The 83,990-nt window shown below is 67.8% G+C and carries 80 protein-coding genes, 3 pseudogenes and 1 riboswitch; of the genes and pseudogenes, 35 read left to right on the plus strand and 48 right to left on the minus strand.

Features of this window, described 5'->3' with window-relative positions:
- Window positions 1–121: pseudogene (locus QH196_RS32575) on the minus strand (glutaminyl-peptide cyclotransferase); the annotation flags it as partial.
- Between the two features lie 439 nt (window positions 122–560).
- Here QH196_RS32575 and QH196_RS24390 point away from each other — a divergent pair.
- The 4 genes and pseudogenes from QH196_RS24390 to QH196_RS24405 form a co-directional block, all read left to right on the plus strand.
- On the plus strand, window positions 561–1,052 hold the full coding sequence (locus QH196_RS24390; protein WP_280418156.1) for a MarR family winged helix-turn-helix transcriptional regulator: 492 nt from the start codon (window positions 561–563) through the stop codon (window positions 1,050–1,052).
- Window positions 1,053–1,086: 34 nt separating this feature from the next.
- Window positions 1,087–2,581 (plus strand): annotated as a pseudogene (locus QH196_RS24395) (MFS transporter); the annotation flags it as partial.
- Between the two features lie 32 nt (window positions 2,582–2,613).
- Window positions 2,614–3,630 carry an MSCRAMM family protein gene (locus QH196_RS24400; protein WP_280418227.1) on the plus strand — a complete coding sequence of 339 codons (1,017 nt, stop codon included), beginning with the start codon at window positions 2,614–2,616 and terminating at the stop codon, window positions 3,628–3,630.
- Window positions 3,627–4,337 (plus strand): annotated as a pseudogene (locus QH196_RS24405) (YceI family protein); the annotation flags it as partial. The gene QH196_RS24400 and the pseudogene QH196_RS24405, both read left to right, overlap by 4 nt.
- Before the next feature lie 144 nt (window positions 4,338–4,481).
- Here the strand turns inward: QH196_RS24405 and QH196_RS24410 are convergent.
- A complete protein-coding gene (locus tag QH196_RS24410; protein ID WP_280418157.1) occupies window positions 4,482–5,048 on the minus strand; it encodes a sugar O-acetyltransferase in 567 nt (188 codons plus the stop codon).
- A 140-nt stretch (window positions 5,049–5,188) separates the two neighbouring features.
- Here QH196_RS24410 and QH196_RS24415 point away from each other — a divergent pair, with 140 nt between their 5' ends.
- Window positions 5,189–5,896, plus strand: a complete 708-nt coding sequence (locus QH196_RS24415; RefSeq protein ID WP_432279552.1) for a dienelactone hydrolase family protein — start codon at window positions 5,189–5,191, stop codon at window positions 5,894–5,896.
- A gap of 565 nt (window positions 5,897–6,461) precedes the next feature.
- Here QH196_RS24415 and QH196_RS24420 read toward each other — a convergent pair.
- A complete protein-coding gene (locus tag QH196_RS24420; RefSeq protein WP_280418159.1) occupies window positions 6,462–6,818 on the minus strand; it encodes a PepSY domain-containing protein in 357 nt (118 codons plus the stop codon).
- A 111-nt stretch (window positions 6,819–6,929) separates the two neighbouring features.
- Between QH196_RS24420 and QH196_RS24425 the strand changes: the two genes are divergently transcribed.
- Entirely contained in the window at window positions 6,930–7,607 is a 678-nt protein-coding gene (locus QH196_RS24425) for a response regulator transcription factor (protein ID WP_280418160.1), read from the plus strand.
- Window positions 7,600–9,165 (plus strand): sensor histidine kinase, encoded by a 1,566-nt coding sequence (locus QH196_RS24430; RefSeq protein WP_280418161.1) that lies wholly within the window; start codon window positions 7,600–7,602, stop codon window positions 9,163–9,165. Before QH196_RS24425 ends, QH196_RS24430 begins: the two co-directional genes overlap by 8 nt.
- Before the next feature lie 18 nt (window positions 9,166–9,183).
- Here the strand turns inward: QH196_RS24430 and QH196_RS24435 are convergent, their stop codons facing one another.
- The 3 genes from QH196_RS24435 to QH196_RS24445 form a co-directional block, all read right to left on the minus strand.
- Window positions 9,184–10,050: an RNA polymerase sigma factor SigF gene (locus QH196_RS24435; RefSeq protein ID WP_280418162.1), complete on the minus strand. Its 867-nt coding sequence runs from the start codon at window positions 10,048–10,050 to the stop codon at window positions 9,184–9,186.
- Between the two features lie 217 nt (window positions 10,051–10,267).
- Complete coding sequence (locus QH196_RS24440; RefSeq protein ID WP_280418163.1) at window positions 10,268–10,924, minus strand: nitroreductase family protein; 657 nt, start codon at window positions 10,922–10,924, stop codon at window positions 10,268–10,270.
- Between the two features lie 188 nt (window positions 10,925–11,112).
- Window positions 11,113–12,327, minus strand: coding sequence for a low temperature requirement protein A (locus QH196_RS24445; RefSeq protein WP_280418164.1), 1,215 nt, complete (start codon window positions 12,325–12,327; stop codon window positions 11,113–11,115).
- Between the two features lie 146 nt (window positions 12,328–12,473).
- Between QH196_RS24445 and QH196_RS24450 the strand changes: the two genes are divergently transcribed.
- The 3 genes from QH196_RS24450 to QH196_RS24460 all read left to right on the plus strand — a co-directional run bounded on the left by QH196_RS24450 (window position 12,474) and on the right by QH196_RS24460 (window position 14,696).
- Complete coding sequence (locus tag QH196_RS24450; RefSeq protein ID WP_280418165.1) at window positions 12,474–12,626, plus strand: hypothetical protein; 153 nt, start codon at window positions 12,474–12,476, stop codon at window positions 12,624–12,626.
- Window positions 12,627–12,899: 273 nt separating this feature from the next.
- Window positions 12,900–13,487 (plus strand): LppU family putative lipoprotein, encoded by a 588-nt coding sequence (gene lppU / locus QH196_RS24455; RefSeq protein ID WP_280418166.1) that lies wholly within the window; start codon window positions 12,900–12,902, stop codon window positions 13,485–13,487.
- Window positions 13,488–13,772: 285 nt separating this feature from the next.
- Entirely contained in the window at window positions 13,773–14,696 is a 924-nt protein-coding gene (locus QH196_RS24460) for a hypothetical protein (RefSeq protein WP_280418167.1), read from the plus strand.
- Between the two features lie 26 nt (window positions 14,697–14,722).
- Here QH196_RS24460 and QH196_RS24465 read toward each other — a convergent pair whose 3' ends face one another.
- The 6 genes from QH196_RS24465 to QH196_RS24490 all read right to left on the minus strand — a co-directional run bounded on the left by QH196_RS24465 (window position 14,723) and on the right by QH196_RS24490 (window position 19,508).
- Entirely contained in the window at window positions 14,723–16,051 is a 1,329-nt protein-coding gene (locus QH196_RS24465; protein ID WP_280418168.1) for a hypothetical protein, read from the minus strand.
- Window positions 16,048–16,437, minus strand: a complete 390-nt coding sequence (locus QH196_RS24470; protein WP_280418169.1) for a hypothetical protein — start codon at window positions 16,435–16,437, stop codon at window positions 16,048–16,050. Before QH196_RS24470 ends, QH196_RS24465 begins: the two co-directional genes overlap by 4 nt.
- A complete protein-coding gene (locus QH196_RS24475; RefSeq protein WP_280418170.1) occupies window positions 16,437–16,631 on the minus strand; it encodes a hypothetical protein in 195 nt (64 codons plus the stop codon). Before QH196_RS24475 ends, QH196_RS24470 begins: the two co-directional genes overlap by 1 nt.
- Entirely contained in the window at window positions 16,628–18,466 is a 1,839-nt protein-coding gene (locus tag QH196_RS24480; RefSeq protein WP_280418228.1) for a hypothetical protein, read from the minus strand. Before QH196_RS24480 ends, QH196_RS24475 begins: the two co-directional genes overlap by 4 nt.
- 279 nt (window positions 18,467–18,745) lie before the next feature.
- Window positions 18,746–18,919 carry a CsbD family protein gene (locus tag QH196_RS24485; protein ID WP_068035968.1) on the minus strand — a complete coding sequence of 58 codons (174 nt, stop codon included), beginning with the start codon at window positions 18,917–18,919 and terminating at the stop codon, window positions 18,746–18,748.
- Between the two features lie 100 nt (window positions 18,920–19,019).
- Window positions 19,020–19,508: a flavin reductase family protein gene (locus tag QH196_RS24490; RefSeq protein ID WP_280418171.1), complete on the minus strand. Its 489-nt coding sequence runs from the start codon at window positions 19,506–19,508 to the stop codon at window positions 19,020–19,022.
- Between the two features lie 288 nt (window positions 19,509–19,796).
- Between QH196_RS24490 and QH196_RS24495 the strand changes: the two genes are divergently transcribed.
- Window positions 19,797–20,315 (plus strand): CinA family protein, encoded by a 519-nt coding sequence (locus QH196_RS24495; RefSeq protein ID WP_280418172.1) that lies wholly within the window; start codon window positions 19,797–19,799, stop codon window positions 20,313–20,315.
- Between the two features lie 153 nt (window positions 20,316–20,468).
- On the opposite strand, the gene QH196_RS24500 is transcribed toward QH196_RS24495, so the two are convergent.
- On the minus strand, window positions 20,469–22,214 hold the full coding sequence (locus QH196_RS24500) for a penicillin-binding transpeptidase domain-containing protein (protein WP_280418173.1): 1,746 nt from the start codon (window positions 22,212–22,214) through the stop codon (window positions 20,469–20,471).
- Window positions 22,215–22,390: 176 nt separating this feature from the next.
- On the opposite strand from QH196_RS24500, the gene QH196_RS24505 reads away from it, so the two are divergent.
- Window positions 22,391–23,560, plus strand: coding sequence for a pyridoxal phosphate-dependent aminotransferase (locus QH196_RS24505; RefSeq protein WP_280418174.1), 1,170 nt, complete (start codon window positions 22,391–22,393; stop codon window positions 23,558–23,560).
- A gap of 10 nt (window positions 23,561–23,570) precedes the next feature.
- On the opposite strand, the gene QH196_RS24510 is transcribed toward QH196_RS24505, so the two are convergent.
- The 7 genes from QH196_RS24510 to QH196_RS24540 form a co-directional block, all read right to left on the minus strand.
- Window positions 23,571–25,292, minus strand: a complete 1,722-nt coding sequence (locus QH196_RS24510; RefSeq protein WP_280418229.1) for a DUF3556 domain-containing protein — start codon at window positions 25,290–25,292, stop codon at window positions 23,571–23,573.
- A 237-nt stretch (window positions 25,293–25,529) separates the two neighbouring features.
- The gene (locus QH196_RS24515) at window positions 25,530–26,507 is read right to left on the minus strand and encodes a glycine betaine ABC transporter substrate-binding protein (protein WP_280418175.1); all 978 of its coding nucleotides are present in this window, start codon (window positions 26,505–26,507) and stop codon (window positions 25,530–25,532) included.
- On the minus strand, window positions 26,504–27,241 hold the full coding sequence (locus tag QH196_RS24520) for an ABC transporter permease (protein ID WP_280418176.1): 738 nt from the start codon (window positions 27,239–27,241) through the stop codon (window positions 26,504–26,506). The genes QH196_RS24515 and QH196_RS24520 overlap by 4 nt, the downstream gene beginning before the upstream one ends.
- Complete coding sequence (locus QH196_RS24525) at window positions 27,238–28,671, minus strand: ATP-binding cassette domain-containing protein (RefSeq protein ID WP_280418177.1); 1,434 nt, start codon at window positions 28,669–28,671, stop codon at window positions 27,238–27,240. The genes QH196_RS24520 and QH196_RS24525 overlap by 4 nt, the downstream gene beginning before the upstream one ends.
- A complete protein-coding gene (locus QH196_RS24530) occupies window positions 28,668–29,312 on the minus strand; it encodes an ABC transporter permease (RefSeq protein WP_280418178.1) in 645 nt (214 codons plus the stop codon). The genes QH196_RS24525 and QH196_RS24530 overlap by 4 nt, the downstream gene beginning before the upstream one ends.
- Before the next feature lie 286 nt (window positions 29,313–29,598).
- Window positions 29,599–31,182 carry a long-chain-fatty-acid--CoA ligase gene (locus QH196_RS24535; protein WP_280418179.1) on the minus strand — a complete coding sequence of 528 codons (1,584 nt, stop codon included), beginning with the start codon at window positions 31,180–31,182 and terminating at the stop codon, window positions 29,599–29,601.
- A gap of 116 nt (window positions 31,183–31,298) precedes the next feature.
- Window positions 31,299–32,510, minus strand: coding sequence for a cytochrome P450 (locus tag QH196_RS24540; protein ID WP_280418180.1), 1,212 nt, complete (start codon window positions 32,508–32,510; stop codon window positions 31,299–31,301).
- A 446-nt stretch (window positions 32,511–32,956) separates the two neighbouring features.
- On the opposite strand from QH196_RS24540, the gene QH196_RS24545 reads away from it, so the two are divergent.
- Window positions 32,957–36,199: an arabinosyltransferase domain-containing protein gene (locus tag QH196_RS24545; RefSeq protein WP_432279553.1), complete on the plus strand. Its 3,243-nt coding sequence runs from the start codon at window positions 32,957–32,959 to the stop codon at window positions 36,197–36,199.
- Window positions 36,200–36,240: 41 nt separating this feature from the next.
- A complete protein-coding gene (locus QH196_RS24550) occupies window positions 36,241–36,561 on the plus strand; it encodes a hypothetical protein (RefSeq protein WP_280418182.1) in 321 nt (106 codons plus the stop codon).
- A 122-nt stretch (window positions 36,562–36,683) separates the two neighbouring features.
- On the opposite strand, the gene ilvD is transcribed toward QH196_RS24550, so the two are convergent.
- The 9 genes from ilvD to QH196_RS24595 all read right to left on the minus strand — a co-directional run bounded on the left by ilvD (window position 36,684) and on the right by QH196_RS24595 (window position 46,853).
- Window positions 36,684–38,363, minus strand: coding sequence for a dihydroxy-acid dehydratase (gene ilvD, locus QH196_RS24555; RefSeq protein ID WP_280418230.1), 1,680 nt, complete (start codon window positions 38,361–38,363; stop codon window positions 36,684–36,686).
- Between the two features lie 318 nt (window positions 38,364–38,681).
- On the minus strand, window positions 38,682–39,863 hold the full coding sequence (fahA, locus tag QH196_RS24560; protein ID WP_280418183.1) for a fumarylacetoacetase: 1,182 nt from the start codon (window positions 39,861–39,863) through the stop codon (window positions 38,682–38,684).
- Window positions 39,860–40,723, minus strand: coding sequence for a hypothetical protein (locus tag QH196_RS24565; RefSeq protein WP_280418184.1), 864 nt, complete (start codon window positions 40,721–40,723; stop codon window positions 39,860–39,862). Before QH196_RS24565 ends, fahA begins: the two co-directional genes overlap by 4 nt.
- A complete protein-coding gene (locus QH196_RS24570; protein WP_280418185.1) occupies window positions 40,720–41,916 on the minus strand; it encodes a homogentisate 1,2-dioxygenase in 1,197 nt (398 codons plus the stop codon). Before QH196_RS24570 ends, QH196_RS24565 begins: the two co-directional genes overlap by 4 nt.
- A gap of 46 nt (window positions 41,917–41,962) precedes the next feature.
- Complete coding sequence (locus tag QH196_RS24575) at window positions 41,963–43,285, minus strand: MFS transporter (RefSeq protein WP_280418231.1); 1,323 nt, start codon at window positions 43,283–43,285, stop codon at window positions 41,963–41,965.
- 19 nt (window positions 43,286–43,304) lie between these two features.
- Window positions 43,305–44,744, minus strand: coding sequence for an FAD-dependent oxidoreductase (locus QH196_RS24580; protein ID WP_280418186.1), 1,440 nt, complete (start codon window positions 44,742–44,744; stop codon window positions 43,305–43,307).
- Complete coding sequence (locus QH196_RS24585) at window positions 44,744–45,526, minus strand: SDR family NAD(P)-dependent oxidoreductase (RefSeq protein WP_280418187.1); 783 nt, start codon at window positions 45,524–45,526, stop codon at window positions 44,744–44,746. The genes QH196_RS24580 and QH196_RS24585 overlap by 1 nt, the downstream gene beginning before the upstream one ends.
- Complete coding sequence (locus tag QH196_RS24590; protein ID WP_280418188.1) at window positions 45,519–46,355, minus strand: SDR family NAD(P)-dependent oxidoreductase; 837 nt, start codon at window positions 46,353–46,355, stop codon at window positions 45,519–45,521. Before QH196_RS24590 ends, QH196_RS24585 begins: the two co-directional genes overlap by 8 nt.
- Before the next feature lie 51 nt (window positions 46,356–46,406).
- Complete coding sequence (locus QH196_RS24595; protein WP_432279551.1) at window positions 46,407–46,853, minus strand: nuclear transport factor 2 family protein; 447 nt, start codon at window positions 46,851–46,853, stop codon at window positions 46,407–46,409.
- A gap of 189 nt (window positions 46,854–47,042) precedes the next feature.
- Between QH196_RS24595 and QH196_RS24600 the strand changes: the two genes are divergently transcribed.
- Window positions 47,043–47,705, plus strand: a complete 663-nt coding sequence (locus QH196_RS24600; RefSeq protein WP_280418232.1) for an IclR family transcriptional regulator — start codon at window positions 47,043–47,045, stop codon at window positions 47,703–47,705.
- Window positions 47,706–47,952: 247 nt separating this feature from the next.
- A complete protein-coding gene (gene sigJ / locus QH196_RS24605; protein ID WP_280418190.1) occupies window positions 47,953–48,897 on the plus strand; it encodes an RNA polymerase sigma factor SigJ in 945 nt (314 codons plus the stop codon).
- Window positions 48,898–48,911: 14 nt separating this feature from the next.
- On the opposite strand, the gene QH196_RS32390 is transcribed toward sigJ, so the two are convergent.
- The 4 genes from QH196_RS32390 to QH196_RS24625 form a co-directional block, all read right to left on the minus strand.
- The gene (locus QH196_RS32390; RefSeq protein WP_348538105.1) at window positions 48,912–49,052 is read right to left on the minus strand and encodes a hypothetical protein; all 141 of its coding nucleotides are present in this window, start codon (window positions 49,050–49,052) and stop codon (window positions 48,912–48,914) included.
- A 110-nt stretch (window positions 49,053–49,162) separates the two neighbouring features.
- Window positions 49,163–50,101 carry a sigma-70 family RNA polymerase sigma factor gene (locus tag QH196_RS24615; protein WP_280418192.1) on the minus strand — a complete coding sequence of 313 codons (939 nt, stop codon included), beginning with the start codon at window positions 50,099–50,101 and terminating at the stop codon, window positions 49,163–49,165.
- Window positions 50,102–50,111: 10 nt separating this feature from the next.
- The gene (locus tag QH196_RS24620; protein WP_280418193.1) at window positions 50,112–51,302 is read right to left on the minus strand and encodes an NAD(P)/FAD-dependent oxidoreductase; all 1,191 of its coding nucleotides are present in this window, start codon (window positions 51,300–51,302) and stop codon (window positions 50,112–50,114) included.
- Window positions 51,303–51,485: 183 nt separating this feature from the next.
- Complete coding sequence (locus QH196_RS24625) at window positions 51,486–51,719, minus strand: hypothetical protein (protein ID WP_280418194.1); 234 nt, start codon at window positions 51,717–51,719, stop codon at window positions 51,486–51,488.
- 18 nt (window positions 51,720–51,737) lie between these two features.
- On the opposite strand from QH196_RS24625, the gene QH196_RS24630 reads away from it, so the two are divergent.
- Window positions 51,738–52,394, plus strand: a complete 657-nt coding sequence (locus tag QH196_RS24630; protein WP_280418195.1) for a hypothetical protein — start codon at window positions 51,738–51,740, stop codon at window positions 52,392–52,394.
- Window positions 52,395–52,484: 90 nt separating this feature from the next.
- Here QH196_RS24630 and QH196_RS24635 read toward each other — a convergent pair whose 3' ends face one another.
- Window positions 52,485–52,802 (minus strand): hypothetical protein, encoded by a 318-nt coding sequence (locus tag QH196_RS24635; protein ID WP_280418196.1) that lies wholly within the window; start codon window positions 52,800–52,802, stop codon window positions 52,485–52,487.
- 315 nt (window positions 52,803–53,117) lie between these two features.
- On the opposite strand from QH196_RS24635, the gene QH196_RS24640 reads away from it, so the two are divergent.
- From QH196_RS24640 to QH196_RS24675, 8 genes are all read left to right on the plus strand, one after another.
- Complete coding sequence (locus tag QH196_RS24640; RefSeq protein WP_280418197.1) at window positions 53,118–54,011, plus strand: helix-turn-helix domain-containing protein; 894 nt, start codon at window positions 53,118–53,120, stop codon at window positions 54,009–54,011.
- On the plus strand, window positions 54,011–54,217 hold the full coding sequence (locus tag QH196_RS24645; protein WP_280418198.1) for a DUF397 domain-containing protein: 207 nt from the start codon (window positions 54,011–54,013) through the stop codon (window positions 54,215–54,217). The genes QH196_RS24640 and QH196_RS24645 overlap by 1 nt, the downstream gene beginning before the upstream one ends.
- 269 nt (window positions 54,218–54,486) lie before the next feature.
- Window positions 54,487–54,573, plus strand: a riboswitch (Fluoride riboswitch).
- 17 nt (window positions 54,574–54,590) lie between these two features.
- Complete coding sequence (locus QH196_RS24650; protein WP_280418199.1) at window positions 54,591–55,076, plus strand: fluoride efflux transporter FluC; 486 nt, start codon at window positions 54,591–54,593, stop codon at window positions 55,074–55,076.
- A complete protein-coding gene (gene crcB, locus QH196_RS24655; RefSeq protein ID WP_280418200.1) occupies window positions 55,073–55,438 on the plus strand; it encodes a fluoride efflux transporter CrcB in 366 nt (121 codons plus the stop codon). Before QH196_RS24650 ends, crcB begins: the two co-directional genes overlap by 4 nt.
- A gap of 14 nt (window positions 55,439–55,452) precedes the next feature.
- A complete protein-coding gene (locus QH196_RS24660; protein ID WP_280418201.1) occupies window positions 55,453–55,977 on the plus strand; it encodes a universal stress protein in 525 nt (174 codons plus the stop codon).
- A gap of 297 nt (window positions 55,978–56,274) precedes the next feature.
- On the plus strand, window positions 56,275–56,604 hold the full coding sequence (locus tag QH196_RS24665; RefSeq protein ID WP_280418202.1) for an ArsR/SmtB family transcription factor: 330 nt from the start codon (window positions 56,275–56,277) through the stop codon (window positions 56,602–56,604).
- Window positions 56,604–57,290, plus strand: coding sequence for a cation transporter (locus QH196_RS24670; RefSeq protein ID WP_280418203.1), 687 nt, complete (start codon window positions 56,604–56,606; stop codon window positions 57,288–57,290). The genes QH196_RS24665 and QH196_RS24670 overlap by 1 nt, the downstream gene beginning before the upstream one ends.
- A gap of 25 nt (window positions 57,291–57,315) precedes the next feature.
- Window positions 57,316–57,666, plus strand: coding sequence for a DUF3703 domain-containing protein (locus QH196_RS24675; RefSeq protein WP_280418204.1), 351 nt, complete (start codon window positions 57,316–57,318; stop codon window positions 57,664–57,666).
- 335 nt (window positions 57,667–58,001) lie between these two features.
- Here QH196_RS24675 and QH196_RS24680 read toward each other — a convergent pair whose 3' ends face one another.
- Entirely contained in the window at window positions 58,002–58,628 is a 627-nt protein-coding gene (locus QH196_RS24680) for a winged helix-turn-helix transcriptional regulator (RefSeq protein WP_280418233.1), read from the minus strand.
- An 83-nt stretch (window positions 58,629–58,711) separates the two neighbouring features.
- Between QH196_RS24680 and QH196_RS24685 the strand changes: the two genes are divergently transcribed.
- Entirely contained in the window at window positions 58,712–59,656 is a 945-nt protein-coding gene (locus QH196_RS24685; protein WP_280418205.1) for an alpha/beta fold hydrolase, read from the plus strand.
- Here the strand turns inward: QH196_RS24685 and QH196_RS24690 are convergent, their stop codons facing one another.
- From QH196_RS24690 to QH196_RS24705, 4 genes are all read right to left on the minus strand, one after another.
- Window positions 59,657–61,528 (minus strand): glycosyltransferase, encoded by a 1,872-nt coding sequence (locus QH196_RS24690; RefSeq protein WP_280418206.1) that lies wholly within the window; start codon window positions 61,526–61,528, stop codon window positions 59,657–59,659.
- The gene (locus tag QH196_RS24695) at window positions 61,525–63,435 is read right to left on the minus strand and encodes a hypothetical protein (RefSeq protein ID WP_280418207.1); all 1,911 of its coding nucleotides are present in this window, start codon (window positions 63,433–63,435) and stop codon (window positions 61,525–61,527) included. The genes QH196_RS24690 and QH196_RS24695 overlap by 4 nt, the downstream gene beginning before the upstream one ends.
- Window positions 63,432–64,628, minus strand: coding sequence for an NAD-dependent epimerase/dehydratase family protein (locus tag QH196_RS24700; RefSeq protein ID WP_280418208.1), 1,197 nt, complete (start codon window positions 64,626–64,628; stop codon window positions 63,432–63,434). Before QH196_RS24700 ends, QH196_RS24695 begins: the two co-directional genes overlap by 4 nt.
- Window positions 64,629–64,996: 368 nt before the next feature.
- The gene (locus QH196_RS24705) at window positions 64,997–65,395 is read right to left on the minus strand and encodes a VOC family protein (protein ID WP_280418209.1); all 399 of its coding nucleotides are present in this window, start codon (window positions 65,393–65,395) and stop codon (window positions 64,997–64,999) included.
- A gap of 232 nt (window positions 65,396–65,627) precedes the next feature.
- On the opposite strand from QH196_RS24705, the gene QH196_RS24710 reads away from it, so the two are divergent.
- Entirely contained in the window at window positions 65,628–66,401 is a 774-nt protein-coding gene (locus QH196_RS24710) for an SDR family NAD(P)-dependent oxidoreductase (RefSeq protein WP_280418234.1), read from the plus strand.
- Between the two features lie 45 nt (window positions 66,402–66,446).
- On the opposite strand, the gene QH196_RS24715 is transcribed toward QH196_RS24710, so the two are convergent.
- Window positions 66,447–67,052 carry a TetR/AcrR family transcriptional regulator gene (locus QH196_RS24715; RefSeq protein ID WP_280418210.1) on the minus strand — a complete coding sequence of 202 codons (606 nt, stop codon included), beginning with the start codon at window positions 67,050–67,052 and terminating at the stop codon, window positions 66,447–66,449.
- A gap of 114 nt (window positions 67,053–67,166) precedes the next feature.
- On the opposite strand from QH196_RS24715, the gene QH196_RS24720 reads away from it, so the two are divergent.
- The 3 genes from QH196_RS24720 to QH196_RS24730 all read left to right on the plus strand — a co-directional run bounded on the left by QH196_RS24720 (window position 67,167) and on the right by QH196_RS24730 (window position 70,065).
- Window positions 67,167–68,357: a cytochrome P450 gene (locus QH196_RS24720; RefSeq protein ID WP_280418211.1), complete on the plus strand. Its 1,191-nt coding sequence runs from the start codon at window positions 67,167–67,169 to the stop codon at window positions 68,355–68,357.
- A 287-nt stretch (window positions 68,358–68,644) separates the two neighbouring features.
- Window positions 68,645–69,286: a YczE/YyaS/YitT family protein gene (locus QH196_RS24725; RefSeq protein ID WP_280418212.1), complete on the plus strand. Its 642-nt coding sequence runs from the start codon at window positions 68,645–68,647 to the stop codon at window positions 69,284–69,286.
- Between the two features lie 65 nt (window positions 69,287–69,351).
- Window positions 69,352–70,065, plus strand: coding sequence for an MBL fold metallo-hydrolase (locus QH196_RS24730; protein ID WP_280418213.1), 714 nt, complete (start codon window positions 69,352–69,354; stop codon window positions 70,063–70,065).
- 130 nt (window positions 70,066–70,195) lie between these two features.
- Here QH196_RS24730 and QH196_RS24735 read toward each other — a convergent pair whose 3' ends face one another.
- The 3 genes from QH196_RS24735 to QH196_RS24745 all read right to left on the minus strand — a co-directional run bounded on the left by QH196_RS24735 (window position 70,196) and on the right by QH196_RS24745 (window position 73,230).
- Window positions 70,196–70,840: an endonuclease gene (locus QH196_RS24735; protein ID WP_280418214.1), complete on the minus strand. Its 645-nt coding sequence runs from the start codon at window positions 70,838–70,840 to the stop codon at window positions 70,196–70,198.
- 118 nt (window positions 70,841–70,958) lie between these two features.
- Window positions 70,959–71,921, minus strand: coding sequence for an acyl-ACP desaturase (locus tag QH196_RS24740; protein WP_280418215.1), 963 nt, complete (start codon window positions 71,919–71,921; stop codon window positions 70,959–70,961).
- A gap of 436 nt (window positions 71,922–72,357) precedes the next feature.
- A complete protein-coding gene (locus QH196_RS24745) occupies window positions 72,358–73,230 on the minus strand; it encodes an IclR family transcriptional regulator (RefSeq protein ID WP_280418216.1) in 873 nt (290 codons plus the stop codon).
- Window positions 73,231–73,447: 217 nt separating this feature from the next.
- Between QH196_RS24745 and QH196_RS24750 the strand changes: the two genes are divergently transcribed.
- The 4 genes from QH196_RS24750 to QH196_RS24765 all read left to right on the plus strand — a co-directional run bounded on the left by QH196_RS24750 (window position 73,448) and on the right by QH196_RS24765 (window position 78,074).
- Entirely contained in the window at window positions 73,448–74,353 is a 906-nt protein-coding gene (locus QH196_RS24750) for a TIGR03619 family F420-dependent LLM class oxidoreductase (protein WP_280418217.1), read from the plus strand.
- A gap of 89 nt (window positions 74,354–74,442) precedes the next feature.
- Window positions 74,443–76,110 carry a class I adenylate-forming enzyme family protein gene (locus tag QH196_RS24755; RefSeq protein WP_280418218.1) on the plus strand — a complete coding sequence of 556 codons (1,668 nt, stop codon included), beginning with the start codon at window positions 74,443–74,445 and terminating at the stop codon, window positions 76,108–76,110.
- A gap of 117 nt (window positions 76,111–76,227) precedes the next feature.
- Window positions 76,228–76,935: an SDR family oxidoreductase gene (locus tag QH196_RS24760; RefSeq protein ID WP_280418219.1), complete on the plus strand. Its 708-nt coding sequence runs from the start codon at window positions 76,228–76,230 to the stop codon at window positions 76,933–76,935.
- 173 nt (window positions 76,936–77,108) lie between these two features.
- Entirely contained in the window at window positions 77,109–78,074 is a 966-nt protein-coding gene (locus tag QH196_RS24765) for an ADP-ribosylglycohydrolase family protein (RefSeq protein ID WP_280418220.1), read from the plus strand.
- Between the two features lie 293 nt (window positions 78,075–78,367).
- Here QH196_RS24765 and QH196_RS24770 read toward each other — a convergent pair whose 3' ends face one another.
- From QH196_RS24770 to QH196_RS24790, 5 genes are all read right to left on the minus strand, one after another.
- On the minus strand, window positions 78,368–79,132 hold the full coding sequence (locus tag QH196_RS24770) for a crotonase/enoyl-CoA hydratase family protein (RefSeq protein WP_280418221.1): 765 nt from the start codon (window positions 79,130–79,132) through the stop codon (window positions 78,368–78,370).
- A gap of 103 nt (window positions 79,133–79,235) precedes the next feature.
- Window positions 79,236–79,988, minus strand: coding sequence for an SDR family NAD(P)-dependent oxidoreductase (locus QH196_RS24775; protein WP_280418222.1), 753 nt, complete (start codon window positions 79,986–79,988; stop codon window positions 79,236–79,238).
- 12 nt (window positions 79,989–80,000) lie between these two features.
- Window positions 80,001–80,831, minus strand: coding sequence for a mycofactocin-coupled SDR family oxidoreductase (locus QH196_RS24780; RefSeq protein ID WP_280418223.1), 831 nt, complete (start codon window positions 80,829–80,831; stop codon window positions 80,001–80,003).
- 20 nt (window positions 80,832–80,851) lie between these two features.
- Window positions 80,852–81,733 carry a DUF6282 family protein gene (locus QH196_RS24785; RefSeq protein WP_280418224.1) on the minus strand — a complete coding sequence of 294 codons (882 nt, stop codon included), beginning with the start codon at window positions 81,731–81,733 and terminating at the stop codon, window positions 80,852–80,854.
- Window positions 81,730–82,503: an SDR family NAD(P)-dependent oxidoreductase gene (locus QH196_RS24790; protein ID WP_280418225.1), complete on the minus strand. Its 774-nt coding sequence runs from the start codon at window positions 82,501–82,503 to the stop codon at window positions 81,730–81,732. The genes QH196_RS24785 and QH196_RS24790 overlap by 4 nt, the downstream gene beginning before the upstream one ends.
- A 137-nt stretch (window positions 82,504–82,640) precedes the next feature.
- Between QH196_RS24790 and QH196_RS24795 the strand changes: the two genes are divergently transcribed.
- Window positions 82,641–83,873, plus strand: a complete 1,233-nt coding sequence (locus tag QH196_RS24795) for a cytochrome P450 (RefSeq protein ID WP_280418226.1) — start codon at window positions 82,641–82,643, stop codon at window positions 83,871–83,873.
- The last annotated feature ends 117 nt before the right edge of the window (window positions 83,874–83,990 follow it).

Genomic DNA, 83,990 nt, shown 5'->3' on the forward strand with positions numbered 1-83,990 from the left:
GGAAGGGGACGCGGCGTATTTCGGGCATTGTGTGCGGGTGGGGGGCGAAGGCGACCCCTTCGTTCCAGGTGAGGTGGCTCAGGGTGTCTCCGGCGAGGGTTTTGCCCTCCCCGATGAACGGCGGTGGCTGCTCGACGGGGCGGCTGTCGTGGCCTTCGGCTCAGGCATCGTCGGCCGAACAGCACCGGCAGCATGTCTCGTATGTCCGGACCGGCGCACGGGAACGACTGCATCCACGAATTCTCCCGCGCGGGATAAATGTCTCGAATGTCCAATTCCTGTGGTGTGCGGGGCTTTTCACATTGCCCCCGGAATTCACCGTCACCACGCGTCTGCGCGCTTTCACGCCACCCCCGGCGCCCGGCGCGTCCGGACCGGGTACTAATCTGGCCTCTCCGGAGAACCCCGCCCGAGTATTGCGCGGCGACCGTCCCGGCTTCTCCATTGTGCACAACGCCACACCCTCGCGCGCCTGTTCACCGGACCCGGTTAGTTGATTAGCGAAAGCAACTGCTCTAAAGTTGATTAGCGAAAGAAACTATTCCCTCATTGGAGTCCGAGTGCCCATCTCATCCGATACTGCTCAGCACCTCCTCGGTGAGATGTTCCATATCGGCCGTGCCCTCCGCAGCGCCCTGTTCTTCACCGACGCAGGTCAGCTACCCCCCGGCGGGCTCGCCGTTCTCACCACCCTCGACGCGTCCGGCCCCTGCCGGCAGGTCGACCTCGCCACCGATATGCGCATCACGCAATCGGCCCTGAGCCGGCATATCACCGAACTGGTCGCCGCCGGATACATCGTCCGCCGGGCAGACCCCAGCGACGGCCGGGCCGCACTGGTTCAGCTCACCGGCGAGGGCCTGGATCTCCTGAACCGGGCACGGGAAACCCATACCCGGCATCTTCAGGAAACCCTGGACGACTGGTCCGAGGACGACGCCGAACAGGCCTATCTGGCCGTACGACGACTCCGTAATTCCCTCAACGCCCGTTCCCGCTGCGCCTCGACGAGCGAGAACCCGCAGGTTCCGAAAGAGAGAACTGATGTCTGACACCGAGGCACCGCCATCTCGCGATCCGCTCGCCATGAGCCATCGCCAGATCCTCGAGGCGATGACCGGACTGCTGGCCGCCCTGTTCACGGCGCTGCTCAGCACCACCATCGTCGCCAACGCACTACCCACCATCATCGGCGACCTGCAAGGATCCCAGACCGCCTACGCTTGGGTCATCACCACGGCGCTGCTCACCAACGCCGCCTCCACTCCCATCTGGGGCAAACTCGCCGATCTGTTCAACAAGAAGACGCTGGTGCAATCGGCCATCGTCATCTTCGTCATCGGATCGGTGATCGCCGGCCTCAGCCACAACGTCGCTCTGCTGCTGGCCGCCCGCGCCCTGCAGGGTATCGGTATGGGCGGGCTGACCGCGCTCGTACAGGCGATCATCGGCAGCATCATCCCGCCCCGTGAACGTGGCCGCTATTCCGGCTATATGGGTGCGGTGATGGCCGTCTCGATGACCGGCGGACCGATCCTCGGCGGCGTGATCGTCGACAGCCCGCTGGGCTGGCGCTGGTGCTTCTACATCTGCGTGCCGCTGGCGTTGATCGCCCTGTTCCTGCTGCAGCGCACATTGAAGCTGCCGACCACCCGCAAAGAGAACGTATCCATCGACTGGCTGGGTGCCACACTGCTCACGGCCGGTGTCTCGGTTCTGCTGATCTGGGTTTCGTTCGCCGGTAAGGCCGGCTACTACGACTGGTGGTCCACCGAATCGGCGCTGTACGTCGGCGGCGGTGTGCTGCTGCTGATCGCCACCGTGCTGGTGGAGGCCAAGGTCAAGGACCCGGTCATCCCGCTGAAGATCGTCACCGAGCGCACCACCGCGCTGGCCATCCTGGCCTCGATCGCCGTGGGTATCGGGATGTTCGGCGCCACCACCTTCCTGGGCCAGTACCTGCAGACCGCGCGGGGCTATTCCCCCACCGCCGCCGGGCTGCTCTCCTCGCCGATGGTCGCCGGGATGCTGATCGCCTCGGTCACCTCCGGTCTGCTGATCACCCGCTTCGGCAAGTGGAAGCCGTTCGTCGTCTCCGGTGCCGCGCTGCTGGTCATCGGATTCTCGCTGCTGTCGACGGTCGACCATGCCACCAACATCTGGTTGCTCGGCGCCTTCATCACCGTGACCGGCATGGGTGTCGGCATGATGATGCAGAACCTCGTCCTGGCGGTGCAGAACACCGTGAGCGTGCAGAACATCGGCGCCGCCTCCAGTAGCGTCGCGTTCTTCCGCACCTTCGGTGGCGCGATCGGCGTCTCGGTACTCGGCTCGGTGCTGGCCACCCGCGTCGGCGAGCTGTCCAGTGCCCGCTTCGCCGAACTCGGCATCCACGCCGATTCCTCCGGTGGCAGCAATCTCGACCTCGGCGCCCTACCGGCACCGATCGCCGAGATCGTGCGCTTCGCCTACGGCGATGCCACCGGCCGGATCTTCCTGATCGCGGCCTGCGCGACCGCCGTGGCGTTGCTGGCGGCCATCCTGCTGCCGAACCGTCCGCTGCGCCGCACGATCGATATCCAGCCGGCCACCGACCCCGCGACCGCCACCGATATGGAGGCGAAGGCGGAGATCCCGGACAATATCGCCGAGCTCGATACCGCGGCGTACGCCGTGACCGAGCCCGCCGCCCGCGATACCGACAACGCCGAGGACGAGGCGACGCGGACCGACCGTGTGCCCGTCGCTGTCGGCGCGCCGGCCGGGCCGGTTCACACCGACCGGAACGGGCACGGCGGCTACTCGGCCGCCGGCCTGGCGAAGACGCTACCCGTTGCCGGCTTCTCCGAAGGCGGATCCGGCCGGTCAGCGGTCGAAGGGCGGATCCTGCGCGAGGACGGCCGGCCGGTGCCGGGCGTCGCACTCACCCTGATCGACCAGCGCGGCCAGCAGGTCGCCCGGGCGATCGGCACCTCCGACGGCGGCTATTCGATCGACGCACCCGGCCCCGGGAACTATGTGCTGATCGCCTCCGCCACCGGACACGGGCCCATCGCGGTCAATGTGACCGTCGCCGATCGTGCGGTCCGCACCGACCTCACGCTCACCGGGCTCGGCGAACTGTCGGGTGTCGTCCGCCGCGCGCCTGCCGGGGAACCGCTGGCCGGCGCGACCGTGACGGTGACCGATCAGCGCGGTGAGGTCGTGGCTTCGGCCACCTCCGACGGCACCGGTTCCTACCTCTGCCACGGTGTGGTCCCGGGGATCTATACCCTGGTCGCCGTCGCCGAACATATGCGACCCAGCGCCACCGCCCTGACCGTGCCGGACAGCGGCCTGCTGCGCCACGATATCGAGCTCTCGCCGATGGCCGTGCTCACCGGATCGGCGCGGTCGGACAGCGGCCGGTCGCTGGAGGATATCCAGATCACCGTGCTCGACGCCGCGGGCGAGGTGAACGCCACCGTGCGGACCGACGAAAACGGCCGCTACGTCGTGACCGATCTGCCCGAAGGGCAGTACACGGTCGTTGCCCGCGGTTATCCGCCGATCACCGGCCAGGTGTCGGTGACCGGTGCGCAAGCGGACTTCGACGTGCGGCTCGGCTACGACACCGAGGAGCACTCATGACCGGACTCACCGCTCGTATTCGCAATGCCGAGAACTGGCCGGTACCGGAGGCGGTACTGACCGTCACCGACAGCACCGGCCGCCAGATCGGCCGCGCGGTCGCCGACGACACCGGTGCCGTCACCACCGCCACATTGCCGCCGGGTCTGCACACCGCCGTGCTCACCGCGCCCGGCTATCAGCCGGTGGCCCGGACCGCCCAGGTCTCGTCCAGCGGTACGGGGACCCTCGGCGATATCACGCTGGTGGCCGTCGCGGAAACGGTGGCGTTGCCGCTGTCCGGACCGTGGACGATCGACCCGGTGCATTCGACGGTGATCGCCACCGCCCGCCATCTCGGTATCTCGAGTATCAAGGCGCGGTTCGCCGAAGTGAGCGGACGCCTCGATATCGGTGAGCCGTTCGAACGGTCCACCGGCTACGCCGAAATCAAGGCGTCGTGTATCGATACCGGTATCGCGATGCGCGACGATCATCTGCGGTCGGCCGACTTCCTCGATGTCGAACGTTTCCCGCTGATCTCGTTCACCGGGAACGGGCTGCGGCGCACGGGCAGCGATACCTGGATCATGCCGGGCGAACTGACCCTGCACGGGCAGCGGCGGAACGTCGATCTCGATATCACCTACGGTGGCTTCGGACCCGACCCCTGGGGTGGTGTCCGCGCCGCGTTCCACGCCGAAACGGTATTGCGCCGCGACGATTTCGCGATCGATTACAACGCGATGGTGCGGGCCGGCGTGGCGGCCGGGGGGACGACTGTCAAGCTCGACCGGGATAACCAGGTGGTACAGGGCGACCGGCAACCACAGATGTGGGCGGGGGGGGGGCCGGCGCGGGCCGCCACCCGCTCAGTCGAGGGCGCGGATCACCCGCGCAGGATTTCCCACCGCGACGACGTTCGCGGGCAGGTCGCGGGTGACCACGGCACCGGCGCCCACCACGGTGTTCTCCCCGATGGAAACCCCGCCCAGCACGATGACACCGCCGCCGAGCCAGACATTGTCGCCGATCGTGATCGGTTCGGCCGCTTCCCATTTCGCGCGCCGCAGGTCCGGATCCAAGGGATGAGTGGGCGTCAGCAGTTGGACGTTGGGCCCGATCTGCACATCGTCACCGAGGGTGATGGCCGCGACGTCGAGGGCGACGAGACCGAAATTGGCGAAACACCCCGATCCGATGGTGATATTGCTGCCGTAGTCCACCCGCAGCGGCGGCCGGATCTCCGTGTCCTCCCCCACCGCCCCGAGCAGTTCGGTGAGTACCTTGCGCCGGCGCGCCGTGTCCCGGGGCGGAGTGCTGTTGTAGGCCTCCATCAGTTCCATCGCCCGCAGGCTCTGTTCCCTGATCTCGGGATCGTCGGCCAGATACAGCTCACCGGCGAGCATGCGCTCCCGCATCGACTTCTCGTCACCCATCTTTCGAGGGTATACGGGGGTCGATGCCCCACCTCGCCTCGTCGGGAAGCTGCGCCCACCGCTGCGGCGCGGGGTGCGACGGGATGTGGGAACATCGGGACTCTCGACGACCCCCGTCCGCGAGGAGCAGTCCTGTGCCGATGATCGAATTTCCCGCACCGAGTGGTCCGCTGCCCGGATATCTCTCGGTGCCCGAGGGGGGTGGGCCGTGGCCGGCGGTGGTGGTCGTGCACGACGCGTTCGGGCTCAGCGACGATATCCGGAGGATCGCCGACCGGTTCGCGGCACACGGCTACCTGGCGCTTGCACCCGCGCTGTTCCGGCGGGGCAACCGGGTCGGTTGTGTGGTGCGCACCTTCCGGGCCCTGGCTGCAGGGGACGGTGACGCCGTCGACGATATCGTCGCCGCTCGCGATCATCTGGCCGCCGACCGGCGCTGCACCGGCCGGGTGGCCTCGGCCGGTTTCTGTATGGGCGGCGGGTTCTGCCTGCTGCTGGCGCCGCGCGGAGTATTCGACGCGACCGCACCCAATTACGGTGTCGCGCCACGGGGTCTGGACGCATTACGCGACGCGTGCCCGACCGTGGCCAGTTACGGTGCGCGCGACCGCATGCTTCCCGGCGCCGCGGCGAAGCTGGAGAAGGTACTCACCGAGGGTGGTGTACCGCACGATGTGCACGAATACCCGGGCGTAGGCCACTCGTTCATGAACAACTGGCCGACACCGGCGCCGTTGCGCGTGGTGGAACGTACCGCGGGGCTGGCCTACTCCGAACCGGAGTCCGAGGATGCCTGGCACCGCATCACCGCATTCTTCGACGCGCATTTGCGCGAGCCCGAGGACTGACCCGCCCGCGGACCGCAGCCGCCGCGTCGGGGAGGTAATCCGGCCACAGCGTCCACAGCCGGGGCGACGCGGAGTTCCACTCCGGCAGGCCGGAGCGCGCGGCGGTCCCGTCACCTGCCGTGTCCGGGAAAGTGCGCGGATCAAACGCCACGTCCACGCACGGCGGCGACGAGTTCCATCGGCGCGAACTGCGGCGACCGCACACTATCCCGCGGTGCGCACTACATCAGCATCATCGCGCCGAACATCAACATCATGAAACCCAGGAATCGGGATCCCATCGCGCTCTCCTATCGCTTTCCACGGAGCGCCGCATCCTGCGGGGCTTTCATACCGTCATCTAACGGTACGTTGTTTACCGATACGGAATCGTGGTCGGCTTCCCCGTGACGGTAAGTATCAGCACCTGCACTCCGACCCGTATCCGGGCACCGCGGCGCGAGCGGTCACCGTCGACTGCCGCATCGCCTGTATCCAGCCCAAACCCACGATGAAAGGACCTGGTATCCGAATTTCCGGATACCAGGTCCCCGGTTCGCGGGCTACCGCGACGCGGGCCAGGACATCAATCGCGTTCGGCGGTCCCGAGGACGACACCGGTATTCGCATCGACCGATACCTCGTACTCCACCCCATCAGGGGTCACGACCTCCACCTCCCACACCGTGGTGTGCCGCTCGGAATCGAGTTCCGCCGAAACCGCCGTGCTGCCGGGGACCGCGGCGACCGCGGTGTCCATGGCTGTCTGCCGATCGATCCCGGGGTCGGCCACCAGCGACCACGGCGCGCCGTCGTCATGGGCACCGGGGCCGGTGGCGACCGCGGCGACACCGAGGCAGGCGCCGGCCGCCACCGCCGCCACCGCCGCGCCGACCAGTAACCAGCGCAGGGCCGAAGCCGCGTGGCGGAAAAATGTTCCCATGGTGCAAACCTCCTGTATGAGCGAATGTTTCACCACTGTGGCAAGTGGATGCTGAAACCCGCCTGAAGCCACCTGAAGATCGTTTCAGCAAAGATCTGACACTCTTGACGAATGCGTCTGCTGATCGTGGAGGACGAGAAGCGTCTGGCCCACACTCTGGCAAAGGGCCTGTGCGCCGAGGGATTCGCCGTGGATGTGGTCCACGACGGCGTCTCCGGCCTGCACCGGGCCACCAGTACCGACTACGACCTGATCGTCCTCGACATCATGCTGCCGGGGATGAACGGCTACCGGGTCTGCGAAACATTGCGTGCCGCGGGGCACGAGACGCCCGTGCTGATGCTCACCGCCAAGGACGGCGAATACGACGAGGCCGAGGGGCTCGATACCGGCGCGGACGACTATCTGCGTAAACCGTTCTCGTATGTGGTGCTGGTGGCGCGGATCAGGGCGCTGCTGCGCCGCCGGACCCGGGGCGGCGCCCGGGTGTTGCGCGTGGGTGATCTGCTGGTGGATCCGGGCAGTCACACCTGCCGCCGCGGGGACCGGGATGTCACGCTCACGGCCAAGGAGTTCGCGGTACTGGAACACCTCGCGGTGCGAGCCGGGGAGGTGGTCTCCAAGGCCGATATTCTCTGCCATGTCTGGGATTTCGCCTACGACGGCGACCCGAACATCGTGGAGGTCTACATCAGCGCCCTGCGCCGCAAGATCGACGCGCCCTTCGGGTGCCGCACCATCCATACCGTCCGTGGCGCGGGCTACCGGTTGGCGGGCGACCGTGGCTGAGCGCGCCCGCCGCCGGTGGTGGAGTTCGGTGCGGGCCCGCACCACCACCGCCGCCACCGCTGTCGTGGCCGTGGCATTGGTGGCGGCGGGCCTGATCGTGCTCGTGGTGCTGCGCGACAACCTCGTCGAGAGTGCGAGCACCCAGGCCGAGCACACCGCCCGTGATATCGCCGACCGGATCGGCCGCGGCACCGATTTCGCGGCACTGCGGTTCCCCGATCCGGACGACGAACCGGTGCAGATCGTCGCACCGGACGGCCGGGTGCTCGCCGCCGACGACGAACTGCGGGGCCGGCGGCCGATGGCCGATTTCGGCCCGTACGCGGCGGAGGAAACCGGTCCGGACGACGAACCGGAGGACGACGAGGAAGAGAACGACGACGAAGCGGACGCAAACGACGCGGACGACGAGTCGGACGAGGGAGCGGGCGAGGAATCCGGCGGCGACGCCACCCCGGACGCCGCCACCGCCGCGGGGATCGCCGTATCCCCGGGAAGCGCTGTCGCGGCGGCGCCGTCGACCACCGACGCCGTCCTGGGCGAGGCCTATCTGCGGGTCGGCGATGCTTCGACCCCCGACCATTTCCGGGTCGCCGCGCTCGCCGCGACCACCGCCGACGGGCAACCGGTCACCGTCTATGCGGGCGCCGCACTCGATACCGCCGACAGTGCGGTCGCCGATGCCCGGCGCGCCATGCTGCTCGGCCTGCTCCCGGTGCTGGCAGTGGTGTCGGTGGTGACCTGGTTCGTCACTCGGCGCGCCTTACGCCCGGTGGAAGCCATTCGCCGCGAACTGGCCGAGATCATGCACGGCGATCTGTCGCGGCGCGTACCCGAACCGCCGGCGCGGGACGAGATCGCGCTGCTCGCGGCGACGACCAACGACACCCTGGCGGCGCTGGAGCAGTCCGCCGACCGGCAGCGGCGGTTCATCGCCGATGCGGCGCACGAATTGCGCAGCCCGATCGCCAGTCTGCGCGCCCAGCTCGAGGTCGCGCAGGCACATCCGGAGCTGCTCGAGCTCGACGGGCTGGTCGGCGATACCGTGCGACTGGAACATCTCGCGACCGATCTGCTACTGCTGGCGCGCCTCGACGCCGGGGAACGCCCCCGGCCCGGCCGGGTGGATATGACGGCGCTCATCGCCGATGAACTGTCGCGGCGTACCGGCGACCGCGTGCCGGTCGAGGCCGTGCTCCCGGACGAACCGGTCGTACTCACCGGGAGCAGCACCCAGCTGGCCCGCGTACTGGGCAACCTGGTGGACAACGCGCAGCGGCATACCGCGACGCTGGTCCGGGTCTCGCTGGAGTATGCGGACGGGGTCGCGGTGCTCGTGGTCGCCGACGACGGGGCGGGGGTGCCCGAAGCGGATCGGGAACGGATATTCCAGCGTTTCGTCCGGCTCGACGAGGCCCGCAGCCGTGACGAGGGCGGAGCCGGTCTGGGATTGGCCATCGTCCGCGATGTGGTCGAACGGCACGGCGGGTCGATCCGGGTCGAGAACGGCGTACCGGGCGGGGCTCGTTTCGTGGTGACGATCCCGCTGCCCCGATAACCGCCGGGCCGCGTGCGCTCAGGCGGCCAGGGGGGCGGCGGTATCCGGTTCGGCGAGGGCCTGTTCACGTAGGGTTTCCAGGGTTTTGCCGAGAATCCGGGAAACCTGCATCTGTGAAATACCCAGCCGCTGCGCGATCTGGCTCTGCGTCATCGCGCCGAAGTACCGCCAGACGAGGATCTGGCGTTCACGCCGCGGCAACTGTTCGATGAGCGGGCGCACCGCCATGGCGTCCTCGAGCAGCCCGAAGCAGGGTTCCTCGGTGCCCAGTTTGGTGAGCACGGCCGGGGGCGGGGTGTCGTCGTCGTGCTCGCGGACCGCGGCGTCCAGGGAATTGCTGGTATGCCCGTTACCGGCGATCAGGGCCTGGGTGACCTCGGTCAGTTCGGCTCCGAGTTCCGCGGCGATCTCGCGGGCGGTCGGCGTCCGGCCGAGCCGCTGGAACAGTACTTCGGAGGCCGGGCCGATGCGCAGATGCAGTTCCTTGGTACCGCGCGGCACCCGCACCGCCCAGGTGTGGTCGCGGAAATGGCGGCGCACCTCGCCCATGATGGTGGGCACGGCGAACGACAGGAACGAACTCCCCCGGCTCACATCGAAGCGGTCCACGGCCTGTACCAGACCCATGCGGGCGATCTGGAGCAGATCGTCGAATGCCTCGCCGCGACCGCTGAACCGCCGGGCGATATGGTCGGCGAGCGGCAGGCCCAGGTGCACGATCTCGGTGCGGATCTCCTGGCGGCGCGGATCGTCGGATTCCAGGCCGGCCAGCTTGTCGAACCAGGGTTCGAGATTGTCGTAGCTGTCCCCGCCGCGTGCCCGTGCGGGCCGGGGATTGCGGCGCACGGCGGGCTCGTCGATGGTGACTGCGGTCGTTTCGTTCATCGGTGGCTCCTCGGGTCTTCCCAATCGGCTCGCTGATCGGCTCGACTTCCTTCAGAACTACCCGATTCGACGTGATCGAAACGTGACCTACCGGCCGGTACCCGGCACCGGCCGTCCGCACACCGGTCGACGACCTCGCGAAATACGCTGTATCCAGCGGGGTTTCACGATCGGTCAAGGGAATCGGGACGCTGCAGGCGGGTGCAAAGACGCCGACCTACCAACCGCCGATATGCACGATCCGATCCAGATCGGTCCGCGCGGCGGGTTTGAAATCCGTGCCCAACGTATAGGCCACCGGGAGCAGCGCGCCCTGGGATACCTTGTCGTAGGGAATCCCGAGAATTTCCGCCGCTTCCCGCTCGTATCGCAGATGCAGTGTGGTCCAGGACGTTCCGAGCCCGCGCGAACGCGCCGCCAGGCAGAAGCTCCACGCCGCGGGAAACAGCGACCCCCAGTACGAGGCGCTCTCCGCACTCGACGCGTTGTCCAGCCGGCCCCACTGGCACGGGAGCACCAGAGTCGGCACCTCCCCCATCTTCTCGGCCAGATAGCGCGCGGAATCCGCGACTCGCTGCCGGGCCGCGTCCGCTTCGGTCTCACCGCTGAGCTGGTTACCGGGGAAATACCGGGACGACGCGTATTCCTCGAATGCCTTGCGGTAGAGCTCACCGAGGGATCGGCGCTGCGCGGGGTCGGTGACGACGACCCAGTGCCAGCCCTGCCGGTTGGACCCACTCGGCGCCTGCACCGCCAGTTCGATACATTCCCGGACCACCTCGAGCGGGACCTCGCGGTCGAGGTCGAGCCGTTTACGTACCGCTCGCGTGGTCGACAGCAGTTCGTCCGTGGTCAGGTCCAGTTCCCTCGGCACAGCAGGCTCCTTCGTTCCGATACGACACGGTCCGGTCCGGGCCGGCCGGGACGTATCGTGGGCCCGGCCGCCTTCCGGCGAACATACTCCGGGCACGCTGCGCCGGTACAGCTGTCGGCAGGCGCCGCGAACTCCGGCCGACAAGGGACGCCGCCCGGAGGCGATGGCAACTCCCCGTGCCGCAATCGTTACGAATGATGCTCGCCGTGCCGGATCGCGTCGCGCGGCGCGGCGAAGCGGACGGTCTCCCAGACGATCAGCAACAGCAGGACCGCGCACAGGATCGCCAGGGCGGCCAGAGCGGGCAGGGCCGCCGCCAGCGGGATCAGGGCGAGCAGCACCACGATCGCGACAACGCGGGAAACGGTGACCTGCCCGGTGGCGTAGGCCTTGCCACCGACCAGCCCGATCAGGAACAGCGCGACACCGCCGTAGAGCGCGAACAACGGTATCCCGTGCAGCGCGTCGGTGAGCCGGTGATGCGAACTGTCCCCGACGTAGTAGAGCACCTTCTTCAGACCCAGGGACAGCGCGATGACGCCGGCGATCATCGGGAAATGCCAATACGTGTAGCAGTTGCGGGCGATCTTGATCCGGCGTTCCCCCTCGGCCGCCGCCAGGGCATGTTCCACCGACAGTGCGGCGACGTCGAAGTACGCCCACCACAGCAGGCCGGAGATCGCCAGGCCCAGCAGCGAGCCCACGGTGATGGGCCACGAAATGGGCAGCGCGGCCACCCCGATACCGATCGAGACGATGGATTCGCCCAGGGCCACGATGACGATCAGCCCGTAGCGCTCGGAGAAATGTTTGGCCGAATTGACCCGCCAGCCGTTACCGGAGAGCAGGGTCCAGGCCATATCGCCCACCACCGCGGCGATCCACAACCCGATCTGCACGGCGCCCGTGGTGGTCGCCGCGACCACCAGGAGTGCGGTGCCGATGGTGATCGACCCGAGTCCCCAGCGGATCACCTGCGCGCGCAACTGCGCGTCCTGCGCGCTGGCGAGCCAGAACATTCCCAGATGGACGAGGCGGGCCACCAGGTAGGCCAGTGCGAACACCAGCGGTCCCGACCAGCCGCCGGGCAGGTCGTGGAAGGCCTCGGGAATGGTCAGCGCGGCGATGAACGCGGCGCCCATGGCCGTGAACATGGCCACCCGGGCCAGGCCTTCGTCGGCGCGCACCACATTGCCCAGCCAGCTGTAGGCGATCCACACCCACCACATCACGGCAAGGACGAGCAGCGCCCGCAGCATGTTCACCGCCGAGGTGTCCTCGGCGGCCAGATCGGTGACCTTGGTGAGGGCGAAGACCACTACCAGATCGAAGAACAGTTCGAGCTGGGTGACCGCGGCTCCCTGGGCGACCGGCTGCCACCGCATGCGCTTGGCTCCACTCATACGGCAGATACTCGCACCCGGCGGCGGGCGCAGCTACCCGAACGCCGGCACGGGCATGTTTCGACCGCCGGAAATCGGACACGCGGTCGGTGGAGGATGCCGGAGCGGATCCCACGACCCGGCGCCCCGACGAGAAGGGAGGTTCGATGAGCACCCGCGATACGATCGCCCAGCTGAACCAGGACATCACCACCGCCGAGGACGCAGGTGACGAGGCCACCGCGGCCCGGCTCCGGCGGGAACTGGAAACCGCCCTGCGGGAAGCCAAGGATCCGAAGGGATCGGCCGATACCGAATAGTCCGCGCGGGACCGCTCGGTGATCGACCGGGTGGCCTGCCCGCACGGGCCGGCCACTCGGCGGATTCCACCGATTCCGAAACCGGTGCGACCTGGTGCGATCCCCGGGTCACGCCCGGACTGCCGGTCCACAACCACGCTGCGCGCGCCCACCGGATATGATCTTGATCGGGTCGGGGGCGGCGAGTAGTGCGTACATCATGGTGCCTCGTCGAACGATTCATGAGTTCTCCCCCTATCCACTCATGCGATCGATATCGATGGAGGAATTGTCATGTCCAGACGCGCGCCCGTATCCCGGGTCCGGAACCTGTTCACCGGGGTCGTCGTGGCCGGTTGCGCCGTACTCGCCCTGTCGGGGTGTTCCGGCACGGATTCGTCGAGTTCCGCCAGCCCGGCACCCGCGACCACTGTTCCGGGCCAGAACGGAACGGACACGGGCGGCGACGTCTCCTTCGACGCCGAGATCGGCCAGTGTGTGACCCTGTCGGGGACCATGACGGACGCCGAGATCGACCATGCCGAATGCGGCAGCGAGAAGTCGAACTACAAGGTCGTCGCCAAGGCGCCGACCCAGGACGACTGCGCCGCCGACGTCGACCAGACCTACTACGTCACCCTCGGCGGCGAGGAACAGGGTGCCCTGTGCCTCGACATCGACTGGGTCGTCGGACAGTGCATGACCATTCCGGCCGGTATGGACAGCCCCACGCACAGCCCGTGCACCGCGGGTAAGCCCGATACGGTGCGAGTGCTCGCGATCCTGCCCGGCACCACCGATGAGGCCGGTTGCCCCGCGGACGCCACCAGTTACTACACCTACGACGAACGCAAACTCGTCACCTGCGTCGCCGAGGTCTGACGAACCGGGCGGCGCGTGTGGCCTCGGCCTGCGGTCGAGGCCACACGCGCCGCCCGGCATTACGGACCGGCGAACTCCGGGACCGGAAATACCGCAGGACGCAGTCGATTCCGGCCATACGATCCGTTCGGGACAACCCGCCCATTCGTATGCCGTACTCGGCGCCGGTTGCCTACGCTTTGTACGGGAAGCGGCCTCGCCGGTGGGTCCCCCTCGACGGCGGCCCGACCGGTATCGAAATGCCCCGACACCGGACCTGCGTCCGCACTACCGTCTGGAGTCCGCATGAGTTCATCCACCGTCGCCGTCGCGGTGCTGGGCACCGGCCTGCTCGCCGAACCGATCGCGGACCGGATCGGCGCCCGGGCCGATCTGGAGCTCACCGCACTGATCACGGATACGCAGGTGCCGCCCGCGGGCACCGGATGCCTCGTCTACGTACCGTCTTTCGCCGAGATCGCCGCGGACACACCGGCCGCGCTACTGCCGCGTCTGCTCCGCGCCGGGTACGACGTGATCTCCACGGCGCCGCAGGACAGCCACGGTCCCGAAGCCGCGCTCGCCGAAGCCTGCCACGGCGGGAATTCGGCTTTTCATGCGACGGGTGCCTTCCAGACCACCGTCCCGGCCCGCCTCATCCGGTCGATCACCGAGGTCACCCGGGATATCCGCCGGGTGGAGCTCGTGGAGGAACTGGACTTCACCGGTGCCGGTGTCTACCCGTGGGGCCCACCGGATCAGGTCGGGATCGGCGCCGTCGACACCGCCGTTGCCACCCATTCCGCGGCTGTGGTCGACGGTTACTACACGGCCGGGCTCCATGTTCTGGACGAGGCGGTGTTCGGCAGCACGACCGGCACCACCGAATCACCGGCCCGTACGGTGCATGTGGTCACCGATGCGACGGGCATGGTCGAAAAGGTGATCGTGGACCGCGATCTCGGCCCCGTGCTGAGCTACCGTTCCATCTGGTCGGCGGCCACCGCGGACCGGGCGCCCCTGCGCTACCGGCTCACCACGACCACCGATACCGCGAAGGGAACGGCGAACGTCCGCTTCAAATGTATGGCGGGCGTCCACCCCGCCGATCATCTGACCTGCGTCAATGCCGTGGAAGCGATCCGCCCGCTGCATGAGCGCACCCCCGGCGCGGTCCTGCGGGACATATCCGTCACGCACTCGGTGCCCGAACGGCGACTGATCGGCTGAACCCGGGCACCGGTCCACTTCCGGATTCAGGCGTCGAAGAGCAGATAGAGCCCGGTGAAGGTGTAGCCGACCATGAGCAGCATGAGCGCGAGCTGGCCGGTGAGCCGATGCGCCGGCGGCAACACACGCAGACAGCGATCGTGGGCGGCGGCGACACCCAGCACATGACCGGTCACCACGGCCACGACCTTGAGGGTGCCGAGCACCGCCGGATGCGCCGACAGGAGGTAGGCGACCTCCCGGTCGGCCAGGCCGAACAGGTTCCACCCGGCGGCGAACGGATCCGCGAACAGGATCACGGTCGCCTGGCTCTTCTCGACCAGAAAGCTCAGGTAGTGCGCGACCACATAGCCCGCGATGATCGGTGTCAGGGTGTACGCGAGGCGGGTCGGGAGCAGGCGGCGTTCGGCGCGGCCGAGCCCGCCAGTGGCCGCGGCGGCGACCCGGAAACTCACCCCGACGGCCGCGATGAACACCAGCAGACCGGCGGTACCGACCAGGGTGCGCCCGAGGGCGCCGCCCGCCTCGGCCAGCAGTCCCCGCCACCATTCGAACAGCGAGAAGCTGTCGAACGCGGTGGAACCCAGTAGCGTTGCCGCAACAGCCACCGACCCGGGCCCCACCGGAGTGCCGGCCAGGTTCGCCAGCGGCGAGCGCACCACGAAGGCACCGCCGGAGCCCCGGGCGAGCGGGCTCAGCCGGCCGAGCAGGCTGCTGTACACCTCCAGTGGGTCGGCGGATTCGGCCCATTCGGTGCCGAAAACGCATAAACCCACCACGGTGACGATCAGATATCCGGCCACCCACACGGTTACGGCGGTCACCGAACCCGGGTCGGGGGACGCCAGTTCCAGCCAGACGAAGGTGAACAGCCCGAACGCCGCCGGCCACCGGCCCCACGCCCGCGGATACCGCAGCCATCCGGACTCGGGAGACCGACCGGTGAGCGCGCACAGCATGCGGTGCACGGCTCGTGCCGGGGACAGTAGTTTCCACACCGGTCCGGCGACCAGCGAGGCCACCATCACCCCGACCCAGACGAGTACGTAGACGACACCGGGCACCGGGTTCGCGGCGGGATCGGCGGAACCGAACACGCCGACCGCCAGGACCAGCACTGTCGCGGCGACACTCACCACGGCGACAACCGCACGGAGAACCGGCGAATCCACCACCGCACGCACCGCCGCCGGTACCGGTTTCCCGCCCGCGGCCGGGTCCAGCCGGGGTTCGCGCCAGGCGAAGGCGAGCACCGCGAACGAGAAGGCCAGTGCCCAGGCCGCGCCGATCAGCGCGTAGGTCAGCGGGATCGGCAGATCCGACGCCCCGCCGATCCCGTGGGCCAGCGTGGTCACGGGCGGACGAACAGGGTCGCGACGGTGACCCCGGAATGATGCAGTTCGATCTCCACCCGGCCCGGCACGTCGACGGCGAACCGGAAACGCCGGCCCGTCCCCGGGACGACGGCGAACGTATGGTCGGGGTTCGCGTGCACGTGCAGTTCGTCGGAGATATCACTGTCCACGATCACTTCGACCGGCTGACCGACCCGTGCGTCGAGCCTGCTGTCCACCGGCGACACCACCCCGTCCGCGATCCGCACGGTCAGCCGCACGCTCGCCGCGGATTCCGTCACGCCGGGCGTCTTCTCCGCGCCGGGGCCCTGCGGTTCGGAGGCCGCGCAACCGGCCGTGAGCAACCCTGCCACGAGCAGTGACACGCATAGCCGCGATAAGGGCATCAGTTCTCCTCGTCGGTATCGGACGCGGTATCCGCCTCGTGCGGCGTAGCCGGTTCGTCCCCGCCGTTCCTGCGGTCGCGCACCGCGATGAAAAGGACAACTCCGGCAATGAGAAAGGCAGGAAGGAAGGCGGGGATCGCCAAGAGGATCGAATGGTCCGCCAGGACCACCACATCGGCGTACCGGTCGTTCACGACACCGGTGCCCGCTCCGGCGCCGGCACCCCGGACGACCGCGGGTAGCGGTCGTTGATCCGGGCAGCGCCCCAGCACAACGCGGCGATCAGTGCCAGGCTGCACAGCAGCACGATCAGGGAGGCCGCGGTGAAGAGCCAGGCGGGATGATCGAACGAACGCTCCCGCTGCAATACCGTGATCTCGGCGACGAACGGGCGGGTGAACTCGTTCAGCGCCGGCACCTCCGCCGCACCGATACCGGGGTCGGCGGCCATGAAGAGCGGCAGCGCAGTCTGTGTGCGCCCGTCCTGGACGCGCAGGATCGTCTTCCAGGTGCCGTGGACCGGAACAGCCTCCGTAGTCACGTAATGGCCCTCGCCTACTCGGCGCAGCTGATCCACCACGAGCCCGCGCCCGGGACTGTCACTGCCCACACCGCCCTGCCAGGCCAGGATCTGCACCCATTCCGGATCGTCGCCGGCCAGGCCGGCTGGTGTGATGCGGATATCGGCGTGCACCATGCGGCCACCGTCCGCGGGGGCTTCCCGCAACTGCACCGTTGCCCGGGCATCCTGCGGGATATCGATCATCAGACCGTTGGCGGTGGCCGCGGCGACCAAGACCACGGCCGCGGTGATCAGTGTGCGTCGCACAGCCGGGCGCGGTAACTGTTCACCCAGCAGCACGGTCGCGAGCATCGCGCCGACCACACCGCCCGCGATTCCGGTCGGGATCGTCATCAGCAACAGTTCCGGCCACATCGCCGTAGGCCAGGGATCGACGAATACCGCAGCGACCCAGAGGGATTCCAGCCAGATCCCGGCCGTCGCCGCCACCAGACCCGTCAGCGCGCCCCACCGGATCCGGCGCCGGGCCGCCGGCAGCAGGCAGAGGACCTCGACCACCACGGCGATCCCGAGATAGAGCGGGAAGACGTTACGCGGCGCGTCGATGATCGGCCCGCCCACCAGCCAGGCCACCACGAGACGAACCACGGCGGCGAAACACGCCACCACCAGAGCCGCGCCCGGGCCGAGGGTCATCCGGGCGGCGATCAGCGCAACGGTCGCCGCCGCCACCATCAGCATGGGCTGCAGTACCAGCCGGAACTGTTCGACGCCGAAGTCGTACTCCACCTGGAATACCGACAGCCCGATGAGCAGGCCCCCGAAGGCGAAGGCCCGCATCCACCACATCCGGCGCGGCCTCGGCTCGACCGGCTCCGGCCGGCTGCGCCGGCCCTCGAATTCGAGCAGCAGCACACCCACCAGCGACAGCCCCGCTCCGCCGATGAGCATCAGATGCGTCGGCCCCCACAGCGTGACGTCCTGCCCGAATATGCGGTGCCACAGATCGTCGAGCGGGAACCCGATCAAGGCATACAGTCCGGCACCGGCCAGCAGGATCCCGCCGACAGGCGCGTACCAGGTGCGGGTGATCCGCACCGCCGCCGGGCCGGGTTTCTCGTCGAGGGGCAGCACGATCGCCGCCATACCGGCCGTGAACAGGAAGAACAGGCCCGCGAGGATGAAATAGTGCGCCGGATTTGCCAGCGGGCCCTCGTCGCGGCCGTTCCCGATGTGCAGGCTCACATCCCAGATGAAGCCGAGCAGTGCGGTGAGGATGGTGGCCAGGAACATCGCCAGCGGTAGCGCCACCCAGCCCGGCTGATCGAACCAGCTTCCGAGCCGGTCCGCTGTCCGCTGTAACCAGGTGATGCGGCGGGTGCGGTGGAGGTAGCCCACCCACAGCAATCCGAGGGCGATCACCCCGGCGGACCCGGTCATGATGGCGACCTGATCCAGCGCCGCGCCACCGCCCTCGTTCCCTTGGGCAAGCGACCGCCCGATCATTTCGTGCACGCTGTACGGCACTGGACCTCCACACCAGCCGGGGTATATGTGACGAAAAGTAGCATGAAATACGGCTGGGGGCGCGGTGTTCACAGGAAGCGGCAAAGACAGTTCGCCGCAATGCTATTCGCCGCGAAATTGCCACATCCGTCGCAGCCGTACCGCACTCCATGCGACCGATCACGGTCACGGCCCGACACAGCAGCCAGCACCGGCGACGCCTGCGACGGCGCCGGGATCGAACGAACGCCACCGATCCCGGCCACCGCAGTCGACCGATCAGTCGCGGAAGGCGTCCTTCACCTTCTCGCCGGCATCCTTCAGATTCGATTTGACCTGATCGGCCTTGCCTTCGTTCTTCTTGTCCTCGTCACCGGTGGCCTCGCCGTACTTCTCCTTGGCCTGACCGGCGAGCTCCTCGGCCTTGTTGCTGACCTTGTCGGTTCCGCTCACAGCCGGACTCCTCTCGTCGGGACGACCGGCCTGCCCGATCCGGCCGGTCTGCGGCGCGGGTAACCATCGACCGGCCACGTAAACAGCCGGTACCGACGGATCAGGCCGGATGACCGGGTTCCAGGTCCGCGACGTGGTGATACCGCAGCGCCCCCGGCTCCGATCGCCGGACCTCCCCCACCTCCGGCGCAAGCACGAATCCCCTATGGTCGCCGAAATCGTGCCGGGCGAGAACACGACCACAGAACCAGGCCGCGGCATCGTCCAGCACCGGCACATCATGCGGACCGGCCCGCCACGAGCAGTGCGCGAACTTATCGATCTCGTCGCCGGTCTCCCCGCCGAAGAGCAGCGCCAGCGAGGCATGGTCGCGGCCGATCAGATGCACACCCAAGAATTCCGTCCGCTGCGCGAGCCGGTAGGTGTGGTTCACCTCGGACAAGCACACCAGGAACCGCCGCGGTTCGATCGCCACCTGCGCCGCGAACCCCACCAAACACCCGGCCCGCTGCCCATCGGCGGCGAGTGTCACCACGAACACCGGCGGGTCGGCCGCGGCGATCAGAGCGTCGAAGAAATTCTCCGGCATGTGCTGTGTATAGCAGGCCGCCGGGCTTCAGACCCCACGGCTCGCGCCAGCGACCATGCATCGGCAGATCCGTTCTGCGACGCTCGCGGCGCGACCATGAACGCAACCAAGGCACTGGAATTTCTATTGTGGCAGCCATGCAACAGCTTCGACTACCTCGTCGAGCGCGGGCCCGGCGATGTGGGACGCCCGGAGATGGCGGCGCCGTTACGATGGCGTTCATGATCTGCGACCGAACGCAGCAGGCCGGCGGAGTGGTGGTGCGCCGGTCCCGGCCCGGGGATGTCGATGACTTCTGAATCTGATTCCGAGGAGCTGCTGGTGCCGGCTGTGCTGGGGCGAGCGCATGAAGAGGCCGAAGAGCTGGCGGAGATTGCCGGGCGGGCCGGGTTGCAGGTGGCGGTCGCGGAATCGCTGACGTCGGGGCAGCTGGCGGCGGCGCTGGGCGCGGCGAGCAACTCGGGTGAGTGGTTCCGGGGGGCCGTGGTCGCTTACAGCAGAGCGGTCAAACATCATGTGCTGGGTGTGCCGGACGGGCCGGTGGTGTGTGCGCCGGCGGCTGCTGCGATGGCTGAGGGGGTGCGGACGCTGTTCGAGGCGTCCTTGGCGGTGGGTGTCACGGGTGCCGGTGGCCCCGATCCGCAGGACGGGGAGGAGCCGGGGTCGGTGTGGTTCGCCGTGTCCGTGGACGGCTCGGTGCGGACGCACCATCGGATTTTCGCGGGGGAACCCGCCGAGATCCTCGATCAAGTCGTCGTTTACGCAGTGGAACTGCTGCTCGACGCCGCGCGGGAACAGGCGGCCTGAACTCGCCCCGAGGCGCTGACCGGCCCCCTGTGGGTGCCGGTGAAACCGGCCCGGTAGACGGGGGACAAGGGTTCACACCCCGACCAGGGTGTGAACCGGCGACGCCCGAGAGGGGCAGTGTCCGATAACTCACAGGAGTCATCGGACACGCTGTCACGAACTCCGCAGCATGCGGCCCGCGGCCTCGACGGCGGGGCCCGAACTGCCGGCGTCGGCGACGAAGACCGCGAAGGCGAGATCGCCGCGGATACCCACGAACCAGCCGTGCGCGTTCGTGTTGTCGCCGTATTCGGCGGTACCGGTTTTGCCGAGCAGGCCGGGGATATCGGCCAGCTGGGTGGCGGTGCCGCCGGTAACGGTCTCACGCATCATGGTTTTCAGCTGGTCGGTCACGGTGGCGGGCAGCGGTGGCGGGGTGCGGTCCGGTGTGCCGGGTTGGCCGGCCAGCATGACCGGTGGCGGGGTCGCGCCGTCGGCGATCGAGGCGGCGACCAGCGCCATCCCGAACGGGGAGGCCGTGACCGCGCCCTGGCCGATACTTGCCTCGACCCGTTCCGCCGAATTCGCCGGGACCGGCACGCTGCCCGTCACGGTGGTCAGTCCGGGTGTCACGTAGTCGACGCCGAGTCCGAGGCGTTCGGCGGTGGTGGTGAGCGCTTCCGGCGGCAGCTGGACGGCCAGCCCGGCCATGGTCGTATTGCAGGATTGCGCGAAGGCGGTGTGCAGTGGGACCTGGCCCAGGTCGAAACTGTCGTCGTTGGGGATCCGGCGGCCCTCGATATCGGCGACGCCGGGGCACGGCAGCACGGTATCGGGGTTCGCGATCCCGGCGTCCAGGACCGCGGCGGTGGTTACCGTTTTGAAGGTCGACCCGGGCGGGTAGAGGCCGGTGAACGCGATGGGTCCTTCGCCGTCGGCGGCGGAGTTCTGGCCTGCGGCCACGATCTCACCGGTGGACGGGCGGATCGCCACGACGGCCGCTGTCTGGTCGATCGGGTCCAGTGCAGCTTCCGCGGCGCGTTGCAGGCCCGCGTCGATGGTGGTGTGGATATCGGAGGTCTGCCCGGGGTCCCGGCCGGCGATCCGGACCGGGCCTTCCGGCGTGCGGGCCTGGACCACCCAACCGGCCGCCGCGTCGGCCTGCTCCTGCCACAGTTCGGCCGGACCGGACAGGGTTTGCGCGGACAGATCGCGGTCGGTGGTGAGCAGCCGGGTCTGCGGGGCCAAGGTGACCCCGGCAGTGGCGGTCAACGCTTCCCGGATCGGCGCGATATCGGATTCGCGCAAGCTGATCGCGGTCACGGAGCCGCCGTTGGCCGCGGCCAGATCGGCGTCCAGTGAGGCCGCGGTGATGCCCGGCGCGATCGGCGAGACGAGATTCGCGACGGCTGCGGTATCGGCGCCGGGCGCGAGCTGGACCAGGGTCACCACCTGTTCGGTCAGCAGTTCCCCGCCCGACGCGTCGAGAACACGCGCCGGTTCCGGATACACCGGCGCATAGGTCAATTCCCCCTGGTCGAGACCGGGTGCGAGCACGGCCGGATTCCAGCGGATACGGTGGCCCGCGTCGGTCTCCACGGCGGTGCCGGTGGTCGTGTACTGCCACTCGGCGCCCTGTTTCCCCAGCTTCCAGGTGGCCTCGAGGGTGAACGTATCGTCTTCGGTCCCGGCGACCGTGTAGGTCACTTCTTTGCCCAGACCCTCGTACAGTGCGCCGACGGTCTGCTCCGCGCGGGCGGGGTCGTCGGTGAGCTGCGCCGCCGCGGCGACATCGTCGCGGTTGAGCGCGTCGGCGAAATTGCCGGCCGTGGTTTCGGGCTCGGGCGGCCCGGAGGAGCAACCGGCCAGGGCCAGACCGAGGATCGTCAGCAGTACGAGGACTTTCCGATCGATGCGCATCACCTGCGACTGTATCGACCGCGACCCGGCGGCACGCCGCATCCCTACCGAACGGCGTCTACGCGTCGTGACGGAACCGCGGCGCCGGACCGCACACCGCTCCGCCGCCGGGTCGCCACCGCGCTCGCCGGCACCGAGCCGACCGCGGCACCCGAACCGCCGTCTACCCTCGTCTCATGCCTGACCCGTCCCCCACCGTCACCAGGTTGCGGCCGTTCGCGGCCACGATCTTCGCCGAGATGACCGAACTCGCCGTCCGGCACGAGGCGGTCAATCTCGGGCAGGGTTTCCCGGACAGCGACGGCCCCGCGGCCATGCTCGAGGTCGCCCGCGAGGCCATCGCCGGTGGCGGTAACCAGTACCCGCCGGGCCGGGGTGTGCCGGCGCTGCGGCGCGCGATCGCCGCGGACCGGGCCCGGCGCTACGGCACCCGGTACGACCCCGACAGCGAAGTGCTGGTGACCGTCGGCGCGACCGAAGCCGTGACCGCTGCGGTACTCGGGCTGGTCGAGCCGGGTGCCGAAGTCGTGCTGATCGAGCCGTACTACGACTCCTATCCCGCGGCAACAGCGCTGGCCGGTGCCCACCGCCGTACTGCCCGGCTCACCGCCGACGGTGACCGGTTCGTTCTCGACCACGACAGTCTGCGGGCCGCGATCACCCCGGCCACCCGCATGCTGATCCTGAACTCACCGCACAATCCCACCGGCACCGTCCTGGATCGCACAGACCTGACCGCCATCGCCGAGATCGCCTGCGAGCACGATCTGCTGGTGCTGGCCGACGAGGTGTACGAGCATCTGGTGTACGACGGCGCCGAACACATCAGTATCGCCACCCTGCCGGGGATGGCGGAGCGGACACTGGTCGTCTCCAGTGCGGCGAAAACGTTCAGCGTCACCGGCTGGAAGATCGGCTGGATCTGCGGACCGGCCGCGTTGATCGGCGGCGCCTTGGCCGCCAAACAATTCCTCACCTTCGTCGGCGGTGGCCCGTTCCAGCCGGCGGTCGCCCATGCCCTCACCCACGAACTCGAGTGGGTGGCCGCGCTGCGGGATTCGCTGGCCGAACGCCGGTTGCGGTTGTCCGCGGCGCTGGCCGATACCGGGTTCCGTGTGCATCCGAGTGCCGGTAGCTATTTCGTCTGCGCCGATATCCGCCCGCTCGGCGCGGACGACGATATCCGGTTCTGCCGTGAGCTGCCCGAACGGCTGGGTGTGGCGGCGGTGCCGGTCAGTGTTTTCACCGATGATCCCGCGTCGTGGCGCCACCTCGTCCGGTTCACGTTCTGCAAGCGCCCGGAAACCTTGGACGAGGCGGTGCGCCGGCTCACGCCCGGCCGCTGAGCCGGGGTCGTCAGCTCCTGTTCTCGGGATACACGGGTACGTCGTCGTCCCACGGCTGGCGGACCACCATATCGGCGACCCGCACGTACCCGCGTTCGAATTCACCGGTTGCGGCGTCCACCAGGCGGTAGTTCTGCTGCTGCCGCTGGATCGGCTGGGCGTCCAGCAGCACCACCCGCACCTCACCGGGTTCGAAACCGCAGCGTTGCTGCAGGGCGGCGATCAGTTGTTCGTTGTGGAGGTGGCCGTCACCGAAGTTCCAGCCCAGGGCTGTCGAACAGATACGTTCGCCGTCGGTGAGGACGTAGTCCTTCTCGTCGTGCCCGGCCATTGCTCGATGCGCGAGGGTGAACAACGCTTTGCCGTGGGTGTTGAACGCGCGGAACGCGTATCCCAGATACAGCGGGATCTGGGCTGCCTCCCGGCTGCCGTAGTAGCGCTCGAGCTGGGCGGCCGGCATGGCGGCCACGGCGGTGATTCCGGCGCGGATCTTGGCATCGGCCGACGGTTTGATGCACCACAGGGTGGTGTCCCAGTTGCCGGCGTAGTACCGCATTCCGGGCAGGAAGGAGACCTTGCGCGGGAACGTGTTCCCGATCGCGACCGTCCCCGCGAGAACCACGAACAGCAGCACCACCGGTAACGGATTACCCAGATCGGCCGGACCCACATCCGCATGCCCGACGAACAATGTCAGCAACCCGAAGATCATGAAGACGTTCCACTCGAGCGGTACCCCCATCGGAATCGCGGTGAGGATCACCAGGTGGAAGCAGATGAGGGCGACCGCGGCCACCGTGGTCGGCAGGCCCCCGTCACTGAAGAACAACACCAGCGGGGCCAGCATCTCGACCGCAGTACCACCGTGGGCGAACAGCCGCGACAGCCGTCCCGGTCGCAGATCGTCCGGGAACCGTTCGAAGAACAGGCGTTTGAGTGCCCGCGGCCGCACCACCGGACTGTTGGACATCATCGTCGACACCACGAACGGGAAATGCTTGTTCAGCTTCGATACCGCCGCGCCGACCCAGATGACGACGAATACGACCTTCGCGGCGACGATCGTATCGGCACCACCGAACAGGAAGGTGACCGCGAGCGCCCCGTACACCTCGCCGCGCGCCGCCAGGAAGATCACCTTGTCACGCAACCCGAGCACCGCCAGCAGGACGAGAACCGCCGCGATCTCCCAGATCGGCAGCAGGCCCACCGACGACCCGATCTCGGGTATCGGCCCGGTACCGTCCGAGAACAACCCGACCAGCAGCATCACCAGCAGTGCCGCGTACAGCACGGCGTCGAACGGGGTCCGGGTCGTGCCCCGGGTCAGCGGCACCCGGCCCGGCCACGGTGGCAGCCGGATCGTGCCGGGCCGCAACCAGTACAGGATCGACCCCATCGGCGGGAAGAAGCGGTTGTTCAACGGTCCGAAACCGCAGCCCAGGCCGACGACCTCGAACAGGATGGTGAACAGCACGACCTTCTGGAACACGATCGGTTCCGACCACCACGACCCGACCGCGGTGAACCCGTCGATTCCGGTGGTGGTCAGCGCGAACAGCATTCCGCCCAGGATGTAGAGGGCGATCTTGACCACGTAGAACAGGTGTAGCGGCGGCGGCGTGCCGAAACCGACCTCGGCCCAGTGCCGCGCCATCGGCCGGATCTTCTCCGCCCTGGTGCCGCGGCTCCATTCGTCCAAATCCACCACCGGAAGCTCCGGCCGGAGCATGCCGAACAACCGATCCGTTGTACCCACTACGCGCCCGATCCTCGTCGTTCAATCACTTGATTGAAAAGTTACTACGGGCGGTGCGCGCCGCGATGCGATTCGGCCGAATACGGACAGGCGAGGAAGAAGCGGCCGCCTACTGACCGGGCGCACCTGCGCGGGAACTTTGCGGGCTCGGCTACCGACGGCGCCGGGGATAACCTGGGCGACCCCGGCCCGCGGGGGCACCGGCAAGGTCTATTCGACCAGTCCCTCGTTCTTCAGCCAGTCGTAGGCGACATCGGCCGGGTCCTCGCCGTCGATATCGACGCGGGCGTTGAGGTCCTGCATCAGGTCGTCGGTGAGGCGTTCGGAGATCGTGGCGAGCAGTTCGCGCACCGGTGGATATCGTTCGAGAATCTCGCCGCGCACCACCGCGGTGCCGCTGTAGGGCAGGAAGAATTTCCGGTCGTCGTCGAGGACCACCAGGTTCAGGTTCTTCACCCGGCCGTCGGTGGTGTAGACCATGCCGAAGTTGCAAGGGGCGCTCTGGGCCGTCGCCGTGTAGACGACGCCGGCGTCCATCCGGGTGACGTTCGCGGCGGGCACACCGTTCGGATCGTTGTACGGGATCCCGTATTTCTCCAGCATCGGCAGGAAACCGTCGGAACGGCTGAAGAATTCGTCGTCGACACAGAAGGTGCGGTCGGCGACCGGAAGCGCGGCCACATCGGACAGTGAGCGCACACCCAGCCGTTCGGCTGCCGGCGCCGACGCGGCGAATGCGTAGGTGTTGTTGAAGTTGGCCGGTGGCAACCATTCCAGGTCGTATTCGCTTTTCTCGATATCGTGGACGGCCTGCCACAGTTCCTGGGGATCGGGGATGATCTCGGTCTGGTTGTGGTAGTTCACCCAGCCGGTGCCGGTGTACTCCCAGAGCACGTCGGCGTCTCCGTTCAGCTGGGCCTGCCGCGACGACGCCGATCCCGGGGCGCCGGTGAGATCGGTGATCTCGGCACCCGCCGCGGCCAGATAGGTGGCGGTGATCTTGCCCAGCAGCACCCCTTCGGTGAAGCTCTTGGAGGTGACGGTGAGCCGCGCACCGTCCAGCGGGCGGGCGCCGCCGGGCAGGGTCGCATCGTGGAAGGTCCCCGACGAGCTCACCAGTCCGCACCCGGTGAGCAGCAGCGCCAGCGCGGCGGCCAGGGCGAGCAGCCGGGCGCGGGGCGCGGTCATGAGATACCTCGCGGAGTCGCGGCCAGTTCGACGAGCCGGCCCAGCCAATCGATGATCAATGCCAGCAGCGCGACCAGGATCGCGCCGGAGACGAGCAGTTTCGGCAGGAACAGGGTGACCCCGGTGGTGATCAGCGTGCCGAGGCTGGTGGCGCCGATGAAGGTGCTCAGTGTCGCGGTGCCCACCAGTATCACCAGTGCGGTGCGCACCCCGTTGAGGATGACCGGCACCGCCAGCGGTAGTTCCACCTGCAGCAGGGTGCGGGTGCCCGAGAAGCCGATCCCGCGCGATGCCTCGATCGTGCGCTGATCCACCTGCCGCAGACCCACGATCGTGTTCTGCAGAATCGGCAGTACCGCGTACACGACCAGGCCCACGATCGCCGTTCGGAAGCCGGTGCCCAGCCAGAACGTGAACAGCACCAGCAGGCCGACCGCGGGCGCGGCCTGGCCGATATTGGCGATGTTGACGGCGAGGGGTTCGAATCTTTTCAACGCGGGCCGGGTGAGGGCGATACCCAGCGGTATCGCCACCACGACCACGATCACCGTGGCCACCACGGTCAGTTTGATGTGCTCGAGGATGGTGGTCTGCAGGTTCGCCCAGCTCAGCGACGCCTGCTCGGTCGGAGTGAAGGTCGTCGATCGATACCACAGCAGGTAACCGGCGCCGATGATCACGATGATGAGCGGTTCGAACCAGACATCCAACGGTATGCGGCGCAGCCGGTTCATGACGGCCCGGCCGAATCACTGTCGTCGCCACCGGGTTCCGCGGTGCCGCCACGCGCGGTCGGCTCGGGACGCGCGGAGCCGGCCGACTCGGGCGCGGTGCCGGCCGCCGGGAGCTGCGCGCCGGTTCCGGGTGCGGAACGTTCGCCCCCGGGTGCGGCCGGGGCCGGGGGCTCGTCGTCGGCCGCGACCACGGGAGTCGGCGCCGGATCCGTTCCGTCCACGTAGGTGGTGTAGGAGACCTCGGCGTCCTCCTCGCGTACTTCGGCGAGTTTGTCCCGGATCAGTTCGGTCACCGAACCGATACTCAGCGATCCGACCACCGCCCCGCGACCGTCGGTGACCAGCGCGGCGCCCTGGCTCGTCGCGAGCATGGCGTCCAGTGCGTCGTTGAGGGTCGAGGACCGGGCGACCACCGGCAGCCGCCGGTCCAGGAAATCGGAGATCACGGGTTTGGTCTCCATTTCCGCGAGTGTCGGCCAGGACCGCGGCCGTCCGGCGGCGTCGACCACCACCACCCAGGTGTGCCCCGCGGCTTTCGCGCGTTCGATCACGGCCGGCGCCGGTTCCCCTACGCGGGCGGTGATCACGTCGTGGGTTTCGACATCGCGCACCCGGGATACGGTCAGATACGCGAGTTTCGCCCCGGAGCCGACGAATTCCTCGACGAAGGGGGTCGCGGGGTCGGTGAGGATTTCCTCCGGGGTCGCGTACTGCTCGATATGACCGCCCTCGGACAGGATGAGCACCCGGTCGCCGAGTTTGGTCGCCTCCTCGAAATCGTGGGTGACCACCACGATGGTTTTCCCGAGTTCGTGCTGGATGGCCAGCAGACTGTCCTGCAGGCGGGCCCGGGTGATCGGGTCGACCGCGCCGAACGGTTCGTCCATCAGCAGCACCGGCGGATCGGCCGCCAGTGCGCGCGCCACCCCGACGCGCTGCTGCTGCCCGCCGGACATATCCTTCGGCAGGCGGCCCGCGAATTCCGCCGGGTCGAGACCGACGAGGTCGAGCAGGTATTCGGTGCGTTCGGCGATCCGCTGTTTGTCCCAGCCCAGGACCCGCGGTATCGCGCCGATGTTCTTGGCGACCGTCCAGTGCGGGAAGAGGCCACCGGACTGGATGACATAGCCGATGGACTGCCGCAGTTTGTCCGGGTCCTCCCGGGTCACATCGCGGTCGCCGATGAGGATCCTGCCCTCGGTCGGTTCGATCAACCGGTTGATCATCTTGAGTGTGGTCGTCTTACCGCAGCCCGACGGCCCGACGAATGCCACGATCTCCCCCGCCGCGATCTCCAGGTCCAGGCAGGCGACCGCGGGAACCTCCTGGCCCTTGTAGCGTTTGACGACCGAATCCAGGGTGATGGATGCGCCGGTCACCGCCCGTTCCGGTGTCGCCGGCGCGGGCCGGCCGGTGACAGCCTCGCTCATGACAATCCCTTTGCGATAGTGAAACGCCCGAGCCCGACGAGCAGCGCGTCGAAAACCAGGGCGATGGCGACGATGAGAATGGTGCCGGTCAACGCCATTTCCAGCGCGTTCGCACCGCCGAGCCGGGACAGGCCGTTGAAGATCAGCGAGCCGAGGCCCGGGCCGAGCACGTAGGCGACGATGGCGGCGACGCCGACGATCATCTGCGTGGACACCCGGATACCGGTGAGGATCACCGGCCAGGCGATGGGCAGTTCGACGGTGAGCAGTATCCGCCACCGGGAAAAGCCGATACCCCGGGCCGATTCGACGACCGAGGCCGGGACCGAACGCAATCCCACGATCGCATTGCCGATCACCGGCAGCGCCGCGAAGAACGCCAGCATCAGGAAGGAAGGCACCACACCGAGCCCGAACGGCACCAGCAGCAGCGCCAGCAGGGCCAGCGAGGGGATGGTCAGCGCGACCCGGCTCGAGGTCAGCGACAGTGCCGACAGCAGCGGCAGCCGGTAGACCGCCACGGCGATGAGGACGGCGACGATACTGCCGGCCAGCACGGTCTGGAAGGCCAGTGACGCATGCTGATAGGTGAGGAACGCCAGCGTCTCACCTCGCCCCTGGACATAACTCCACAGATTCACGGGGATTCCCCTCGTCGACGGCGAACCGGCCCGGCACCGGCCCGCGCGAACTCACAGACGCGTGAGTCGCCACACTAACCGAAATCCGGACACCTGACCGGGTACGGCGCGCGGTCTTCCGGGCACCGAATCCCGCGCCGCAGCCGGATATAGCGGGCGTACCAGCGACGGTCTCATGCCTCATGCGGCTGTGTCCCGTTGCGATCCCGGTGATTCCATACCGTGTGGAGCCCGCCGGCGATCACGGCTCTGCCGGCCGATCACCTCCGGGTGCACGCTCCGGGCCTTACGGAGCACCCTGTGCATACGTCTCCCGGAGCACTGTTTTCAGTACCTTTCCGCTGGGGTTGCGCGGAAGCTCGGCGACCACCGCGATCTCCTTGGGGCATTTGTATCCGGCCAGCTGGGTGCGGGCGAATTCCTCGACTCCCGCGGCGGTCGGCGGTGTGGACGGATCCGCCGCGACTATCACCGCGAGTGGCGCCTCGCCCCAGGTGGGATGCGGGATACCGATCACCGCGACATCGGCGATCCCGGGGTGCGCGGCGAGGATGTTCTCCACTTCGGCGCAGTAGATGTTCTCCCCGCCCGAGATGATCATGTCCTTTTTCCGGTCGACGACATAGAGATAGCCGTCTTCGTCCTGGCGCACGAGATCGCCGGAGTGGAACCAGCCACCGGCGAAGGCCCGTTCGGTCTCGTCGGGCTTGTTCCAGTATTCCTTCATCACCGTCGGTCCCCGGTAGACGATTTCGCCCACCTCCCCGACCGGCACATCGTTCATTTCGTCGTCGACGATGCGCATCTCGACATTCAGGATCGGCATCCCCACCGAGCCGATTTTGCGGATCGCGTCCTCACCACGCAGGGTGCAGGTCACCGGGCTGCATTCGGTCTGCCCGAATGCCGTCGATACCGATGCCTGCGGGAACGTCTCGATCATGGTGCGCAACAACGTGGTCGAGGCGGGCGCCGCGCCCCAGGAGATCTGGCGCAGCGCGGACAGGTCGTATTTCCCGATATCCGGGAGCGCACAGATCGCCTGCCATTGCGCCGGGACGAAGAAACAGCTGGAAACACGTTCCCGCGCCAGGAGTTCCACCGAGGCCGCGGGATCGAATCCACCGGAGGCCGTGATCACGAAGGTACCGCCGGGCAGCAGGCACATCAGATAACTGGACAACCCGGCGATATGGAACAGCGGTGCGCCGTTGAGCGCCACCGGGTCGACATCGCCGGCGGTGCCCTGGTGCAGGCTGACACTGAAGGCGTGCAGCAGCAGGTTGGCATGGGTCAGCACCGCACCCTTCGGCCGGCCGGTGGTGCCCGAGGTGTACATGATGTACGCCGCCGAATTCTCGTCGACGGGATTCGCCCGGCACTCCGGATCGGCCGCGGCGAGCGCGGTCTCGTAATCCTCGCCGTACTCCCCGGCGGTGCCGGGTTCGCCGCCGATCACCAGACAGGTCCGCAATCCGGGCGCCTTGCGCCGCGCATCGGCCAGGACACTCGCGAACCGGGCGTCCACCACGGCCGCGACCGCGCCGGAATCCTCCAGGAGGTAAGCGATTTCGGCGGCGGTCAACCGGAAGTTGATCGGGACGCAGATCGCGCCGGCCCGCATCGGTGCGAGAAACGCCTCCACGACCTCCATCGAGTTCAGGCCCAGTACGGCCACCCGGTCCCCCGCGCCGACCCCGCGGTCGCGTAATGCGTTCGCCAACCGGGAAACCCGCTCGTCCAAGGTGCGGTAGTTACGCGATATTCCACCGAATCTCAAAGCCGGAGTGTCCGGTGTCTTCCGTGCGTGGCGGGCGAGCTGATCGCCTGCGCTCATTCCTCGGGACATCATTTCCGCAGCACCGGCCATGTTGCACTCCAGATTCGGGTCGATCGAATCCGAAGCCTACGCCCGACCGGTATCGCTTCGTAGCGGATTCGGCATTCTCCGAAGAGCGCCGGCTACTGACCGATATCTCGCCGGATTCAGGCATGCACAGCAGGCAGATCGACGGTGATCGGCACGGTTTCCCAGCCACGCATGGTCGAGGTGGACGAGAGTTCCAACGCGTCCCAGTCGACCTCCCACTCCGGGAAGCGTTTCAGGAATTCCTCCAGCGCGACCCGCGCCTCGAGCCGGGCCAGCGAGGCGCCCAGGCAGTAGTGAGTGCCGAAGCCGAAGGTCCGCAGATTGCTGATCCGGCGGTGGATATCGAAGGTATCCGGATCGTCCCAGCGGCCGGGGTCACGATTGGCGGAGGCGACCAGCAGCATCATGGCGCTACCGGCCGGAACCGTGGTGCCGTGCAGTTCGATATCGGTGGTGACGTAGCGAGCGATGGCGTGTCCGGTGGGTTCGAAACGCAGGGTTTCCTCGATCGCCTTCGGGATGAGCCGCGGATCCTCGACCAATTCTGCCCGCTGCTCCGGGTGGCGGGCCAGTAGTGTGCCCAGCCAGCCGAGCAACCGGGCGGTGGTTTCGTTGCCGGCGCCGGCGACCACCGTGATGTAGGTCAGGATCTCCTGCCGGGTCAGAGTGCGCGTCACCCCTTCGGTGTCTTCGAATCGCGCGTTCAGCAGCTCGGTCATCAGATCGTCGGAAGGATGCTCGGCGCGCCAGTCGATGTATTCGGCGAACGTATCGGTGTGCGGGATGGCCTGCTCCGATATCTGCATCTGCTGTCCGGGTTCGGTGCGCAGATTCGCGTCCGCCCGATCGCGGACACCCTGCTGGTCGGATTCCGGGATGCCGAGCAGCATGCCGATCACCCGCATCGGTACCTCGTTGGCGAACGAGGTCATGAGGTCGAATCGGCCCGCGCCGGCGAGGCGGTCCAGCGACCGGATGCACAGGTCCCGGATCTGCGGTTCCAGTGAAAGCACTCGCCGCGGCGTGAACACCCGTGCGAGCAGCGCGCGGTGGATATCGTGCGCCGGCGGATCCTCCATCAGCAGGGTGCCCGGCGGGATCTCGACGCCGGCTTTGATGATCTCCAGGATGGGGCCGCGCGACGACGAGAAGGTCTGCCAGTCCAGCAGGGCGCGGTCGACATCGTCGTAGCGGCTCAACGCGTAGAAATCGTGCTCGTCGTTGTAGTAGAGCGGCGCTTCCTCACGTAACCGGCGGTAGATCGGATAAGGGTCGCGGGCGATATCACGGTCGAAGGGGTCCCAATAGATCCGGTCTGCACGGGCCACGGCGAACTCCTTCGATCGCTGCGGGGGTCTTGCGAGGCTCCACGATCGGGAGCATCACGGCAACAAGAACCCCATTTCCACCATTCGGTAACGACGTTACCCACTGTGCCGACTTCATGCCTGCAGATTGCGCCAGTTGTCTGGATCCACCTCACGCCGAGCACCCGACTAACCGGTCGGCCGACCGCCTGCGAGGCGCGAGACTCCGTCTCCGCGACAACGGCGAGACATGGACGACAACAGGGCTGTTCCGGAAGAAACCGGCCCGAACGGAAATAGTTCCGTTTCACGCCCATGTTTCCGGGGAGCATTCCGGCCGCGGAACCGCCGATCCGGAATCGTCCCTGCTCACACGGTCGCGAAGGAACACGACCACCGTGGATGTTTTGCCCGACTTCGCCGGTAACGAATGCGTCACGTTACCATCGCCCCCCGTGACCGACACCATGGTGAGGGCGGACCTGACGCCCCCGGAGCAATCTCGGGCCACCCGGTCCGCACGCGGACAATGGGCGAGGCCGGTGGCGTTGCTCGCCGGCCTCCTCGCCACCCTGTTCGCCCTCGCTGTCCCGCTCCTGCCGGTCCATGTGGACAAGACGACACTCACGTGGCCGCAGCAGGGTTCCACGGCTAGCATCGCGGCCCCGCTGATCTCCTACGCACCGGTCTCGTTCGACGCCGATATCCCCGGCTCGGCACTACAGCAGCTGACCGAAGACGGCGGTCTGGCGGCGGCGACCATGCCCGCCGACGCGCCCGATCTGGAGAAGTACGGATTCGTTGCGCGGGTCCAGCCCGCGGCGGACGGCTCGCCCGCCCGCCTCGAGGTGGTGCTGCGCAGCCAGTCGATGTTCAGTGTCCCGGTCGCCGAGCTCGGCGACGCGACCCTCACCGTGCACTCCGATAATTCCGGCACCACCGCCGAGCTCACCGGAACCGATACCGAGCCGGTGTTCCTCGCCGGCGATTTCCGGCCACAGCTGGTGGGCGTCTTCAGCGATCTCACCGATTCGGCCGGAACGACGGTGACCGCGGAGGTGGACAGCCGTTTCTCGGTCGTCCCGACCTTCGTCAAACGGGCCGCCGGGGTGCTGGCGGTGCTGTGTGCACTGGTCTCCCTCGTGGCGCTGTTCCGGCTGGACCATTCGGCAGGCCGGCGGATACGCCGCCTGCTACCGCAGCGCTGGCTGACCTTCACCGCTGTCGACGCCACGGTGCTCACGACCCTTGTGGTCTGGCATTTCATCGGATCCACGACCTCCGACGACGGCTACCAGTTCGGGATGGCCCGCACCTCGCTGGCATCCGGTTATATGGCCAACTATTTCCGGTTCTTCGGCGTCCCCGAGAACCCGGTCGGCACGCCGCCCTACGACGTGATCGCCCATATGACCGAGCTCAGCATCGCCAGCCCCTGGGTGCGGTTGCCGACCTTGCTCGCCGGGTTCCTCGCCTGGCTGGCGCTGAGCCGGGAGGTGATCCCTCGGCTCGGGGTGGTCCTGCGGCACGACAAGGTCGTCGTCTGGACCGGTGCGCTGGGATTCCTGGCGGTGTGGCTGCCGTACAACAACGGGTTGCGCCCGGAACCGGTGATCGCGGTTGCGGTGCTGCTCACCTGGTGCTTCGTCGAACGTGCCATCGCGACCAGGCAGCTGCTGCCGTATGCGATCGCCATTCTGATCGCCGCGTTCAGCCTGACCGCGGCGCCGTCGGGCGTGATCTGTTTCGCGCCGCTGGCGGCGGGGGCGCGATCGGTCGTCCGGTTCGGTATCGCCCGGGCACGGAAGATGTCGGCCGGACCGTCCTGGTCCGCGCGGATCATGGCCTACGGCGCACTGCTGGCACCGTTGGCCGCCGCCGGAACGCTCGTCCTGGTGTTCGCCTTCGCCGTCCAGCCGCTGTCGGCGATGTTCGAGATGACCCGCGTGCACAACGAGGTGGGCCCCTCCATCCCCTGGTACGACGACTATGTCGCCTACCAGCGACTGTTCACCCCCACGGCCGACGGTTCGATCGGGCGCCGGTTCGGGATGGTCGCGATGTGGCTGGGACTGCTGGTGTGCGCGTTCGTGATGCTGCGTAAGGGCGGCCGGATCCCGTTCGTCGCGCCAGGCCCGGCAAAACGGCTGCTCGGGATCACCTTCGGCGCGATGCTGCTGATGGCGACCGTCCCGACGAAGTTCACCCACCACAACGGTGTTTTCGCCGGGCTCGCCGGGGCCGTCGCCGTCGTCACCGCGATGGCGGTGGGACCGAAGGTGATGCGAGCCCCGCGCTACCGGGCCTTGTTCGCGGCCGTTGTCGCGGTGGCGATGGCGCAGATCTTCACCGGCGTCAACAAATGGTTCTACGCCTCCGATCACGGGATCCCGTGGTGGAACGAGCCGCCCTCGATCGCCGGTCTCGGGATGAGCGAGATCTTCCTGACCGTGGCCGTGGTGTGCCTGATACTCGCCGGCTGGTGGCATCTGCGCGCCCCGGAACCGGGAACACCGCATCGGGTATCGCGCCGCGCCTGGCGGCTGGCGAAGATCCCGCCGCTGACGGTGGCGGCAGCGGTGATCGTGGTGTTCCAGGTGGGCTCGTTCGCGACTGCCGCCGCCACACAATACCCGGCGTTCTCGCTGGCCCGGTCGAATATCGATGCGGTCCGCGGCGAACCGTGCGGGATGGCCAACGATGTGCTCGTCGAAACCGATCCGAATGCCGCGATGCTCACCCCGCTGTCCGGCGACGCCGAGAGCACCTTCGCCGGCGACAGCGCCGGTTTCGTACCGAACGGCGTCGCGAACGTGACCTCCGATGACGATCAGACGAAGGACGAGGAGAGCAGTATCGCCGACGCCCTGGAAGACGAGGGCTCCGACGGCAGCTCCCGGACGCAGACCGGTGGCGCTCCCCTGCCGTTCGGTTTGTCCGCCACCACCCCGGTGCTCGGGACCGCCGGCCAGCAGGAAGCGGCCGAACTGACCACCGGCTGGTACCGGCTGCCCGAACCGCAGGACCGCGACGGCATCATGGCGATCACCGCGGCGGGCCGCTTCCGGGCGACCACCCAGGACGGTTCGGTGATGCCCGGCCAGCCGATCGATATCGAATACGGCACCGCCGAATCGGCGACCGGCGCCCGGCCCCTCGGTCAGGTGATGCCCATCGATATCGGCCCGACCCCGTCCTGGCGGAATCTGCGGGTGCCGCTGGACGAGATCCCCGAGCAGGCCGATGTGGTCCGCATCAAGGCGAAGGATCTGTCCGTCGATGCCCAGGAGTGGATGGCGCTCACCCCACCGCGTATCCCGCGGACACAAACCCTCAACGACCTGATCGGGTCGGACCAGCCGGTGCTGCTGGACTGGGCCGTGGGCCTCCAGTTCCCGTGCCAGCGGCCCTACGACCACAAGGACGGGATCGCCCAGCCACCCGGCTGGCGCATCCTGCCCAACCGCCCGGCCTCGCACACCACCTCGCTGTGGCAGAGCCACGACGGCGGCGGCCCGCTGGGCTGGACCCGCCAGCTGCTGCGTTCCCAAACCCTGGCCACGTATCTGAAGGACGACTGGAGCCACGATTGGGGTCAGCTGCAGCGGTTCACGCCGATCGACCGCGCGGCACGGCCGGCGAAACCATCGGTCACCCAGGAGATGCACGGCGGTCTGTGGTCGCCCGGGCCGATCAACGTCAAATGGTAGTGCTGAGCGGCGTCCGCGGGAGCGCGGCTAGGATTCTGTTAATGAAACGCGAAAGATACTCCATCGCAGGTGTTCTCGCAGTTGCCGCGGTCGCCGCGGTGGCGCCCGCCGCAGCCGCGTTCCCCACCGGGTCGGCCGGTTTCGGCGACGGCCGGGAAGTGGTGATCATCGACAACACACTCGAACTGAGCGATCTCGATACGTGCTGGGCGAGTGGATTCCAGCGCGATATCCGGTTCGAGAACCGGAGCACTCGCGATTTCCGCGTGTACAACACTCCGGATTGCACCGGGGTGCCCGTGGCGACGGTCCCCGCGGGCCATACCGCGACTCACTACGGCTGGTCGGCTTCGGCCCGGTAATCGTTCGAGGGCCCGGCAGCGAGTACCACTGCCGGGCCCTGCAGATCGGGGCATAGGCACGAACGAACTACATCGTGACGCGATGTGCTCAGCTCTCGAACCGGTGGCCGGAGATACCGGAGTCAGTCGCAGACCGCACCGTTCGATGCCGAACCGACCAGGCGTACATACTTCGCGAGCACTCCGCGGGTGTACCGGGACGGTAGTGGCGCCCAGCCGTCGCGGCGGCGGGTGAGCTCGACCGGTTCGACCAACAGGTCGAGGGTTCCTGCCGCGACATCGAGGCGGATACGGTCACCGTCGCGGACGAAGGCGATGGGTCCCGCGTCCACCGCTTCCGGGGCCACATGGCCCACGCAGAGGCCGGTGGTGCCGCCGGAGAATCGTCCGTCGGTCAGCAGCAGCACATCCTTGCCCAGTCCGGCGCCCTTGATGGCACCGGTGATCGCGAGCATTTCGCGCATACCCGGGCCACCCTTGGGACCCTCGTAGCGGATGACCACCACATCACCGGCCGTGATCGTCCCATCGGCGAGGGCATCCATGGCGGCGCGTTCCCGGTCGAAAACCCGGGCGGTGCCTTCGAAGACATCGGAATCGAATCCGGCCGATTTCACCACGGCGCCGCCGGGGGCCAGTGAACCGTGCAGGATGGTGATTCCGCCGGTCGGGTGGATCGGCGACGTCAGCGCGCGCACGACTTTCCCGTCCGGGTCCGGGGGCGCGATCTCGGCGAGGTTCTCCGCGACGGTGCGGCCCGTCACGGTCAGGCAGTCACCGTGCAGCAGACCGGCGTCCAGCAGAGTTTTCATCAGTACCGGGACACCGCCCACGCGGTCGATATCGGTCATCACGTGCCGGCCGAACGGTTTGACATCGGCCAGATGCGGGACCTGCCGGCCGACCCGGGCGAAATCGTCGAGGCTCAATGCGACCCCGGCCTCGTGCGCGATCGCCAGCAGATGCAGCACGGCGTTGGTGGAGCCACCGAAGGCCATGACCACCGCAATGGCGTTCTCGAATGCCTCCTTCGTGAGGATATCGGCGGTGGTGATCCCCCGCCGGATCAGTTCGATCACCGCCGCCCCGCTGCGCCGGGCGTAACCGTCGCGCCTGCGGTCCGTCGCCGGCGGAGCCGCGCTGCCGGGCAGCGACATCCCTAGCGCCTCGGCAGCGCTGGCCATCGTATTGGCCGTGTACATCCCCCCGCACGCACCTTCACCGGGGCAGATGGCGCGCTCGATGGCGTCCACGTCCGCTCGGCTCATCAACCCGCGCGCGCAGGCGCCCACGGCCTCGAACGCGTCGATGATGGTCACCTCGCGTTCACTACCGTCGGAGAGTTTCGCGATCCCCGGCAGGATGGAGCCGGCGTAGAGGAACACACTCGCCAGGTTCAGCCGCGCCGCTGCCATCAACATGCCGGGTAGCGATTTATCGCATCCGGCCAGCAGCACCGAACCGTCGAGCCGTTCGGCCTGCATCACCGTCTCCACGCTGTCGGCAATGACCTCGCGGGACACCAGCGAGAAATGCATCCCTTCGTGCCCCATCGAGATACCGTCGGATACCGAGATGGTGCCGAACTGCATGGGGAACCCGCCGGCTTCGAATACACCGTCCTTACAACCGCCGGCCAGCCGGTCCAGCGACAGATTGCACGGTGTGATCTCGTTCCAGGAGGAGGCGACACCGATCTGGGGTTTCCCCCAGTCGTCGTCGCCCATACCGACCGCGCGCAACATTCCGCGCGCGGCGGTTTTCTCCAGGCCGTCGGTGACATCGCGGCTGCGGGGTTTCATATCGGGGGTTGCTGAATCATCGGACACAAGGCCATCGTCCTCTTCGGTGGCCAGATCTCCGAGTCCCACGCCGGTCGGATTCACCCGACCGCGCCTGTCCCGGCCAGTTCCGCCACGGCCACGAGGCCACGTAGGTAAACGGTGCCGATCGCCGGCTGCCGGGTCGTCGGCGTGGAAACCCCGGTCTCGCCGAGCTGGCCCCGGCAGGGCTCAGACTCGCCCCCGGAATCGCTACAGGACTGCGCCGGCTCCGAGCGACCGGCCTGATCGCGAGGTCGTGACGCCGGCACTGCGCCGGCGCCACGACCTCGCCCCTCATCAACCCGCTTGCGTAGCGGGCAGGATCCGGGCCCGGACCTCCCCGAATCCGATCCGGGAGCCCGCGGGACCGGGCGCGGTGGCGGCGATGGCGACCTCGTCGCCGTCCTGGAGGAAGGTCCGGGTCTCGCCTGCGACCTCGACGGGTTCCGCGCCGCCCCAGGTGAGTTCGATGAATGCGCCGCGCTGGTCCGGTTCGGGTCCGGAGATCGTCCCGGAGGCGAAGAAATCACCGGTACGCGCCGTGGCACCGTTGACGGTGGTGTGGGCCAGCATCTGCGCGGGCGACCAGTACATCTGGGCGTACGGCGGGCGGGAGACGGTCTGCCCGTTCCATTCGACGGTGAGATCGATATCGAGACCCCATTTCTCCGTGCCACGCAGGTACGGCAGCGGCTCCGGGTCCTGTACCGGGGTGTCGATCCGGGCCGCCTCGAGCGCGGCCAGCGGCACCACCCACGGTGATATCGAGGTCGCGAAGCTCTTGCCGAGGAACGGGCCCAGCGGGACGTACTCCCACGCTTGGATATCGCGGGCCGACCAGTCGTTCACCACCACGGCGCCGAAGACGTGATCGGCGAACTCGTCCGGTGTGATCACGGTGCCGGGTGCGGACGGCACCCCGACGACGAAGCCGAGTTCGGCCTCGATATCGAGGCGCCGCGACGGCCCGAAGGAGGGCACCTGTTCGGTGGGCGCTTTGCGCTGCCCGCACGGGCGGACGATATCGGTGCCGGACAGGATCACGGTGCCGGCACGGCCGTGGTAGCCGACCGGAAGATGTTTCCAGTTCGGCATGAGCGGCGCCGAATCCGGGCGGAACAGCCGGCCCAGATTGGTGGCGTGGTGTTCGGAGGCGTAGAAGTCGACGTAATCGGCGACCGCGATGGGCAGGTGCATCGTCACGTCCGCGATATCGTGCACGGCATCCGCATCGACCTCGCCGTGGACGAGTTCGGTGATACGGTCCCGGACCCGCGCCCATTCCCGCGGGCCGCGGGCCATGAAATCGTTGAGCACCGGCCGGGCGAACACCTCGTCACCGAGCGCGCGCGCCAGATCGACGACCTTGTCCGCCACCCGGACACCGATCCGGGGCGCGGTGCCCGGGGTGGAGAATGAGCCGTAGGGCAGATTGTCGATCCCGAACAGTGAATCGGCGGGTATGTCTATGACGGTCATGGTGCTGAACTTTCGGGGACGGGCCGCAGGGCGGCAGGAAGCAGATGCAGATCCACCAGCTCGGTCAACGGGTCGCCGATACTGCAGGTGCCGAAGGAGCGGAACGCTGCCCGCACGGCGGCGGTCTCGCCGTCGGTCAGCGCGGCCAGCTGCTGGGCGAGCGCGCTACCGTCACGGTCGGCCAGTATTTCGGCGAGTTCGGCGGTATCGGCGCCGGTGAGCGCCATATGCGTCGCGAGCAGCAGGTTGAGGAACCCGTGCTGATCGAAGCCGGTGGCGGGATCGGTATTGCGGACCGCGTGGTGCAGGCCCGCGGTCGCTTTGAACGGGATGCCGGCGGTGACGGCCGACCGGATGGCGGCGGCGAGTTCCGGTGTGCCCGGATAGGCCTCGGCGACCACGCCGCCGGTGCGGAACTTCGCCACATACGGCGAGCCGGCGAGCCGGTCGAAGAATTCCGGGCGGCGGCCGTCCCGGGGTACCTCGACCGAGACGGCGAGCTCCGGCCATCCCGGTGTTGCCTCGGGCAGTGCCGCGAAGTACTCCTGCGCGGATTGCCCTGCCTCGGCGGCAATTTCGACGCCCACGACGGTGACTCCGGCGATCTCGGCCGCCCGGTCCAGAGCGCCGGCCACCGTGCCGGGCCCCTCGGGCGCGGTGAGGACCACCTCGATCGGTGCGGGCTGCCGCGCGGCGAGTTCGGCGAGCCGGGGAATCGGGAAGATCAGCGGACCGACCAGTGCGGCGAAGGCGCTCTCGCGGTATCGGGCGTGCGCCGTGAGCGCGTCCGGCAGCGGCGCGTTACCGGGCGGGAAGAGCGCCGCGTCGTCGCACAGGCCGCGCAGCAGTGCGGGGATCATTCGCCCGCCTCCCCCAGCCACGACCACGCGTAGTCCGGGTCCTCGCAGGCCAGCGCGCCTTCGCCGAGTTCGAGCGGCGCGAAGGTATCGACCATGACCGCGGTCTCCTCGACGGATTCGAGCCCCAGGGAGCGTTCCATAGCGCCCGGTTGCGGACCGTGGGCGTGGCCGCCGGGATGGACCGATACCGACCCCAGGCCGATCCCGGAACCCTTGCGCGCCTCGTAGTTCCCGCCGCAGTAGAACATCACCTCGTCGGAGTCGACGTTCGAGTGGTAGTAGGGCACCGGGACGGCCAGCGGGTGGTAGTCGACCTTGCGGGGGACGAAATTGCACACCACGAACCCGTTGCCTTCGAAGGTCTGGTGCACCGGCGGGGGCTGGTGCACGCGACCGGTGATGGGTTCGAAATCCTCGATGTTGAACGTGTACGGGTACAGGCACCCGTCCCAGCCGACCACGTCGAACGGATGCCGCGGATACACCATGCGGGTGCCGACGATCCCGCGGGACGTGCGATGTTTGACCAGTACCTCGATATCGGTGCCGTCGACAAGCAGTGCCTCCGACGGCCCGTGCAGATCGCGTTCGCAGTACGGCGCGTTCTCCAGGAGCTGCCCGAACCGCGAGAGATAGCGTTTCGGCGGCGCGATATGACTGCTCGATTCGATCGCGTACGCGCGCACCGGTTCGTCACCGCGGGGAATCCAGCGATGCGTCGTGGACGTCGGGATCACCACGTAGTCGCCGGGCCGCGCCTCCAGCGCCCCGAACACCGTTTCGACCCGCGCCGCACCGGATTCCACATAGACGACCTCGTCGCCGAGGGCGTTGCGGTACAGCGGCGAGGCCTGCTGTGCGACCACATAGGAGATCCGCACATCGGCATTGCCCAGCAGCAGCCGGCGTCCGGTCACGATATCGGTCTGCGACCAGCTCTCCTGCGCGAACAGCTGGTGCAGTTTCAGATGCCGCGGCCGCAACGGATGGTTCGGTTCCGTGGCCTGGTCCGGCAGTTCCCAGACGGTCGATCCGGAGATCGCGGACGGTATACCGCGGTGATAGAGCAGCGACGAATCCGAGGAGAAGCCCTCCTCGCCCATCAGCTCTTCGTAGTACAGGCGGTCGCTGTCGTCGCGGTGCTGGGTGTGACGTTTCGGCGGAACATCGCCGAGCCGGCGGTAATACGCCATGCCTGCCTCCTCGGGAAGACGAGTATGTGTCGATGACGGCGCGGGGTCAGTCCACCCGCAGGGCGATGCCCTTGGTTTCCTTGATGAAGAAGACCGTCACCAGCGTGAGGAGCGCGCAGAACACGAAGTATCCGGCGGGCGCCAGCGAATTTCCGGTGAGGTCGATGAGATAGGTCGCGATGAACGGCGCCGTACCGCCGAGCAGCATGTTGGTGGTGTTGTTGCCCAGGGCAAGGCCGCTGTAGCGCACCGAGGCCTTGAGCATCTCCACGTAGGTCACATACGAGGCGCCGTTGACGACCGAGACGCAGATGAACAGCACCGACTGTCCGACCACTGCCTGCCATGCCCCGGATCCGGACATCAGCATGAACATCGGGACACCGAGGATGGCGGCGGCGGCGCTACCGCCGAACAGCACCGGTTTGCGGCCGTAGCGGTCGGCGAGGTAGCCGGCGATCGGCAGGGTGATGACGCCGAGTACCAGAGCGAGCGAGGTGGACAGGAACGCCAGCGTCGAGGAGTGCCCGCCGGAGGTCTGCAGATAGGTGGCGGCGTACACCGAGGCGATGTAGTAGCCTCCGGTGATCAGGGCGCCGAGGAAGACGATCTTCAGAACCGCGCCGCCGGAGGTGCTCAGCAACTCCATGATCGGCAGCTTCTTCGTCTCCCCCTTCTCCGAGAGCTTCTCGAACTGCGGGGTGTCCTCCATATGGTTGCGGATCCAGATGCCGACGACACCGATCACCACGCTCAGCAGGAACGGGATACGCCACGCCCAGGAGAGAATGGTTTCCTCGTCGAAGAACGAGGTCAGCCCCAGCGCCACCAGTGAGGCCACGAGCGAGCCGAGGTAAGTACCCGAGTTCACCATCGAGGTCTGCGTCGCCCGCCAGCGCGCCGGCGCCGATTCGGAGACGAAGGCGTTGGCGCCACCGAGTTCCCCGCCCGCGGCGAAACCCTGCACACACCGGGCCAGTACCAGGATGGCCGTGGCCCAGACGCCGAGCGTGACATAGGTGGGTAGCAGCCCCATGACCACGGTGGCGATCACCATCAGCAGGATGGTCCACGACAGCGCGCTCTTGCGGCCGTAGCGGTCACCGATATGGCCGAAGAAGATTCCGCCGGGGATCCGCAGGAAGAAGGCGACCGCGAAGGCCGCGAAGGTTCCCAGCATCGCGGCCGTATCGTTCTCCGAGACGAAGAACAGCGAGGCGATCACCGTCGCCATATAGCCGTAGATGCCGAAGTCGTAGTACTCGACGACGGTGCCGACGACCGCCGCGCGGACCACCTTCACCGGCGACTGCGCCTTGTCCGGGCTCGTGCCGGCGGGCGATTCGGAGCGGTGCGCTGCTTCGGGCATCAGCTCGTTTCCCAACATGTCATCGTCCTTGTGCGTTCGAAAGGGTGCGCGACGCGAGCGCCGCGCTGCGGCCGGCGATCCGGCCCATGGTGAGCGCGTTGGCGACAGCGTTGCCGCCGCCGACGTAGCGCTGTCCGAGCACTCCGCCGCCCGCCTCACCGGCGGCGAACAGTCCCGCCACCGGTGCGCCGGTGGTGTCGAGCACGGCGGCGTGTGCGTCGATCTCGAGGCCGGTGTGGGTGCAGACCAGTTCCGCGGGCAGGATCCTGGCCGCGTAGAAGGGCCCGGTTTCGATCGGGTCCAGTGGCGTCGTCACACCTTTTGCGGCCAGTGAGACGTGCCGGCGGAATTCGGTGTCGTGGCCCGCGGGCACCTCGGCGTTCCACCGGTCGATACTCGTGCGCAGGGCCGCGGCCGGGACTCCGATGGCTGCCGCGAGCCCGTCCCGGCTGCCGGCCTGCACTGTACGCCCGGCCGCGACCTCTTCGGCCACCCGTTCGGCGGTCCAGTCGGTGTAGCCGGGGGCGAGCCCGGTCCGGGCCTTCTCGTCGAAGATCATCCAGGCGTAGCCGCCGTGCTGGTCGAGGATTCCGGTGGAGACGGCATAGGACGCGTCCTCGTCCATGAAACGCCGGCCCTGCGAGTTCACATAGATCCGCGAGGCGGGCGGGAACCCGGACTGCCAATGGTGGTAGCGCTGGAAGTACACGGTGGGCATGAGCAGGCCCCAGCCGTGGCCGGTCAGCGACGCACCGGCGTCCTCGCCGAAGCGCAGGTGGTCGCCCCGGCTGCCCGGTGCGGCGACGACGAACAGGGAGTCGCCCGCCTCCCGCGTGTCGGGGAAGTAGCGGTCCACGAATGCCGGGTCCTGGGCGAAACCACCGGACGCGACGACGACGGCACCCGCACGCATATCGATCCCGTCGGCGACGACTCCGGCCACTCGTCCCTGCTCGACCAACAGTTTCTCCACCCGGGTGCCCAGCACGACCTCGATCCCGTGCGCGCGGGCGGCCCCGGCGAGGACTTGGACGAGACCGTAGCCCTGGTCCTTCGGTACGTGCCCGCGCCACACGTCCTCCACTCCCGCGCGGGTCAGGCCCGGCTGGTGCGCGTTACCGGAAACGGCCGCCGGAACCTCGAGTCCGAGGCCGATGAGCCATTCGAGTGTCGGTCCGGCATTTTCGCAGAAGGCGTGGATCAGTCCGGGGCGCAACACCCACTGGTTGAGGTCCATGTAGTGCTGGAAGAACTTTTCCGGCGAATCCTCGATCCCGAGGGCCCGCTGCACACTGGTGCCCGCCGCGGTGAACAGGCCCGCGGACAGCTGGGTGGAACCGCCGAGTTCCCGTTGGTATTCTAACAGCAGTACCGAGGCGCCGTCTTCGGCCGCGGAGACCGCGGCCGCCAGGCCGGCCCCGCCGCCGCCGATCACGATGACATCGAATTCGTCGTCCACTACAGACTCCCCTCGGTATCGGCGACGATGCGGTGGTACAGGCCGTTGGAGACCAGTCCGCCGTCGACGGTGACCTCGCTGCCCGTCATATAGCTCGACCGGTTCGACAGCAGGTGCAGTACCGCGTCGGTGATCTCCTCGGGCGCGCCCATCCGTCCCATCGGAATGGACCGCAGTGACGATTCGACGAACCCGCCCGAACCGGTGACGAGCGCGGTCCCGACCAGACCCGGATGAACGGAGTTGACCCGGATACCCCATTTCGCCAGGCCACCGGCCGCCGATTTCGACAGCCCGGTCAGACCCCATTTGCTGGCCGAATACGCCGGGGAAAAGTATCCGATCTGCCCGGTGATCGAGGAGATGTTGACGATGGAGCCGCCGCCGGAGTCACGCATGAGCGGCGCCACGGCCTGCATCCCGTAGAAGGGGCCGAAGAGGTTGATCCGCAGCGTGCGCTCCCAGATATCGTCCGGGGTATCGGTGAATTCCAGCCGCCGCGAGATTCCGGCATTGTTGACCAGGCCGCCGAGTTCCCCGCGCTGCGTGCGGATCTCGTCGACGACCCGGTCCCAGGCGGATCGGTCGGCGACATCGAGCTGATGCGCGCTGGCCGAACCACCGGCCGCGGTGATCTCCGCGACCAGTTCGGTGGTGTCGGTGATATCCGCGGCGCAGACGTGGGTGCCGAGTGCGCCGAGCGCCCGGGCATGGGCCGCGCCCATACCGGCCGCGGCACCGGTCACCAGGACGACTCCGGGATAGTCGGGCCGGTCAGACATGGCGCGACCCTCCGTCCACGGCGATGCTGTGGCCGGTGATGTAGCGGGCGCTGTCGGACAGCAGGAACAGCAGCGGCCCGAAGACCTCCTCCGGCGATCCGAGCCGGTGCAGCGGGACCACCTCGAGGGCGTGCGCGAGCGCGGCGGGATCGTCCTGGACCCAGCGGGTCATGGCGGTATCGATATAGCCGGGAGCAATGGAATTCACCCGGATCCCTTTGTCACCGAATTCGACCGCGAGTGATTCGGTCATATGCGCGACAGCGGCCTTCGACGTGCAGTAGGCGCCCCGGCCCTTGCGCACCCGCAGCGCGGAGACCGACGACATGTTCACGATCGCGCCCCCGGGCTGAATATGCCGCGCCGCGGCCTGCGCGCCGTACAGCACGCCCTCGACGTTCACCCGCAGGGTCGCGCCGATCTGCTCGGGCGAGATGTCCTCGGCCGGCGCGAACGGGAAGATCCCGGCGTTGTTGATCCAGAAGTCGATCCGCTCGAATTCGGCGACGGCACGCCGGGCGAGTTCCTCGTGGTCGGCGGGTGCGGTGACATCGGCCCGCATACCCACGACGCGGCCCGGCGGTACGTCCGAGCCGCTCCCGGCAAGTTCGGCGTTGATCCGGTCCGCGGTGGTGACGACCTGCTCCTCGTTGATATCCGCGGCCACCACCGACACTCCCCGCGCGGCCAGCCCCGCCGCGAATACCGCACCCATCCCCTGGGCCGCACCGGTGACAACGGCGACCTTGCCCGCCATTTCCGGATACTGCGCGGCCATCGGGGTCGCGTCGGTGCGGCCAGGATTGTCCCGGTCCGTGGTGGTGCTCATTGTGCTGGTCCTTCCTGAGATGAAAAAGGGAGAAAGTCGAGGTGTCCGGTGTCAGGCCGTAGGTGTGTCGTCGCGCGAGACGCGGCGCTGCGCAATCGCCCAGCCGTCGCCGGTGCGCTCGAGACGGTCCACGAAGGTGGTCATCCGCACCAGCAGCGAGCGCCCACCGCGGGGGGTAGCGACGATCTGCAAGTAGGCGCCGGCCTCGAGCGTCGCGTCGTCGAGCTGCCGGATCGCGATATTGGTGACCACGTGCCGGTGGATCTCGTCCGCCGCCCGCGCTGCCTCGTAGAAACCGCGCGCGAAGTCGGTGAGCGCGGCCCGGCCCGCCACCGGTTCGGGGTAGCTCGGTGAATGGAATTCCCCGGCCACGGTGAATGTGGCCGCCCAGTCGGCGGCGCGGCCGTTGTCTATGTAGTGGCTCTGGAAGCCGTACAGCTGGTGGACCGCGGCCACCGTGGCCGGATCGGGCAGGCCTCCGGGCGACACCGTGTTCATCGACATTCTCCTCGAGTAATCGCTGATCGGCCGGCTTGCCCCCACTCCGGGATCGTGCGATAATCGCACACACTGTGCGATATGCATGAAGGCTAAGTGTCCGCCCTCACAGAAGTCAAGAAGGACGAGATGAACCACAGCACGGCGCCGGCCGGCGAGCGCACGCCCGCCGTCGAGCTCGACTCCGGAATGTCGAAAACGCTGCACCACGGACTGGCAATCCTCGAGGTGCTCTCCCGCCATCCGCACGGGCTGTCGACCAGCGATCTCGCCGACGCGGTCGGCGTGCACCGGACGGTCGCGCACCGGCTGGTCCGCACCCTCGAGGCCCATCGCCTGTGCCGCCGGGACGACACCAAACGGGTCACGCTCGGCACGGGCCTGGTCACGCTGGCCGAGCCGGTGGAACAGGATCTGCGGACCGTGGCCCGGCCGGTGATGGAAGACCTCGCCGAACGAACCCGCGCCACCGTCCACCTGGTTCTCCGCGAGAGTGCGTCCGAGGTGCGCGCGCTGGTGGTCGTGGAACCGCGCAACGCCGAGGTCCATGTGGCGTTCCGGCCGGGTCAGGTACACGCCATCGACCGAGGGTCGGCCGGGTTGGCCATGCTGGCCGCCCTGCCACCGTCCCCCGGCGAACGCCCGGAGGTGGAGGCGGCCCGCAACCGGGGATACGCCGTCACCCGTGGCGAGGTCGTCTCCACGGTGTACGGCATCTCGGCCCTGATCCCCCGCCGCCGCGGCGCGCCGCTGTCCTCGATCGGCATCTCGGTATTCGAAATCGACGACGAGCGCGCGCTCGCCACCGCCGTCGCCGAAGCCGCCCGGCAGCTGGGCACACTCCTGCACTGACGCAGCCGAGGCCAGCGGATTTCGCGTTGCGTGCCGACGGCAGCCGACGCCTGATCGAACTCGGCGACGGTCAAGTCAGCGATCGGCCGCGCACGATGGCGCCGGAACGCTCGCCGCCCTGCACGGCAAGTCGCCCCGGCAGCGCCCGGAGGCACTGCGTCAGGCAACCAGTGACCGGACATGGCCCAGACCTGCGGGCCGCAGAGGTGGCTGGACTCGGTCTGCGGGCATGGTCGACGATGTAGTGATGTCACTCAGTTCGCATGAGGCCGATCTCTTCGAGGGATTGCGGGGACGGTTCGAGGCGATCGCCTACCGGCTGCTGGGGTCGGCCGGGGATGCCGAGGATGCGGTGCAGGAGACGTTCCTGCGCTGGCATGCGGCGGACCGGGAGTTGATCGAAACACCCGAGGCGTGGCTGACGAAGGTCCTGACCAACCTCTGCCTCAACCAGCTGACCTCGGCGCGGGCCAGGCGGGAAACCTATGTGGGCCAGTGGCTTCCGGAACCGGTTCTGGCCGGTGACCCGATGCTGGGTCCCGCCGAGACCGTCGAGCAACGCGAATCGGTTTCCTTGGCGATGCTCACGCTGCTGGAACGGCTGTCACCGAAGGAGCGCGCGGTGTATGTGCTGCGTGAGGCGTTCGGCTATCGACATGGGGAGATCGCGGAAATTCTCGATATCGGCGAGGCGAACTGCCAGCAGATCTACCGGCGCGCAAAACAGCATGTGACCACCGAGCGGCCCCGTACTCCGGTGGACGAGGCGACCGCGCAGAAAATCGTCGAGGAATTCCTGACCGCCGCTCTCAGTGGCGATACCGAACCCCTGATCCGGTTACTCACCGGCGATGCGGTCAGCATCGCCGACGGCGGCGGCCGGGTGCCTGCACGCCGGGGCCCGGTGCTCGGCGGCTTCGCCATCGCCCGCTACCTGAGTGGCCTGTTCCGGCCGACCGATGCCAGACGGGCATACCTCGGCGGCGGATTGTCCTTCTACGGCGTCACCGTCAATGGCGGCCCGGCCCTGCTGGCCGAGGTCGGCGGACAGGTTCTGGGCATCTTCTCCCTCGACCCGGTGCCCGGCGGCATCGAGGCGGTCCGCATCCAGGTCAACCCGGACAAACTGGTTCGGCTCCAGCGGCGATGGGCTACCACGGCCCCTCATCGCCCGTTCCCCGTGGAGTGGTGATCCGGCGATCGGGTTCACGGATACGGAAGGACCTGCCCGCCTTGCTGGTGCAGTAGTACCGACATCGACGCGATCTCCTGCTGCTGCCCGTTGACCATCGAGAGTGAACGAGTCCGGACGGCGGGCACGGCGCTGCGCTCCGCGGCTGCCGCCATTTCGATACCGCCCTGATGGTGACGATCATGAAGTGCAAGAGCAGGATTTCGCGGACACGACCCGACGACAGCGCCCCGAGGGCCGACCGGCTCGAGGGAAGCGTTTCTGTTCACCAGTTTTCGAGGACAGGGTCGGGATGCTCCGTGCGTTGCCACTGCGCGGTGAGGCGACCCAACCGGTGCGCGGCAGCCATTCCGCAGACGGCCGCGACCTTGTCGTCGTCGCGGACCTCCAGCACCACCACGCCCACCACCCGGTCCTCACTGACCGCGACAATGGCCGGGTCACCGTTCACGAGACCCGCGTGGATGGACAGCGGTGCACCGACAAGCCGGCGCTTGGCCGCTGTCGGTTTGAAGCCCGCACGCAGGGTGGTCGCGATCCGGCGGGGTGTCGTCAAGAGCTGGAGCTTCGCGGCGAGCCCCGCGCCGTCGGAGATCGCTGTCGCGTCATCGGTCAGCAGGGCGACCAGATGCTCGGTGCGCCCGGAGGAGGCGGCGGCGACGAAGGCCTCCACGATCCGGCGGGCGGACGCACGGTCGGCGGCGCCGGCGTGGCGCCCGGCGGCGATCCGCTGCCGCGCCCGGTGCGTATGCTGCTGGCTCGCCGATTCGGAGATGTCGAGGATCTCGCCGATCTCGGTGTGACTGTAGGAAAACGCTTCGCGCAGAACGTAAACGGCGCGTTCGACCGGGGACAGCTGCTCCATCAGCCGCAGCACCGCCAGGGTTACCGATTCGCGCTGTTCGACGGTATCGGCCGGCCCCAGCATGGGGTCGCCGTCCAGCAGCGGTTCGGGGAGCCAGGTGCCGGCCGCGCGTTCGTGCCGGGCGCGCGCCGAGCGCAGCCGGTCCAGCGACAGGTTGGTCACCACCTTGGTGAGCCAGGCCTCTGGGATTTCGATGCGGTCGCGGTCGGCGGCCTGCCAGCGCAGGAACGCATCCTGCACGACATCCTCGGCGTCGGCGGCCGACCCGAGCAGCCGGTACGCCAGCGAGGCCAGCCGGGATCGGCCGGCCTCGAAGCGTTCCACGGTGGCAGTGTCCACGATCGCCACTTTAGGCCGCGACCTCCTCGTTGCGCCGCTGCGGCACGTCCGCGAGATGATGCCTGCGGGTGGGCCGGCCGTAGGTCGGGTGGCGCAGGCTCCACGGCCCCCCGGTCAGAATGGCGGCCTTGACCCGCGCGGCGGGGCGGCCCCGCAGCGCCCAGGACTTCGACCGCTCGGCAGCGTCGACGAGCTGGAAGATCCCGTCTTTGCGGCCGAGGCTGATGTGGTTGCCCACGTACGACAGCGAGGTCTCGGGTGCCTTGCGGCCGGTGAGGTCGCCGATGATCGCGGCCACGGCCTGCATGGCGGTGAAGCCCGCCGACGCGCAGGACATCGGCAGTGGCCGGCCGTTGTCGCGGATGGCGAAAGCGCTGTCGCCGGCGGCATAGACGCCCGGATGCGATACCGAGCGCATCATGCGGTCCACCCGGATCCGCCCGTTCTCCTCGACCGCGAGCCCGCTGGCGGCGGCCACCGGATGCACGGCGAATCCGGCCGCCCAGACGGTGGCATCTGCGGGCAGAACAGTGCCGTCGGCGGCGACAGCGTACGACTCCCCGACCCGCTCGATAGTGGTGTGCTCATGCACGGTGATCCCGAACCGGTCGAAGGCCCGCAGCAGGTGCCGCCGGGCCGAGGGCCCGAGCCAGCCGCCCAGCTCACCGCTGGTCGCGAGGGTGACCTGCAGGCCGGGCCGGGATTCGGCGAGTTCGGGGGCGGCCTCGATCGCGGTGAGATTGCCGCCGACGACGAGCACCGTCCCGTTACCACCGAGATCGTCCAGACGCTGCCGCAGTCGCAGCGCCGACGGCCGCCCGGCCACATGGAAGGCGTGCTCGTCGGCACCCGGCACACCGTGGTGGGCGGCGGTGCTGCCGAGCGTGTAGAGAAGGGTGTCGTATTCGAGCCGGTCTGTTCCGTCTGCGCCGGTCACAGTGACGGTCCGCCGTTCGGCATCGACCGCGTCGACCCGCGCCACCAGCAGCCGGATGCCGGTACCCGCGAACATTTCCGACAGATCGTGCCGGCGCAGTTGCTGGCCCGCAGCGAGCTGATGCAGGCGCATCCGTTCGACGAAATCCGGTTCGGCATTGACGACGGTGATCTCGACCTCGTCGCGATGCAGCCGCCGCGCGAGCAGTCCGGCGGCGTAGGCGCCGGCGTATCCGGCCCCCAGGACCATGATGCGGTGCTTCATTACGGTGCTCCTGTCCGGTTCGCGTGAACCTCTCGTTCGTTCGCGTGCCCTCTGAACGGGGCAGCGACCGGATTCCTGACAGGATCAGACGGTGATGTGGATCACTATTTTCGCGTGCCGCCGCGGAGCCGGCCGCGCGTGCCCCGCAGCCGAGGCATATCGCCCGTCACCACGGCCGTATCGTCACCGCCGGAAGACCCGCCGCGCCCACGCGCGCAACCGCACACCGCGCGATTCCGGTTCGGGTGTCTCGGCGGTCTCCGCAGCCGCCACCGCCTGGGCGAACCGGACATGTAACTGCTCGCGGACCTGATCCGGTGTGTAGGCCCGGCGGCGCCGCTCGGCGCGCACCACCACCACACCGGTGGCCACCACACCGGCCGCTCCCGCCAAACCCAGCACCTTCCACCACCTCATACCGCTTAGGCTACTTGTATGGCGGGTACGGGCATCGATCTCGAGCGGGCTGTCGAGATCACCAGAACGGGCGATATCTGGCTGTTCCGTGGACATTCCACGGCCGACCGGATGATCAGGATGACCACCAACAGCCCGGTCAACCATGTCGGGATGGCCGTGGTGATCGACGATCTTCCGGCCCTGATCTGGCATGCCGAACTCGGCCGGTCACTCACCGATATGTGGTCGGGCACCACCCATCGCGGCGCCCAATTGCACAACCTGCGCGACGCAGTGATGGTGTGGGCCAACAAGTACGGGCAGCAGGCCTGGCTGCGCCAGCTCGATCCCCCGGCCACTCGCAAGATGGAGGACGGTGTGCTGCGCACCGTCGCCCGGCTCGACGGCACCCCCTTCCCCTCGACCGCCGCCCTCGCCGGCCGCTGGTTCCGGGGCCGGATCCAATTGCCGCGCCGCCGGCCCCGCAAACCCGATGCGCGCCAAGTCGAAAACGCCTACTGCGCAGAGATCGTGGCCGCCACCTACCAGGCAATGGGCCTGCTACCGGAGGATCGCAGCCCCGACTGGTACGACCCGGGCCGATTCTGGAGCGGCGACCACCTGCGCCTCACCGATGGTCATACGCTCGGCGGCGAGGTCGCGGTCGACGTACCGGCCGAAACCACGAGCTGACCGACCCGGCCCGGTAACGCTGCGGCCAGAACACAGCCCACAGCAGCACTCCCAGCGGCAACCCGATGGCCACCACCAGACCGAACTCCCTCACCGCCGATCCAGATCGACCACAGGCCAGCGATACCCGAGCGGATAGACCCGCATAGGCGTGACGAGAGCAGCGATATCGGTTATCGCATGGCGCACCGCATCGGCATGCGCGAACGAGGGAACCACGACCGCCACTGCGTCGTGTTCCATTACGGCCCCACACAGAATGAGCGCGGTGGCCAGCGGGCCGGTGTCGAGCCGGACCGTCCACACGATCCGGTACCCGTGCCGCTCGGCAACCCGATGGATATCCGCACCGTCGCCGTACACATCGCGCCGCTCCAGCCCGATCGCCTTCGGCACCTCGCCGTCCATCTATCCCCTTCCGGATCCAACCGCTGGAAGCACCCGGAACCGGGGCCGGGACCGCACCACCCAGCAACGATGCTCCTCGACCGTGCCGGATGTCCCATCGGCGAAGTCAGCTGCCGCGGGCTTTCCCGGTTCCGGGTGCGGCATGAGTACACACGCGGAACCCCCTTCTGGACAGCCCATTTGGGCGATCCCGACAGGTTCGCCCAATTGCACAGCAAACCGTCCGCAGCGCGGGCACAATGCAATCCAGCACGACCCGCCAGGCCATCCACGGAACCGACCGTGCGCCACCCAAAATCAGGGGGACGAAGCCATATGGATAAGATCCCGACCACCATTCCGCGCCGCCAGCTCGGGCGGCGTCTCCGCAATATGCGACAAGAAGCGGGGATGTCGATCCAGGACGCCGCCCGGCTGATCGAACGAGGCGCGGGCACCGTGCAACGCCTCGAAAAAGGTGAGGCCAACCGTATCCGAATGCTCGATATCCAGGCGCTCTGCCAGATCTACGACGGCATGGACCAAGTGGACGAGCTGGTCGAACTCGCGAAGGTCGCCGCGAGCGGAGACGGCGCGGGTGGGCTGTGGCTTGGTGCGGACGGACTCTGGCAAAACGAGCACCGCCCGGCCATCCGCGCCGACTTTGGGCTGTACGTGAGCTTGGAAGTGGCGGCAGCGAAGCTGACGGTGTACCGGCCCGACATTATCGACGGGCTGTTCCAAACACCTGCCTACGCACGAGCACTGGATGCACTCTACTTCCCGGACGCCGAGTCGGAAGAACTCGACCAACGCACGAATATACGACTGAACAGGCAGCGCATCATCACCCGGCGGCGCAACCCGGTCGAAGTCGACCTACTGCTCGACGAGAACGTTCTGCGCCGAGTCGTCGGCCACGCGGAAGTCATGCGCAGGGCGCTGCGCCACCTCGCAGACCTTCCCGCGAACGTCGCCGTCAGAATTCTGCCATTCTCCAGTGGATATCCGGGTGGCATCGCGCCGGGCCCGTTCACCTTGTTGGACTTCGACCGAGCGACCGGTGAACCAGCCACCGTGTTCGTCGAGAATTTCGCCGGAAACATATACTACGACCGGCCGGAGACCGTCGCCCGCTATCGAGACGCACACGAGGCACGCAAGCGAGTAGCGTTGTCCCAGGCCGACAGTAAACAAGCGCTTCGGCGGATAGCCAGGGAGTACGAGTAGTGAAGATCGACCTGTCCGGAGCCCGGTGGTTCAAGAGCGGTCACAGCAGCGGGGACAACGCGTGCGTAGAGGTCGCGCACCTCGACAGCGGCATGGTCGGTGTCCGCGACTCCAAGAACCCGACCGGGCCGGCATTGGTCTTCACCCCTGGCCAGTGGGACGCATTCCTGACCAGCGCCACCAACACCGAGTTCGATCGACCGTAGGACCGCACCGCCGGTTTTGTAGAGTTTCAGAACTTGTAGCGGACCTCAAAATGTTTTCCGGTGCCGCGGCGGTTGCGACCCAGGTTTGAGATTCGACACCCTCTGCGTGGTTTCCGATGGCAACTGACGTCGGTAACCGCAGCGCCGGTACGCGTCGAATCTCTAGTGGGACTACCGGCCGCTCATTCTCGGCCGCGAATCCCCAGCAGATTGCAGGCGTACTCGATCGCTACCAGGTCACCTCGTGTTCGGGGATCGCTGCCGGTTAAGCTGTCAGCGGCGATGGATCTCCGCCGAGACGCCCCTGAGGTGTCTGAACCGCCTCATGTTCCGGGGCTGATGGTTCCTTCCCTCTATGGAAGGAGTCTGTCTTATGGCCGAATATCTGGATCCGGCTCCGCGCATCGTTCCCGACTCCTCGACCACTGTGGACACCCCGCTGCATCTGCGGGTGGGGGCGGTCGTGTTGGTCGGAGTCGGCGGGTTGTCCGGGGCCCCGCTGCGCTATCAGCTCGGTGTGTGGTTTCCACACGCGGCGGGTGGGTGGCCGGTCACGACGTTCGTCATCAACATTGCCGGTGCGCTCGCACTGGGGTGGCTGCTGGAAGGGCTGACCCGGCTCGGGCCCGATGACGGCTGGCGGCGGCGCGCTCGGCTGGGTGCGGGTACCGGGTTTCTCGGGGCATTCACCACCTACAGCACTCTGGCTGTGGACACCGGTCTGCTGCTACGCGGGCACCATTGGTCGACCGCGACAACGTATGCGGTGGGCACGGTGCTGGCCGGACTGGTGGCCACCACCACGGGTATCGCGGCAGGTTCGTGGACGCGGTCGCAGCGGGCGGAGGGTTCGAGATGACCACGGTGTGGATCGCGATTGCCGGCAGCGCCGGCGCGATGGCACGGTTCGTGCTCGACGGGGCGATAAAGCATCGCCGCACGTCACAGTTCCCCTGGGCCACGTTGATGATCAACGTGACCGGTTCGTTCCTCCTCGGGGTCGTCACCGGCGTGGTGCTGTTCCACGGTGCCGCCCGCGACCTCGAACTGATCGTCGGTGTCGGGTTCTGTGGTGGGTACACCACCTTCAGTACCGCCAGTTTCGAAACCGTGCGCCTGATCCAGAACCGGCACTACACGGCAGCAGCCGCCAACGCGTTCGGCAGCCTGCTGATCACACTCGGGGCCGGCGGCGCCGGGCTGGCCCTCGCCGGACTATGAGGAGGCTGGAAGCGATGACCGAACATCAGGACCGGACACCCGCTGCCGGGAACTGGCGGGCCCCGCAGCGCATCGACGGACCGACTTCCCCCACAGCAGCCCGCACTCACCTGGTCGTCGGGTTCGACCGCCACCCGGCCGGCCACGCCGCCCTGACCTACGCCCTCGGCCTCGCCACCCGGATCAGCGGGTTCCTGCACGTCGCACATATCGTCGACACCGACGATCTGCCGATCGACCCCGACGCCGCGGACTGGGAACAATCGGTGGCCGCCGCGGTCGAGCAGGAACGCCGCGACGCCTGCACACTGCTGGAGGACGCAGCGGTCCCCTGGGCCTACTACAGCCGCCCGGGCCGCCCCGCTCAGCTGCTGGCCGGGCTCGCCGACACCCACGACGCGGAGATGATCATCATCGGCACCTCCCGCGGCGGGGTGGTCTCGCTGCTCGAGCGCATGCTGGGCGAATCGGTCTCCACCAGCCTGGTCCACCACGCCCACCGCCCCGTCCTGTTGGTCCCGGCCCCCGGCGGGGCGTGAACTTCCAGTTCGACACCAGCGCGGAGGGCAGGTTGATGGTGTGCCTGTTCCCAGCGCCTATGCCGAGGTTCTCGATGCCTTCGCCGATCGGGTGCAGGCCTGCATAGGTGGTGGGCGGTGACCGGCTGCCGAGTTCCGGCCCGACCGCTGGGACGTCATCGGCGCGATCACCCGTCTGACCGGGGGGCAGGATGTTCATGCACGCCTGCGCGGCGCCTGAGGCCTACACCGCATCGCCTATAAAACCTTGAAGGTTCATCGTTTTCTGAATACAGAACTCGATGTACTGTTTATGGCGTGGAGACCGCTGTACACACCGACGCCCTCGCCCGGTTCGGGCACGCCCTGTCCGACCCGACCCGCACCCGGATCCTGCTGAGCCTGCGCCGAGCCCCCGGTTACCCGTCGGAGCTGGCCGAACAGATCGGGGTGACCCGGCAGATCCTGTCCAACCACCTCGCCTGCCTACGTGGGTGCGGGCTTGTGGTCGCGGTGCCCGAAGGCCGGCGCTCCCGCTACGAACTCGCCGATCCCCGGATCGCCGCAGCATTGGCGGACCTACTCGGCCTGGTGCTGGCGGTCGACCCTGCCTGCTGCCCGGACGCCGTGACCGAACACTGCTGCTGATGGGTTCGCGGGAAACAACGGTCACGCACCCGGGGGTGGGCACCACCCGCCGTGACGTTCTGGCGCGGCGGATCCGCTGGTTCGTCGCCGCGACGATCACCTACAACGTCATCGAGGCAGCCATCGCGCTCACCGAAGGCACCCGGGTGTCCTCCACCGCATTGATCGGCTTCGGACTGGATTCGGTGATCGAGGTATCTTCGGCGGCCGCGGTGGCGTGGCAGTTCGCCGGCCGCGATCCCGAGAAGCGAGAGAAGGTCGCGCTGCGGATCATCGCGTTCTCCTTCTTCGCTCTGGCCCTCTACGTCACCGTCGACTCCCTCCGCGCCCTGTTCGGCGTCGGCGAAGCCCAGCATTCGACGATCGGTATCACCCTGGCCGCGGTGAGCCTGGTGATCATGCCGGTGCTGTCGGCCGCACAGCGCCGCGCCGGCCGCGAACTCGGATCCGCCTCCGCGGTATCGGATTCGAAACAGACCCTGCTGTGCACCTACCTCTCGGCAGTGCTGCTGGCCGGACTGCTGCTCAACAGCCTGTTCGGGTGGTCCTGGGCCGACCCGCTCGCCGCCCTGATCATCGCCGCCATAGCGGTCCGGGAAGGTATCGCGGCCTGGCGCGGCGACCCCTGCTGCCCCCACCCGGCCGAGCTCACCGAAAAATCCACCGGCCACGACTGCTGCGATTGAACCGCCCATACCGGAAGGACCCGCCATGCCCCGCCTCCCCGCGGCCGCCCGCACCGCCTACCACGACGAAATGCGCGCCGCCCGAACCGACGCCGATACCGCGCAACGTTGGCTGCACCTGGAACGCGCGCACATCTTGTCCCAACCCGACCCGTGGCTGCACACCGGCAACCACATCGCCATGTTCACCCTCGCCCTCCGCCAACGCGACCGCCGCGAAGCCCTAGGCCAGGTCCTCCGGATCGTGGTCGCCGCCCCCGCCTCCCTGACCGGCCGCTTCCCCGAAGGCAACACCGGCCGCGCCCGAGTCGGGCTACGCCGGCCGATGTCCACGCCCCCGGACCTCGCAGCACTACTACAACCGGCCGCCGCCTGACCACCGAAAACTCAGGAGGTCGACCAGAGCCCGCCTCGAGACTCACTTGCCTCGCCGGCAGGCCGCCCCTCAATCCTGTGCGGCCAGAGTGTCCAAACGCTCCGCTCGCCGGGTTTCGTGCGGGGCGGCCATCGTGAGGTAGACCAAGGGAAACCCGCGCAGTGCAGGCCTTTCCGTGCATCGAGATCCAGCAGCAGGTCCACGGCGGGTCGTCCCATCAGGTTCGTAAGGGCGCGATCGTGCTGACAAGTGATTCGTCGCAGGTCGCCAGGAGCCGAGTTCCAGCGCAATCTTCAACGAGCCACTCTCCCCGAGCGGCCGCCAGAGCCGCCCTATCAGGCGGCCAAGACGGCGCGGACCACGGACTCGTCGCCGTCGATCTCGACCAGCCCGGCGGCGAGGGCGTCACTCAGCGAGAGGGCGCCGGCGGCGAGGCCGAGGACGTAGGCGGGATCGGCGCGGAGGGTGGCGCCGAGGTCGCCGCCGTCATGCGGACCGACCTCGAAACCGGAGGTCGTCGCACTGATTTGGAAGCGCGGGCCACCGATCTCTAGACCGATGGTCGCGGAGACCCGGTTCTCGACCCGGGCGTCGAGCAGAGCTGGCACAGCGAGCGCCAACCACTCAGGACGGAAGGCGTCGCTGCCGGGGCCGCGGGCCATCAACGGGGCGGACCAGCGGATCAGGCTCTCGATCGGCCCGCGCAGCTCGGCTCCCCACGGTGTGAGGGCGTACTCCACCACGCTCCCCTGGCCGGTCAGCCGCCGCTCGATCACGCCTGCGGCCTCGAGGTCTCGGAGCCGGTCCGCGAGCAGGTTGGTCGCGATACCGGGGAGGCCGTCGATCAGGTCCCGGTAACGGGCGGGGGCGATGAGGAGCTGGCGGACGATGAGCAGATTCCACCGATCGCCCACCACTTCGAGTGACCGGGCGAGTCCGCAGTACTGGCCGTAGCTACGCATCATTTTCCTACTATCGCTTGAACTTCTCAAGTGCACGTGACATCCTCAAGCATACACTGATGCCGAACCCATAGGGGGCTGCCATGGCCGATACCAGTAAGAGCGTGCGGCCCGGCTGGGTCGACGACGATCTGTTCCCATTCGAAAGTCACTTCGTCGATATCGCCGGGCATACCGTGCATTACGTCGACGAAGGCGCAGGGCCCACACTGCTGCTCCTGCACGGCAACCCCACCTGGTCGTTCCTCTGGCGCGACGTGATCCGCGCGTTGCGTGACGACTTCCGGTGTATCGCCCTCGACTATCCGGGTTTCGGACTGTCCACGCCGAAGCCCGGATACCGGTACCTGCCCGAGGAACACGCAGACGTGGTCACCGGGTTCGTCGACGCACTCGGACTCGAAGGCGTCACCCTCGTCGGACAGGACTGGGGCGGCGTGATCGGCCTGGCGGTCGTGCAGCGGCGGCCGGAGATCTTCGATCGGCTCGTGCTCGCCAACACCTGGGCCTGGCCGGTCGACGGCGTCCTCCACTTCGAGGCCTTCTCCCGCATCCTGGGCAGCCCTCCGGCCCGCTTCCTGGTCCGGCGGCTCAACCTGCTCGTCAACACGTTCATCCCCACAGGCCATCGGAGGCGGAAGCCGACCGCCCGCGAGATGACCCATTACCGCCGAGCCCTGAACACTCCCGAACGACGCCGAGCATCCGCCGTGCTCCCCGGCCGAGTCCTCGCCAGCCGTGACTTCTTCGCCGAACTCGAGGCAGGCCTTTCCGACCTCGCCCCGCTGCCGACATTGATCGTGTGGGGTGACGCCGATATCGCCTTCCGCCCCCAGGAGCGGGAGCGCCTGGAAGCGACCTTCCCCAGCCACGAGACCGTGATCGTCGAAGGCGCCGGAACCTACGTCGAGTCCGATGCGCCCGAGGAATTCGTCGCCGCATTCCGCGATTGGGCAGGGAGGCAGCGTCGGGATCCGAGTCGAGCGAAGGAGAACGTACTGCCCAGCAGGCCGTCGAAGTCGCCGTGATCACCCGGCGCGGGCGGCTGCAGTCGTGGGGTCGAGCCTCTCCAACCGTCGTCGTTGCCGCCGTAGCCGTTCGGGCCAGGTGGGAAACATCGGTGGGTAGACGAGGGTAAGTGTCGCTGCGAGGGTGAAATAGCTTCGTATAACACGGAATCCCAAGTAGGCGGGGATGTATTTCACCGAGCTCGGCCGCCAGGCCAGGCAGACGGCGACGGTCATGATCATCGACATACCCAGGAGCGTGGCGACGATCGGCTGCCAGCGCATCGAGGTGAATGTCGAGTGGAACGCGAAACCCGCGATCGCGGCATAGATGAGCAGCGGGGCCAGCATGGCGCGGCGGGCCGCGTTGACCAGATTGAACGGCAGGACGAAGGTCCCGATCATGGTGCGCCGGTCCAGCAGCATGGCGCGGTTGCGGGCACTGAGATGGTAGATACTGCGGAACCAGCGGGTGCGTTGCTCACGAAGATGGGCGAAGGAAGCCGGTGTCTCGCTGAAGTACACGGCCTTCGGGTCCGCCACATTGTGGTATCCGGCTGCCGCGAGACGCATACAGATATCGGTGTCTTCACCGTTCATTCCCTGGACCATGCCGCCGACACGCAGCACCTGGCTGCGCCGGTAGATGGCGAACATTCCGGGAATGCCCATAACACCCTGGTATCCGTCCAGCGATACCTGGAAGAAACCGTGGCGCATATAGACCTCCACCAGCCGGCATTTGTCGATCCAGGTTTTCTCTTCGGCCGGCAGCGGTATTCCGCCGACGCAGCCCACCCTCGGATTCGCGAAATGCCGCATCGCCGTCCGCAGGCATCCGGGGCCTATCACGGTGTCGGCGTCGATGCGGACGACGAATTCCTCGGTGAGGTGCTCGATCCCCATATTGAGGGCGATCGCCTTGCCGGGAGTCGGGCATTCGAGAACCTCGCCGGTGATATGAGTGCATTCGGCGATAGCCGTCTCGGCGACAGCGTGTGTGGTGTCGGTCGACGCATTGTTGACGACACAGAGGTGGATCCGGCCAGGGTAGGTTGTCGCGGCCTCTTCCACCGAGGCGATGGTGGCGCCGATACTGTGTGCCTCGTTGTGCGCGGGAACGAGGACCGCGACCGGAGGGGCGAACGCCTGCCTGCGCGACCTGGCCAATGCCCGGACACCGAAGAACGCGGTACTCGCCGCGAGTAGCTGTTGCATGAGAAAGACGCCCGCACCGAGACCGCCGAGGATCGCCCAGTTCTTGAGGAAATCCACGACGGTGTCGAAGGCAAGCAGTGCGATCACCGCGCCCGCGGCCGAGAAGAGCAGGCAGCCGGCCAGTATCAGAAACGCGGTCAACGGTATGGCCGGGTCGAGCGGTCGCGGGCCCTGGGCGGGCAGCGTGGCTTGGCGGAGAACCGTATGGGGGAATATGGCCAGGGCGACCAGACCGGAGACCATCTGCACGCCGAATACCGAGATCGACAGAATGCCCGCATCGTGCAACAGCCAGGCAAGGGTGTCGACCACGACGCAGAAGAGTAAGAACTTTCCGAGCATGGACAATGCGAGAAATAGCCGGCGCCAGATATTCGTGTAGGCGCGCAGCGCGTAGGTCAGGAAGAACACGACCAGGAACATGCGCAACGGGAACTGGACGTCACCACGGGTACCGGCCAGAAAGACGATATCTTTCGGTGCGTCGAGCACATCGGCGTGGGCCAGGAATGTCCGCACGCACATCGCCAGAATCGTGATTCCGGTAAAGGTGACCAGGAATCCGTTGACTCCGCCGGCGGGGCGGTCCACCGCGTATCCGGCCGGTGCGCTGTCCACCGACCGGAAGTGGTCGGCGATCGCGCCGGTGGCAGGGGGTTCGGCGACGTCGGTCATCGGGGCGGCATTTCGCGTACCGGTGTCGCCGGTAGTACAGCCCCGTCCGCACCGACCGCGAAGCTGCCCTGCTCCGTCGCCACCACCGCAGTCTCCCGGCCGAACTCGGGGAGCTGGGTGTCATCGAGGTGGCCGGTGTGCTGAATCATAAGCCCCGGTACTCGGCTTCGGGACGCCACCGCCTCGACGAGCAGCCCGTTGTCGAACGCCGGAATATTCAATATCGCCCCCTCGGGGCCACCTGTTATGCGGCCGTCTTGGAGGGATACCGGCGCCGCAACGTCCGAACTCCGGCCGACCAGAATGAACGGGGCGTCTCCGGGCGGCTGTCGACCCCAGTGGAACTCGGGGTAGTACTGCGCCGGAACGAATTCGGTGAGCGCCGGTACCACCGCGTCGAGTTGCTCGACCGGGTTGCCGCCGTCGTCCGGCAGGTAGATCGCGAACCCGGACGCGAACGCGCGGGGTAACGCGGTGAATCCGGCACCGGGGTCGTCGCCGAGTTCGAGGGCCGCGGTCGGTTTCAGCTGTATGGGATAGCTCGTCACGCGGACATCGCACCCGCCGAGGTCGCGGTCGCGTTCGACCGAGAGGGTCAAGGTGTTGCCCAGCAACGCGTCCTGCGGCGGCAGCTCGACGCGCACCGTGCCCGCGGTCGGGTTCAACGGCCGGCTGCCGACGAACCGGCCGTTGAGTTCGACGTTCAGGATCCAGGTGAGATCCGGCGGCGAGGCGGGCAGCTGTATCTCGACCCGGACCGCCCGAGGAAGCCGGCCGCCGGGCAGATCGGCGAGTGAGTATCGCAGGTGCCACCGCCGGACCTCGGTGATCTGCGCCGCCGACATATCCGCGCCGAGGGATTCCAGTGAGACCTCCTCACCGGCCGCCCACGGGGCCGTGGTGACGGCCGCCGGATCGCCGGCCGCCGAATCGGCGGTACCCACCACCGGCTCGGTCAGGTAGCGGGAAACGAGGGTGCCGTCCGGGACGGTGATCCCGAGCACGGTGGTATCACCGACCGTTCCGGCCGCGATACCCGGCTCGGAGGTCTCCAGGGGTGTCCATCGGTAACGGTCCGTCAGCGTGGCCGCGGGCCCGACGAGAATCGCGTCACCCACGTCGGTTTCGGGCGGCGCTTCGGCGTACGACACCTCGTGCCCCGACCGGATCAAAGCCATACCCAGCTGCGCCGCGGCTGTCCGCCAGGGGATTCCCGGATCGGCCGGCACGATCGTCACATGACGGTCCCAGGACGCCACGGCATCACGCACCGTGTGCACCGGTTCCGTGAGCGCGGCCTCCACCACGGAATCCGGGTCCAGATGGATCTGCATCCCGGCCGAATGATCCGGTGCACAGGTCTCGTCGTGCCGGGTTCCCTCCGCCCGGATCCGGATCCGCACCTGGCCGTCGCCGGCGATCTGATCGGGAACGCGGATATACGCTTCGATCCCGTGATCGCCGGTGGCCAGCTCCTCCTTGAACACCTGCTGACCATCCATCGACACACTGAGAGAGACCGTACTGCCGGCCGCCACCTGTGACGAACCGGTCAGATGCAACCGGGTTTCCTCCCGCGCGGAATCGGCGGGCAACCTGACCAGGAAACTCGTCGACGGCGCGTCATCGGTCAACCAGGCACCATCGGCATGCCCGGCCCCGGCGAGCGTCTTCGCGAAATGCCGATCGGCCGGAACATGGAGACTGTTGTCGTCCGCGTCGCGGGTGAACCATTCCGGCCGCAGAAATACGAAAGACCCCAAGACCACCAGCGCGATGCCCAGAACCCACCACGCGGAGCGCGGGACGATACGCCCACGTTCACCGGAGAAGTACTCGCGCGCGCCGGTCCTGCCCTTCGCCGGGGATCCGGATCCCGGACCGCCCGTATCGTCGTCCTCACTCAACCGCTGCGCCCTTCGACCGCGGACCGGCGGCTACGGTTCCAGTAGGAGCGAGCCAGGATCCGGTCGCGATCGACCCGCCCGCAGTGGACCTGCGCGATCTTCGCCTCCGCCGACAGCAGACCGGAATCGAGCATGATCGGTTCCAGCCCGAGATCGATCAGGCTGTCGTTACGCGCCGCGAGCTCGTTCTCGTCCGCCTCCTGACGGGGGTTGGTCACCCGGCTCACTTCACCGCCCACTGTGGCGGCGACCAGATCGGCGAGTTCGGCGATCCGGTGGGTCTCGGTCATCTGATTCATCACCCGCACCCGGCCGCGCACCCGGTCGCCCGATTCCACCGCCAGGCGAATACATCGCACGGTATCGCCGATATTGATGAATGCCCGGGTCTGTCCCCCGGTGCCGTGCACGGTCAACGGGTAACCGATCGCGGCCTCGACGAGAAAACGATTCAATACCGTCCCGTAGTCGCCGTCGTAATCGAAACGATTGACCAGACGCGGATCACGGTCCGTCTCCGCTGTTTGCGTGCCCCACACGATCCCCTGGTGAAGATCGGTAACGCGCACCGCATCATTGCGCGCATAGAATTGAAACATCAATTGATCCAGCGATTTCGACAGATGGTACACGCTGCCCGGCTGCGTCGGATACAGGATTTCGTGGCTGTGCATCTCACCGTGCCGGTCGGGATAACTCACCGTGAGATAGCCCTCGGGCAGATCCACGGGGACGGTTTCGTAGCCGTAGACGCCCATACTGCCCAGGTGCACGATATGGATATCGAGGCCGGATTCGACCACCGCGGCCAGTAGGTTGTGGGTGGCGTTGGCATTGTTGTCGATCGTGTACCGCTTATGGGCCGGCGACTTCATCGAATACGGGGCCGAACGCTGCTCCGCGAAGTGCACCACAGCGTCCGGTCGCACGGTCCGCAGTAGTTCGACCAGCGCATCGTAGTCGTGGGCGACGTCGAACTCGGCGGTATCGATCCGGGAACCGGTGACCTCGTACCAGGCCTGAACCCGCTCCGAGAGTGAACAAATCGGGGTCAGCGATTGCACACCGAGTTCGTCGTCGGCGCGCCGCCGCACAAAGTTGTCGACGATTGTCACCTCATGCCCGCTCGCGGATAAATGCAGGGCACTCGGCCATCCGCAGAATCCGTCGCCACCCAACGCCACAATACGCATCCGATTCCCTTCCCATATCGACGTGTTGTTCACATGCGGTGCCGAAAGGGCCGACCTGCGATACGAGTACTCGGATGCGGAGCGATCGAGGTGCGCCCGCCTGTTACCTGCGGCAGGTAACCGACCTCCGCCGTGGAGATCCGATACGAAACGCGACTCGCGCGCCCTGTAGCCGACGCAGATACAGCGCTGACCACCCATATAGTTGTGCCGGGCGAAGGAACAGACCACGATTCCTTCGTCACCGAATCCGACGGTAGCGACAGACTAATCAGACGAGGCGCCCAACACAGGGCCCCCCGTCCCTTTGTAGTGCGATCTACACTGAATTGTTCTCTTCGAAGTGCTGTCGATGCGATGAGCGGATGTCAACCGGCAAATTTTGCCACCGCCTGCTCGGTGACCGGGGTGAAGAGGTTGATCAGGTTGCCGTCGGGGTCGCGAAACAGCAAGGACCGGTTCCCCCACGGCATCGTCGTGGGCTCGTTGACGAAATTCTCGACCGTTTCCCGCAACCGCCGATAGTCGGCGTCGACGTCGGGGACGAGGAATTCGATGATCGCGGTGTGGTTGCCGGCCGGGCGCGCGCTACCCGCCGCGAACAGCGCCACGGTGCGGGTGCTGCCGAGGGCGAGAGTACCGGCCGGGGTGACTATTTCGGCGAATTCCGGTGTCGACCAGGTGGCGTCGATACCGGTCACGTGCTGGTAGAACTCGACCATCCGCTGGATGTCCTCGGTGATCAGACGGGTCGAGACGAGTTTCATCATGTACTCCTGCTTTGTCGGTGCGGCGGTGGTTTCGCCGCCGTACGCGACGCTAGATCCGAAACCGGACTGTTCCGGTCCGCTATCGGAGCGAGAACTCGGAGATGACGCCGATGCGTCTCGGCCGAAAGGCCCCCACAGACCGCTCCGGCCCGACCAGACTCGAACGAGCGACACAACATATCGCCGCTGCGAAGGCACGCCGACAAGGCCCGAGGAGTCAACAGTGACAATGGAAGATCGCCGGCCAGGCACGGCATCCCGTATCGGCACCACCGCGGTGGTCACCGGTGGCGCCCGAGGTTTCGGGAAGGCTTTCGGTGCCGCGCTCGCCGCCGAAGGCGCCACTGTCGTCCTCATAGATCTCGACCAGGCAGCCGTCGAAGCAGCGGCTTCCGAGATCCGGGACAACGGAGGGCCCGCCACCGGCCGCACCGGGGATGTCACCGACGAAACAGCAATGGCGGAGATCATGGCCGAGGCAGCCGCCATCCACGGCGGTATCGACGTACTGATCAACAACGCCGGGCTGCACAGCGACGAATACAGCAAACCCATCGGCGAAATGGGGCTGGCGAAAACTCGCCGGCTCTTCGAAGTCAACGTCATCGGCGTGGTCGCCTGCACTCTCGGGGCGCAACCGCATATGACCCACAGGCCTGGCGCCAATATCGTCAATATCGCCTCCGCGGCAGCACATCTGGGCGGCACCGCCTACGGCACGTCGAAACTCGCGGTAACCGGGCTCACGCTCACCTTCGCGCGGGAACTCGGCCCCGCCGGTATCCGCGTCAACGCGATCTCCCCCGGCATGATCTTCACCGACACCATCCGCGCCGAGCTACCCGACGCAGTGAAGGAACGCGTCAAGGCAATGCAACTCATCGACACCGACGGCGCCGAAACCGATGTAGTCGAGGCAATGCTGTACCTGACCTCCGCCAGCGCCCGATTCATCACCGGCGAGACACTGCGCGTGACCGGAGGCATGGCCGCAGGCACCTGAACCACCGCCCATGCGGTGCGGCGTACGCCACGGGTGGTGCGCCGGCTATGACCGGGCAGTCGGCGCGAATACGGCCTTCAGGTGGGCATCGAGGACGGCGAGCGCCTCTTCCGGCGGCTGGTGCCCGATAGCAGCCCGGACACCGAGTCCTTCTACCAGCGCGAGCAACGCGGCCGCCGTGTGACGGGGGTCGAGGTGGGCGGGCACCTCGGCTGCGGTTTGCGCATCGCGGATGAGGTTTTCGACATAGTCGGCGAGTTGGGCGTTGTCCGCATCGAGTTTCGCTGCAATGGAAGGGTTGCGCGCGGTATAGGCGTAGAAGGCGAGCGCGACGCGACCCTCGATGCGCCGCGTTTCATCGAAGGGGAGCTGCTGAACCAGCAGGGCGCGGAGAAAGGCATCCGGCGCCGGACCGAGGGCAGCGATTTCACCGGCGAGCCGGGACCGGGTGTGTTCGCTGACCGCCTCCAGCGCGAAGACCACCATTTCGTCCTTCGTGCGGAAATAGTGCTGCACCATCCCGGTCGACACCCCGGCCTCGGCGGCCACGTGGCGCAGGCTCACCGCTTCCACACCACGATCGGCGGCCACCCGTAACAGAGCGTCGGCGATACGGGTGCGGCGTTCATGGTGGTCGACCTGCTTCGGCATTACACGATGTTTTCACATTGCAGTCGTATTGGACAGCAGCGTCCGAGCATCTTTACAATACGACTGCAATGTGAAAATGCTTCCGTCGACCGGCGGAACCACGAAAGGTGCCATATGGACTCGACGCGATCTCTCCCGTTCGATCGTCCCGAGCCGCTGCAGCCACCGCCGGCCTACGCCGAGCTGCGCGCCCGCGAGCCGGTGGCGGCGGTGACCACCTCGGCCGGGACACCGGCCTGGCTGGTGACCTCCTACGACGGAGTCGCCACAGTGTTGAGCGACCCACGCTTCCGGGTCGTGGCGCCGGGTGAGAGAACTACCGACGGTGCCACACTGCTGCAGGACGGTGAACCACACCAGCGCCTTCGTCGCCTGGTCGGCAAAGCGTTCACCCCACGCCGGATCGAGGCACTGCGGTCATGCGTGCAACGGCTGGTCGACGAGCAGATCGACGCGCTGACCGCCTCGGGCACACCCGCCGACCTCGTATCGGATTTCGCCGCACCGCTTTCCATCGCGGTGATCGCCGATCTGCTCGGCGTCGAGATCACGGAACGGGGCCGGTTTCGCGAACTCGCCGACGCCGCAAGCAGAGCCGACTTCCTCGCCGAAGGTACGGCCCAGACCGCAGAGCATGCCTGGGCGAGTTTCGCGGGTTACGTCGGTGAGCTCATCGCCACCAAACGTGAACAACTGGGCGACGACCTGCTCAGCGCGCTCATCGAGGCCGGCGACACCGGCGACGAGCGGCTCGACGACTACGAACTCACCACACTCACCCTGACAATCCTCGCTTCCGGCTACCTGACCGCCACCAACGCACTCTCGGTCGGCGTGACCCAGTTGATCACCGAAGACCGCCTGGCCACGCTCGGAAGCTGCGGGGCGAGTGAATTGGACGCCGCCGTCGAGGAAATCGTCCGATTGCAGATCGGCCGGATCGGTGAGGCGTTCCCGCGCTGGGCACACGAGGATATCGAACTGGCCGGAACCCGGGTTCGGGCCGGTGACATGGTCCTCGTGCGGCTCGAGGCCGCCAATCGCGACCCGTCCCACTTCCCCGAACCCGACAGATTCGATCCGCACCGGATGACGGCACAACCGCAGACCGCTCGCCACATGGCGTTCGGTCGCGGCCCCCACCATTGCCTCGGCGCCGCCCTGGCCCGGCTCGAACTCGGCATCGCTCTACGGACACTGGCCCAGCGCCTTCCACACCTCAGGCTGCACGGCGACATTCACGACGTCCAATGGATTCACAGCCACGCCGATGCCGGCCCGGTTGCCGTACCCATCACGTGGTGACGACGCAGGGACCGGACGGCTCGCCACTGTCGCCGTGACGCGCTGCCGTTCGGCGGCACCGCTACAGCCGGAGCGGACGGTTCGGACTCGAACGTTGGGGCGGGGGCGCCGTTGTGCGCCGCGGGCCGCCGGAACAACCGGACCGGAACGCCGGCCTGCCAGTCGAGGCAGAAGCACCACCGCCGACCGGTCGGCGGCCGGTGGATCCCGCACCCCCTCTCCAGAAGGGGCCAGTAGTAGGGATGTGGACCTGTACGAGCAGTCCGGTTCACCGGCATGCTCATCACATGATCCGACGTCTCGTGGCGCTTTTCGCCGGTCTCTGGTTGTACGGGTTCTCGATGGCGGTGATGATCCGGGCCGCAGTGGGTTTGGACCCGTGGGATGTGTTCCACCAGGGCGTGACACAGCATGTCCCGATGAGCTTCGGGACGGTCACCATCGTGACCGGTGCCGTCGTACTGCTGGCCTGGATACCGCTGCGGCAGCGGCCCGGGTTCGGCACGCTGAGCAACGTCGTGCTGGTCGGGGTGTCGGTCGATGTAGGGCTGTGGTTGCTGCCGGAGTGGGAATCACTTCCGGTGCGGTTGGGCGCGATGGTGCTCGCGGTGGTTCTCAATGCGCTGGCCAGTGTGTTGTACATCGGTGCGGGGCTCGGGCCCGGACCACGTGACGGGCTGATGACCGGTCTGGTGCGCCGGACCGGTTTGTCGGTGCGCCTGGTCCGGACGACGATCGAGGTCTCGGTGCTGGCCACCGGCTGGCTGCTCGGCGGCGGGGTCGGTCTCGGCACCGTGGTCTACGCGGTCGCGATCGGGCCGCTGATCCAGGCGATGATCCCGCTGGTGAACGGATGGTTGCCGGGCTTCGCCCCCGCAGACCGGAAGCCGGTCGAACCTTCTGCCCACGTGGCTCCAGGAGTAAACTGACCATTCACTGTTCGACTGCTCAGGGTGCTGCAACCGGGGGGATCCACACGATCCAGGACGTCCCCATGGAAACCCGAACCGACGAAATCGCCGATGGTATCTACCGGTTCTCCACCTACATTCCCGAGGTGGGCCCCACCGGATTCACCTTCAATCAGTTCTTCGTCGACGCCGACGAACCGTTGCTCTTCCACACCGGCATGCGGGCCCTGTTTCCTGCGGTATCCGCCGCCGTCGCGCGGATCAGGCCGGTCGAGCAGTTGCGCTGGATCACCTTCGGTCATGTGGAGGCCGACGAATGCGGCGCCATGAACCTCTTCCTCGAGGCCGCCCCGAACGCCGAGGTCGCACACGGTGAGGTGGGCTGTCTGGTATCGATCGACGACCTGGCCGACCGCCCACCGCGGCGGCTGGCCGATGGCGAGGTGATCGATCTGGGCGACCGGCAGATCCGGCATCTGGACACCCCGCACGCACCGCACAACTGGGAGGCGCGGGTGCTGTACGAGGAAACCACCGGGGTCCTGTTCTGTGGCGACCTGATGACCCAGCTCGGCGACGGTCCGGCGCTCACCGATACCGACCTCGTCGAACCCGCGACGGTCGCCGAAGACGTCTTCCACGCCACCTCGATCGGCCCCGCCGTCCCCGCGGCCCTGAACCGGCTGGCGGAGCTACAGCCCACCACACTGGCCGTGATGCACGGGTCCGGTTACACCGGCGATTGCGAGCAGGCGCTGCGCGATCTCGCCACGGTCTATCAGGAGCGGATCCCGTAGTGAGACCCGCGCCGGCCACCCGGCTGCCGCTACGTCACTACGCCGCCGATTCCACGCCGTGATCCGCCCGGCCTGTTGTCGATCAGGCTGCGTACCGACCTCTGCCGAGGGGCAAATCCGGTGGGGACGGTCAGTGGGCGGCCGACCGCACCTCCGCGGCGAGATCGTCGTCGACGGCCACCCGGACCAGCGCAGCCGCGAATTCGGCGGCCTCGTGGTCCGGGGCGAGGCGGGCCAGTTTGCCGGGGTCGGTGGGTAGGTCGATCCGCTGCGCACCGTGCACCGCGCGGCGGTCGAAATGGGGGCGGACCCACGGCCATACGTCCTGCACTTCACGCAGGAAGATATCGCCGCCGGTCGGGCCGATTCCTTTGAACTGCTGGATCAGTTCGGCGGCGCGGTCGGGGTCGTGGTCGGCTTCGTCGGCGAGTTTGCGCAGATCGCCGTCGTATTTCTCGAGGACCGTCGCGGCGATTTCGCCGAGCTGGGAGGCGGTGCGCTCGTCGTAACGGCGGTAGTGCCCGCGACCCAGTGCGTCGACCAGTTCCTGCCATTGCGCGTCCGCGACTTCGCGGGCGGTCCGGTAGCCGCTGTGGACGAGTTCGGCCGTCGCGGCGGTCGCGATATCGGCGGAGATCCGGGCGCTGAGCAGTTCGGACATCATCAACAGCTGGAACAGCGGCGCGGGTTTGTCGTCGAGCTTGATTCCCGCTTCGGCGGCGTAGGTGCTGCCGGCTCGGTCGAGTAATGCGTGCACAACATCTCGCTGGCTCATCGGGCCTCCTTTTCCCGTCGCGTATACCCGCAACTCACCGGCCCACACCGCGCGACCGGCGCCCGGCACCAGCCTCGCACACCGTTCCCGCGTGCCGGGGGAACGGCGCGGCGCCGGTTCAGCTCACCGTGGCGGCGGCTTTCTCCGCCTTCGCGGCTTCGCGGGCGAGCATCCGTGCCCGCTGTTCCTCGAACCGCTGCACATCCTTGCCCAGCTTCTCGAGGTATTCGCACAGCTCCTCACGGCTGCGTTCGCCACGCGCGGTGAAATCGGTGCGATCGAAAACGTTCCAGATCCGCAGCACCGGCAGCAGCACCTCGTCGAGATGCTGGCGCAGATCGTAGATGCCGTGTTTGACCATCAGGACGCCGTTACGCCGCCAGTTGGGCATCCCGCGGCCGGGCATGGCGAAATCCTTGATGATCTTGGTGACCGATTCCATCGCCTGGTCGGGCGCGAGATCGAACGCCGCGCCGGCCAGATTGCGGTAGAAGATCATATGCAGGTTCTCGTCGGTGGCGATCCGCTTGAGCATGCGGTCGGCGATGGGGTCCCCGCATACTTTGCCGGTGCAGCGGTGGCTGATGCGGGTCGCCAGTTCCTGGAAGGTCACATAGGCGACCTGGTCGAGCATGCCCATGAAGTACTCCGGCGCATGCACACCGCGGGTCATATGCACCATGCGGTCGTTCTCCAGCGCGACCGGATCGACGCCCCGGGTGACGACCAGATAGTCGCGCATGGCGATACCGTGCCGGTTCTCCTCGGCCGTCCAGCGGCCCACCCAGGTACCCCAGGCGCCGTCACGGGAGAAATGCTCACTGATCGTGCGGTGATAGGAGGGCAGATTGTCCTCGGTGAGCAGATTGGTGATCATGGCGACCTTGGCGACCTCCGACAGCCGCGACTGTTCCGGATCCCAGTCGACACCACCCATCGCGGCGAAATTGCGGCCCTCGTCCCACGGCACGTAATCGTGCGGGTTCCAGTCCTTGGCCGTGGCCAGGTGCCGATCCAGATTCTCGGCCACCACCGGTTCCAGCTCGACCAGCAATTCGTGCTGCGTGATATCGCGTCCCATGCAGATCCTCTCGGCTCGTCCTCGGAAACGACCCGAGACCGGCGACGGCTCGCGGCCGGGTATGACCGGATACGGCACTCGACGCTCTCGGATCGGGTCGAACACACTCTCCCGCCCGGAGATATCTCTCCGCACTCCGCGCAGGTCCTGCTCACAGGTACCCAGCGATGCAGACGATACCTGCTGCCGGGTAGACCGATCACCTGGTCGAGGCCGTGCCCGGGCAGGTTGTCCGGAAACCCGGCGACACCGGTGACCGATCCCGGACAGGGTAGCAATACCCGAGTGCACGGCGGCGGCGGCCGAAATCTTCACGCTGATCAGGTAATTCATCAGCGGAGGGGGCACACGTGCGGTGATGGGCCAGGGGTGCGTGGCAACTGTTGCGGCGAGTTCACGAACTGGGATCGCCGCCGAATGCCGCGGCGCGCGACTGTCAGCCGGCGCGTGCGGACACCAGCGGGGCCGTTGTTTCCGGCGCGCCCGCCGGAATCCCTGCGCTGCCGCGGGTGCGGCGCCGATCCGAGTGCTGGGGGTACAGCGTCCGGGATATCGTGCGGGCGGCGTCGGCGACGAGGGGCGCAACGCGGTCGAGGCGGGCCGAGCGGGTGTCACCGCACAGCGAGATACCGGCGACCGGGCCGTCGTACCCGCGGACCGCCGCTCCGACACAGGAGACACCGGGCGCGGATTCGCCGTGTTCGAGGGCGAGACCGTTGCGCCGCCGGATCCGGTTGAGTTCCTGGTGCAGCGCGGGGAGATCGGTAACCGTGCGATCGGTACAGCCGCGCAGGCGGGGGCCGTACAGGGCGTCGACGGATTCCGGGGACAGCCCGGCCAGGATGGCTTTCCCGCCGGCGGTGGCGTAAGCCGGTACCCGGCCGCCGACACGCGAAGGAACGCAGGTGGCGAATCGGCCACCGACCTTGTCCAGGTACACACTGTCGCCGCCCTCGAGCACCGTCAGGTGCACGACCAGACCGGTCTGCAGATGCAACTGGTGCAGCAGCGGCGCCGCGGCCGCGCGGAGCTCGCTGCGCCCGCCGTCGCCACCGGCCAGCCCGAGCGCACGGCGGCCCAGGCGGTAGCCGGACGCGGTGTGCTCGATCCAGTCCAGGCCCACCAGCTGGTGCAGGATGCGGTGCACGGTGGAACGGGGCAGCCCCGCGTGATCGGCAACGTCCTCCAGAGACAGGCGTGCGGCGCGGCCTTCGAACGCATCGAGTATCGCGGTCATCCGCTCGACCATCGATTGCGGCAGCTCCCGCACCTCGGCCCGGGGGGTGGATACCAAGTCCGTGACGGTCATCACTTCCTCCAACAGCACTGTTCAGAGGCCTTTCACAGGCAAAAACTGAAATTCATTCTTGTTTCAGAGTAGCACCCGTAAGCCGTCTGTCCGCCAGAACGAGCGAGTCGCCCGGATACCACCCACCGGGACGGCCGGTACGCCCCTCTCCACGGGGCGGTAGAACGGACACCGACCCCACCGAGCCGGCACCACCAGTAGCGGAGAATTCGCCAGGATGCATATCGGGATCTCGTCGCCCATCGTCATCGCCCATCCATCGATGTGCGCGGACTGGGAACGAGACGCCGGAATCGCCGAACTCGCGCGGATCGCCGAAACCGCGGACCGGCTGGGCTTCCACCATCTGACCTGCAGCGAACACGTCGCCGTCCCGGTCGATATCGCGGCCGAACGGGGCGGCACCTACTGGGATCCGCTGGCCACCTTCGGCTTCCTCGCGGCCCGCACCAGCGCTATCCGGCTGACCACCCAGGTCCTGGTGCTCGGGTATCACCATCCGCTCGAGATCGCCAAGCGATACGGCACGCTCGACCTGGTCAGCGGCGGGCGGTTGATCCTGGGACTCGGTGTCGGCAGCCTGCGCGAGGAGTTCGAACTGCTCGGCGCCGAGTTCGCGGAGCGCGGGGCCCGCGCCGACGATGCGCTCGCCGCGCTGCGCGCCGCCCTGTCCGGTGACCGGCCCGAATACCACGGCCGCTACTACGATTTCGGCAATATGCTCGTCCGGCCGAACGCGGTGCAGCCCAGAGTCCCGCTGTGGATCGGCGGCCGGACCCGTCGCTCCCTGCGGCGCGCCATCGAATTCGGCGACGGCTGGGTTCCGTTCGGACTGACACTTACCGAGCTGCGATCCATGCTCGGCACCGTCGAACTCCCCGCCGGATTCGAACTGATACTCAGTGCCGGAGAGCGACTGGACCCGATCGGCGCCCCGGACCGCACCGCGCAGGCCCTGGACCGGCTCCGCGCCGCCGGCACCACCATCGCGAGCGTCGGGCTCACGGCCACCGGCGCCGCCGGCTACTGCGACCAGCTGGCCGCCCTGCGCACCCTTGCCGCCGAGCTCGGCTGCACATTCGACGACCGGCCCGGACTGCCCCCGCCGGACACACCTGCGTAGTCTCGCTGAGTGGTACAGGTCACCGACCGGCCGGTCGGGCCGTGGCATGTTGCTGTCCGACAGGCACGGCGGAGAGAAGGGCGGCCACTATGGCGACACCGGCAACCGATATGCAGTCCCGGATCGAGGACATCATCCGGCGGTTGACCGGCCCCGGTGGCCGGTTCGAGATCGTTTCCGAGGATGTGCTCGGGGCCGAGATCCCGGTGATTCGCCGGCGCGGCCGCAGGGTGGGTGATCTGCTGACCGCGTCGCGGGCGTGGGGCGACCGCGACTACCTGGTCACCATGGACCGCCGGATCTCGTTCACCGAGCACCTCGACGCGGTGGCGGCGCTGGCGGCCGCGCTGCGCGACCGGTACGGGGTGCGCAAGGGTGACCGGGTGGCCATCCTGTCCGCCAACAACCCCGAATGGGTGATGACGTTCTGGGCCACCCAGAGCCTGGGCGCCGTCACCGTCGGCATGAACAGCTGGTGGGTGTCGCGCGAGATCGACTACGGGTTACAGCACTCCCGCCCCTCGGTGCTGATCGTGGACGAGAAACGCGCCCGGCTGCTGGAGGGGCTCGACACCTCCGGAATCACCGTGCTCACCACGGAAACGGATCTGCCGCGCCTGATCACCGAACACGCCGGTGCCGAACTCCCGCAGCCCGAGGTCGACGAGGACGACCCGTCGGTCATCCTCTACACCAGCGGCACCAGCGGACGCCCCAAGGGGGCCCTGCATTCGCAGCGCAATCTGCTGGCCGTCGTGGACTACTTCCGGTTCGGCGACGCATTCGCCGCCGAAATGTCCGGTCGCGACTACGACGACTCGCAGCCGGTCCCACTTCGCTGCCTGCTGACCTCACCGCTCTTCCATATCGCGAGCCTGCACAACCTGGTGGTACCCCGCCTGGCCACGGGCAGCGCAATCATCCTGAACCAGGGCAGCTTCGATATCGAAACCGTGCTCCGGCTCATCGAACGGGAACGAATCACCAACTGGGGAGCCGTACCCACCATGGCCGCGCGGCTCCTCGACTACGACGGCGCCGAGAACTTCGACCTGTCCTCCCTCACCGCATTCGCCCTGGCCTCGGCACCGTCGTCGATCGCTTTCAAGGACCGGCTCCGGGAACGGTTCCCCTTCGCCCGCGATGCGCTGGTCGACAGCTACGGGCTGACCGAATGCAGTACCGCCATCGCGGTCGCCACCCCCGCCGACCTGAACCGCTCCCCCGGCACGCTCGGCCGGCCGATCCTCACGGTGAACCTCGAGATCCGCGATCCCGACGGCGCGCAGGTTCCGGACGGCACCGAGGGCGAGGTGTGTGTCCGCAGCCCGTTCGTCATGCTCGGATACTGGGACGACGAGGCCGCCACCGCCGCGGCCATCACCCCGGACCGCTGGCTGCGCACCGGCGACTACGGCATCGTCGAGGGCGGCGAGCTCCGGTTGACCGGCCGCCGCTCCGATCTCATCCTGCGCGGCGGGGAGAACGTCTACCCCACCGAGATCGAGCAATGCCTCGACGAGCACCCCGATATCACCGAATGCGCTGTCGTGGGCGTACCGCATTCCGACCTCGGGCAGGAAGTGGCGGCGGTGGTCGTGGTTACCGCCGACTCCACTGTCACCGAGGAGCAGCTCACCGAATTCGCCCGTGAGCGGCTGTCGTATTTCAAGGTGCCGACCCGCTGGCGGATCACGACGGAGCCTTTGCCGCGCAACGCCACCGGCAAACTCGCCCGCCGCGCGATCAACGTCTGAACCGGTCCGGTTCGCCCACTCGGTATCCCGGCCATCCTGACTCCGGCGTCTCCAAGAATTGCATTCTGATTCACGAGAAAGATATTCTCGTGGACAGGAGACCCATAAGGAGCAGCGATGACCGAGACCGCAATGATCACCGGGGCGGCCGGCGGAATCGGCGAGCACACCGCCCGCCGGCTGGCCGCAGAGGGCGTCCGCTGCGTGCTGGTGGATCGTGACCCGCTCGTCCGGCAGATCGCCACGGAACTCGGTGGCGAGGCGATCGTCGGCGATCTCACCGATCCCGCCATCTCCCGCGCCGCCGTGGCCGCCGCCGGCGAACGGCTCGATCTGCTCGTCCTCAACGCCGGAACGAATTCGGTGGACAAGGATCCGGCGGACCTCGATCTGGACCGCTATCACGCGGTCGTTGGCGTCAACCAGCATGCCGTCGTATGGGGTCTGCGCGCGGCGCTGCCGGTGATGCGCCGGCAAGGCGGCGGGTCCATCGTCGTCACGGCCTCGTACGCGGCGATCAAAGGCGTCCCCCAGGACCCGATCTACACCATGACCAAGCATGCGGTCATCGGTCTGGTGCGCGCCCTGCACGGATCCCTTGCACGCGAAGGGATCCGGCTGAGCGCGGTATGCCCCGGACTGGTGGACACTCCGCTCACGGCAGGTGGACGGGAGAGCTTCCGCGCGGCCGGGATCCCGATGCTGGACGCGGACGAGGTGGCGGCCGCCGTCGAAAAGCTCCTCCGCGACGGGGAACCGGGCACCGAACTGGTCGTCAGCCCCGGTAAGCCGGCCGTTCGATATACCGCGGCACCACTGCCCTGAGACACCCTCCGAACCGAAACGACTTCGGAATGCGCTACCTTCCTGCCGAACAGCGCACACCCCCCTGTTGCCCGCCTCCGCGCTCCGACCGCACAGCAGGCTCGGAGAGTGGCGACCGGACCGGTGGGCCGAATATTGCCGTCGTACAATCGCCGTGGCTACGATCAGGGCCGATGTCTGTCGACTTGATGCTCGATTCACTGGACGGCCTGTCCGTGGGGGATGCACTGGGACAACAATTCCCGGTGATGCGCCGTTCGGTCTCCGATCTCCGGGCCGGAAACCTCACCGCGGGGCCGTGGGGGTGGACCGACGATACCGAAATGGCCTGCAGCGTGGTCGCCGAACTGGGTACCCACGGCGCCGTCGACCCGGATCGGCTCGCCGCCGCCTTCGCCCGGCGCTGCGATCCGGCCCGCGACTACGGCTTCTACTCGGTGGGCATCCTGCGCCGGATCCGCGAGGGCGTGCCGTGGGCGGAGGCGTCCGGATCCGTGTACGAGGGGCAGGGGTCGTGCGGTAACGGCGCCGCCATGCGCGTGGCGCCTCTGGGCGCGTTCTACGCCGGGGATCCGGACCGGATCGTGGACGCAGCAACCCGGTCGGCACGGGTGACACATATGCATCCGGAGGGGGTGGCCGGCGCGGTCGCGGTGGCGCTGGCGGCAGGTGAGGCCGCCCGGGCCCGGTCGACCGGGGTTCGTCCCGCGCCGGGCGAGTTCCTCACCGCGGTCCTCGGCCACCTCGCCGACGGGGAAACGACCCGGTCGATCGGCCGGGCGCGCACGCTGCTCGGCGCGTCCGTGGAGCAGGCCGCGGCGGAGTTGGGCAACGGTTCCCGCGTCACCGCGCAGAACACGGTGCCGTTCACGATGTGGGCCGCGGCAACCTATCTCGACAACTATCCCGCCGCGATCACGGCCTGTATCGAGGCCGACGGCGATATCGACACCACCAGCGCGATAGTCGGCGGAATCGTCGCCGCCTACACCGGCAAGGGCTCCCCTGCCGGTGTGCCCGCGACCTGGCTCGCCGCGCGCGAACCCCTGCCCCGCTGGCTGGACCCGGCGAACCTCACATACGGGCGCCCCAGGTCCCGGTTCGGCCGCCTCGGCCGCTGGCTGACCGGAACCCGTTAGCGTCGGCCGGCCGGCCATCCGTCACCTGGTCACTACCGATCTGCGGCGACCGGCGGCTCCGACCGGTGGTGAACAGTTGTCGCTGCCGGAGGTGTGGCTGCTCCGCCCGAACAGGAGGACAGCCATGACGGCGATCGGAATCGGCCGCGAGGGCCGCAAGGTGATCTACAACCCCTACGCTCGGTCCCATCGGTACCCGTGCGTCCGGCCATCGCGAACACCGGTGTCGGCGAGCCCATTGCGTCGTGATCCCTGATAGTCCACCGAACCGAGGCGACCCGGTTTCCCGGGACCTACTCCCCGCGCCAGCGCGGCGGTCGCTTCTCCGCGAAGGCCCGGGCGCCTTCCTGCGCATCGGCGGAGGCGAATACCGGGCCGGTGATCGCGCGTTGCCGTTCGAACATCTCGTCCTGCGACCAGTCCACGCTCTCGCGGATCACCTTCTTGGAAGCCCGCACGGCGAGCGGCCCGTTCGCTGCGATCGACCGGGCCAGCTCCAGCGCAACTTCCAGCGCCTGCCCCTCGCCGGCAAGACGGTTGACCAGCCCCAGGGCATAGGCGCGTTCGGCGTCGAACAGATCGCCGGTGAGTGCCAGTTCGAGCGCCACGGCGGGCGGGATCCGGCGCGGCAGCCGCATCAGCCCGCCCGCCGCGGCCGCCAGCCCGCGTTTGACCTCGGGGATACCGAATTTCGCGGTCCGCGAGGCCACCACCATATCCGCGGCCAGTACGGCTTCGCAGCCGCCTGCCAGCGCGTATCCCTCGACCGCGGCGATCAGCGGTTTCTCCGGCGGTGCCTCCACCAGGCCGAGGAACCCACGCCCGGGGATCACCGGGGATTCGCCGCGCAGGAACGCCTTCAGGTCCATCCCGGCGCAGAATGTGCCGCCGGCTCCGGTGAGCACGCCGACCGTGAGGTCCGGGCTGCTGTCGAGTTCGGTCATCGCCGCGGCGACCGCCTCGGATACCGCGAGGTTCACCGCATTACGCGCCGCGGGACGGTTGAGCGTGATGACGAGAACGCCGTCCTGCGCGTCGACCAGTACTTCCTCGCTCATTGCGGCTCCTTGCCGGATCGGTTGGTGGTCGACAGACTGCCGACCACGGTGTCTCCTCGGACGTCCATATCCGCCCTCTTCGATCGAGTAGTTCGGTTCCGGGTCATCGTGCGGTGAGCCCACCGTCGGCGGTGACGACCGAACCGGTGAGATAGGACGACTCCGCGGAAAGCAGGAAGGCGATCACGGCCGCCATCTCGTCCGGTTCGGCCCGGCGGCCGAGCGGGGTGGCCGCGACCGCATTGCTCGTCACGCCCTCCACCTCGCGGGCACGGCGAGCGAGTGGCGTGTCCACCACACCCGGGCACAAGCAGTTCGCCCGGATACCGCGGTCGGCGTACCCGACGGCGATCGACCGGGTCAGGCCGAGCACACCGCTCTTGGATGCGTCGTAGCTACAGGTGTTGGTGTTCGCGGAGACCAGCGAGGCCACCGAACCGATGGTGACCACACTCGCGGCCCCCGCCTCGAGCAGATGCGGTACCGCGGCGCGGATCGTGAGGAATGTGCCGGTGAGGTTGACCGTGATCACCGAATTCCAGTCCTCGAAGGACATTTCGTGCGGTAGGCCGGAGCGGGCGATACCCGCGCAGGTGAGCACGCCGTCCAGCCCGCCCAGGTCCCGGGCCGCCGCGGTCACCGCGGCGCCGACCGACTCTTCGCGCGTGACATCGCATTCGACTGCCGCGGCGTTGCCCAGTTCGGCGGCCAGGCGTTCGGCCGCGCCGGTGTCCAGGTCGAGGATTGCCACCGCGGCGCCTTCGGCGGTCAGTCGCCGCGCGGCCGCGGCCCCGATCCCGCCTGCGCCCCCGGTGATGAGGATCCGCCGGCCGGTCAATCGTTGTCCGTAGTCCATGGTCATCTCCGTTCAGCCGATCCGCCGGCCGGCATCGACCGGGAGGGATACACCGGTCACGAACCGCGCTTCGTCGGACGCCAGGTACAGCACGGCGTTGCTGATGTCCTCGGCTTCGACCCAGCCCTGCCCCAGCACATCCGAACCGCGGGCGCGTTCACGCAGGTCCTCGGGGGTCGGGTTTTCCAGGTCCGGGCAGAACACGCGCAGGGTGGACTTGCTGAACAGCATGTCCGTCGCCACATTGCCCGGGTGGACCGCGTTGACCCGGATACCGTGGCGGCCCAGTTCCGCGGACAGCGTCTGCATCAATCCCACGACGCCGCTCTTGGAAGCGTTGTAGTGCGCCACATTTGCGGCGCCGACGAGGGTGACCACCGAACTGGTCAGAATCACCGAACCGCCGCGACCCGCCGTGATCATATGCGGTACAGCGGCTTTCACGGTGCGCCAGACACCGGTCATATTGATGTCGACCATATCCTGCCACTCGGTGTCGGTGAGGTCGAAGGTCGGCCGGCAACCGACCACACCGGCGTTGGCGCTCACGATATCGATACCGCCGAGGCTGTCGACCGCCTCGGCGGCCACCTGATCGAGACCGGCCTGATCCCGCACATCGACCTGACGGGCCAGCACCCGGCGGCCGAGATCGCGCACCAGTTTCTCGGTTTCGCGCAGATCCTCGATGGTGGCCATGGGGTATTCGAGCGACGCCACATCCGCGCAGGAGTCCACCGCCACGATATCGGCGCCTTCCTGCGCGAGCCGCACCGCATGCGACCTTCCCTGTCCGCGCGCCGCGCCCGTGATGAACGCGACCTTGCCGGATACTCGTCCCATTCCAAGAACCTCCATGGTTTTCAGTCCAAACCCAGTAGTCTCGCCGGGACCGCGCCGGCCATCAGCCGGAGTTCGTTTTCGCCGACACCTTCGTCCCACAGCGCGTTGACGTAGCCGCGCAGGCCCGCCGCCGGATGCGGCAGGGTGTCGGTCCAGCCGTAATCGGTGGATACGATCGCGCGCTGCGGCCCGATCCGGTCGATGGCGGTGATCACCTGCTCGAACGTCGAGGGTTTCCCCATACAGGTGTGAGCGGCGAATTCGATCACGGCCCCCAGGTCGGCCAGCTCCACGACCTGGTCCACCGAAAGTCCCGGCCCGGCACTGGCATGCATGGCGTGCGTGACGACCAGGTTCCCGCGACCGGCGAACGCGCGGGCCACCGCATAGTGCTCGTCGACGGTGATATGCCCGGTCGCCAGCACCGCGCCGCTCGCCGCGACGAGGTCCATGATCTGGCGAACCTCCGGCACCAGCTCACCGTCCGGGCCGAGGACCGCAATCCCTTCCCGCACACCGAACGCCGCCTCGACAGCCTGTGGAGTATTCGATACCGACGACAACGTCGGCAACCACACCACCTGCGCACCGGCCCGCAGCGCGGTTTCGACGGCCTGGGGGTTGAGCCCGCCGACCGGGTGATCGCAGCACATTCCGGCGATCGACAAGACATCCGGCACCGCCTTGTTGGCCAGATCGGCGACGGCGGTGGACGGAAATTCGTGCGCCTTCAGCACGATCGCCCGCATCCCACCGGCCCTGGCTTCCCCGGCGGCCTCGATCGGGTCGACCGCGTGCGGGTGTTTCGCGAGCTTTTCGACCAGCGGCTCCGGGCCGAAATGGCAGTGCATATCGATCGCCCCGTCCAGCAGGATCGGCGCGGTACCGGAGTTGCGCGTCATTCGGCGGTGACACCTCCGTCGGCGAGGATCGCCTGCCCGGTCACATACGAGGCGTCCGGCGAGGCGAGGAATGCGACCACCGCGGCGATCTCGTCGGGTTCGCCGTAGCGGCCGAGCGGTACGTTCAGCGGTTTCGACGGGTTGCGCACCGTGGCGGTGGTCGGCACGATCGCCGCGGTGTTGGCGCCCAGGTTCGTTTTCACCGCGCCCGGGCATACGCTGTTGACCCGGATACCGTGCGGCGCGTACTCGATCGCGAGGGTCTGGGTGAGCATTTTGACCCCGCCTTTCGACGCACGGTACGGCGCGAGACCGCCCTGTGTGGCGATGAACGACGAAGTCGAACCGCATGTCACGATCGATCCGCCGCCGCGCCGCAGCATCGACGGCAGCGCCGCCTGGATCGTGAAGAAGGTGCCGCTCAGGTTGATATCGAGCACTCCGCGCCAGTCTTCTTCGGAGAGTTCGTGACTGTCGATCCGCGCGCCGGACACCCCGGCGCCGGTGAACACGACACCGATTTCCCCGAACTGCGCGACGATTTCGGCCGTCACCGCATACATCCGCTCCCGGTCCCGCACATCGGCGCCGAACGCGGCGGCCCGTCCCCCGGCCTCCCGGATCGCCGCGGCGGTCTCCTCCGCGGCCGCCTGGTGCAGATCGACAACGGCGACCGCCGCTCCCTCGGCCGCCAGCCTCCGGGCGGAGGCCGCGCCGATCCCGGAACCTCCGCCGGTCACCACTGCCGTGTGGTCTTCGAGCCTGTGCACCTGCGGCCTCCTGCGGTCGATCACCCTTGTAATTAACCGAATCATGCCTATCATTACGAGCAAATGTCAATCCGTGACGCACGCCATAGCCACCCCTATTTCGCATTGGTAGTTGCGCTATTCGACAGGAGATGCCGATGACCCAGGTGAGCGACGATTCCGGTACGACCCGCGACCTCGGCGGCTGTCCGGTCTTCCATACCGACTACCGCATCGAACGGCCCGCGCTGGAAACCCAGCGGCTGCTCGACGCCGACCGGGAAGCCGCCCGGTTCGCCTGGAACGACTCCACCGAGGAGGGGTTCTGGGTACTCAACCGCTTCGACGATGTGCGCGAAGCCCTCCAGCGCGATACCGACTTCACCAACGACCAGGTGAGCGCCTTCCACCGCTCCCCGCCGCGGCAGTTGCTGCCGCAGAACCTCAACCAGCCCGACCATGCGGAGCTGCGGCGGATCCTGAACCCGTTCTTCGCTCCCAAACTCGTCCGGCGCATCTCCGATCAGGCACAGGAGCGTGCCGTAGCGCTCGTCGACGAGATCGCACCGCGGGGCGCCGAAGACATCGCTACCGGTTTCGGCATGATCTATCCGACCGATTTGTTCCTGACACTGCTCGGGCTGCCGGTCGAGGACAGCGCGAAGCTGCTGCCCTGGGTGGAGGGCCAGTTCCTCGGCTTCTTCAACAGCGATCCGGAATCCAAACGGATCGCCGCACAGACGCGACAGGAACTCGACGCCTACTTCGCCGCCGCGATCGCCGAACGTCGCGCGGCACCCGGTGATCCGGCCACCGACCTGGTGACCCGGCTGGTCACCGCGGAATACCAGGGCGCCCCGATCCCGGACGAGACGATCCTGGCCCTGTGCATGAGCATCATGGCGGCCGGGCTCGACACCACCCGCAGCGCGCTCGGCTACACATTCCTGCACATGGCCACCCACCCCGAAGACCGGCAGCGGCTGCTCGACGAACCCGAACTGTGGCCGAAGGCGATCGAGGAGATCCTGCGCCTCTACAGCCTGATCATCCAGGACGGCCGCGAGGCCGCCCGCGACCTCGACTTCCACGGTCTGCCGATCCGCAAGGGCGATCTGGTGTGGCTCGGCCTGGCCGCGGCCAACCACGACCCCCGCATCTTCGAGGACCCGGACGTCTTCGACCCGGAGCGCCCCAACCTCGCACACCATCTCGGGTTCGGCGCCGGCCACCACCGCTGCCTCGGCATGCATCTGGCGCGCGCGGAACTGGTGGTCGCGCTCACCGAATGGCATCGCCGGATCCCGCACTACCGGCTCGCCGAGGGCGTGGACCTACGCGAACGCGGTAGCCAGCTGCGGCTACAGCAGGTCCCTCTGGTCTGGGACTGATCCCGGGACCACAGCCCAGGGGGGGGGGGGGGGGGGGGGGGGGGGGGGGGGGGGGGGGGGGGGGGGGGGGGGGGGGGGGGGGGGGGGGGGGGGGGGGGGGGGGGGGGGGGCGGGGGG

It is taken from the genome of Nocardia carnea (genome assembly GCF_029868325.1).
Classification (GTDB): Bacteria; Actinomycetota; Actinomycetes; order Mycobacteriales; family Mycobacteriaceae; genus Nocardia; species Nocardia carnea_C.

What these genes read in the sequence shown, in the direction of transcription:
- QH196_RS24470 (WP_280418169.1), bottom strand. Translation starts at nt 16,437, where the DNA reads ATGCCCTTATCGCGGCTATGCGTGTCACTGCTCGTGGCAGGGTTGCTC.
- QH196_RS24500 (WP_280418173.1), bottom strand. Translation starts at nt 22,214, where the DNA reads ATGCGCATCGATCGGAAAGTCCTCGTACTGCTGACGATCCTCGGTCTG.
- QH196_RS24640 (WP_280418197.1), top strand. Translation starts at nt 53,118, where the DNA reads ATGGATAAGATCCCGACCACCATTCCGCGCCGCCAGCTCGGGCGGCGT.
- lppU (WP_280418166.1), top strand. Translation starts at nt 12,900, where the DNA reads ATGTCCAGACGCGCGCCCGTATCCCGGGTCCGGAACCTGTTCACCGGG.
- QH196_RS32390 (WP_348538105.1), bottom strand. Translation starts at nt 49,052, where the DNA reads ATGGCGGCAGCCGCGGAGCGCAGCGCCGTGCCCGCCGTCCGGACTCGT.
- QH196_RS24710 (WP_280418234.1), top strand. Translation starts at nt 65,628, where the DNA reads ATGGAAGATCGCCGGCCAGGCACGGCATCCCGTATCGGCACCACCGCG.
- QH196_RS24550 (WP_280418182.1), top strand. Translation starts at nt 36,241, where the DNA reads ATGAAACGCGAAAGATACTCCATCGCAGGTGTTCTCGCAGTTGCCGCG.
- QH196_RS24575 (WP_280418231.1), bottom strand. Translation starts at nt 43,285, where the DNA reads ATGCCCGAAGCAGCGCACCGCTCCGAATCGCCCGCCGGCACGAGCCCG.
- QH196_RS24795 (WP_280418226.1), top strand. Translation starts at nt 82,641, where the DNA reads ATGACCCAGGTGAGCGACGATTCCGGTACGACCCGCGACCTCGGCGGC.
- QH196_RS24705 (WP_280418209.1), bottom strand. Translation starts at nt 65,395, where the DNA reads ATGAAACTCGTCTCGACCCGTCTGATCACCGAGGACATCCAGCGGATG.
- QH196_RS24775 (WP_280418222.1), bottom strand. Translation starts at nt 79,988, where the DNA reads ATGGACTACGGACAACGATTGACCGGCCGGCGGATCCTCATCACCGGG.
- QH196_RS24740 (WP_280418215.1), bottom strand. Translation starts at nt 71,921, where the DNA reads ATGGGACGCGATATCACGCAGCACGAATTGCTGGTCGAGCTGGAACCG.
- QH196_RS24600 (WP_280418232.1), top strand. Translation starts at nt 47,043, where the DNA reads ATGTCGAAAACGCTGCACCACGGACTGGCAATCCTCGAGGTGCTCTCC.
- QH196_RS24505 (WP_280418174.1), top strand. Translation starts at nt 22,391, where the DNA reads ATGCCTGACCCGTCCCCCACCGTCACCAGGTTGCGGCCGTTCGCGGCC.
- QH196_RS24785 (WP_280418224.1), bottom strand. Translation starts at nt 81,733, where the DNA reads ATGACGCGCAACTCCGGTACCGCGCCGATCCTGCTGGACGGGGCGATC.
- QH196_RS24685 (WP_280418205.1), top strand. Translation starts at nt 58,712, where the DNA reads ATGGCCGATACCAGTAAGAGCGTGCGGCCCGGCTGGGTCGACGACGAT.
- QH196_RS24595 (WP_432279551.1), bottom strand. Translation starts at nt 46,853, where the DNA reads ATGAACACGGTGTCGCCCGGAGGCCTGCCCGATCCGGCCACGGTGGCC.
- QH196_RS24525 (WP_280418177.1), bottom strand. Translation starts at nt 28,671, where the DNA reads ATGAGCGAGGCTGTCACCGGCCGGCCCGCGCCGGCGACACCGGAACGG.
- QH196_RS24400 (WP_280418227.1), top strand. Translation starts at nt 2,614, where the DNA reads ATGGAGGCGAAGGCGGAGATCCCGGACAATATCGCCGAGCTCGATACC.
- QH196_RS24415 (WP_432279552.1), top strand. Translation starts at nt 5,189, where the DNA reads ATGATCGAATTTCCCGCACCGAGTGGTCCGCTGCCCGGATATCTCTCG.
- QH196_RS24450 (WP_280418165.1), top strand. Translation starts at nt 12,474, where the DNA reads ATGAGCACCCGCGATACGATCGCCCAGCTGAACCAGGACATCACCACC.
- QH196_RS24420 (WP_280418159.1), bottom strand. Translation starts at nt 6,818, where the DNA reads ATGGGAACATTTTTCCGCCACGCGGCTTCGGCCCTGCGCTGGTTACTG.
- QH196_RS24460 (WP_280418167.1), top strand. Translation starts at nt 13,773, where the DNA reads ATGAGTTCATCCACCGTCGCCGTCGCGGTGCTGGGCACCGGCCTGCTC.
- QH196_RS24660 (WP_280418201.1), top strand. Translation starts at nt 55,453, where the DNA reads ATGACCGAACATCAGGACCGGACACCCGCTGCCGGGAACTGGCGGGCC.
- sigJ (WP_280418190.1), top strand. Translation starts at nt 47,953, where the DNA reads ATGTCACTCAGTTCGCATGAGGCCGATCTCTTCGAGGGATTGCGGGGA.
- QH196_RS24670 (WP_280418203.1), top strand. Translation starts at nt 56,604, where the DNA reads ATGGGTTCGCGGGAAACAACGGTCACGCACCCGGGGGTGGGCACCACC.
- QH196_RS24750 (WP_280418217.1), top strand. Translation starts at nt 73,448, where the DNA reads ATGCATATCGGGATCTCGTCGCCCATCGTCATCGCCCATCCATCGATG.
- QH196_RS24565 (WP_280418184.1), bottom strand. Translation starts at nt 40,723, where the DNA reads ATGATCCCCGCACTGCTGCGCGGCCTGTGCGACGACGCGGCGCTCTTC.
- QH196_RS24535 (WP_280418179.1), bottom strand. Translation starts at nt 31,182, where the DNA reads ATGGCCGGTGCTGCGGAAATGATGTCCCGAGGAATGAGCGCAGGCGAT.
- QH196_RS24715 (WP_280418210.1), bottom strand. Translation starts at nt 67,052, where the DNA reads ATGCCGAAGCAGGTCGACCACCATGAACGCCGCACCCGTATCGCCGAC.
- QH196_RS24630 (WP_280418195.1), top strand. Translation starts at nt 51,738, where the DNA reads ATGGCGGGTACGGGCATCGATCTCGAGCGGGCTGTCGAGATCACCAGA.
- QH196_RS24675 (WP_280418204.1), top strand. Translation starts at nt 57,316, where the DNA reads ATGCCCCGCCTCCCCGCGGCCGCCCGCACCGCCTACCACGACGAAATG.
- QH196_RS24545 (WP_432279553.1), top strand. Translation starts at nt 32,957, where the DNA reads ATGGTGAGGGCGGACCTGACGCCCCCGGAGCAATCTCGGGCCACCCGG.
- QH196_RS24590 (WP_280418188.1), bottom strand. Translation starts at nt 46,355, where the DNA reads ATGAGCACCACCACGGACCGGGACAATCCTGGCCGCACCGACGCGACC.
- QH196_RS24585 (WP_280418187.1), bottom strand. Translation starts at nt 45,526, where the DNA reads ATGTCTGACCGGCCCGACTATCCCGGAGTCGTCCTGGTGACCGGTGCC.
- QH196_RS24745 (WP_280418216.1), bottom strand. Translation starts at nt 73,230, where the DNA reads ATGACCGTCACGGACTTGGTATCCACCCCCCGGGCCGAGGTGCGGGAG.
- fahA (WP_280418183.1), bottom strand. Translation starts at nt 39,863, where the DNA reads ATGACCGTCATAGACATACCCGCCGATTCACTGTTCGGGATCGACAAT.
- QH196_RS24625 (WP_280418194.1), bottom strand. Translation starts at nt 51,719, where the DNA reads ATGAGGTGGTGGAAGGTGCTGGGTTTGGCGGGAGCGGCCGGTGTGGTG.
- QH196_RS24730 (WP_280418213.1), top strand. Translation starts at nt 69,352, where the DNA reads ATGGAAACCCGAACCGACGAAATCGCCGATGGTATCTACCGGTTCTCC.
- QH196_RS24735 (WP_280418214.1), bottom strand. Translation starts at nt 70,840, where the DNA reads ATGAGCCAGCGAGATGTTGTGCACGCATTACTCGACCGAGCCGGCAGC.
- ilvD (WP_280418230.1), bottom strand. Translation starts at nt 38,363, where the DNA reads ATGAAACCCCGCAGCCGCGATGTCACCGACGGCCTGGAGAAAACCGCC.
- QH196_RS24570 (WP_280418185.1), bottom strand. Translation starts at nt 41,916, where the DNA reads ATGGCGTATTACCGCCGGCTCGGCGATGTTCCGCCGAAACGTCACACC.
- QH196_RS24650 (WP_280418199.1), top strand. Translation starts at nt 54,591, where the DNA reads ATGGCCGAATATCTGGATCCGGCTCCGCGCATCGTTCCCGACTCCTCG.
- QH196_RS24690 (WP_280418206.1), bottom strand. Translation starts at nt 61,528, where the DNA reads ATGACCGACGTCGCCGAACCCCCTGCCACCGGCGCGATCGCCGACCAC.
- QH196_RS24680 (WP_280418233.1), bottom strand. Translation starts at nt 58,628, where the DNA reads ATGCGTAGCTACGGCCAGTACTGCGGACTCGCCCGGTCACTCGAAGTG.
- QH196_RS24520 (WP_280418176.1), bottom strand. Translation starts at nt 27,241, where the DNA reads ATGAACCGGCTGCGCCGCATACCGTTGGATGTCTGGTTCGAACCGCTC.
- QH196_RS24770 (WP_280418221.1), bottom strand. Translation starts at nt 79,132, where the DNA reads ATGAGCGAGGAAGTACTGGTCGACGCGCAGGACGGCGTTCTCGTCATC.
- QH196_RS24700 (WP_280418208.1), bottom strand. Translation starts at nt 64,628, where the DNA reads ATGCGTATTGTGGCGTTGGGTGGCGACGGATTCTGCGGATGGCCGAGT.
- QH196_RS24765 (WP_280418220.1), top strand. Translation starts at nt 77,109, where the DNA reads ATGTCTGTCGACTTGATGCTCGATTCACTGGACGGCCTGTCCGTGGGG.
- QH196_RS24725 (WP_280418212.1), top strand. Translation starts at nt 68,645, where the DNA reads ATGATCCGACGTCTCGTGGCGCTTTTCGCCGGTCTCTGGTTGTACGGG.
- crcB (WP_280418200.1), top strand. Translation starts at nt 55,073, where the DNA reads ATGACCACGGTGTGGATCGCGATTGCCGGCAGCGCCGGCGCGATGGCA.
- QH196_RS24480 (WP_280418228.1), bottom strand. Translation starts at nt 18,466, where the DNA reads ATGATCGGGCGGTCGCTTGCCCAAGGGAACGAGGGCGGTGGCGCGGCG.
- QH196_RS24490 (WP_280418171.1), bottom strand. Translation starts at nt 19,508, where the DNA reads ATGCCGGAGAATTTCTTCGACGCTCTGATCGCCGCGGCCGACCCGCCG.
- QH196_RS24635 (WP_280418196.1), bottom strand. Translation starts at nt 52,802, where the DNA reads ATGGACGGCGAGGTGCCGAAGGCGATCGGGCTGGAGCGGCGCGATGTG.
- QH196_RS24755 (WP_280418218.1), top strand. Translation starts at nt 74,443, where the DNA reads ATGGCGACACCGGCAACCGATATGCAGTCCCGGATCGAGGACATCATC.
- QH196_RS24720 (WP_280418211.1), top strand. Translation starts at nt 67,167, where the DNA reads ATGGACTCGACGCGATCTCTCCCGTTCGATCGTCCCGAGCCGCTGCAG.
- QH196_RS24435 (WP_280418162.1), bottom strand. Translation starts at nt 10,050, where the DNA reads ATGAACGAAACGACCGCAGTCACCATCGACGAGCCCGCCGTGCGCCGC.
- QH196_RS24425 (WP_280418160.1), top strand. Translation starts at nt 6,930, where the DNA reads ATGCGTCTGCTGATCGTGGAGGACGAGAAGCGTCTGGCCCACACTCTG.
- QH196_RS24620 (WP_280418193.1), bottom strand. Translation starts at nt 51,302, where the DNA reads ATGAAGCACCGCATCATGGTCCTGGGGGCCGGATACGCCGGCGCCTAC.
- QH196_RS24510 (WP_280418229.1), bottom strand. Translation starts at nt 25,292, where the DNA reads ATGCTCCGGCCGGAGCTTCCGGTGGTGGATTTGGACGAATGGAGCCGC.
- QH196_RS24445 (WP_280418164.1), bottom strand. Translation starts at nt 12,327, where the DNA reads ATGAGTGGAGCCAAGCGCATGCGGTGGCAGCCGGTCGCCCAGGGAGCC.
- QH196_RS24515 (WP_280418175.1), bottom strand. Translation starts at nt 26,507, where the DNA reads ATGACCGCGCCCCGCGCCCGGCTGCTCGCCCTGGCCGCCGCGCTGGCG.
- QH196_RS24410 (WP_280418157.1), bottom strand. Translation starts at nt 5,048, where the DNA reads ATGGGTGACGAGAAGTCGATGCGGGAGCGCATGCTCGCCGGTGAGCTG.
- QH196_RS24760 (WP_280418219.1), top strand. Translation starts at nt 76,228, where the DNA reads ATGACCGAGACCGCAATGATCACCGGGGCGGCCGGCGGAATCGGCGAG.
- QH196_RS24495 (WP_280418172.1), top strand. Translation starts at nt 19,797, where the DNA reads ATGACTTCTGAATCTGATTCCGAGGAGCTGCTGGTGCCGGCTGTGCTG.
- QH196_RS24780 (WP_280418223.1), bottom strand. Translation starts at nt 80,831, where the DNA reads ATGGGACGAGTATCCGGCAAGGTCGCGTTCATCACGGGCGCGGCGCGC.